The sequence below is a fragment of the Dolichospermum sp. FACHB-1091 genome (assembly GCF_014697585.1).
Lineage (GTDB): Bacteria > Cyanobacteriota > Cyanobacteriia > Cyanobacteriales > Nostocaceae > Dolichospermum.
In genome coordinates, this window is sequence record NZ_JACJSB010000010.1 from 57,672 (window position 1) to 146,297 (window position 88,626).

84 protein-coding genes, 2 tRNA genes and 4 pseudogenes (1 of these 90 cut by a window edge) are annotated in these 88,626 nt (G+C 37.6%); 45 read left to right on the top strand and 45 right to left on the bottom strand.

Annotated elements, in window-relative coordinates; all coding sequences use genetic code 11:
* From H6G25_RS08330 to H6G25_RS08350, 5 genes are all read left to right on the top strand, one after another.
* A protein-coding gene (locus tag H6G25_RS08330; RefSeq protein WP_190392081.1) for an alcohol dehydrogenase catalytic domain-containing protein crosses the window boundary here: on the top strand, positions 1-854 show its 3' portion. 169 nt of this gene lie to the left of the window's left edge; the window shows 854 of its 1,023 coding nt (coding positions 170-1,023); its start codon lies off the left edge, out of view; it ends in the stop codon at positions 852-854.
* A 473-nt stretch (positions 855-1,327) separates the two neighbouring features.
* Complete coding sequence (locus H6G25_RS08335; RefSeq protein ID WP_190392082.1) at positions 1,328-1,525, top strand: hypothetical protein; 198 nt, start codon at positions 1,328-1,330, stop codon at positions 1,523-1,525.
* A 208-nt stretch (positions 1,526-1,733) separates the two neighbouring features.
* Positions 1,734-2,015, top strand: a complete 282-nt coding sequence (gene clpS, locus H6G25_RS08340) for an ATP-dependent Clp protease adapter ClpS (RefSeq protein ID WP_190392083.1) — start codon at positions 1,734-1,736, stop codon at positions 2,013-2,015.
* Between the two features lie 55 nt (positions 2,016-2,070).
* Positions 2,071-2,907 (top strand): CPBP family intramembrane glutamic endopeptidase, encoded by an 837-nt coding sequence (locus tag H6G25_RS08345; protein WP_190392084.1) that lies wholly within the window; start codon positions 2,071-2,073, stop codon positions 2,905-2,907.
* 219 nt (positions 2,908-3,126) lie between these two features.
* Positions 3,127-4,437 (top strand): recombinase family protein, encoded by a 1,311-nt coding sequence (locus H6G25_RS08350; protein WP_190392085.1) that lies wholly within the window; start codon positions 3,127-3,129, stop codon positions 4,435-4,437.
* A 1-nt stretch (position 4,438) separates the two neighbouring features.
* On the opposite strand, the gene H6G25_RS08355 is transcribed toward H6G25_RS08350, so the two are convergent.
* A complete protein-coding gene (locus tag H6G25_RS08355; RefSeq protein ID WP_190392086.1) occupies positions 4,439-6,031 on the bottom strand; it encodes a hypothetical protein in 1,593 nt (530 codons plus the stop codon).
* Between the two features lie 253 nt (positions 6,032-6,284).
* Here H6G25_RS08355 and H6G25_RS08360 point away from each other — a divergent pair.
* A pseudogene (locus H6G25_RS08360) lies at positions 6,285-7,598 on the top strand (glycosyltransferase family 39 protein); the annotation flags it as partial.
* Positions 7,599-7,848: 250 nt separating this feature from the next.
* Here the strand turns inward: H6G25_RS08360 and H6G25_RS08365 are convergent.
* A complete protein-coding gene (locus H6G25_RS08365; protein ID WP_190392087.1) occupies positions 7,849-8,226 on the bottom strand; it encodes a hypothetical protein in 378 nt (125 codons plus the stop codon).
* A gap of 320 nt (positions 8,227-8,546) precedes the next feature.
* Here H6G25_RS08365 and H6G25_RS08370 point away from each other — a divergent pair, with 320 nt between their 5' ends.
* The gene (locus H6G25_RS08370) at positions 8,547-10,445 is read left to right on the top strand and encodes a chloride channel protein (RefSeq protein WP_190392141.1); all 1,899 of its coding nucleotides are present in this window, start codon (positions 8,547-8,549) and stop codon (positions 10,443-10,445) included.
* Between the two features lie 236 nt (positions 10,446-10,681).
* Here the strand turns inward: H6G25_RS08370 and H6G25_RS08375 are convergent, their stop codons facing one another.
* Positions 10,682-11,101 (bottom strand): AbrB family transcriptional regulator, encoded by a 420-nt coding sequence (locus tag H6G25_RS08375; RefSeq protein WP_190392088.1) that lies wholly within the window; start codon positions 11,099-11,101, stop codon positions 10,682-10,684.
* A 378-nt stretch (positions 11,102-11,479) separates the two neighbouring features.
* Here H6G25_RS08375 and H6G25_RS08380 point away from each other — a divergent pair, with 378 nt between their 5' ends.
* The 3 genes from H6G25_RS08380 to pyrR all read left to right on the top strand — a co-directional run bounded on the left by H6G25_RS08380 (position 11,480) and on the right by pyrR (position 13,539).
* A complete protein-coding gene (locus H6G25_RS08380) occupies positions 11,480-11,923 on the top strand; it encodes an RrF2 family transcriptional regulator (RefSeq protein WP_190392089.1) in 444 nt (147 codons plus the stop codon).
* A gap of 27 nt (positions 11,924-11,950) precedes the next feature.
* Complete coding sequence (gene cbiB / locus H6G25_RS08385; RefSeq protein ID WP_190392090.1) at positions 11,951-12,904, top strand: adenosylcobinamide-phosphate synthase CbiB; 954 nt, start codon at positions 11,951-11,953, stop codon at positions 12,902-12,904.
* A 98-nt stretch (positions 12,905-13,002) separates the two neighbouring features.
* A complete protein-coding gene (gene pyrR / locus H6G25_RS08390; RefSeq protein ID WP_190392091.1) occupies positions 13,003-13,539 on the top strand; it encodes a bifunctional pyr operon transcriptional regulator/uracil phosphoribosyltransferase PyrR in 537 nt (178 codons plus the stop codon).
* Positions 13,540-13,776: 237 nt separating this feature from the next.
* Here the strand turns inward: pyrR and H6G25_RS08395 are convergent, their stop codons facing one another.
* From H6G25_RS08395 to murG, 8 genes are all read right to left on the bottom strand, one after another.
* Positions 13,777-14,406: an NYN domain-containing protein gene (locus H6G25_RS08395; protein WP_190392092.1), complete on the bottom strand. Its 630-nt coding sequence runs from the start codon at positions 14,404-14,406 to the stop codon at positions 13,777-13,779.
* A gap of 354 nt (positions 14,407-14,760) precedes the next feature.
* The gene (locus tag H6G25_RS08400) at positions 14,761-16,149 is read right to left on the bottom strand and encodes a SpoIIE family protein phosphatase (protein WP_190392093.1); all 1,389 of its coding nucleotides are present in this window, start codon (positions 16,147-16,149) and stop codon (positions 14,761-14,763) included.
* An 817-nt stretch (positions 16,150-16,966) separates the two neighbouring features.
* Positions 16,967-18,421 (bottom strand): signal recognition particle-docking protein FtsY, encoded by a 1,455-nt coding sequence (gene ftsY / locus H6G25_RS08405; RefSeq protein ID WP_190392094.1) that lies wholly within the window; start codon positions 18,419-18,421, stop codon positions 16,967-16,969.
* 102 nt (positions 18,422-18,523) lie between these two features.
* Positions 18,524-19,165, bottom strand: a complete 642-nt coding sequence (nusB, locus tag H6G25_RS08410; RefSeq protein WP_190392095.1) for a transcription antitermination factor NusB — start codon at positions 19,163-19,165, stop codon at positions 18,524-18,526.
* Between the two features lie 102 nt (positions 19,166-19,267).
* On the bottom strand, positions 19,268-20,023 hold the full coding sequence (locus tag H6G25_RS08415; protein ID WP_190392096.1) for a DUF502 domain-containing protein: 756 nt from the start codon (positions 20,021-20,023) through the stop codon (positions 19,268-19,270).
* A gap of 424 nt (positions 20,024-20,447) precedes the next feature.
* A complete protein-coding gene (locus H6G25_RS08420) occupies positions 20,448-20,606 on the bottom strand; it encodes a hypothetical protein (RefSeq protein ID WP_190392097.1) in 159 nt (52 codons plus the stop codon).
* Between the two features lie 185 nt (positions 20,607-20,791).
* Entirely contained in the window at positions 20,792-21,223 is a 432-nt protein-coding gene (locus tag H6G25_RS08425; protein WP_190392098.1) for a hypothetical protein, read from the bottom strand.
* Positions 21,224-21,275: 52 nt separating this feature from the next.
* The gene (gene murG, locus H6G25_RS08430; RefSeq protein ID WP_190392099.1) at positions 21,276-22,358 is read right to left on the bottom strand and encodes an undecaprenyldiphospho-muramoylpentapeptide beta-N-acetylglucosaminyltransferase; all 1,083 of its coding nucleotides are present in this window, start codon (positions 22,356-22,358) and stop codon (positions 21,276-21,278) included.
* Between the two features lie 85 nt (positions 22,359-22,443).
* Here murG and H6G25_RS08435 point away from each other — a divergent pair, with 85 nt between their 5' ends.
* The 4 genes from H6G25_RS08435 to H6G25_RS08450 all read left to right on the top strand — a co-directional run bounded on the left by H6G25_RS08435 (position 22,444) and on the right by H6G25_RS08450 (position 25,505).
* The gene (locus tag H6G25_RS08435; RefSeq protein ID WP_190392100.1) at positions 22,444-23,256 is read left to right on the top strand and encodes a nuclear transport factor 2 family protein; all 813 of its coding nucleotides are present in this window, start codon (positions 22,444-22,446) and stop codon (positions 23,254-23,256) included.
* A 314-nt stretch (positions 23,257-23,570) separates the two neighbouring features.
* Complete coding sequence (rpsP, locus tag H6G25_RS08440; protein WP_190392101.1) at positions 23,571-23,831, top strand: 30S ribosomal protein S16; 261 nt, start codon at positions 23,571-23,573, stop codon at positions 23,829-23,831.
* A gap of 7 nt (positions 23,832-23,838) precedes the next feature.
* On the top strand, positions 23,839-24,225 hold the full coding sequence (locus tag H6G25_RS08445) for a KH domain-containing protein (protein ID WP_190392142.1): 387 nt from the start codon (positions 23,839-23,841) through the stop codon (positions 24,223-24,225).
* Between the two features lie 329 nt (positions 24,226-24,554).
* On the top strand, positions 24,555-25,505 hold the full coding sequence (locus tag H6G25_RS08450; protein ID WP_190392102.1) for a PhoH family protein: 951 nt from the start codon (positions 24,555-24,557) through the stop codon (positions 25,503-25,505).
* 51 nt (positions 25,506-25,556) lie between these two features.
* On the opposite strand, the gene H6G25_RS08455 is transcribed toward H6G25_RS08450, so the two are convergent.
* Positions 25,557-26,489, bottom strand: a complete 933-nt coding sequence (locus H6G25_RS08455; protein WP_190392103.1) for a hypothetical protein — start codon at positions 26,487-26,489, stop codon at positions 25,557-25,559.
* Between the two features lie 7 nt (positions 26,490-26,496).
* On the bottom strand, positions 26,497-27,546 hold the full coding sequence (locus H6G25_RS08460) for an AAA family ATPase (RefSeq protein WP_015081380.1): 1,050 nt from the start codon (positions 27,544-27,546) through the stop codon (positions 26,497-26,499).
* 147 nt (positions 27,547-27,693) lie between these two features.
* Between H6G25_RS08460 and H6G25_RS08465 the strand changes: the two genes are divergently transcribed.
* From H6G25_RS08465 to chlG, 7 genes are all read left to right on the top strand, one after another.
* A complete protein-coding gene (locus H6G25_RS08465) occupies positions 27,694-28,101 on the top strand; it encodes a ChuX/HutX family heme-like substrate-binding protein (RefSeq protein WP_028090384.1) in 408 nt (135 codons plus the stop codon).
* A gap of 71 nt (positions 28,102-28,172) precedes the next feature.
* Positions 28,173-28,949 (top strand): DUF6816 family protein, encoded by a 777-nt coding sequence (locus tag H6G25_RS08470; RefSeq protein WP_190392104.1) that lies wholly within the window; start codon positions 28,173-28,175, stop codon positions 28,947-28,949.
* 158 nt (positions 28,950-29,107) lie between these two features.
* Positions 29,108-29,190, top strand: a tRNA-Tyr gene (locus tag H6G25_RS08475).
* A 94-nt stretch (positions 29,191-29,284) separates the two neighbouring features.
* A tRNA-Thr gene (locus H6G25_RS08480) sits at positions 29,285-29,356 on the top strand.
* Between the two features lie 196 nt (positions 29,357-29,552).
* Positions 29,553-29,744 carry a DUF2862 domain-containing protein gene (locus tag H6G25_RS08485; protein ID WP_028084001.1) on the top strand — a complete coding sequence of 64 codons (192 nt, stop codon included), beginning with the start codon at positions 29,553-29,555 and terminating at the stop codon, positions 29,742-29,744.
* A gap of 84 nt (positions 29,745-29,828) precedes the next feature.
* Positions 29,829-30,929 carry an ArsA family ATPase gene (locus H6G25_RS08490; RefSeq protein WP_190392105.1) on the top strand — a complete coding sequence of 367 codons (1,101 nt, stop codon included), beginning with the start codon at positions 29,829-29,831 and terminating at the stop codon, positions 30,927-30,929.
* Between the two features lie 82 nt (positions 30,930-31,011).
* Entirely contained in the window at positions 31,012-32,049 is a 1,038-nt protein-coding gene (gene chlG, locus H6G25_RS08495) for a chlorophyll synthase ChlG (protein WP_190392106.1), read from the top strand.
* Between the two features lie 299 nt (positions 32,050-32,348).
* On the opposite strand, the gene H6G25_RS08500 is transcribed toward chlG, so the two are convergent.
* The 3 genes from H6G25_RS08500 to H6G25_RS08510 all read right to left on the bottom strand — a co-directional run bounded on the left by H6G25_RS08500 (position 32,349) and on the right by H6G25_RS08510 (position 34,456).
* Positions 32,349-33,182, bottom strand: coding sequence for a DNA-formamidopyrimidine glycosylase (locus H6G25_RS08500; protein WP_190392107.1), 834 nt, complete (start codon positions 33,180-33,182; stop codon positions 32,349-32,351).
* A gap of 265 nt (positions 33,183-33,447) precedes the next feature.
* The gene (locus tag H6G25_RS08505) at positions 33,448-33,657 is read right to left on the bottom strand and encodes a photosystem I reaction center subunit IV (RefSeq protein WP_190392108.1); all 210 of its coding nucleotides are present in this window, start codon (positions 33,655-33,657) and stop codon (positions 33,448-33,450) included.
* A gap of 211 nt (positions 33,658-33,868) precedes the next feature.
* A complete protein-coding gene (locus H6G25_RS08510) occupies positions 33,869-34,456 on the bottom strand; it encodes a PAP/fibrillin family protein (protein ID WP_190392109.1) in 588 nt (195 codons plus the stop codon).
* A 267-nt stretch (positions 34,457-34,723) separates the two neighbouring features.
* Between H6G25_RS08510 and H6G25_RS08515 the strand changes: the two genes are divergently transcribed.
* Positions 34,724-34,963, top strand: a complete 240-nt coding sequence (locus H6G25_RS08515; protein WP_190392110.1) for a DUF3134 domain-containing protein — start codon at positions 34,724-34,726, stop codon at positions 34,961-34,963.
* A 90-nt stretch (positions 34,964-35,053) separates the two neighbouring features.
* Complete coding sequence (gene mraY, locus H6G25_RS08520) at positions 35,054-36,160, top strand: phospho-N-acetylmuramoyl-pentapeptide-transferase (protein ID WP_190392111.1); 1,107 nt, start codon at positions 35,054-35,056, stop codon at positions 36,158-36,160.
* Between the two features lie 137 nt (positions 36,161-36,297).
* Here mraY and H6G25_RS08525 read toward each other — a convergent pair whose 3' ends face one another.
* The 3 genes from H6G25_RS08525 to psb28 form a co-directional block, all read right to left on the bottom strand.
* A complete protein-coding gene (locus tag H6G25_RS08525; protein WP_190392112.1) occupies positions 36,298-36,813 on the bottom strand; it encodes a molybdenum cofactor biosynthesis protein B in 516 nt (171 codons plus the stop codon).
* Between the two features lie 65 nt (positions 36,814-36,878).
* On the bottom strand, positions 36,879-37,013 hold the full coding sequence (locus H6G25_RS21495; protein ID WP_277881742.1) for a hypothetical protein: 135 nt from the start codon (positions 37,011-37,013) through the stop codon (positions 36,879-36,881).
* A 167-nt stretch (positions 37,014-37,180) separates the two neighbouring features.
* Positions 37,181-37,516 (bottom strand): photosystem II reaction center protein Psb28, encoded by a 336-nt coding sequence (gene psb28 / locus H6G25_RS08535; RefSeq protein ID WP_190392113.1) that lies wholly within the window; start codon positions 37,514-37,516, stop codon positions 37,181-37,183.
* A gap of 79 nt (positions 37,517-37,595) precedes the next feature.
* On the opposite strand from psb28, the gene H6G25_RS08540 reads away from it, so the two are divergent.
* On the top strand, positions 37,596-39,359 hold the full coding sequence (locus H6G25_RS08540) for an alkaline phosphatase (protein WP_190392114.1): 1,764 nt from the start codon (positions 37,596-37,598) through the stop codon (positions 39,357-39,359).
* 556 nt (positions 39,360-39,915) lie between these two features.
* On the opposite strand, the gene tsaD is transcribed toward H6G25_RS08540, so the two are convergent.
* Positions 39,916-40,959, bottom strand: coding sequence for a tRNA (adenosine(37)-N6)-threonylcarbamoyltransferase complex transferase subunit TsaD (gene tsaD / locus H6G25_RS08545; protein WP_190392115.1), 1,044 nt, complete (start codon positions 40,957-40,959; stop codon positions 39,916-39,918).
* A gap of 303 nt (positions 40,960-41,262) precedes the next feature.
* Between tsaD and H6G25_RS08550 the strand changes: the two genes are divergently transcribed.
* From H6G25_RS08550 to H6G25_RS08560, 3 genes are all read left to right on the top strand, one after another.
* Positions 41,263-41,757: a photosystem I reaction center subunit III gene (locus H6G25_RS08550; RefSeq protein WP_028083753.1), complete on the top strand. Its 495-nt coding sequence runs from the start codon at positions 41,263-41,265 to the stop codon at positions 41,755-41,757.
* Positions 41,758-41,796: 39 nt separating this feature from the next.
* Positions 41,797-41,943, top strand: coding sequence for a photosystem I reaction center subunit IX (psaJ, locus tag H6G25_RS08555; protein ID WP_015079100.1), 147 nt, complete (start codon positions 41,797-41,799; stop codon positions 41,941-41,943).
* Positions 41,944-42,290: 347 nt separating this feature from the next.
* A complete protein-coding gene (locus tag H6G25_RS08560; protein ID WP_271829797.1) occupies positions 42,291-42,761 on the top strand; it encodes a photosystem I reaction center subunit XI in 471 nt (156 codons plus the stop codon).
* 170 nt (positions 42,762-42,931) lie between these two features.
* On the opposite strand, the gene gmk is transcribed toward H6G25_RS08560, so the two are convergent.
* From gmk to H6G25_RS08575, 3 genes are all read right to left on the bottom strand, one after another.
* Complete coding sequence (gene gmk, locus H6G25_RS08565) at positions 42,932-43,528, bottom strand: guanylate kinase (RefSeq protein WP_190392116.1); 597 nt, start codon at positions 43,526-43,528, stop codon at positions 42,932-42,934.
* 299 nt (positions 43,529-43,827) lie between these two features.
* Positions 43,828-44,094, bottom strand: a complete 267-nt coding sequence (locus H6G25_RS08570; RefSeq protein ID WP_015080662.1) for a DUF370 domain-containing protein — start codon at positions 44,092-44,094, stop codon at positions 43,828-43,830.
* Between the two features lie 276 nt (positions 44,095-44,370).
* A complete protein-coding gene (locus H6G25_RS08575) occupies positions 44,371-45,855 on the bottom strand; it encodes an AMP-binding protein (protein WP_190392117.1) in 1,485 nt (494 codons plus the stop codon).
* Between the two features lie 892 nt (positions 45,856-46,747).
* On the opposite strand from H6G25_RS08575, the gene H6G25_RS08580 reads away from it, so the two are divergent.
* Both H6G25_RS08580 and H6G25_RS08585 read left to right on the top strand, forming a co-directional pair.
* Positions 46,748-47,680: a UDP-glucuronic acid decarboxylase family protein gene (locus H6G25_RS08580; protein ID WP_190392143.1), complete on the top strand. Its 933-nt coding sequence runs from the start codon at positions 46,748-46,750 to the stop codon at positions 47,678-47,680.
* A gap of 63 nt (positions 47,681-47,743) precedes the next feature.
* On the top strand, positions 47,744-49,135 hold the full coding sequence (locus H6G25_RS08585) for a UDP-glucose/GDP-mannose dehydrogenase family protein (protein ID WP_190392118.1): 1,392 nt from the start codon (positions 47,744-47,746) through the stop codon (positions 49,133-49,135).
* 124 nt (positions 49,136-49,259) lie between these two features.
* On the opposite strand, the gene H6G25_RS08590 is transcribed toward H6G25_RS08585, so the two are convergent.
* Positions 49,260-50,054, bottom strand: a complete 795-nt coding sequence (locus H6G25_RS08590; RefSeq protein ID WP_190392119.1) for a DUF2993 domain-containing protein — start codon at positions 50,052-50,054, stop codon at positions 49,260-49,262.
* Positions 50,055-50,255: 201 nt separating this feature from the next.
* On the opposite strand from H6G25_RS08590, the gene H6G25_RS08595 reads away from it, so the two are divergent.
* The gene (locus H6G25_RS08595) at positions 50,256-51,947 is read left to right on the top strand and encodes a DUF262 domain-containing protein (RefSeq protein WP_190392120.1); all 1,692 of its coding nucleotides are present in this window, start codon (positions 50,256-50,258) and stop codon (positions 51,945-51,947) included.
* Between the two features lie 173 nt (positions 51,948-52,120).
* A complete protein-coding gene (locus H6G25_RS08600) occupies positions 52,121-53,338 on the top strand; it encodes a DUF4336 domain-containing protein (protein WP_190392121.1) in 1,218 nt (405 codons plus the stop codon).
* A gap of 11 nt (positions 53,339-53,349) precedes the next feature.
* Here the strand turns inward: H6G25_RS08600 and H6G25_RS08605 are convergent, their stop codons facing one another.
* Complete coding sequence (locus H6G25_RS08605) at positions 53,350-54,138, bottom strand: DUF3226 domain-containing protein (protein WP_190392122.1); 789 nt, start codon at positions 54,136-54,138, stop codon at positions 53,350-53,352.
* The gene (locus tag H6G25_RS08610) at positions 54,135-55,310 is read right to left on the bottom strand and encodes an ATP-binding protein (RefSeq protein ID WP_190392123.1); all 1,176 of its coding nucleotides are present in this window, start codon (positions 55,308-55,310) and stop codon (positions 54,135-54,137) included. The genes H6G25_RS08605 and H6G25_RS08610 overlap by 4 nt, the downstream gene beginning before the upstream one ends.
* An 89-nt stretch (positions 55,311-55,399) precedes the next feature.
* Here H6G25_RS08610 and H6G25_RS08615 point away from each other — a divergent pair.
* A pseudogene (locus H6G25_RS08615) lies at positions 55,400-55,737 on the top strand (hypothetical protein).
* A gap of 15 nt (positions 55,738-55,752) precedes the next feature.
* Here H6G25_RS08615 and H6G25_RS08620 read toward each other — a convergent pair.
* The 3 genes from H6G25_RS08620 to H6G25_RS08630 all read right to left on the bottom strand — a co-directional run bounded on the left by H6G25_RS08620 (position 55,753) and on the right by H6G25_RS08630 (position 59,087).
* Complete coding sequence (locus H6G25_RS08620) at positions 55,753-56,061, bottom strand: hypothetical protein (RefSeq protein WP_242034910.1); 309 nt, start codon at positions 56,059-56,061, stop codon at positions 55,753-55,755.
* A 34-nt stretch (positions 56,062-56,095) separates the two neighbouring features.
* A complete protein-coding gene (locus H6G25_RS08625; RefSeq protein ID WP_190392124.1) occupies positions 56,096-56,683 on the bottom strand; it encodes a type II toxin-antitoxin system antitoxin SocA domain-containing protein in 588 nt (195 codons plus the stop codon).
* 172 nt (positions 56,684-56,855) lie between these two features.
* Positions 56,856-59,087: a PatA/PatG family cyanobactin maturation protease gene (locus H6G25_RS08630; protein WP_190392125.1), complete on the bottom strand. Its 2,232-nt coding sequence runs from the start codon at positions 59,085-59,087 to the stop codon at positions 56,856-56,858.
* A 68-nt stretch (positions 59,088-59,155) separates the two neighbouring features.
* Here H6G25_RS08630 and H6G25_RS08635 point away from each other — a divergent pair, with 68 nt between their 5' ends.
* From H6G25_RS08635 to H6G25_RS08645, 3 genes are read left to right on the top strand one after another with little or no spacing between them, the layout of a single operon-like run.
* The gene (locus H6G25_RS08635) at positions 59,156-59,572 is read left to right on the top strand and encodes a XisH family protein (protein ID WP_190392126.1); all 417 of its coding nucleotides are present in this window, start codon (positions 59,156-59,158) and stop codon (positions 59,570-59,572) included.
* Positions 59,560-59,895 (top strand): XisI protein, encoded by a 336-nt coding sequence (locus H6G25_RS08640; protein ID WP_168359007.1) that lies wholly within the window; start codon positions 59,560-59,562, stop codon positions 59,893-59,895. The genes H6G25_RS08635 and H6G25_RS08640 overlap by 13 nt, the downstream gene beginning before the upstream one ends.
* Positions 59,896-59,937: 42 nt before the next feature.
* On the top strand, positions 59,938-60,543 hold the full coding sequence (locus tag H6G25_RS08645) for a hypothetical protein (RefSeq protein WP_190392127.1): 606 nt from the start codon (positions 59,938-59,940) through the stop codon (positions 60,541-60,543).
* Here H6G25_RS08645 and H6G25_RS08650 read toward each other — a convergent pair.
* The 6 genes from H6G25_RS08650 to H6G25_RS08675 form a co-directional block, all read right to left on the bottom strand.
* A complete protein-coding gene (locus H6G25_RS08650) occupies positions 60,536-61,219 on the bottom strand; it encodes a Uma2 family endonuclease (RefSeq protein WP_174783395.1) in 684 nt (227 codons plus the stop codon). The genes H6G25_RS08645 and H6G25_RS08650 overlap by 8 nt on opposite strands.
* A 152-nt stretch (positions 61,220-61,371) precedes the next feature.
* The gene (locus H6G25_RS08655; protein ID WP_168359009.1) at positions 61,372-61,791 is read right to left on the bottom strand and encodes an HNH endonuclease; all 420 of its coding nucleotides are present in this window, start codon (positions 61,789-61,791) and stop codon (positions 61,372-61,374) included.
* On the bottom strand, positions 61,788-62,183 hold the full coding sequence (locus H6G25_RS08660; RefSeq protein ID WP_039200150.1) for a hypothetical protein: 396 nt from the start codon (positions 62,181-62,183) through the stop codon (positions 61,788-61,790). Before H6G25_RS08660 ends, H6G25_RS08655 begins: the two co-directional genes overlap by 4 nt.
* A 220-nt stretch (positions 62,184-62,403) precedes the next feature.
* The gene (locus tag H6G25_RS08665) at positions 62,404-62,613 is read right to left on the bottom strand and encodes a type II toxin-antitoxin system HicB family antitoxin (RefSeq protein WP_168359010.1); all 210 of its coding nucleotides are present in this window, start codon (positions 62,611-62,613) and stop codon (positions 62,404-62,406) included.
* Positions 62,610-62,834 (bottom strand): type II toxin-antitoxin system HicA family toxin, encoded by a 225-nt coding sequence (locus tag H6G25_RS08670; RefSeq protein ID WP_028083551.1) that lies wholly within the window; start codon positions 62,832-62,834, stop codon positions 62,610-62,612. Before H6G25_RS08670 ends, H6G25_RS08665 begins: the two co-directional genes overlap by 4 nt.
* A 105-nt stretch (positions 62,835-62,939) precedes the next feature.
* Positions 62,940-63,830, bottom strand: a complete 891-nt coding sequence (locus H6G25_RS08675; RefSeq protein WP_190392128.1) for a DUF5838 family protein — start codon at positions 63,828-63,830, stop codon at positions 62,940-62,942.
* A 33-nt stretch (positions 63,831-63,863) separates the two neighbouring features.
* Here H6G25_RS08675 and H6G25_RS08680 point away from each other — a divergent pair, with 33 nt between their 5' ends.
* The 3 genes from H6G25_RS08680 (at position 63,864) to H6G25_RS08690 (ending at position 65,288) form a co-directional block, all read left to right on the top strand.
* Entirely contained in the window at positions 63,864-64,583 is a 720-nt protein-coding gene (locus H6G25_RS08680) for a transposase (RefSeq protein WP_190392129.1), read from the top strand.
* Between the two features lie 298 nt (positions 64,584-64,881).
* Entirely contained in the window at positions 64,882-65,085 is a 204-nt protein-coding gene (locus H6G25_RS08685) for a cyanobactin biosynthesis system PatB/AcyB/McaB family protein (RefSeq protein ID WP_028082580.1), read from the top strand.
* A 14-nt stretch (positions 65,086-65,099) separates the two neighbouring features.
* A complete protein-coding gene (locus H6G25_RS08690; protein WP_236097104.1) occupies positions 65,100-65,288 on the top strand; it encodes a cyanobactin biosynthesis PatC/TenC/TruC family protein in 189 nt (62 codons plus the stop codon).
* Positions 65,289-65,351: 63 nt separating this feature from the next.
* Here the strand turns inward: H6G25_RS08690 and H6G25_RS08695 are convergent, their stop codons facing one another.
* From H6G25_RS08695 to ffh, 3 genes are all read right to left on the bottom strand, one after another.
* Entirely contained in the window at positions 65,352-65,930 is a 579-nt protein-coding gene (locus tag H6G25_RS08695) for a Uma2 family endonuclease (protein ID WP_190392130.1), read from the bottom strand.
* 167 nt (positions 65,931-66,097) lie between these two features.
* A complete protein-coding gene (locus H6G25_RS08705; protein ID WP_190392131.1) occupies positions 66,098-66,859 on the bottom strand; it encodes a Uma2 family endonuclease in 762 nt (253 codons plus the stop codon).
* Between the two features lie 209 nt (positions 66,860-67,068).
* On the bottom strand, positions 67,069-68,514 hold the full coding sequence (gene ffh / locus H6G25_RS08710) for a signal recognition particle protein (RefSeq protein WP_190392132.1): 1,446 nt from the start codon (positions 68,512-68,514) through the stop codon (positions 67,069-67,071).
* A 561-nt stretch (positions 68,515-69,075) separates the two neighbouring features.
* Here ffh and H6G25_RS08715 point away from each other — a divergent pair.
* The 3 genes from H6G25_RS08715 to H6G25_RS08725 all read left to right on the top strand — a co-directional run bounded on the left by H6G25_RS08715 (position 69,076) and on the right by H6G25_RS08725 (position 74,271).
* Positions 69,076-72,324 (top strand): type ISP restriction/modification enzyme, encoded by a 3,249-nt coding sequence (locus tag H6G25_RS08715; protein WP_190392133.1) that lies wholly within the window; start codon positions 69,076-69,078, stop codon positions 72,322-72,324.
* Between the two features lie 877 nt (positions 72,325-73,201).
* A complete protein-coding gene (locus H6G25_RS21115; protein ID WP_242034911.1) occupies positions 73,202-73,348 on the top strand; it encodes a hypothetical protein in 147 nt (48 codons plus the stop codon).
* Positions 73,349-73,392: 44 nt separating this feature from the next.
* Entirely contained in the window at positions 73,393-74,271 is an 879-nt protein-coding gene (locus H6G25_RS08725) for a bile acid:sodium symporter family protein (RefSeq protein ID WP_190392134.1), read from the top strand.
* 225 nt (positions 74,272-74,496) lie between these two features.
* Here H6G25_RS08725 and H6G25_RS08730 read toward each other — a convergent pair whose 3' ends face one another.
* The 6 genes from H6G25_RS08730 to H6G25_RS08755 form a co-directional block, all read right to left on the bottom strand.
* On the bottom strand, positions 74,497-76,065 hold the full coding sequence (locus H6G25_RS08730) for an NAD(P)H-quinone oxidoreductase subunit 4 (protein ID WP_190371574.1): 1,569 nt from the start codon (positions 76,063-76,065) through the stop codon (positions 74,497-74,499).
* A gap of 374 nt (positions 76,066-76,439) precedes the next feature.
* Complete coding sequence (gene polA / locus H6G25_RS08735) at positions 76,440-79,352, bottom strand: DNA polymerase I (RefSeq protein ID WP_190392135.1); 2,913 nt, start codon at positions 79,350-79,352, stop codon at positions 76,440-76,442.
* A 212-nt stretch (positions 79,353-79,564) separates the two neighbouring features.
* Complete coding sequence (locus tag H6G25_RS08740) at positions 79,565-79,993, bottom strand: EVE domain-containing protein (RefSeq protein ID WP_190392136.1); 429 nt, start codon at positions 79,991-79,993, stop codon at positions 79,565-79,567.
* 234 nt (positions 79,994-80,227) lie between these two features.
* Positions 80,228-81,202, bottom strand: a complete 975-nt coding sequence (gene arsS / locus H6G25_RS08745; RefSeq protein ID WP_190392137.1) for an arsenosugar biosynthesis radical SAM (seleno)protein ArsS — start codon at positions 81,200-81,202, stop codon at positions 80,228-80,230.
* A 256-nt stretch (positions 81,203-81,458) separates the two neighbouring features.
* Positions 81,459-83,462, bottom strand: coding sequence for an SUMF1/EgtB/PvdO family nonheme iron enzyme (locus H6G25_RS08750; RefSeq protein ID WP_190392138.1), 2,004 nt, complete (start codon positions 83,460-83,462; stop codon positions 81,459-81,461).
* A gap of 169 nt (positions 83,463-83,631) precedes the next feature.
* Positions 83,632-84,030, bottom strand: coding sequence for a hypothetical protein (locus H6G25_RS08755; RefSeq protein WP_028084790.1), 399 nt, complete (start codon positions 84,028-84,030; stop codon positions 83,632-83,634).
* Between the two features lie 259 nt (positions 84,031-84,289).
* On the opposite strand from H6G25_RS08755, the pseudogene H6G25_RS08760 reads away from it, so the two are divergent.
* Positions 84,290-85,112: pseudogene (locus H6G25_RS08760) on the top strand (Rpn family recombination-promoting nuclease/putative transposase).
* Positions 85,113-85,324: 212 nt separating this feature from the next.
* Positions 85,325-86,135, top strand: a pseudogene (locus H6G25_RS08765) (Rpn family recombination-promoting nuclease/putative transposase).
* Between the two features lie 104 nt (positions 86,136-86,239).
* On the opposite strand, the gene arsM reads toward H6G25_RS08765, so the two are convergent.
* A complete protein-coding gene (gene arsM, locus H6G25_RS08770; protein WP_190392139.1) occupies positions 86,240-87,208 on the bottom strand; it encodes an arsenosugar biosynthesis arsenite methyltransferase ArsM in 969 nt (322 codons plus the stop codon).
* 343 nt (positions 87,209-87,551) lie between these two features.
* Between arsM and H6G25_RS08775 the strand changes: the two genes are divergently transcribed.
* Together H6G25_RS08775 and H6G25_RS08780 are read left to right on the top strand one after the other, a co-directional pair.
* A complete protein-coding gene (locus tag H6G25_RS08775) occupies positions 87,552-88,169 on the top strand; it encodes a TMEM165/GDT1 family protein (RefSeq protein ID WP_190392140.1) in 618 nt (205 codons plus the stop codon).
* Positions 88,170-88,270: 101 nt separating this feature from the next.
* A partial coding sequence (locus H6G25_RS08780; protein ID WP_190391419.1) for a recombinase family protein occupies positions 88,271-88,626 on the top strand: 356 nt, incomplete at its 3' end.

The window sequence follows — 88,626 nt, forward strand, 5'->3', positions numbered from 1 at the left end:
CCTTGTTTGGTCATGAAGGGGCGGGGCGCATTGTGGCTATCGGTGCTGGAGTAACTAATTGGCGGGTGGGAGATCGCGTAGTAGCAAATAATTCAGCCCCCTGCATGAAATGTTTCTTTTGTCAACGTCGAGAGTATTCTTTATGCCCCAATTTAACTTGGAATAACGGTACATTTGCGGAGTATATAAAAATCCCCGCCACGATTGTCCAGCATAATCTATTACAAATACCCGACCAATTACCTTCCGTATTAGCCGCCATGACCGAACCGCTGGCCTGTGTATTACATGGTATCAGCCGTTCCCAGGTCAAACCCCATGACCGAGTAGTGGTTTTAGGTGATGGTGCAATTGGGTTAATGTTTGTAGCCGTTCTATCGGAATATACTGAGGTAATGCTGTGGGGCGGTAATAATAAACGCCTAGAAATCGGTGAAAAGTTAGGTGCAGCCCGGACTTTTAATTATCATCAAGTCACAGATATTCCTAACACAGTCAGGGAATTAACTGATGGCTGGGGCGCAGATGTAGTTATAGAAGCCACTGGTATACCCAGTGTCTGGGAAAAAGCGATCGCTTGCGCCCGTCCTGGTGCAACTGTGAATCTATTTGGCGGCTGTCCCAAAGATACCACAATTACCCTGAATACGGAACAACTTCATTATAGTGAAATTACAATCAAAGGAGTATTTCATAACACTCCAGAGTATGTAAAATCCGCCCTATCACTCATTGCTAGTGGGACAATTTCCTTTGACTTACTAATTAGTGAACAAAGACCTTTACAGGATTTAGAACAGGTATTTATGGATATGAAAGCGCGGAAAGTGATTAAAGTAGCAATGTATAACTAAAAAAGGCATAACCACTCCTATGGTTTCATTGAAGTAAGAAATAAATGTCCAGACTTGTCTAGGTTTTATATAGCAGTTGACTACAAGTTTAATCTATCTTTGCTAAATCCTTACTGTTTTATGACCTTTATTTAAAGATTGCTATAAGTTATTGGTAAAGTGTATTTATATATACTTTTTTTGTGGCCGTTAAAGAACAATCTACATATAGATTCTGAATGCAGATTAACCATCTCTAGCGATAGATGTCACCTGAGTTGAACCTATAAATAAACGTGGTTTTCCCGATATTCCTCCGTAATCACCAGTCATATTGTTTGCCTATGTAGTTGACAAAAACACAGAGTTATTGAATAACTAATCTCCTTGATTAAGCGGCGATGTAAATCACAAGGACAGGGAAAATAAGATCGCATTTTATACAAAGCATTATCCTGGATAATGACTAGTAACTACAAATTGGTTTATTTCTTATGAAAACTCGATACGTCATTCGTCACCTGGTCGAAAAAGCTCTGTATATCAGAAAATTAACTCCAGAAATAGAAAATGAGATTAACTCAGAACTAACAAAGCTGGGTCATATATCCGACGTTGACTATGAAGCCTTAGAATTACTTATGGCAGAAATGGACGCTGGTAGAGTGCAGTTAGTTCCTAGTTGGGGATAGGAAAGAATTTTTCTGGCTTATGACCAAGTCGCTCTGTTTGTGTTATCATGGTATAATGCCTGTGAGCAAGACCATAGGTAATTCAAGATAAAAATACGGCGTACACCAATCTTCCGGTTGGATAGCCCATGTAGAAGTAAATAACTGTTAAGCAGATGCTTAACAGGAAATGTATCCTAGTAAGTCAACGATAAAAGAGCAAAGAATCGTGTCAGTCGAAACCATTGAGAAGCGTTCTACATCCCGCCAGCTTGCGCCTCGATATCGCGTTTTGCTTCATAATGATGATTACAATTCGATGGAGTACGTAGTTAAAGTGCTAATGACTACAGTTAATAGCATTACCCAACCCCAGGCTGTTAGTATCATGATGGAAGCTCACCATAATGGGTTAGCTTTAGTTATTACTTGCGCTCAAGAACACGCGGAATTTTACTGTGAAACACTTACCAACCATGGTTTAATTAGTACAATTGAACCTGATGAGTAGTCATTGGTCATTGGTCAAAAGAGTATAGTTTTGACTAATGATAATTGACTAATTTATGAAAATTAATCTCACCAAACTCACCCACTACCCCGTCACTGTAAGGCTGGTTTGCTTTGTGCTGGCCTTACTTTTGTTATGGCTCCCCCTAGCTGTACCAATTTATTACTTAGTCGAAGATACTAATTTAGAAAGTATCTTGACAATTGTTATATTATATGTTGAGTTTATTTTGCTGCTGAATATCTGGGGGAAAAAAGTACATCAACAGCCAGGAATATTCCGCCGTTATGGGTTAGAATTTACACGCTTTAATGGTATAGAACTATTCCAAGGGTTGACCATAGGATTAATTAGTGTTTTAGTGTTATTTGGTTTAGAAGGTGTGCTTGGTTGGTTAGTATGGCAACAACCCACAGCATTTTTAGGGAAAATAATATTAGAGGGTTTAGTAGTTGCTTTTGGTGTAGGTTTTGCAGAAGAATTATTATTTCGGGGTTGGTTACTAGATGAATTACAAAGAGATTATAAATTAAATACTGCTCTTTGGATAGATGCAATTTTATTTGCTGTTACCCATTTCATTAAACCCTTAGACGCAATTATTTATACCTTACCACAATTTCCGGCCTTAGTGCTGTTGGGTTTAACCCAGGTGTGGGGAAAACGTTGGAGACGGGGGCGTTTAGGCTTACCTATTGGTTTACATTGTGGATTAGTTTGGGGTTATTATATCATTAATGTTGGACAATTAACCCAATATTCGGGACAAGTTCCTGATTGGGTAACTGGTGTGAATAATAATCCTTTACAGGGAGTTATGGGAATATTATTCATGGCTGGACTGGCTTGGTGGACAGGTAGTCAACAATTAAAAAGGAAATTAGCTAGTTAATTATTTGCTAACTTTCCCTAAATAATACTATGCTATCATTAGGGCGTACCACTCAGAAAAGCGGTCAAATTTATGGGATTTGCACCCTAACACCTTAAATTGACACCTAAAAGTCCCCAAAATTTTTAGGTATCAATGTCTTTTAAGCCGTATTTTCAGTCGGGGGTGTACGCAAAACGTTCCCAAAGGGAATCTAAAATCTGAGGTTGCGTAAATATTGTGAAAATAATTGTTTATATTTATACTGATCCAGTATTAGATGTCCTTCCCACTCACAGTGACTGGGGTTGGGAGGTAGATAGAATTTATCAGGATTTGGGAAAGCGTACCCAACTACAACAATTATTAACTGACTTATTAACTGACTGTCAAACTCAAACAGAAACCGTCAATTATCTACTAGTTCGCCGCTTGGAAGAATTAGGTGATACTTTAACAGAAGTAAGCGATCGCCTCAAGCAACTAGAAACCATGGGAGTTGTAGTAATTGCGACACAACAACCATACACATCTAATTCTAGTCAAATCCGGTCTGAACTACTGGAATTATTACAAGAGATTCAAAATCAGCACCGTAGCCGCCGCATTCGTCAAGGACACGCTCGTAATCGCCTAGAAGCTTCACCACCTCCCGGAAAATCACCCTATGGCTACCGCAGAGGACAGGGTAAATATATTATTGATCGGACTACTTCACCTGTGGTCAAAGATTTTTTTGAACACTTTTTACTCTATGGTTCCTTAGGTGCTGCTGTTCGGTTTTTAGGTAGAAAATACGGTAAAAATATATCGGTTACGACTGGGAGACGGTGGTTAACTAATCCAGTTTATCGAGGTGATACCGCCTATCAAAATAGTGAAATTATCTCTAATACCCACGCAGCTATCATTTCCAGAGCAGAAGCCGCGCAAGTTGATAGACTATTGCGACGCAACAGCCTTTTACCACCACGCACTGCTAGTGCGCCCCGTTCTTTAGCTGGTTTAGTCATTTGTCATCAATGTCAGTTACAGATGATTGTGACTCGTGTTACCCAAAGTCATCAGGATAAAGAGTATTTATATTTACGCGCAATCAACTGTCCTCAACAGCCAAAATGTCGTGCTATTCCTTACCAAGTAGTTTTAGAAAAAACCATTGATAGTGTTTGTCGAGATTTACCTTTAGCTGTAGCGGGAATGAATTTTCCCCAATTAGATGCTATTAAAAATAGTTTAGGGAATGGTATATCTCGTCAACAAGAAATCCTCCAACAGTTACCCACTTTAATAGAAACGGGAATTTTAGATATAGAAACTGCAAAATTAAGAGCTTACAAACTCCGCACAGAAATTTCTCAACTTCAAGCTAAGTTAGCAATTCTTCCTCCTGTTAATTTGCGTTCTGTAGCTCAAGCTGTTTCCATTCCTCAATTTTGGTTGGATTTATCAGAAGTAGAACGACGATTTTACTTCCGCGAATTTATCCAACAAATTCAAATTATCCGCCAAAATCAAGAATGGTATTTACAGATAATTTTTATTTTCTAAATTATTCATCTTGATTTTTAGATGATTGTTTGCCTTTTTTACCCGCATTCCGCACATTCATAACTTTACTCAATAAATCAAACCAAAAAGGCGCACCCATAGCAATAGCAATACCGCTAATAAACCAACCACCAATCATAATCAAAATTCTAAAAATAGGTGACTTACTAACTTGGAAATTTTTCCAGTCAATTTCCCTTACAGAAACATTTGATTGACCATTTGTTACTCTTACACAAAACATTGCATTTTCTGGAGAAACATCATCTCCACAAATTTGTTGTGTTAAGTTAGGAATTGTCCAACCAATTGGTAATTCAACATCCTTTAAAAGCTCATTAGAATATGGTTGATTCATACCTAAAGCATTAGATGATTCTGCTTCTACAGCCTTTTTAATAATTATTTCCCGCAATAAGGAATCCTTAGATAGACGGTCAACAATATGAAAAGTATCTGTATTAGTAGCAATAGCTAAAGTTATACCAATTAAAATAGCAACTCCTTTTGCATTTCGTTTATAAACACCACCGGCTCTTTCCATAGAACTATCAAAACTATTTTCAATTTCTTTTCGCAAGAGATTAATACCTTCTTCCGTGGTTTTAGCTCTCATTTGCGCTCGTTTTGCCATAGTTTCAATACTATTGACTACAGAATCTGGCAAAAGATCAATTAGTTCTTTAACTTTTTTATAAGTTTCACTATCTTTGTCTTGGAGGTTGGCTATAACTTCATCATGAATATCACTACCTTTTTTAATAGATTTGACAATTTCATTGATATTAGGTTTTAGTCCTCCCAGAACTATTGCCTTTTCTGGATCTTCAAAAATATCTTTTCTCAGGAATTTTAGTTCCCGTAAAGGTTTATCTAGAATATCTTCATGATTTTCCATATTGGACTCGAAACGATATATATATTTGTCCAGGCTATCTCTCATGCGATTTATACTCATGTATATATCATATTTGTCTTTTTTAAATTCATTAATAATACGATTATATTCCAATTCCAACTGCTTATAATCTGTAGCAATATTACTAGATAATTCTTGATTATTAATACTACTGTCCAACGTGATTAAAATTTGTATAATCTCACCTAAGTGTTCTTTCTTGAATTTCTCTAGCCTGATCTCAGTTATCTTTTTTACCAGAGTTGGCAATTGTAGGGTATCCATAAAAGTATTGGCAAAATTGTCTCCACCAATATAGGAAGGCGCACTACGTTTTTGATCACCAAAAACAGTTTCTTTTCTAAATCTAGAGTTAGACTTTCTCAAGAGACTAAAGAATGAAGCAAATACCCAAGTCACCCGGCGCGGTAAAGTTGCTAATAAACCTTTGGCTTCTTGATTAATGCTTTGAATTAAAGGATTACCATAAATTCTATTAACCAGTTGAATCACTTCCGGCTTTTCTGAATTTTGAGCGTCACCAGCTAAGAAAATTTCTACGGATCTTCTCAAGTGTTCAGCACGCCATTGCAGCACTGTTGTTATTAATTCTTGAATTTCGGAAGCCAGTAAACTTAAAATTAAGTAAATAAAAATTAGGCCTAGTGCCACATCTAAAATGAAAGGTAGATTCATTGACATTCTCCTTCGGGATAATTGACCAACTTATGATAGTAGTATTTATATCATTTAACAGGGAAAATGCTTGTAAACTTTTTTAAAAAATTAATAAGAAAATGTTCGCCAAAAAATTATCTCTGTTCCTGAGAAACTGAGTTAATTTGGGATATAGCCCTGGTTTAAAATATAGGTTCTGGATAGTAAAACTGGAGATTGGCCCTGGTCTCTATGTAATGAAACCCAGCAGTCATAATATTACTAATAAAATATGCAAGAAGGAAGTTTTGTTTGGACTCATCTGGAAAAACAACACCGTGTGGTTGAAAAGAAGATTGATTGGCTTTGGTTGCTAGTATTGTTATTGGCAGCGGTAGTATTGTTTACCATTAACCTGGGGGAGTTGCCCTTACAAGATGGCGATGAGACAATTGTGGCACAGGTAGCACGGGAAATTTGGCAAGCCCCAGCAGATTCAACGCGTTGGCTTTACCCCACTTTAGGTGGTGAACCCTATCATCGTACACCGCCCCTGATGCACTGGCTAATTGCTGGGACTTATTCTCTGGGTGGTGTCAACCATTGGACAACCCGGCTACCCGGTGCGATTTTGACAGCAATTTCTGTACCCTTGTTATATTGCATTGGTAGAGAAATATTTCGCCAACGTTGGGTGGCTATTTATAGTTCTTTAATTTATCTGACAATGCTGCCTGTTGTCTGTTATGGCAGGTTGGCCATATTAGATGGCCCCGTTGTCAGTTTTTTGATATTGATGATGTGGTTTGTCTTGCGATCGCGTCGAGATTTACGCTACTGTTTAGGTATAGGGATTAGTTTTGGCTTAATTTGTCTGATTCAAGGCATGACGGGCATTTATTTGGGTGGAATTGTCTTAGTATTTCTTTATTGGGATACACCTAGACTGCTAACTTGTGATTATTTCTGGATGGGTATTTTTATTGGTTGTCTACCCGTACTTTGTTGGTATGGGTTTGAGCTATTCCACTACGGTTATCCATTGAGACTTGATATCAATACCATTATTAATGGTACTAATAATACTAATGGCAATTCACAACCACCTTGGTATTATCTACTCGAAATCTGTAAGTGGACATGGCCTTGGTTGATATTTCTACCCCAAATTATCCGTATCACCTGGGAGAATCATAACTTAAGTTGGGCAAAACTGATTATTGTCTGGTTTGGAGTTTATTTATTGATTATTTCCCTGATTAGCGTTAAACTTCCCTGGTACATACTCCCCATTTATCCTAGTTTGGCTTTAGCCTTAGGCTTTGGGTTAACAGAAATGTGTAATGTACCTTTATTTTCAAGGTATCCCCGTACTTGGGTAACGAGTTTAGCAATATTGGCGGTGGTTGCTTCAGCAGGTAGTATTTATTTTAGCTGGAGAACTGTAGACAAAGTAGAGTTGCAGATCATTTTTGCTGCTGTAGCTTTAACTATGACTTTAGCCGCAATTTTGCTAGAACGAGGCGATAAGCAATTTCTCAAAATTCTCATTTGGGGAACTTATGTATCTCTATTTCTATTCATGAGATCTAATTATTGGCTGTGGTAATTACAGAATATTACAAGTTAATGAGGCATAATAAGGTGAGCATCCTACTGATATATTTGTACATCAGATGGGTACGCCAGGTAGGCTATCATATAATAAATGCAGCAGTTAAAGAATTTGAGATTTTGGCTTTTAGATTTTAGATTTATTCTTGTGTTTACATCTGACAGCTTAAAAGCTTTGCAAATCCTGAGTTTTCAATCCAGAATTTAAAATCTAAAATTCAGTTCATGCTTCTACAAACAATCTATTTCTCAGCCTTATTGATGCTTTCAATGCGGGTAATTTCTTGGCTATCTTGACTCGTATTGTTTTGGGTTATAGTCATAATAGCCAAAAAAACCACACTTCCCACAACCAAAGACAACAGAGGACGCTTAATAGAGATAAAATCTCTAATAATCCTCGCTAAAGGTCGGCTTTGACGACGAAGAGCCGAAGATATCATCATCTGTCTCCAAATAAAGGGATCACGTACATAATGTCCACTTTGGCAAACAACTAACTTTTCTTGACAATAAGGACAGGTAAACAAACCAATGTAAGAATTAATTGGCGTTGTTCTGTTATTTCTTTGACAAATTGGGCAAGTAACATAATGATTATCAAAAGTATTTGTACTCATCTACCTCGTCCGCCTAATCCCTTGATTTTCTGTATAACAGTAGCCGTATTGAATTTTACTTAAAATTTACTACGTCTGCCATAATTACTTGTAATTATTTGAAGAATAGCATCAGATTGAGAATGGATGTCTATATGACATACTCCTTTCGATTTTAACTCAAGTTGTTAGCACTGCCAGGCCTAATTCTTTTTTCCACATATTTTGTAATTTTAGTTAATCAATTATTGATTGGCTGGTTAGCCCCCTAATAAACCACAATAAGAGATAACAAATAAAAAATAGATTTTTTCTTAAATTTACCCCGGTTGTTAATGACTATGACTCTCTTGCCTCCTGCTTCCCAGAGGAAGGTCAGGGAATCCCCTGCTTTTCCCACACCTTCTATTCAGGTTACCCAGTTAATTAATCGTTTTCAACCCTCCCAAGAAACAGTAGTGCTTTTTTTAGCCGTATTAATTGGTGGTAGTACGGGTATGGGTATAGTTACCTTTCACTATTTAATCCAGCTAATTAACAATTTCATGCTGGAAAATTTCATGGGACAGATTGGAGGCTGGGGTGCTTGGACTTTAGCCGCTGTCCCTACTCTAGGTGGCATCATTGTTGGTCTGATGCGTTGGCGCACTCAGGATTTTGGACCGGGACTCTCATCTCTAATCGCTGTTTCCCAAGGAAAAGAAGCCAAAAAACCACTACGACCAGTGACAAAAATGATCGCTGCGGCTGTTTCTCTCGGTAGTGGTGCGTCCTTAGGTCCGGAAGGTCCAAGTGTAGAAATTGGTACGAATTTCGGGGTTTTATTATCTGATATATTACAAGTCTCTCAGGAACGCCAGCGGTTACTTTTGGGGGCTGGGGCGGCCGCCGGTTTAGCTGCTGGTTTTAATGCCCCCATTGCGGGAGTATTTTTTGCCTTGGAAGTAGTCATGGGAACTACATATTTTGCCACGTCGGCTGTAAGTGTGGTCTTACTGTCCGCCGTGGTAGCCGCTTTAATTGGTCAAATTGGCTTAGGTTCACAACCAGCTTTTGCTTTACCTGCTTATCAAGTTCGGAGTTATTTAGAATTACCGCTTTATCTGGGTTTGGGTTTGGGTGCGAGTTTAATTTCTCTCGCTTATACTAAATCAATTCGTTTAGCTAAAGCCGGCTTTGCTGGTAATTTACCAGGGTTAAAGTTATTAGGGAAAATTCCTCAGTCAATTCAGCCTATCATTGGTGGTGTAATTATTGGTGCAGTAGGTTGGCGCTACCCGCAAATTTTGGGTATTGGCTATGGAACTGTACAAGCAATGCTACAGGACGAGGATTTTTCCCTCAAGCTATTACTAATATTACTAGCATTAAAACTCCTGATGACGGCAGTAAGTTCCGGTAGTGGTTTTGTGGGTGGACTATTTGCACCAGCTATGTTTTTAGGTGCGTCCTTTGGGTCTGCTTATGCTAAATTCCTGGTTTTGATAGTACCAGAACTTGGGAAATATATGGCTGCTCCTCCAGCTTATGCCATGGTGGGTATGGCGGCGGTTTTAGCAGGTAGCGTCAGAGCGCCATTAACATCAATTATCATGTTATTTGAATTAACCCGCGATTACCGCATTGTACTACCTTTGATGGCGGCTGTGGGTCTAAGTGTTTGGTTGGTAGAAGCAATTAAACCAACAATAGATGCCAATTCTAATCTGCAACAGATTGGTTTACCAGAGTTGAAAGATGAAAAGGTGGAAATGTGGCAGCAAATGTTAGTCGCTGATGCTATGCACACTCGTCCCCAAAAACTATCAGCCACTCTAGGGTTCATAGAGGCGGCGGTGGCAATGACCCAAGAACGTACACGCAGTGCTTTAATAATTGATGATGGAGGGAGATTGGTGGGAATTCTTTCCCTGGAAGATATTAAGCGAACCCTTTCTCTATGGCAAAATATCCCCAATTCGTCCCCGGAAATTCACGGAACTTTATCTACCCAAAAACTGATAGATATTTGTACTACTGATATTCTTTATGCTTGGGTTGATGAACCTTTATCTGAAGCTTTGGACCGCATGGCATTACGTGGTTTACATCAGTTACCCGTCGTAGCTAGAGAAAATCCTGATTTTGTCCTGGGTTTACTAGAATTTAGGGAACTGGAATTGACTTGTAATATAACGGCAATTACTAAAGCACTCAATAGCTATTTACTGGTTCTACCTGTTACCGATATAGAGGCATAAAGGGGTAGGCGCAAAGCGGGAAAGGCGCAAAGAAAGAAGGTAGTCAAAGTGTTGTTTAAATCGCCTAAGACTGCTGTAACTTAGAAAAAGAAGTGGTCAGGCTGACCGTGGTAGAGACGTTCCATGGAACGTCTCTACATAGTTCCGACACTTTCTCAGAGGTTGCAGGAAGAAAAAGCTGGCTCTTATTATGTTAGCATTAGTTAGCTTTTTTGGATCGGCTTCTACTATTTAAGCTAAACTGTAGCTTCTACTTCGCTATCTTCTAGAGATTCTGAATCTACTTGATCTACTTGCCGAAGTCGAATGTGTTTTTTGCCTAAGGTGATAATAAACTCATCTCCGGGTTTAAGATTCATCTGTTTTGTGTAGGCTGAACCGATGAGCAGGTTGCCATTTGATTGCACACTAATTCTATAGCTGGCGCTGCGACCACCACGCCCATTAACACCAGGGGAACTATCTAACTGAATACCCTCTGCATCAATTAGGGCATTCAAGAATTTCATCATATTGACACGCTCTACACCATTTTTGGTAACAGTATAGTAGCCGCACTCTTTAGCTTTTTCGTCTTTGCTGAGGGTTTCTAGCTCTCTGACTTTTGTGATCAGTTCTTCGCCAACTAGGGGTTCAATTTTTTTCTGTTTAGGCATTAACTTAGGTCGAAAACGAATTTTTGAAGTTGTTAAGTGAATTTTATTTTAGCTGACATTGAACTAATAGGAAAGGATTCCTTTAATTTTTCCATCAGTCTAGCCAAGTATATTACACTCATGGACAAAATTGTTGTACTATCATCAATATTTTCTAGAAATTCTATAAGAAAGATCAAGACCTACACACAGGTCAATGAATAATGAACCACGAAGGAGCGAAGAACACGAATAAAAGAGGCTTTGAGAGATATTTTGGCTCAGTCCTAAAAATATATTGTTAACTGGATGGTTGTTTTACGGGATTTTCCTTTCCCCTTTTCTGCTTTTTCATCAATCATTTTCAAAATTAAATGGGAATACTTAGGAATACTATAGATGAAACTAACGACTAGAGGACACTACAGTGTGAAGGCTCTGCTAGATTTGAGTTTACAGCCAAAATATGGTCCTGAATCAGTTAAAGCGATCGCTAAACGTCAAGATATTCCCGCTCCCTATCTGGAAAAGCTACTCATAGAAATGCGTCGCGCTGGTTTAGTAACATCAATTCGTGGTAGCGTTGGTGGGTACAAGTTGGCCAGAAAACCTGCACAAATATCTATTGGACAAATCTTGGAGGCTGTTGGTGAAAATATCACTAATTTACCTCTCAATCATCCTACACCTGCTCAAACAGCCGATTGGGTAACATCCGCTCTCTGGAACAGGCTCAACCAAAAGCTCAAAGAAGCTTTGTACAATATTACCCTGGCTGACCTTTACTATGATGCTCGCAGTTGGCAAGCTTCTCTTGGTGAAGAAGCCAATTTTGTGGTTTAGTCAGAGCAAGGAAAGAGGGAAGAATAAATGATATCTGCTTTCGTTTTGATTTTGGCTGCATTGTTAGATTACTTAATAGGTGATCCTTGGGGTTGGCCGCATCCAGTCCGGGTCATGGGCTGGGTAATTTCCCGTTTGAGTAATCTCTCCCTCCAATATTGTCAAAATCCTTTTTCTCAGCGTCTCGCGGGCATTATATTGGGGATTAGTGTCATTATTGGCAGTGGGTTGCTAGGGTGGATAATAGTCAAAATCGCCCGGGGGGTACATCCATTTTTAGGAATTACTGTGGAAGGCATTCTTATAGCTAGTTGTTTCGCTCTCAAAAGTTTACAAAATGCAGCTATGGAAGTTCTACAACCTTTAAGCAATGGAGAATTAGCTCAAGCACGACAAATTCTTAGCAATTATGTGGGGAGAGATACAGCTAATCTTTCCCCAGCGGAAATTCTCCGAGCAGTTTTGGAAACCGTTACAGAAAATGCTACTGATGGGGTAATGGCTCCTCTTTTTTATACTATTATTGGTACATTTATCCCTGTTCTCGGTCCTGTTCCTTTGGCTTTAGCATATAAGGCGAGTAGCACTTTAGATTCAATGATCGGTTACAAGGAAGCACCTTATACTTACATTGGTTGGTTTAGTGCGCGGTGGGAAGATGGTTTTACTTGGTTGCCCTGTCGCCTAACAGTGATAACTTTATCATTATTATCCGCCAAACCTGTAAATGTTTGGCGAATTTGCCGCAGGGACGCAATTAAAGACCCTAGTCCTAATTCTGGTTGGAGTGAATGCGCTTATGCTGCGGTTTTGGGTGTACAAATGGGAGGTCTAAATTGGTATGGTGGGGTGGCTAAACATAAACCACTTTTAGGAGATCCTATTTATCCCATTACACCAGATTCTATTGATCAAGCTTTAAAATTAACCCGATATGCGTTTTTATTGTGGTTAGGACTAGCAATATTTTTAATACCTTAGTTATCTCGTTCCCAGTCTCCGACTGGGAACGAGAAATACAGAGTATGGGAACGAGATAATGAAAAATTACCAATTACCAATCACCAATTACCAATCTCATGTCTACTAAAATAGTTGAAATCCTTTCATCAGAGGAACTGCGTCGGACATTAACTCGTATGGCTTCTCAGATTGTCGAAAGAACGCGAGATTTATCTCAGTTGTTACTTCTGGGTATTCGCACTAGAGGAGTTCCTTTAGCTTATTCATTAGCACGACAAATAGAAATTCTGGAAAATATTACTGTTGCTGTAGGTGCTTTGGATATTACATTTTATCGTGATGATCTTGATAAAATTGGCTTGAGAACTCCAGAGAAAACGGATATTCCTTTTGATTTGACTGGTAAAACTGTGGTACTTGTAGATGATGTCATTTTTAAAGGGAGAACCATTCGTGCTGCTTTAAATGCAGTCAACGAATATGGTAGACCAGAAGTGATTCGTTTAGCAGTATTAGTAGATAGAGGTCATCGAGAGTTACCAATTAATCCAGATTTTATCGGAAAAAAATTACCGACAGCAAAAGAAGAAATTGTTAAAGTTTATTTACAAGATATTGATGGACGAGATGCTGTAGAGTTAATTAGTAATTAGGACTTGCTGATAGCTTACGTGGTGGAGTGGCCATAATAAAAGTTTTTACGTATTATTTGATTCATCGCTCTAATTTGCTTTGTCACTTTAATTCATTAATCTAACTAATGATTTCAGTCTTGAATATCTCCTTTTCTTTGTCTGAAGAGATTCTTTATAGGGTTTTTTATATCCAGCTTGTCCATATCCACCACTAGATACGCCTTTTAAAGCATTTATTATTTGAGAAACAAATAATTAAGGATTCTTTTTAAGGTGTTTTTTAATACTTTCAAAATCTATGAATTCATCAACTACATCAATGAGGTAGTCGCTAGTCATTGTTTGCAACCCGATTACTTCTACTCTAGCTCCCATGCTGCTCACTGCATTGACAGCATAAGATAGATCCCCATCTCCACTAACCAAGATAGCCGTATCATAATAGGGTGCTAAAGTAATCATATCAACGGCAATTTCCACATTCAGATTTGGTTTTTTGTAATTATCTACAACTACACTCATATCTTTAGTAACTACACGATAGCCATTGCGACGCATCCATAACAGAAATCCCTGTTGTCTTTCGTTGCCAGTATCTATTGACGTATAAAAAAATGCACGCAATAGCCGAGATGTTTTAGTTAAACTACAAAGCAATTTTATATAATCAATTTCAATTCCGAATTGCAATGCGGTCTGAAATAGACTTAAACCATCAATGAAAATTGCCACCCGGCCACGACCATCATCATTAAATGTACTATTATTGAGCGAATTTGGTTCTTGCGGCTTAATACTCTCTTGAGTAGCAGGTCCGTGCCAATAGGGTTTTTCCTTAAGTTCTTTATACTCGTTTGTTTTTTTGCTAAGACGATCAAAGTGCATTAGTACCTCTAAATATTATAATAGTAATGTTGTCGGTAAATCTACAATATTTTAATTATTGCTAATTTATTGACACTGACCTAGTTACATTAACAGTTATCAGGTAAATTTTAGCCAATTTTTCCCAGGTTAAGATGACATTTGACATTTTGTGGTTTACCTGCACATATTTTACACAAAATGTACACCTTTGGTCAAAATTTAGTATTTATTAAATATTCTATATTCTATATACGGCAGAGAAGCAAATCAGGTTGTAACAGTTAGGGTGCAGAAACTGAGTTTTAGATTTCTTCCACAAGTCCTACTCATTATCCTTCCAGTTGCCCAGATTCCAGAAATTCCGTCATCAAATCACACAACTTGTAAAACCACCAACGTCATATCATCAGTATTTTGCCTGTCAGCGCCGATAAATTGCTGAACCTGATCAAATAAATATTCAACAATTTCTTGAGGACTATTACAATACTTACAAGCAGTTCTGAAAGATGTAACAAAATTATCTTCATCAAAGCGATCGCCCCCAGCCGCCGCCGCATCAGTCAATCCGTCGGTATAATAAATTACTGTATCTCCAACTTCTAACTGGGCTTCAGCATCTTCATATTCACTATTAGCATCTAACCCAATTAACATCCCCAATGTGTCTAAACGAGTAACAGTTTTTGTCGCAGCGTGCCACCACAAAGGCGGATTGTGGGCTGCATTGCTATAATATAAAATTCGTGTTTGCGGGTCATATTCTGAATAAAACATAGTTACAAAGCGGTGAGAATTTTCTAAATCCGCATACATAACGCGATTCAAATTTTGCAAAATTCCGGCTGGAGTGTTACCATGTAATACTTCCCCCCGTAACATTCCCCGCAACATGGTCATAATTAAACCTGCGGGAACACCCTTACCCATAACGTCCCCAATTACTAAACCCCAACTAGCATTTTCTGATACCATCTGTGGGTTAGCCCTAGGTTGTTGTGGGTTGGGTTTAGTAGGAATAAAATCATAATAATCACCACCGACGCGATTAGCTGGTTTACAACGTGCTGCTATAGATAAGCCGGGAATATTTGGACATTGACGGGGTAAAAGTCGGCGTTGAATTTCCGCACCAATTTCTAATTCCTGATCTAAACGTTCTTTTTTTCTTAATTCTACAGCTAGTTCATCATTTTCAATCGCAACTGCTGTTTGATCTGCTACTAATCGCACTAATTTTTGTCTAGTTTCGGTCCAAGCATATTCTGGATCACGGGTCAAAACATAAAGCCAGCCCCTTTCCGTATGCTTAACTAAAATAGCTGTACCAAATACTTGTACATCTGCACCTAAATAATGATGCATTTGCTCATCTAAAATACCCGTGGATATATTGGGTATGGAATTAGGTAAAAGGGTAATTTGACTACTGACATTTTCTAGAGCTTTTCTAATATTTTTTCTTTGTTGGCTATCTTGCCAATGTAATTGTTCTAATCTAATTTGTCCATTGGGTTTATAAAGAAAAAGTGCGCTACCTTCAGCATCAGTCACCCTTGTGGACATAAGAGGAATCAATTCCAAAAACTGATTTAAATTAGTGAAGCTTCTGAGAGCAAATCCTAAAGAACTCAACAAATCTTGAATTTTATTTTGTTCCCGATGCAGCCTGGCCACAAGTTCCTTAAGGGCTACCACAGGAGTGACATCTGTTGTGGCGCTGTTATTACTATCAGTAGGATGAGAGGGAAATTGTGACACAGGTTAATATTGCAGTTAAGAATAGCAAATTTGTGGTTTTTTATAAAGACTATTTCTTGAGCAATTGTGAAATGCTGTTCAAGGGCATTCGTTATTTTAGCAAGAGCAGAAAAACCGTAGACCGGAATTTTCTGTGGTTGATCATGAATTTCCCAATTTGTCAAAAATAAGTCTTTAGCTATCAGTGATTTTTATGATTGATCAGAAAATTTGAATTTTTTCATAGCTGTATTAGTCATTCATATATCTTGAGAAATATAAAGTTTCTCATTAAAAAAATTACCTCTATTTCTTACGGGTTGGATATTAGTAGTTATCAAACAAAAAACTACATACAGGAATCATAAATGATATTTGAAAAATTTTCAGTAGTTTAGGGTGATAAATTTCCAGGATAGGAGGATGTTTTCAGGCACAGACTTACCTAAGTATTTTTCAAAAATCAAATATTACAAATAGATTTCCTGTGAGTTAGTTGATTATTTATTTTTGGGTGCTTGGATTTTTCCAAAAACAGAGTTGTATCTATTTTGGTCTATAAACATTTAACCTATATACCACAAATTCCTTAAATGTTTCCCTAGATAGATTTCTTTTATGGAAAAATTCTTTTTTTCCTAGAAATACAGAACTGTTGGGTAACATAGGTCAAAACTATATACGCAATTTACAGCAAATTGCCAATCAAGTAGGTATAAAATCTAATTTTAAAGCCAACTCTCAAGGCAGTTTTACTCCTGACTCCTGTAAGTATGATAATAGGATTTGTTGCCGGGGTGAATTTTCCGTTTGCGTCACATCTCACTTAAAAGCGACATCAACCACTTAATAAAGCTTCTACAAATTCATAACTAGAAAATGGACGTAGATCTTCAATTCCTTCCCCAGCACCAATAAAACGAATGGGTAAACCCAACTGCTGAACAACAGCCAGGGCGACACCTCCTCTAGCTGTTCCGTCTAATTTGGTTAAAACAACGCCGCTGAGTTGGGCTGCTTGGGAAAATACTTCCGCTTGTCGCAGTCCATTTTGTCCTAGAGTAGCATCAAGAACTAAAAGAGATTCAACATGGGTATTAGGAGCTTTCTTGGTGATAATTCTGCGAATTTTTCCCAGTTCGTCCATCAGATTTTTCTTATTTTGCAGTCTCCCAGCGGTATCTATTAATAATAACTCGGTTTCTCTGGACTGAGCAGCAGCGATCGCATCAAATACCACGGCGGCCGGATCAGTGTTTTTACCTTGATTGGCGATAACTTCTACACCGCTTCTATTCCCCCACACTTTAACCTGTTCCACCGCCGCCGCCCGGAATGTATCAGCCGCACCAATTAAGCATTTATAACCCGATTTTTGTGCTAGGTGAGAAATTTTACCGATGGTTGTAGTTTTCCCTGCCCCATTAACTCCAGTAATTAACCAAATGGTGAGAGTCTCTTTTTCCGGCGCAAACCCAGATTTTACTTGATTTTGCAAGGGTGCATCTAGCATATCCCTAAGAATTTCTTTAAGATAGGCTATTGCTTGGTCTGGTGGAGTTACTTCTGCGAGTAATTTTTTTTGCAGCGCGGTAATAATATAGTCCGTTGCTTCTACACCTACATCAGCTTGTAAAAGTAATGATTCAATTTCATTTACAGCATCTTGATTGAGCGGACCTTGACCAACAATTGATTTTAGGCGATTAAGAATATTTCGTCGGGTTTTATCTAAACCTTGACGCAGTTTTTTCAACCAAGTAATCTCTTCTAGGGAAATATCTTCTGCTTTTCTCCCTTGGGCTGCTAAAACCTCTGCTGACCATCTAAAACCATCATCAAATACTAATTCGGGAATTGTTACTTCTGTTTCTGTGGTTATTGTCAGTATTTCTGGAATTTCGGTTTCTATGGAACTAGCAATCAATTTCTCTTGTTTAGCTTGTCTTTCTGCCGCAGCCCGTTCTAAAAAAGATAAATTAGCTGCTTCTGCTTGTAATTCGTTAACAATATCTTCGGTAGTTTCTACTGCATTTTCAGTTAGTGTAATTACTTCCTCTGTGGCTACTATTTTTTCAGGAATAGTATCTTCTGCAATAGTTACAGGTGCTACTGCTTCTATTTGTTGTTTTTCTTGAATATTTTTATACGCAGCTTTAGCAAAAGCTAACAAATCCTCTGTATCTGGTACTGTTGTTTCTGGTTGAGTTGCTGCTACTGCGGGTGTTTCTGTTTGGGTTTGGGGAGTATCAGCGGATTGATTATTGGGACGATTAAACCAATTAAAAGCCATTGTAGTTGATTTAGATAAGAATTTAATTAGGAAGGATTGAAGGAGTCAGGAGTCAAGGAAGAAGAAAAAAGTCTTACCAATGACCAATGACCAAGGACTAATTTAAGCAGTTTGTTTCTGTTCACTGACTCGACGGAGAACACCATTAATAAAACGGTGACCATCTTCTCCACTATAACGTTTAGCTAATTCTACAGCTTCGTTAATGGCAATACCGTGGGGAACTTTCATAAATTTTATTTCTGCGGTAGCTATTTGTAGAATATCTCTGTCAATTTGGGCTAAACGCGTCACTTGCCAATCTACTAAAGCATTAGAAATAAGTTCCTCGATAGTCTGACGATTTTCATTGACGGTAATAATAATTGCTTTGGCGTAATTACGAACTTCTTTATCTTGATTAGCTAATTGAATTAATTCAGGAAAATCAACGGACGTACCTAATTGATTAATAGCGGTTTGGGTATAGGAAATTGCCTCCTTCAGCATGGTTCTAGCTGTATTCAAGTCAGCGGCTCTAGTTTCACTGGTCAATAGACGCTCATTACTCCGTTGCAGTTCTCCTGCGGCATTATTCAATGTATCCTGTACCTCTAATGTAAGAGTACGTACTGCCCCTAAAACTAGCTTAGAGACTAATTGTTCGTCTGATAGGGTTTCCAGTTTTTTGGGGTTTATTGGTAACTGACTGAGACTTAGCAGCGCCAATTCGCGGGCTATTTGTTGGGGTTTACGACGTTGCATACAGTTGGGATGATAAAAAATATGTGAGTTTATGTGAATTTTGGCACAGATGAACAATTAGCTTATCTATTTTTTGATCAATTGGCTAGGTTGCTGTCAAATTTATTCTGTTGCTGAAATCCCCTGCTGTTTGATTTCTACAGGTAATAATGTTGTTAGTGTTTCCAGGTGAGATGGTTGGTTAGCAGATACTATACCACCGGAGACAACTATTTTAAAAGCATCTTCAACAGATATAGAAAGATTAATTACCTCTTCTTCTGGAACTATTGCATACCAGCCTGTTGTTGGATTGGGGGTGGTGGGAACAAATATACTAATTACGGGACGAGAGATGTGATTTTGGATTTCGTTGCTAATTACTCCTGTCACAAAACCAATGGACCAAATTCCCTGACGAGGGTATTCTACTAGTACTACACGGCGAAATTTACCATTAGAATCTTTTAGCAGTGTTTCTAAAAGTTGTTTGAGTGTTTTATATACCTGACCGGCTAAAGGAATCGCGTGTAATAACCGTTCACCTACATCTAATAACCAACGTCCAGCAATGTTTCTAGCCATTAAGCCAATGACAAGAATACTTAATAGTGGTACGGCTAATCCGACTAGTAAATTAAGTATATTTACTAGAATTGGGTTTAAACCATCAAAAGGATTAAGTTGTTTGGGAATTTGGGTAAGAAAGTTAATCACCCAGGTAGCTATGGTAATTGTTAACCAGATGGTAGTTGCTAGGGGAATTAACACCAGCAAACCAGCAATTAGGTCATTTTTCAGGTCTTGTTTCAAACGTTCCATTACCAAACCTTGGTTCTCCTTGTTTGGTTTTGTCAAACTGTTGTGATTATTTTCCATATCAGCTTAGTCACATTGGGAATATAAGAACCTGATTACAGCAGATCTCAGTATCTTGCAACAGGTTATTTTTCATTTCTAGAAAACACTTTTTGTACCCGTCTCTAATGGTAGAAAGTCACACTATCGCTACAAAAGTCAGCCAGTTTCCTGCTTCGACATAAATATAGGTGCCATTCCACCATTATGGCGGATTGTTAATTTCTCAGAGTGTTACTTATCTTTGCAATTATTGTAAATGATTGTTGCAAGTCTGAGAGATATTATAACAGGGGACAGGGAACAGGGAACAGGGAACAGGGAACAGGGAACAGGGAACAGGGAACAGGGAACAGGGAAGAGTCAAGAGTCAAGAGTCAAGAGTCAAGAGTCAAGAGTGAGAAGATTTTAAATCTCAAACTTTGCGTCTTAGTGCGAAACATAATTAATCTTTCATTTCCAAAATACCAACTAAAATACGACCGATTTCTTCAATATCATCAGAGATTCTCAAAAGAGTCATATCTTGGGTAATTTGTTGTTGTTGACGATCTAATTTACCAAAGCACCAAATTTCCCCAGTGGTAACAGCGCCATAAAACACAGATTTATTTTCTTCAATTTCCGATAAAGCAATTACAGCAAATTGTTATCAAACCCGGAACAAGAACCCCAACCCCACCCCCAACCCCCTCCAATATCAAAAGTTTATCCTTTTCTTCCCCCCGCAGCGGGGGGATTGAGGGGGGTGCGAGGAGGGGGCTAAGATGTACCTTATATGATTGGAAATCACTGTAACTCTACTGCGAGTTGAGTAAATTCTCTAGTTAAATCATCATTTTTGGCTTCAATAACTAACAAGCTTTGCTGAGAACGCAACAAATAATCTAGATTTCCTTTTAACCAATTATTCACATTAACTGTATACTCAATTTTTAGCTGACATTGACAACAAGTGATAACCCCCGATAAAAGGGGTGAAACTAGAGTTTCTCGTCTAGCAGTTTCATTATTCAAACTAACTAATGGTAAGAAAGAGGTGATTTTATCTTTGAGTTCTGCAATATTCTTTAAATGATTGGAGGTTTTAGGTAGAGTAATGGCTTTTTTAATAAATGAGTAGCCTAACTCAGTGAGAATTTCCTCTATATCGTAAGGTAATTCAAAATAAGAGTCAAAGGTGTAAGATTGTCCTTCTTGAAGGATTTTTTGTTTAGTCATATAGCAGAGAATTTAATTTCTCAACCTCTTATTCTTTGTGCTTTTGTGTAACTTACATAAGTCCTGTTTCCATTACTTTTCGTACCAAAGTTGCCAATTTATCCGCACTATCAGGAACAGAAATTGCTTTGGCATTTTCCCCCATTTTCGCCAATTTTTCTGGATATTGCAACAAATTTAAAACCTGAGTTGTGAATATTTCTTGTGTCAAATTTGACTGCTTAAAGGACAACGCAGCGCCAGCTTTAGTAAACACTTCTGCATTATAAGATTGATGATCTTCCGCTGCAAAGGGATAGGGAATTAATATTGCTGGCGTACCACAAACTGCCAATTCTGTCAAGCTACCCGCACCAGAACGACTAATAGCTAAATTAGCCCTTCGCAACAAAGCCGCCATATTGTCATAAAAAGGCAAAGCGATATATTGAGGATGTTGTAGACTGTTAATATCAGGATCATTATCACCTGTTAAATGGACTATATAAGCACCAGCTTGAAACCAAGCCTCAGCAGACTGACGTACCAATTTATTTACAGCTACAGCCCCCTGACTACCACCAAATACTACAATTAAGGGAACACCATCAGGAACAGATAAGTCGAAGCTATTATTGCCTTTCTCATGTAAAAATTGAGAACGAACCGGAGTACCCACAGAAAAAGTTTTAGTTCGAGGTAAGTATTGAGCAGTAACATCGAAACCTATGGCTACTGCATTACACCAAGGACCAAAGAATCGGGTAACTTTTCCCGGTAAAGCGTTAGACTCATGAAAAACCACCGGTAAACCCAGAGAACGGGCTGCAATTACCGCAGGACCTGCAATATAACCACCTGTAGTGAAAACTCCCTGGAATTTTTCCTGTTTAAGAATGCGTCTGACCTTCAAAATTGCACCAATGAGTTTAACAAAAGTGCGGAGAGAACGAAGACTCAAACCCTGCTGAAAACCCTCAACAGCAATGGTATTTAAAGGATAGGTCTCTGGAACTAACTGAGTTTCTAGGCGGTTAGGTACACCTAACCATTCAATATTGTATTCTGGCAGTTTTTCTGCCAATGCGATCGCTGGGAACAAGTGTCCACCTGTCCCACTAGCTGCTATAAGTAATTTAATTGGTGCATTTACCATTCCCGACTATACCATTTATCGCCCAGCTTCATTAAGATAAAACAAATTCCTTATCTTTGATCATCAAATCAGTAAGATCTTACTTATGACTAAAATTATCCCCTTATTAATGAAACGTAACAAAACATTACCCTTAGGGTTTGGTCTCCTTTCCAGTTTACTAGCAATGGGTTTATCTAGTCATGGGCAATTGGCGCAAGCCAGAGAACCGGAAAATGCACCTTCTACACTCACTAAGCTCTTAACACAGATTGATACTGCTGCTAATCAAGGTAATGTTAAAGCTGTGATGCAATTTTACAGCCCCAAATTTACTCATGGTGACGGTTTAAACCACAAAGGAATGGAACAGGCCTTAACAGGACTGTGGAAGCAATATCCCAAATTGCATTATACTACACAGCTAGAATCTTGGAAATCTGAAGGTAATACTATCATTGTGGAAACTACTACTAGTATTAGCAGTTTACCTGCATCTAGTAACAATAATTTAACTCTCCAGTCTACAATTAAATCACGTCAAAAAATTACAGGTTCAAAAATTGTTCATCAAGATATTTTGTCAGAAAGGACTCAACTGACATCTGGGAATAAACCACCCCAAGTAGTAATTAAATTACCACAACAGGTAAAAATTGGTGAAAAATATAGTTTTGATGCCATTGTTCAAGAACCATTAGGTGAGGACTTTCTACTGGGAACAGCTATAGAAGAACCTATTCAAGCCAATAAATTTCTCAAACCCACAATTGCAAATTTAGAATTTCTCAATGCTGGAGGACTTTTCAAAATCGGACGCGCACCCTCTACTCCCGGTTTCCAGTGGATTTCCGCAGTTATTCGCAGGGGTGAAAATATGACTATTATTACTCAACGGTTACAAGTAGTTAAAAAGTAGAGAATGGGTAATGTAAGATTTAGGTTTTCTATTAAGGTATGGGTTTCGGGCATTTTAACGTGATTTTTTGATGCTTTTTGAGCGATTGACGTAAGCGATCGCATTCCTGTAACTTAGTGAGACAACGGTTTTATCCTGTTTATCCTGAAACGACGGATATTCTCAACTTTTAATTAATAGCCATTCACGGACAGAAAGTGCTAAGATTGAAGTTTCAGTATCGGAAATTGTGAACGTGGGTGTCATAACCCAGTCACTTCCTCATCAATCAGTTGCAAACTCACTAACTAGGAACAGGAGAAACAGTTCTCAAAATGATCAAATTGCGTTTAAAAAGATTTGGGAAAAAGCGGGAAGCAAGTTACCGAATTGTTGCTATTAACGATCTTGCCCGTCGTGACGGTCGCCCCCTGGAAGAATTAGGATTCTATAATCCTAGAACAGATGAAGTCAAATTAGACATTCCTGGTATCGTTAAGCGACTACAACAAGGCGCTCAACCTACCGATACAGTTCGTCGTATCCTCGTAAAAGCTAACGTTTTTGAACAGGTCAGTGCAACAGCCGCATCATAGTTTCGAGATTAAATCCCTAGCAACCAGTCCCAATTATGTTGGGCTGGTGAAGTTTCTTGTCCAGCCGTTTTTAGAATCTCCAGAATCTTTAAGGGTTGATTGTGAAATATCTAAAACCCTGAAGCGGGTTTGGGTACGCATTGCTTTTGATACTACAGATAAAGGAAAAGTGTTTGGTAGAGGGGGACGCAATATCCAGGCAATTCGGACTGTAATTGCTGCCGCAGCAGAACTAGCCGGTCAATCAGTATACCTGGATATCTACGGCGGCGCTTCCCCAGGTCGGGAAAGTATGTCTTTTGATGAAGAACAGGAAGAGCGGATACTACCACCCAAGTCGAAAGAAAGAGAGAACAATATTCCCAAACCTGTTGTTAAACCACGTTTGCGGTAATATCAGCTGCATTAAAATTAAATATTAAAAATTAAAAAAAGCGGATTAAATAGGCTTTTTAGAAATTTTTAGTATTTGGTTAATTTCCGCCCTTGTCAAGTAGTCAGTTTAGATTGTTGGAGACGGGAGACAACAGCATTGTCAAATCTTGGCTAATAATTCCGTGTTTATTGCGGATTTACCAGCCAAGAATTAACAGGTGTTGTCAGCCTATTTCCCAATAATAAAAATACTAATTAACAGAAAATCTGAGAATTTGGATTTTACATTTCTTAATAGGAAAATATTAATTTTGTTAAAAACAACCTTTTACCCAATTCAACAATAATATGGCAGATGATTTGATCCAACTGCCTAATATGTCAAGTGCGATCGCTTTAGCAGGATATAGTGAGGCTAATATCAAGTTTTTATCTCAACAAACAGGAGCTAATTTAGTTCTGCGGGGACAAGAATTATTAATTTCAGGAACACCGAAACAGGTAGAATTAGTAAGGAAATTGGTGCGATCGCTAGAAAATTTGTGGAGTAAAGGTAATAATATCTCTAGTGCTGATATTCTCACAGCCCGTCAAGCCCTCGATACCAATACAGAAGACCAATTACAGGACTTACAGCGCGATATCCTGGCCAAAACTCGCAGAGGGTTAGAAATTCGCGCTAAAACCTTTCACCAACGCCAATATATAGACGCGCTTCGCAGACGCGATTTAACCTTTTGTATTGGTCCTGCGGGAACAGGAAAAACCTATCTGGCTGTAGTTGTCGCAGTTCAAGCCCTACTTAGTAATCAATTTGAACGGTTGATTTTAACTCGTCCCGCAGTGGAAGCCGGGGAAAAACTCGGTTTTTTACCGGGAGATTTACAGCAAAAGGTTAATCCCTATCTGCGTCCCCTTTATGATGCCATTAATGAGTTTATAGACCCGGAAAAAGTCCCCAATTTAATCGAACGGGAAATCATCGAAGTTGCACCACTGGCCTATATGCGGGGAAGAACCTTAAATAATGCTTTTATAATTGTTGATGAAGCCCAGAACACTACACCGGCGCAAATGAAAATGGTCTTGACGCGCTTAGGTTTTAATTCCCGGATGGTGATTACAGGTGATATTACGCAAACTGATTTACCACCATATCAAAAATCCGGCTTAGATGTGGCTTTACAAATTTTAAAAAACGTAGAAGGGATTGCTATTTGTGAGTTTTCTCAGAAAGATGTAGTGCGTCATCCTTTAGTACAGCGCATTGTAGCTGCTTATGAGAAATATGAAACGTAGTAAATTGGTTATATAGTAGTCAATAGTTAGTAATCAGTGGTTATTGACCACCTATAGCTGTTCTATTTTATTTTTTAATTCAATTAAATCATCATATTGATTAATATCAATATGATTAATTGCCCATTTAGAAAAATGATCCATAGAAATATAGGATCTATTATATGATCTATATGGGAGTTTTTTATCTTTGCTAACTTTGTCCATTGCCTTTTGAATATCTTTGCCATCAAACCAAATTAAATATTGTTTTTGTATCCAAAATTCCTCTTGATCAAAGAGTTGTAAATATTTATGAAGATTGTTTTTAAATTTATCTATTGTGACTTCTTGAACTGTATTTGTAAAGTCTTTAATTAAAGACTCAGCCCTTTCTTCGCAGTCAGATAAGGTTAGAGAATTGGGGATTGTACCTTTAATCCATCTCGTTTCTAATTGTTTTCTACTAGCGGTAAGTTGGCATAAATTACCCAAAGCCCATCTTACAGCTTGATAATCTTGCAAAATCCTAGCAGCATCTTCTATCCATTTAGTGATAACATCAACTCCAGGGGAATCTTTATGACCCCACTTATTATTAGAAATAGGATTTTCTAAATTATTTGCATATTGTGTTGACCAATATTCATGAATAAGTTCAGGATTAAGTAAATAATTTTCAATACAGGTACGATGAGAAAGAAAAGCTCGATTTCTTAGTTTATCTATTTGTAGTAATTTAATTTCTGAAGTAGGTTCAATATCAAAATCACGATCCCTAAAAATTAGGTAATTTTGGGTATTTTCCTTTTTCTCATGCTTATTTTTATTATTTTCAATATTTGTATTTTGATATAAATAACCTGGAACAAAATTTGAAAAATTAAACTTTCCACCAGTAGGAACAATAGTGATCTGATTTGATAAATTTCCTAATAGCTGATTAATAAGGTCTTTGTCGAGCGTACCTTCACAGAAAATAACTTTATTATTAACTACTGCCACAATGCAATTACTCCTCAATTCTGATAATAGATGACTCAGGTACTAATTGAGCTACATAATCAGAATGGGTTGTAATAATAAACTGATTATTTTTACCTAATTTCGGTAAAGCTCTCAATAATGCCTGTTGCATCGGTGGATGTAAATGTAATTCAATTTCATCAATTAAAATAACTGAATTGTGAATATTCCAACTCATAAAATCTATAAGCATAGGAAAAATAGCACGTTCTCCCCCAGACATTTCAGAAATTTCATAGTAGTTTTTACCATCATAAAGATAAAACCAAGGCTCTTTACTAAAAATTTCATCAATATTATCTCGTATTTCCACACCTTGAAATACACGCCCTGGAAAAACTGCTTGATAAATTCTTTCCATTTCTGCGTATAAATCTTTTTGTCCAGGTCGAAAATTTTTACCATTCTTTTGATGAACAGTTTGCCACCTTGCTAGACGAGCGCGGAGAAGATCCTCTGTAATTTCTAATTTGTTTTCTGGATCTTCAGGAGTTAAACTAGTTGCAGTTCTCTGTTCTGTGTACCAAAAAACCGTACCCACTCTTTCAAACACTGGAAACCCTTCAGAACGAAATAATTGTTTAGCATATTCTCGTCCTTTAAATTGAAATAATTCAGCCGCGCTATCTGCTTTTACATCGTCTCCTTGCCATTTTAAAGTAACAAGATGCTTTTGGGCAGGAGGAAGTAAATCACGACCCATTTCTTGTAATTTTTGTTGAAATTCGCCTACAGCTTGTAGTTCTGATTTAGAAAATTGTATATTTATAGTCACATGAGATGGAAATCCCCGCCAATTTCTACCCAGCAAGTCATAGTTAAACCCTGGCCAATCTAAATCAGCAGGTTTTTTCAATCTTCCTGTGGCTGTACCTAGTATTGCCGCTATCGCCTGTAATATACTGGTTTTTCCAGCCCCATTCATCCCAATGAGAACAATTAAATCTTGTGCTAAACCTGTCTCTGGATCAGTAAAATCTAATTCCTGATCTCGAAATTTCTTAAAATGTTTGAGTTTAAGGCTTTGAATTTTCATAAGTAAATCTCATGACCAAGAGAACAATTCACCATATCATATTTATTCATGATAGCAATTTGAGTCCAATCATGTTATAAACTTTTATAGCCAGAAGTTATTTATTCATTTTCCATCACGTCAACTAATTCATATTCAACATAAATGATGACAACAACATTGAAAGAATTTTTAGAAGCTTGTGAAAGCTTAGGAACTTTGCGGTTAATTGTCACCAGTAGCGCCGCCGTTTTAGAAGCGAGAGGGAAAATAGAAAAGCTATTTTACGCCGAATTACCAAAAGGTAAATATGCAAATATGCACACCGAAGGCTTTGAATTTCATTTAAACATGGACAAAATCACCCAAGTGAAATTTGAAACAGGTGAAGCCAAACGAGGGAATTTTACAACTTATGCAATTCGGTTTTTAGACGAAAAATCAGAACCTGCATTAAGCCTATTTTTGCAATGGGGTAAACCCGGAGAATATGAACCAGGACAAGTAGAAGCTTGGCAAATTTTAAAAGAAAAATATGGCGAAATTTGGCAACCTTTACCCTTAGAAATTTTGTAATTTTTCGTTTCTTTCAGATCCCCGACTTATTTGATAAGTCGGGGAGTAGGTTTAATCTTGAATTATTGAATATGTTGATCAAAATAATTATTAGTTGTTGCTTAATGCTTTTATTGTTTTTAGGGAATAACAAAGCACAAGCAGGAGAATTAGCAGAACATTTAGCCAAATTCCCCCAATGGGAAAAATTAACATCAGTCAAACCAGCAGAGGGAGATTTAGTGTACCCTGACTGGATAGCTGGTAAGTGGAAAGTAACAAGTACATTAGTAGATTTAGCAGCACCGTTAGCACCGAATATAGTCACACCCGGCTTTGAAAATAATCGCAGTCAATTAAATCAACCAATTAGTTTTTTAGTGAGATTTGTGAAAGTTAAACCAACTAATTCGGGTTTAAAAATTCTTGCTTATTTTCAAAATCAAACACCAATATTAGTAGCTGATAGAGAATTTAATAGTTTAAATTTAACTAGAGCCTATTTAGGAGATGAAGCTGTATTATCATCAAAAGTAGATCCTGAATCTCCTAATCGTCAAATTACATTTTTGCGTGGTGAACGTCAATTAATTTCTCTTGTCACTGCACGCGCTACAGAGAAAATATCAGAACATAAATTCATTACTTCCGAAGTTTTTCAACAATTATTTAAAGGTGGTTCTCGTCCCTATCTAAATACTGTAGAATCAACCACCGCTTACCAAAAACTTTCCACCTCTTCCCCAACCATTACAGCAGACCAAGTTACCGCTGTCTACCTTTCCCCCCAAGATCCTGATTATTTTACCGCAGGTTCTCGACCAGTGGCATTATATCGCTATCGCCTAGAATTTTTCCCCCCAAGCTGAACTTTCAGGTCAAAATGGTATTTAACCCCGCTTGTACTTGTGAGCAACTGGGAAAACTGGCTTGGGGTAAGGGATTGAGGTTTTATGAAAAATATTTTCTCTAACCCCTTGCCAAACTTAAAAACTATTGCTATTATAGTTGAGCGTGGGACACAAACGGGTCGGTGTCCGAGTGGTTAATGGAGACGGACTGTAAATCCGTTGGTTTACGCCTACGCTGGTTCAAATCCAGCCCGGCCCACCTCTTGCGGATGTTAGGAATTATAATTGCTGTGTAATGATAAAATACACAGCATTATAAATCTTGATTAGATTTTATAAATTGTTTCAGTTTCGCCCGTGTGGCTCAGTGGTAGAGCACACCCTTGGTAAGGGTGAGGTCACGAGTTCAATCCTCGTCACGGGCTTTTAAGAAAGTGTATAACTTAATATGGAACTAAGGTGACAATCCTTAACCACAACCAACAGATTGTACTTTTGAGCAGGAATTAGCATCAGATGTACTTGAAGTAATCGAAGTAATCACAGTATTCTCAGCAAGGCGAAAATAGAGTGCCAGATTCCGCTACACTGAGATTGAGATTATTGGATGTTAACTAGATCATGGAAATTGGACAAAAAGTTAAAGTGATTCGTTTGCGCGACCGGGTATCCTCTACTATCGCTCAAAAACTGGGAAAAATCGGCATTATCGAAGGCTACAAAGTCACTGACGGGGCAGGAATTGGTGTGGTGGTGAAGTTTGACGATAACTTCTCTACCTGGTTTTTTGCCGATGAAATCAAGCCAGCTTAATCAAAATAACTGACAGCAGAAGCTAAAAAGATTGGTTGAGTGCTAAGTTGTAATTGACAAGATAGGCGATTTGGAAATTGAGTAATGGCCTTGATACTGACATTTTTGGGCAAAAACGGCATCTGTCGCAGTAAAATAGCGATCGCCGCAGCCATTAGTTTGGCAACACAAGGTAAAAGGGTACTCTTAGCAGGACTAGCAGATCCAACATTGCCAATTCTACTCAATACGGCTCTAACTCCTGACCCCCAGGAAATCTCTCCCAATCTCCAAGCAGTACAGTTTCAAGCGTCTGTACTGCTAGAACGCAATTGGGATGAGATGAAAAAACTAGAGGCTCAATACCTGCGTACACCGATTTTTAAAGAGGTTTACGGGCAAGAATTAGTAGCATTACCAGGTATGGATCACGCCCTCGCGCTCAATGCCCTGCGTGAATATGATGCCAGTGGCAAATATGACGCAATTATCTATGATGGCACCGGAGATGATTCCACCTTGCGAATGTTAGGAATGCCAGAATCTTTGAGTTGGTACGTGAGACGATTTCGGCAATTGTTTATTAACTCTGATTTGGGGAAAACAATTACAGAATCTCCCTTTCTTCAACCTCTAATTAGTAGTCTTTTTAATGTTAATTGGACTGCTGATAATTTCGCTCAACCTACTAACCAAGTTAATGGTTTTCTTGAACAAGGTAAAGCCGCTGTGGCTAATCCCCAGCGTGTCGCTGCTTTTCTGGTGACAACATCAGACTCAATTGATGTGGCAAATTCGCGCTATCTTTGGGGAAGCGCTCAACAAGTTGGTTTAACTATTGGTGGGTTAATTTTAGTAGCTGGAGGGGAAAATACTCATCTAACCTCGGAATTTGCACCTCTACCTGTGAGTATAGTTCCTGATGTATCTAATGGTGAATGGCAACCTCTAATTAATGCTTTACCCAATTTTGTTGAGCAAGCATTACAAGCTAACCAACCAATAGAAATTGATGTACATAATCGCCAAGTACGCCTCTTTTTACCTGGTTTTGACAAAAAACAAGTTAAACTTACTCAGTACGGTCCAGAAGTCACGGTAGAAGCCGGAGATCAAAGACGCAATATCTTTCTCCCTCCTGCTTTAAGTGGTAAACCTGTGACTGGGGCAAAGTTTCAAAACAGTTATTTGATAATTTCTTTTTAGGTCATGGGTAATAGGTGAAATAAATTGGTTGTACCAATTTTGCCTATTACCAATTACCAATTACCAATTACCATTACACCTTATGTCTGAATCAAATCCTATTAATCCAAATCCTCAAGCAAATGAGGGGGTTGGAGAATCTACAAATCAAGAAGTAACAACAACGGAAGACCGTAATGCGAAAACTCGGCAATTGTTGGGAATGAAAGGTGCAAGTCCGGGGGAAACTTCTATTTGGAAAATTCGCTTACAATTGATGAAACCAATTACCTGGATTCCCCTAATTTGGGGTGTGGTCTGTGGTGCGGCTTCTGCTGGTAATTACACTTGGACTCTGGAAAATGTTCTCAAATCAGCCCTTTGTATGCTGCTTTCTGGTCCTTTATTGACCGGTTATACTCAAACTATCAATGATTATTATGACCGGGACATTGACGCTATTAATGAACCTTACAGACCTATTCCTTCCGGGGCAATTTCCCAAAAGCAAGTAATTAGTCAAATCATTGTTTTACTATTATTAGGATATGGGGTAGCTTATACTTTGGATTTATGGGCAAATCATCCATTTCCTACTGTTTTAATGTTGTCTGTTTTTGGTAGTTTCATTGCTTATATCTATTCTGCACCTCCATTAAAGTTAAAACAAAATGGTTGGTTAGGAAATTATGCTTTGGGCGCTAGTTATATCGCTTTACCTTGGTGGGCCGGTCATGCTTTATTTGGTGAATTGAATTGGAAAATTGTCGTTCTGACTCTGTTTTATAGTTTGGCAGGTTTGGGTATTGCCATTGTTAATGATTTTAAAAGTGTGGAAGGCGATCGCCAATTAGGTTTACAATCATTACCAGTTATGTTTGGGGTGCAAACTGCGGCTTTAATTTGTGTGGTCATGATTGATTTATTTCAAGTTTTGGTTGCTGGTTATTTGGTGAGTATTCACGAAAATTTATATGCAGCTATTCTCGGATTATTAATTATCCCCCAAATCACTTTCCAAGATATGTATTTTCTGCGTGACCCCATAGCTAATGATGTCAAATATCAAGCCAGCGCCCAACCTTTCTTAGTTTTAGGAATGTTGGTAACGGGTATTGCATTGGGTCATGCTGGGGTTTAACCTTGATCAGAGATCCTCGAATGGTTTGATTGTACTATAACTGAATCAAAGTAGGGCTTGCTGAAAAAGTACCTAAAGCGAACCTAGTTGCTCCCCAGTGCGAAAAATGATGGCTTTAGAGGTTGGTTTCCAAATTCACCCCCGATTTTCCATAAGAATGCAAGGATTTTGAGGCTGTTTATGCCATAACCTTGCACTTTCTTGTTCTAAAAATCCCCGAAACCCTGATTGAAAAGCGGTTCTAATTTTATTCAGCTTTTATTCAGCAAGCCCATGCAACTTTAACTGATTAATCATGACTAATTTTGACACTGAGGACAAAAATGACTAGAACGACCACTTAATTTAATTCGCTGTATGATGTTACCACAAATTTTACAAGGTTTGCCAGCGCGATTATAAACCCAAGCAGCACCGCCATAATTACCGTTAACACCTTTAACGCTGAGAAAATTACTAAAAGTCGTGCCACCTACGGCAATACTAGCTGATAAAACCTCAATAATAGCGATTCGCAAAAGTTCAATTTGGGTAATTTGTAATTCTACACCAAGAGTTGTAGGTAAAATACCGCTTTTAAATAAAGCTTCATCAGCATAAATATTACCTAATCCTGCCACCACCGACTGATCTAATAATCCAGTTTTAATAGGACGACGGGATTTTTTTAATTTACTGGCAAAATACTCTGTTGTAAATTCTGGGTCAAAGGGGTCAAGGGCTAATTTGGCTAAACCTGTAATAATGCTCTCTACCGACATCTGATCAGGAATATACCACATTTGCCCGAAAGTGCGCTGGTCAACAAAGCGCAATTCATGACTTTCGCCAAAAAATAGGCGGACTCTGGTATGTTTATGTAAAGGTTGATTTTGATCTAACCATAATAATTGACCAGTCATTCGCAAATGAACACCTAAGAAAGAATGGGGACTAAATTGAGCGAGAAGATATTTGCCACGACGATGCCAGATAGTGATATTAGTCCCTTTAATTTTATCAACAAACTCATTAGCAGAAAATGGATAGGCGATAGTGCGTTTTAGCAAGACATCTCCACCCGTAATTTCTTGATTCAGGGTGAATTGATTTAAACCTCGGCGGACTGTTTCAACTTCGGGTAATTCAGGCATGAAGGTAAATAATATTTTAAAAAAATGTATAATTAAAGACTGAATAAATAAGATATTTTACTAGACTTGAGTGATAACATCTGCCCAAAATCTAGTCAAGACTTACGCAAAACACAAAGAAAGTAGCGGTAATTGGTGAATTACCGCGAGAATGTGGTTTATGGCCACACCATGGAGACTATCAGTGATATCTTGCGTAAGTCCTGGTGATATGATTAATTGTTAGCTTAGGCTACTTTTAATCAAACCCCTGTCGGTTGGCTGTTTACTTTGCTTTAGCAGCAGGTGCTGCTACTTCGATTAATTCATCTACAGCAAAGTTGTTAGTATTAACACCAGAGTAGTTAACTTTGTCAAATCTGACAATTACAGGGTATTTGATGGCGCTTTTTTCAATAGAAGCGACTGTACCAACTTCCTGAAACCAGTAGGACTCAGGACGGAGAATACGTACCTTAGAACCACGTTGAACCATGATGTATCTTCCCTTTTGAAGAATGAATGCCGTAAATTAGGGCTGATTGTTCTCACTCTACAACAACAGAGGCGTGTCCTTGGGTTTTGTTAAGTTATTTGTCAAATCGGTCGCTTTTCATGGGTAATGAGTTGTGAATCTTGTCAATAACCTCTTGACATAGTAGGCATAATAGGGTAAGTTCATTGGCGAACACTTCTTGTAAAATGTTTCATGTCCTACTTAATACAAAAACGCTACCTTCGTTACCCCTGGCAATACGGAGATCATCATCTAGATAAGTGATATCTAACCAACCTTGTTGTTGTTGACTTTGAATGGGAAAATCAAAACCTAGTTTATTTTGAAAATGTCCAGATTCAATTTGTTGGACAAAATTCCCTGGTGTTGTATAGCCAATTAAACGCTGTAAACCAATGATAGAACGCTGGAATTTAACCTGTACACGAGATTGTGATACTGGTGTAAATTTAGCAGCAACGCTGACTAATCCCTCTAAGGCAGGAATACCGTAAATCTCAGCTATGTTATAAACACTGTTAGTTTCTACCCGAATACATTGGTAAATCTGACCGAGTTGAAAAAATGGCAGACGATCTATGTTTAATAAAGCCTTGCTTGTAGTGTATAGTAGTCGCCAGTCGCCTTCTAGTAAATTACTAGCTAATGGACGTGGTGTAGGATTAAAATCTTCTAGGTTAGCGATCGCTGCTAAAATAGCTTGTTGTTGTCCTGAATTGACCAACAAACCGCGATTTGTGCCAGCAACTATATCTATGAGATTTGACTTACCTATCATTGTTTTTTACCTCAAGAGTATACATAATGAAACAGTATCAAGGAGATATAGATGTCCCCTATCTATAAGCATACAACTCTAAAATCTGAACTTTTTAGCCACTATTTCCTAATTAAGTGAATAACTCCAGGGAAAGGATAAAAATTTTGTTTATTTTGTTTAATTCGGATAAAGCAATTAAAGAGTTGAATGAAGGATAAAATAACTCGTATCAAATGATAGACTGTTAATGTCTAGTTAGATAAACTCTTAGGTGTATTTGTTGATATGTTAGATTCTCCCCTACGTGAAGCGCCCAGAAACCAGCGAGCAGAGGTTATTCCCGTCAAACAGGAATCCTCAATGTTAGACTGGTTACGACTAAGTGGCCGACTGATATCCCGTGAAGTCCATGAAACAGACTCCCCGGAAGATGTAGAAGTAATATCCGATTTTCTGATCGCAGACGACGGAATTGGTGATATTGATTACGATGACGACGATGATATAACTATTGATGAAGATTAGGTGTGGGTATTTTGGGAACTAGGGACCCCAAATATTGTCAATATTGTTTGATTTAGGTTTTTTGTAAGTGTGGAGTGAAGGATTTTTTTTGTGGACGCTAAGTTTAAATTATCTTCTAACCAAGGTTTGAATTTTTCAGGAATTAGGTTAGCATCAATGCTAACAATGTTACTAACTACAACTTCCTTGATTTTGGATTGGGTGGGGCAGAGGAATCCCTGGTATAATACCTCCTTAACCTTGCCTCTTTTCTTGTCTGCTGTAATTGTGGGTATCCTTGGCCAGCAGGTAATACCTATTTTACAAGCACTAAAAACCGGGCAAATTATCCGGGAAGATGGACCGCAAGCTCATTTAAAAAAAGCAGGAACTCCAACGATGGGGGGTATATTTTTTATACCTGTAGCTGTGGTAGTTGCTTGTATACTATCTAACTTTTCTCAAGATGTAGTTGCCGTTTCTGCTTTAACTCTGAGTTACGGTTTAATTGGTTGGTTAGACGACTGGCAAATTTTGCGGCGTAAATCAAATAAAGGCATATCTCCTAAGACGAAATTGGCTTTACAAGTTATCTTTGGGGCGCTGTTTTGTTTCTGGCTCATGCTTAAAGGTGATTTTAGCATAACTAATATCCATTTGCCTTGGGCGGCTTTATCCTTGCCTTTAGGACTGTTGTTTTGGCCGCTAGCGGGTTTTGTCTTAGTCGCGGAGAGCAATGCTACTAATTTAACAGATGGTGTGGATGGTTTAGCAGCCGGAACAGTAGCGATCGCTATTTTCGCATTGGGTGTGATCATTGCTCCAACTTCTCCCGACTTGATGGTTTTTTGTGCTGCTGTCAGTGGTAGCTGCTTAGGGTTTCTAGCCTATAACCGCAACCCAGCTACTGTTTTCATGGGTGATACTGGTTCTTTAGCCCTGGGTGGGGCTTTAGCTGCTGTCGCACTCCTGACAAATTCTTTAGTATCATTGTTTATCCTGAGTGGGATTTTCTTTGTAGAAACCCTTTCTGTCATGGCTCAAGTCAGTTATTATAAAGCGACCAAAGGACCAGACGGTAAGGGTAAGCGATTATTTAAAATGGCTCCTTTACATCATCATTTAGAATTAACTGGTTGGTCAGAATTACAAGTAGTGGCAGTTTTTTATATGATTGCTGCTGTTCTCGCTTTTGTTTGTATTATGTGCATAAAATAACCAAATTTAATCATCAGATTTTTCAGGAAAACCAGGAAAACAAATTCAAAACCTCCAAATTTGGGGGTTATTTTGTCGCTAGGGAGGATAATTGCGAAAAGATTTCGGTTCTTCAGGTTTTGTGGTTTAAGTCAAATTTAATGGGACAAATTTCCTGTAACCTGTTTGACTAAATGCACCAATTCCGGTAAAATCAACTTTTCCATACCCAGTCGCACAGCATGACTAGAACCAGGAAGAGAAAAGATGATTTTATTTTTATAAATACCTGCTACAGCACGGGAAGCTATAGCCCGTGAACCAATTTCTTGATAACTTAAAAACCGGAATAATTCCCCAAATCCTGGTAAAGTTTTTTCTAATAAATTTTCTAAGGTATCATAAGTAGTGTCTCTGGGAGCAATTCCCGTTCCCCCATTAAAAATTACAGCCTTGATACAAGGATATGCAGCTAAAACTTCCATCTGGGCTGTAATTTCTCTTGACTCATCTTTGATAATCTGATACAATTCCACAATGTGATGGTCAGATAAAAGTAGTTCTTTAATTAATTGACCACTTTTATCTGTATCTGGGGAACGGGTATCACTGACGGTAATAACTGCACAATTTACAGAAATTTCTTCTGTATTTGCGTGTGGTTTAAATTCCATAGACATTTTAAATTTCAGTCAATGTTCCTGTTCCCTGTTAAGAGTTCCCTGTTAAGAGTTCCCTGTTAAGAGTTCCCTGTTAAGAGTTCCCTACCCTCACAGACAACTTTTTCAGTATCTGGGGAACGAGTATCACTGACGGTAATAACTGCACAATTTACAGAAATTTCTTCTGTATTTGCGTGTGGTTTAAATTCCATAGACATTTTAAATTTCAGTCAATGTTCCTGTTCCCTGTTAAGAGTTCCCTGTTAAGAGTTCCCTGTTCCCTGTTAAGAGTTCCCTGTTAAGAGTTCCCTGTTAAGAGTTCCCTGTTAAGAGTTCCCTGTTCCCTACCCTCACAGACAACTTTTTCAGTAAACCCTAATTAAGATTTACTTAATCCTAGTCCATTTTCTTCAGCATAACGATTCATAAACCGCATAAACCGATCCCATTCTTCTTTAGACTGCATAACATAAACTGCTTCTAAAGATTCTGGTTTACCGTTGACAAATTTACCCTGAACTGCACTAATTTTGATTTCCCCTTCTTCGTCAATTAAATAAAGTCCAGTAGGTTCGATTTTACCGTCTTGTGCCAAGATATCAGGATTGGTGAAGGTAAATGTTGCTGTACTACTATCACCTGCTTTTGCTCTTGTCAAGCGGACATCTGGAACTACTGTTTCCTCAATACCTCTAGCAAACTGAATTTTCGCCATGATAAATAAATCTAAAGTTTTGATTGCATTTTTTAGTATTCTCTCATTATAGAGTAATTTTATAACGGGCATTTTACCAATGGTCATCAAATCTAGTTCACAACTTCGATATAAACGTCGTTTATTATCTATAGCATTGATCATTGTAGCTGGTATATTAATTACCCTGATTAACAATTCTCAAGCAGCTACACCTGTCACAAAAACTAAAAACGTGATTCTGATGATTGGGGACGGTATGGGCTGGGAAATGGCTCGTGCTGGGGCTATAGCGCAAGGATATAATTACAATTCTGGTCGGGGGGAAGGATTAAGTTTTCAAACTTTGGAGAATTATGCTCTCGCTACCACCTATGGTACTACCATTGCTCCTGGTAATGGAGTTTTCAGTACAAATAACTCCGCATTATCTGGTTCTAATCCGATTACAGGCGCTAGTCCCATTTTACCAGGGTTTAAATTCCAACCGCAATTTAATCCCGGAAATACACCATCTGGAGGGGGGAAAAATCTTCATCCCAATGCGGTCGGTAATTTGGTAGGTTATGATCCTCAACGGGGGGGAATAAATCCTTGGACACCTGGTAATGATCCTGAATATATTAAGTATAGTTATCCTGATTCGGCTAATACAGCAACTACTTTGTATACGGGAGTAAAAAGCTATAATAACGCTATTTCCGTTGATATTTTTGAAAAACCCTTAGAAACTATTCTGAAAACTGCGGCTGATCATGGTAAATCTACGGGAATTGTGACATCTGTTCCTGTAGATCATGCGACACCGGGAGCAGCAGCAGCTAATGTTAATCGTCGCAATAAATATGATGGTGATTACCCGACCTTAGATAATATTCTCCAGCAGGAACTTCGTATATATCAACCAACGGTAATTTTAGGTGGTGGTCATCCGCTTACGGGTGCTAATAGTCAACCTTTACCTACGGGTGTAGAACCTCCGACTAAATTTGAATATATCACCAAAACGACTTATAGAGAGTTGAGTAAGAACCCCAATCAAAACCGTTATGATTACACATTTTTAGAAAGAGGAAAAGATGCGGCTGAAAAATTAGCGATGACTGCGGCTAAATTAGATCCAAATCGGGGCGATCGCCTGTTAGGATTATATGGAGCTAGGGGACAAGAGGGAAATCTGCCTATAAGTACGGCCAATGGAGATTATAGTAATACGGGTTTGAGTATTTTTTCTCTGTTTGGTTCTCAAGGAAAAAACCCGGATACAGTTCGGCCTTTGCTGGTTGGAGAAACTGATAAATCTTTTATAGCCAAAGAAATTAATGAAAATCCCACACTCAAGGATTTAACTAAAGCCGCTTTAGCAGTTTTATCAAAAGATAAAGATGGATTTTGGTTAATGGTAGAAGGTGGTGATATTGATTGGGCTGCCCATGATGATAATCTAGATAATATGATTGGGACAGTATTGGATTTTGACAAAGCTGTAAAAACGACAATTGACTGGATTAAAAATAATGGTGGTTGGGAAAATAATCTGCTCATTGTCACTGCTGATCATGATCATTATCTGACTTTAAATCCTAACTTTTCTGAATTACTCAAAGAAAAAGATGCAGAAACTTTAACCGCTGAATCTGATTCTCTAAAAGCGGGTCATTTTTGGGGTTCTAATCCTCAGATTAAATATGGTTGGGGAAATCATAGTAATCGTCCAGTTCCTGTGTATTATCAAGGTAAAGGTTCAGAAGTTTTAACTAATTCTGTGGGTAAGGGTTTCCGGCTTTATGGTTATGATATTCCTGGTATTGGGGGTTTAAGCGACCAAATTCACATTTATCAAACTCAGCGAAAAGCAATTTAGAATTTAGTAGGACTTACGCACAAGTCACGGAATAATGAACCACGAAGGAGCGAAGATAACGAAGAAAAGAGGGTTTGAGAGGTATTTTGCGTAAGTCCTGTTTAGAATACTGTTGACGGGTAACTGTTCCCTGCTCCCTGCTCCCTAGCCTCAGAGGATGTTTTAAAAGTTTTTAATGTATAAATAAGCCCCTCTCGTAAACCTCTCAAGTATTAATGTAAGTTGCTAGTTAGGTAAATTGTCAGAATCAGGATGTCTAGGATTAAAGGATGAACAGGATCAAACCAGAGCTTTTATTACTTATTACCAATTACCCATTACCGGCCTCAATGAGATAACTAGCAACTTGAGTTATTAAATGTTATTCCTTTTCCCTCTCCTCTTAAAAGAGGGCTAGGGAGAGGTAGGGAATGGGGAAAGAGGGATTAGATTTCTGGAGATTATCGGTTTCATCTAATACTTTTCAAACAACCTCTCACAGATAACTTTTTCACCAAACCCTATATGTTTTCTTATATGTGTTCTTCTCCTAACTCCTTAACTAATTTAACTAATTTTAATTTTCGTATAACTTCATGACTTGGTTCAGGGAGAGCCGGGAATGCACTCCTAATGTCATAGATGATCTATGACCACGGGAGAGGTGTTCAGCAGCAGCACAGCCAATCATGGCCGCGTTGTCAGTGCAAAATTTTAGGGGGGGGAAAAGAACCCGCAAGTTATTTTTATTAGCTGCTGCTTGTAAATGCTTTCTGAGTCCACTATTTGCTGCTACACCACCGCCTACCGTAATAGTGTCTAGTTTATAATTAAGGGCGCAAGCGATCGCTCTTTTCGTCAGCGATCGCGCTATAGTATCCTGAAAACTAGCCACTATATCCGCTATTGGTACTTCTTTACCCTCTTTTTCCAATTGTTGCACTAAACGTAATACTGCTGTCTTTAATCCGCTAAAGCTACAATCATAAGAATGATAACCCCCACCTGGTAAAGAAATTTTTCCCTCCGGTAATATAAAAGCTTGGGGATCACCGATTTGTGATAGTTGATCAATTATTGGTCCGCCGGGATAACCCAATTTTAATAACCGCGCTACTTTATCAAAAGCTTCACCGGCTGCATCATCACGGGTTTCCCCCAGAGTTTCGTATATACCATAATCTTTGACATAAATCAAGCTTGTGTGACCCCCGGAAACAAGTAAGCTAAGAAAGGGGGGATTTAAACTTGGCTCAGTCAAATAATTTGCACAAATGTGACCTTCCAGGTGATGTACTCCCAAAAAAGGCTTCTCATGTACCATAGCCAGGGTTTTGGCGGCTGTTAATCCCACCAGTAATGCCCCTACCAGTCCAGGCGCACAGGTGGCAGCTATACCATCAATTTGACTCCAGTTTAGATCACTAGAGGCGATCGCTTGTTCTATTTCATAATTCAGCGTTTCTAAATGCTGACGTGATGCTACCTCTGGGACTACACCACCATATTGTTGATGAACAGGAATTTGTGAAGTAACAATACTACTACAGACTTGACGATTGTTAATTATTGCAACAGCAGTTTCATCACAACTGGTTTCAATAGCTAAAACGGTTGTCATAATTGATTAGGGAATAGGGAATAGGGAATAGGGAATAGGGAACAGGGAACAGGGAACAGGGAATAGGGAATAGGGAATAGGTTACAGGTGACAACGGATAACGGACAACTGACGACTGACCAATATTCTCCCCTGCCTCTTTCCTATATTTTGATTGAGAAGCTTTAACTTTTGTTGACTTAAACTTTACTCTATTCCCAGCCAAGAGTATGATAACTTCCTAGTTATCTAAAATAAAGACTGTACAAGCCGCTTCGTTTTGTACAAGGAACTTCTCGTTTTGTAACAAAAGGAAACAACTCCATGACACGATTGTTTGCTTTGCTTTTGGCGATGACTCTTTGGTTCAATTTTGCTCCTCCAGCACAAGCGCTAGGGGCTAACCTTGTACCTTGTAAAGACTCTCCCGCCTTTCAAGAGCTAGCACTAAATGCCCGCAATACCACCTCTGACCCCGAATCAGGTAAAAAGCGGTTTGAACGTTATTCTCAGGCTCTCTGTGGACCAGAAGGCTATCCCCACTTGATTGTAGATGGCAGCCTGAATCATGCTGGAGATTTCCTGATCCCTAGTATTCTTTTCCTCTACATTGCTGGTTGGATTGGTTGGGTAGGCCGTGCTTATTTACAAGCGATTAAAAACGGAGCTAATGCCGAACAAAAAGAAATCCAAATTGATTTCGGTATTGCTCTACCTATTATCACCTCCGGTTTTGCTTGGCCAGCAGCAGCAATTAAGGAATTTCTCTCCGGCGAGCTAACAGCGAAAGATTCAGAAATTACCGTTTCGCCACGTTAATTCACTTGTTTTCACTCACTTATTCTGGAGACTAAATTCATGGCTGAAAAAGGTAACGAAACTAACTACTTGATTACATTCATCTCCACTGCTCCCGTTGCGGCAACTATCTGGTTGACAATCACAGCAGGAATTTTGATTGAATTTAATCGCTTCTTCCCTGACCTACTTTTTCACCCTCTATAGGTTGAAAATACGGTTCATAAAAGCTAATTTACTTAGTTTTTGCTGGTAGATTGTCTGATTGAGTGATCAAACCGAATTAGGTAAAAGTATACCTCAAATCGGCGATCTTAACTAATGTATGAAACTCGTTATGTTGTCGCTTGGAAAGCGGGTTTCATACTTTCCTTGATTAGAAAGTGGCAAAAGTAATTTTTCTGAACTTCCTCAATGGCAGTTTTCAGGGAAATTATTTTCTAATTTATTTCTAATATAGAAGTGCCAACTCTCTAATTTAAAGGCAAGCAGACAACATAACTCAAGCAGTAAGTTGATCAAAAACCAACAAGAGTGATTCAAGGAATCTAAAAATACTTATGGCAATAGCAGCAGGACGTGATCCGCAAAAAGGCGATCTAGAAACCCCCATCAATTCCGCTCCTTTGGTGAAGTGGTTTATTAGCAACTTGCCAGCATACCGCGCTGGTTTAAATCCTTTTAGACGGGGTTTGGAAGTTGGTATGGCTCATGGATACTTGCTATTTGGACCTTTTGAAAAATTAGGTCCATTACGCAATGCCTCCAACGCTAACTTAGCTGGTTTATTGGGCAGTGTTGGCTTAGTTGTGATTTTAACAGCTTGCCTATCCTTATATGCAAATAGCAATCCTGATAAAGCCCTTGCTAGTATTGCTGTACCTAATCCTCCAGTTGATGCTTTCAACTCCAAGGAAAGCTGGAATAATTTCGCCAGTGCGTTCTTAATTGGTGGTATCGGTGGTGCAGTAGTCGCTTTCTTCTTGACAGCTAATTCTGGTTTAATCCAAGGTTTATTGGGCTAATTTGATTTTTGGTAATGGGTAGTAGTTACTACTTTTACCCATTACCAATTACCTTACTTAAGTGGGTGAACGAAAAAAACCCACACAAGTAACGAAAAGTAAAGTTACCCAAAACCTGTTCCCAGTTAAGAGTTCCCTTGTCATAACGACAATTTTTAACGCCAACCTACTTATTCAAAAATAGCTTTCTCTATTTCCTTTAAAGCTTGCTCAAAATCGTCATTGATAATTTGTAAATCAAATTCATCAGCAGCGGCTATTTCTGCTTCAGCACGTTTGAGACGACGACAAATTGCTTCCTCAGAATCTTGTCCGCGTCCACGAATCCGGTTTTCTAATTCTGAAAATGAAGGTGGTAAAATGAAGATACTCTGGGCGCTAGGAAAGGCGGTTCTGATTTGTCTTGCTCCTTCTAATTCAATTTCTAATAGCACCAACTTACCCGACTGAATATGGTCAAGCACCGCTGCACGGGGTGTACCATAAAAGTTACCAGCAAATTCTGCCCATTCTAAAAGTTCACCTTTAGTCACTAATTCTTGAAATTCTTGACGAGTAATAAAGTAATATTTTTCACAATTTATTTCTCCCGGACGTGGAGAACGGGTCGTGACGGAGACTGAATAATATAATTCTGGATGACGCTGGAGAATTTCATTCATTAAAGTGCCTTTACCGACTCCGCTAGGACCTGTTAAAACAATTAGTTTGCCCAGGGTAGGAGATTCTTGGGTATTTGTAGCATGATAGAAAGGTAAGACTGGCATTATCCGGGAAAAAAGTGAACTAATAAATTAATCAATAAGTGTACATGATTCCTTAATAAGTGTACATGATTCCTTAGTCTTGTTTTAGCTGGTAAAACAACTAATTGCTATTTTGAATTTGGGAATTGAGATTTTTGCATATCTACAATATAAGCCTTTGCGGCTGAATCTTTGATCCTCACTGTTCAAATTAGCATCAAGACTAAAGAATTTGTAGCACTGGTGACAGAAAACCAGTCTATCGAAATGGTATAGACGATATGGTACAAATAGAGTTGGGTTGATAACTATTCCGGTGATTAATTATCTACAACATGATGGTCACGGGAAATGACAAACCGGTTGGCTACGGTTTCCGGCTGAATTGCGGAGAGAATTACATGACTAGAATCGGTGATAATTACCGCTCTAGTGCGTCTTCCATAGGTAGCATCAACCAGTTGACCTCTATCCCTAGCATCGGTAATAATCCGTTTAATGGGAGCAGATTCTGGACTAACTATGGCCACGACTCTGTTAGCAGAGACGATATTACCAAACCCGATATTGATTAATTGAATTTCCATAAAAAAAATTTCAGCTAAACGAGAAATGAAAAGCTTGTAGTAAACTTATTCTCATGTTATCGCTAAAGAATGGGAGTTACAACGATTTAAACACAGTTAGTCTGAGTTTTTTCATAATTAATGCTTTTTTTGGCTGTATTATCCACCAAATTTCCTAAAAATATTCCTGATGATATACGCAAAATCATATCCATACAAGCTAGTGACCCAGGGCGTAATTAAAACTTCTCTTTCATGTTGATAATAAAGTCTTTTTCATGAGTGAGTTTGGGACTTTTAGTGAAATAGCTCAAATATTTTAGGTTTAGTGACTTTCCCCATAGCGTTGCGCGGTAATTCTTCAACTATCATAATTCGAGTTGGGATTTTATAAACTGCCAATTGCTCCTTCGCCCAAATCCTCAAAGATTGTAATGTCAATTGACGTTGTGGTAATAATACTAAAGCCGCGCAAACTCGCTGCCCCCATTCTAAATCAGTAACCCCAACCACTGCACATTCTTGAATATCTGGATGATTTCTTAATACTTCCTCAATTTCTAAAGCGGAAACTTTATACCCTCCCGTTTTGATGATATCTACGCTCATTCGCCCTAAAATGCGGTAGTTGCCATTCTCAACTATAGCCGTATCTCCAGTACAAAACCAGCCGTCTCTAAATGCCTTTTCCGTTGCTTGGGGGTTTTGCCAATATTCTAAAAACACTCCAGGGCTTTTGACTTGGATTTCCCCTGGTGTTCCTGATGACACTAATTCTCCACTCTCATCTACTAATCTTACTTCTACTTGCGGTAAAGGTTGACCCACATATCCTGCGTATCTTTGACCATGTAAAGGATTAGATAGTGCCATACCAATTTCCGTCATTCCATAGCGTTCTAGGAGAAAATGACCGCTAATCCTTTGCCATTTTTCTAACACTTGTATTGGTAAAGCCGCTGAACCAGAAACCATCAAACGCATTTTTTTACACCCTGCTTCCATGCTTGTTTGACGTTCCTGAGTAGAATTTTCCCAAACAGTAATCAATTTTACATAAATTGTCGGTACTGCCATAAATAGGGTTAAGTCCCCGTCACAAATACGATTCCAAACGATTTGGGCATCAAATTTACTGAATATGTGACACTCAGCCCCAGCCCATAAAGCACAGGTGAGGACGTTAATAATACCATGAATATGATGTAAAGGCAGTATATTTAAAATGCGGTCATTCGATGTCCATTCCCAAGCAGTAATTAGACTGGTCACTTGAGATTGAATATGCTCATGGGTTGTGACTACACCCTTGGGTTTACCCGTTGTCCCACTGGTATAAAGAATTAATGCCCGTCTTTTAATATCTACATTTGGTAAGGTAGTAACATGATTTGGCAATGTTTCTGAGGTAAGAATCAAGGGCAAATTTTTTTCAGTAGCGATCGCTCGTAGTGTATCCTCGTATTGGGGATCAGCAACAATAATTGATACTCCTGAATTTGTAATCACATACTCCAATTCTGGAAGAGGGTGAGAAACACACAGCGGTACAGCTATGCCTCCAGCCCGCCAAATTCCCCACTGAGTAGCCACATACTCAAACCCTGGGGGGATGAGAAAAGCCACTCTCTGTTCTTGTAAGTCTTCTGTATCTTTAAGCAGAGTTGTAGCAATTAGACTAGAAATATGCAGTAAATTACGATAGCTAAATTCTCCTTTATCTGTCACAATTGCTATCTTGTTGTTATGTTCTTTAGCACGAGTAATCAAAGGTAGATTCACTTTTCTTTACCAATTTTTCACCAGTTTATGGTTGATACTAACTAAACAGAAACTTTTCTGTCAAACTGGAAATCACAAAAGTAATTTCTTAATTCTGCGCTCCAGGTATGTTAAAGATTTTAACGTTTTATTGATCACAAAAACAAAATATTATCAATATTTTCAAATATTGATAAATCGCCAAAAGCTTTGTTAAATGAAGGTTTCATGTTTTAGGTTACTCAAAACGACGGGAAGAAAGAAATAAAAGATCAAAAAATTTGGCGCAGACTGACAAAGAAATGGTATGGTAGGCAGAAATCGCTTATGTACAAACTAGCTATATCTATACTGTATGCCTGGTTTAACCTAATAAAATTGTTAGGAGTGTACGTTAATATTATGAGTATAAACTTTTGATTTAAATAAGTATATTTTCATTTCATTTAGCGCATTAATTAGTGTTTAAGCTGCATATTTTTGTAGCAGTTAGGATTTTTTAATCCTCAGTTCTTGAATATTTAACTGGAGTTTAAAAACAGGATCTTTTGCTTAAAGATTTGATAAAGTGTTCATGGAAAAAACCTAATTTATGAGAAAATATCTTTAAAAAATATCTGACAGACAATAGACATATGGGAGAAAGTAGAGACGTGACCTGGGTAGGGATTATCGAACCTACACCTAAACAGGACTTACGCAAAATATCTCTCAAACCCTCATTTCTCTGAGTTCTCTGTGCCTGGAGTGGTTCGTGTATTCCGTGACTCATGGGTAAGTCCTACTAAATTCATACTTGGTTGGAGCAACGCCAAAAATCATACAAGAACTTATTGAATAGACATCTGGTTTTTTACCAAAAAGAATAATTGTGTGTACTATAAAAAAGAATAATATGACGGTTAAAGAAAGTATGAGAATTTTAGTCACGGGCGGTGCGGGGTTTATCGGTTCTCATTTGATTGATAGATTAATGAATGATGGTCATGAAGTCATCTGTTTGGATAATTTCTATACAGGAAAGAAACATAATCTCCTCCAATGGTTAGATAATCCTAATTTTGAAATGATCCGTCATGATATCACTGAACCAATTCGCTTAGAAGTTGATCAAGTTTATCATCTAGCTTGTCCCGCTTCTCCAGTGCATTATCAGTACAACCCGATTAAAACCGTTAAAACTAATGTTATTGGGACACTCAATATGTTAGGTTTGGCTAAACGGGTGAAAGCGAGATTTTTATTAGCTTCCACCAGTGAAGTCTACGGAGATCCAGAAGTTCATCCCCAAACGGAAGATTATCGCGGTAGTGTCAATCCCATTGGTATTCGTTCATGTTATGACGAAGGGAAAAGAATGGCGGAAACCTTAGCATTTGATTATCACAGAGAGAATAAAGTTGATATTCGCGTCGCCAGAATCTTCAATACCTATGGACCGAGAATGCTAGAAAATGATGGGCGAGTAGTCAGCAATTTTGTCGCCCAAGCATTACGAGGTATTCCTTTAACTGTTTATGGTGAAGGTCAACAAACTCGCAGTTTTTGCTATGTTTCTGACTTAGTAAATGGATTAATGCGATTAATGAATGGTGAACATACAGGACCGATAAATCTGGGTAATCCTGATGAATACACTATTTTAGAATTAGCTCAAGCTGTGCAAAACTTGATTAATCCCTTCTCAGAAATTAAATTTGAACCCCTACCTGCTGATGATCCCCGTCGTCGTCGTCCTGATATTACTAAAGCACAAACTTTATTAAATTGGCAACCTACTATTCCCCTCCAAGACGGGTTAAAGCTAATGATCGAAGATTTCCGTCAACGGTTTCAACAGGTTTAGTAGTGCTAAATTCTCTTGATTGGCTTGATTCACTGACAATTTTAAAAAACAAGGATTTCAAAAATGCGTGTTTGCGTAATCGGTACTGGCTATGTTGGTTTAGTTACAGGTGCTTGTTTAGCTCACATTGGCCATGATGTCATCTGTATAGATAACAATGAAGAAAAAGTAAAATTAATGAAGTCTGGTCAGTCGCCCATTTTTGAGCCAGGACTATCGGAAATTATGCAATCTGCCATTAATAGTGGTAATATTCAATTCTCTAGTGATCTCGCGGCTGGGGTTGATCATGGGGAAATTCTCTTTATTGCTGTGGGAACTCCTCCTTTACCTAATGGTGAAAGTGATACTCGCTATGTAGAAGCTGTGGCTCGTGGTATTGGCGAAAATCTCAATGGTGGTTATAAGGTAATTGTTAATAAATCCACGGTTCCCATCGGTTCTGGTGACTGGGTAAGAATGATTGTTTTAGATGGGATTGCGGAAAGACAAAAAACATTCTCAGCATCTGGTAATACAATTAGCGACGACAAATTCTCGCAAATTGCCCATGATTTTGATGTTGTCAGTAATCCAGAGTTTCTGCGGGAAGGTTCGGCAGTTTATGATACTTTTAATCCTGATCGGATTGTCTTAGGTGGAAATAGTGAACAAGCCACCGGCATGATGAAAGAATTATATGCCCCTATTGTAGAACGCAAATTTGCGGCCGATAAATCTTTACCTCCTGTTCCCGTTCTGGTGACAGATTTAAGTTCCGCAGAAATGATCAAATACGCGGCTAATGCCTTTTTAGCCACTAAGATTAGCTTTATTAACGAGGTAGCTAATATTTGCGATCGCGTGGGTGCGGATGTTACCCAAGTAGCAAAAGGCATAGGTTTAGATTCCCGCATTGGTAGTAAGTTTTTACAAGCTGGTATTGGTTGGGGTGGTTCATGTTTTCCTAAAGATGTTTCCGCCCTCATTCACACCGCAGGTGATTATGGCTATGAAGCCCAACTTATGAAAGCTGCGGTTAGTGTTAACGAGCGCCAACGCTTAATCGCTTTAGAAAAACTACAACAGGCTTTAAAAATTCTCAAAGGTAAGACTGTGGGCTTGCTCGGTTTAACCTTCAAACCAGATACGGATGATTTACGAGACGCACCCGCATTAATCCTCATTGAACAACTTAACCGATTGGGAGCTAAAGTTAAGGCTTATGACCCCATAATCTCCCAAACAGGAATGCGTCATGGTCTTTCCGGTGTATTAGTAGAAACCGATGCAGAAAGACTAGCGGATAGCTGTGATGCTTTGGTACTTGTCACTGAATGGCAACAGTTCAGCACTTTAGACTATGGGAAAATGGCAAAATTGATGAATCACGCAGTAATGATTGATGGTCGTAATTTCCTTGATCCTCAAACCATAATCCGGGCTGGATTTCAGTATGTAGGTGTGGGAAGGTAAAAAAGGCAACTGTTAGGGGTAATGTTCTTGTTTTCTCTTGTTTTCTCCTGACTGCTCCTGGAAAAATTAAATCGCCGCCCAGTGGAATCTGGACGGCGTTGATTTTTTTCAATTTTAAAAATTGTTAAGAACTGCGAGGAATTCGTTCAATTTCTGCATAACCACTAAAAATCAATCTTTGGCCTTCTGTTTCTAAACGATTTAGTCGCATTTTTACCCCATCTAAATCAAAGCGATCTAAATCAACCATATTATCCAAAATTTCTACCAATGCCACACTTAAAGTCTGGGAAATTTCCCGTTGTGCTTCTGGAACTCCCTCAAGTTCAATCTTGGGATCTTGGAAAGAAACCCGCCTTCTTCTTTCAATCCCAATCCCAACGGTCATACTTAGGGGTATGAGTTCACCATTTTTTAAGTCGGCTGTGGCTACTAAATGTAAGCGATTTTCAGGTAATAGCTTGATTTGAACGTCGGTAAAGGAAACCGGTTCACCACCGGATATTTCAATTAAAGTGGGTTCAGAAAGGTTCAGCAGTCGCTTTTTCACCAGTTCCGACTCAAAAGCCCGATTAATGCCTATTTCTGATAAAATCACCTGGGCTACCGCTTGGGTAGGTTGTTTGAGATTGAGTTTACCACTGAGAACCGAGCCGAAGTCAATGGCTACCGCGTCGGTTTCAAAGGACATTTCCTCTACTGCGAAGTCTTTACGAATTACCAAGCCACGACCGTTCATTTTAAAGCTGTCAATGCTGCCTTGCAACAGTTTGCTGGAGGGGTAGCAGCGCACAAAGACTTCTACCGACTCGCTTTGGGTAAACAGGTGGCGAATCGTTTGGCTGGCGACTGTGTTGAGCATTCGCTCTCCCCAATCGGTGCTTTTGGGATCTGTTAAACCAGTGAGTCCGCCGAACATTAGGTTTTAGTTTTTAGAAGTTCTTTATATTTTTGTAACAAATTGTGAACAATTATGCAAGCGATCCCCTGATTTAATCTACTAATGACTGAGAACAGGATAACTGATGGTTCTTATTTGGTTAATATCTTATTAATTTCACTATATATGTTAATAACACAGGTGTTGATATAATCAGTTATGTAATGTACATAAAAAACCATGAAGGCCACTGAAACCAACTTCCTCAAATTTCTAGAGGGTAAACATCAATTTATTATACCCATCTACCAACGTACTTATTGTTGGACAATCAGGCAGTGTGAACAATTATGGAAAGATATAGTGCGAACTGGAAAGGATGAAAAAGCATCAGGGCATTTTCTTGGTTCTGTAGTCTATATTGATCGTGGACTATATCATGTGACTTCCGTTCCGCAACTGCTGGTAATTGATGGACAGCAAAGACTAACCACTCTCTCATTATTACTAGCAGCTTTCGGGAAGGCTATTGAGGAAACAGAGACAAAATTAGAAACTAGCCTTCGTAAAATAGAGAGTTATTATTTATTCAATAAAGAGGAGGAAGGAGAAGAACAATATAAACTACTATTAACTCAAAGTGACAAAGATACATTTATTCGTCAAATAGAACATCGTGAATTACCTAAAAATAAATCTATTCATATTCAGCAAAATTACGAGTTTTTTGAAAATCAGATTCGTCAACCGGAAATTGATTTAACTATTCTATATAACGGAATTAAAAAATTAATTATTGTAGATATATCGCTAGACAGAGATCGAGATGATCCTCAACTAATTTTTGAGAGCCTCAATTCCACAGGACTTGACCTGTCTCAAGCAGACATGATCCGGAATTATGTTTTGATGGGATTAGAACAAAAAGAGCAAGAAAAAATCTACAACCAATATTGGTTTCCCATGGAGCGGATTTTTGATAGTGTAGATTCAACAGAAATGTTTGATCGTTTCATTCGTGATTACTTAACTTTAAAATCTCCTGTTGGCTCTATCCCTAATATCAGAGATGTTTATCGCAGTTTTAAAAATGAACTTGATTCTCAAAGAGATCCTTCAATTAAAGATATAGTAGCTGATGTTTATCGGTATGCAGAATATTTTGCTAAATTAGCTTTCAATCAGGAAACAAATGAAAAAATAAAAGAGATAATTGCAGATATTAAAAGTCTTAAAATAGATGTTGCTTATCCATTTTTAATGGAAGTCTACGATGACTGGATTCACCGTAAAGTAATAATTAACGACGAATTTATAAATATCCTGAAGCTAGTAGAAAGCTATATATTTCGACGGAGTATTTGTGAAATTCCTACCAACGGTATGAATAAAACCTTTGCTACGTTGAGTCGGGAAATTGACAAAAAAAATTACATGAAAAGTTTACAAACTGTGCTAATTACTAAGAGTAGATCCCAAAGGTTTCCAACGGATGAAGAGTTTCATAGACAATTCGTAATTAAAGACATTTACAACTTCCGTAGTTATAAGTATCTATTGCGTAAACTGGAAAATCATGGGCGGAAAGAGTTGGTAAATATAGACGAATATCAGGTTGAACATATAATGCCACAAAATCCCCATTTATCTCTAGAATGGCAGGAAGATTTAGGAAAGAAATGGCCAGAAATTCAAGCCAAGTATCTGCACACTATTGGTAATTTAACTTTAACCAGATATAATGCTAAATTAAGAGACCGTTCATTTATAGATAAGCGAGATGAAAAGGATGGTGGATTTGCAGATAGTCCTCTACATTTAAATAGAGGCCTACAGCATCTGAAACAATGGAATGAAACAGAAATCAAAAACCGAGCAGCATCATTAGCAGAAATTGCTGTTAAAGTTTGGACTTTTCCATCTGTAAAATAAGTTTAAATAACTAACATCAACATTTAGCTGCGTTGGGTTGGTAATGCGGGATCACTTCACAGGTGTCACCTTGATCTTGAACATGACCCCTTAATTTGCTAAACTCAAAATTCAATAGGATTCTGTCCGCAAACAAAAATCTGAGTATTGGGAATTGGGGGAGGTTTCGCAGAGTGATTGAAAGTGAAGACATAGAACAAATTCATCCCCAGGACTTTTCATGGCGGTTTTGGCCTGTTGTGCCAATTTATCCTTATGGTAAACGGCGTACTATTTGTAAAGAAGTTGTTAAAGACACCATCTGGACCTTTGACCAATTACAGGGTATTTTCTATGTAGTTGTGCCAATTCGCATGACTGTAGTAAGGCTAGAAAAGGGCGGTTTGCTGGTTTATGCACCCGTCGCACCCACTGGTGAATGTATCCGATTATTAAATAAATTGATGGGTAAATACGGCAGTATTAAGTATATTATTTTGCCAACCATATCGGGAATAGAACATAAAGTATTTGTTGGTCCTTTTGCACGACAGTTTCCCACAGCACAGGTATTTGTTGCACCCGGACAATGGAGTTTTCCCATTAATCTACCGTTGAGTTGGTTGGGTTTACCTGGTAAACGAACTCGGATATTACCTGAAAATAGCCAGGAAGCCCCTTTTGCTGAGGATTTTGATTATGCAATCCTCGGACCGATTGATTTGGGTTTGGGTAAGTTTGCAGAGGTGGCTTTTTTCCACAAGCGATCGCACACGCTCTTAGTTACAGATACTATAGTTTCAGTACCAGCAGAACCACCAGCAATTGTCCAACTTGACCCCTATCCTTTATTATACCACGCCAAAGATCAAGCTTTTGACATGGTTTTAGATACCCCAGCCAATCGCCTCAAAGGGTGGCAGCGAGTAACATTATTTGCCTTGTACTTCAGTCCTAGTACGTTGAAAGTACCTACATGGAATCAAATATGGCGGGATGCCCAAAAAGCCCCAGAAAGGTCTAAAAAGGCATATTTTGGGTTTTTTCCTTTCCAATGGCAGGAAAATTGGCAAGATTCTTTTGATATTTTGCGAGGGAATGGGCGGATATTTGTTGCGCCAATTTTACAACGTTTGATTTTAAATCGCGCACCCCAGGAAACTATCAATTGGGCTGATAAAGTTGCAAAATGGGATTTTCAATGGATTATTCCCTGTCATTTTGATGCCCCAATTAAATCAGAATCGCAACAATTTCGTCAAGCATTTGGGTTTTTAGAAACACAATCCCTTGGGGGTGTTGTTAGTAGCAATAGTTATCTTTTACCGGAGGATGATTTTAAATTGTTGAGAGATATTGATGCGGGTTTGAATAAGCTTGGTATTGTGCCACCAGCGCGGGAGAAGGTGTAGAATTTAGGGTATTATTCAGTTTTTAAATTTAACAAATTTCTTAAAAACTCAGTGAAATTTTTAATAGCTGGAATTTCCTCTGTCTCAATACTAATCCAATCATCACGCATAATAGTTACCGTATTTGTCATACCTGGTCGAAGAACACTGGCCACTGTGGCAATTATAGCTTTTCGTTGATCAAAAGGTTTCCACTCTAACTTTTTCTTCCTCTCTTCCTCAGAAAATTTATCTATATATTCCCTTGCTCTTTGCATATATTCAGGATAAACTAAATCTCCACAATCACAAATTAAAGTATCTAAAACTCCTGGTTGAGAATTATCTGGTAATATATAAATTCCTGCTTTTGTTTCTAATTCTGGTGAACCTTCTGTAACATTACCACTTTGAGTAACTTCAGTTGGAAAATGAGGAAAATATTCTTTAAAATCTTTATGATACTCTTTTACCACTTTGTCAGGTGTATTGTTATCAGTATCAGCTACTATTGCAAAAGCGAAAAAAGTTGAAATATCAATATCAGATAATTTAGCTTTTAAATTCTTAATTAACTCATCTCCATTACCTACATATATAGCTATTGAGAAATTTTCATTATCTAATATCTGAGGCATATCAAGCCTATCATATAATTTTCCACCTTTAGGATAATTAGGGATAAATTTTCGCCAAAAATTATCTAGTTCTGACATCTTCCCATCAAATTTAGAAAAGCCTAATAATTTACACAATATCCTAGATACAAAAGCCTGATCATGGGGACCCTCCACACCAATTAAAACATATTTCCGACTCACCAACGCACCTCCTGACCTAATTCTTCTCTTAATCGTCTTAATCTATGTCCATCATGTCTAACTACTTTTGTTTTTCCTTCCTTTGGTTCTAAGCGATAAAGCACTAAATCTGAATCTGATTCAGTAACTTCTAATAAAGCATCAACAGCTTCCAGACTATGGGTAGTTGCAAATAATTGAACATCCATTTCTGTACACCATTTAACTAACCATTGAAAAGAATTTTGTAGTGCTTCTGTGTGAATTGTTGACTCTAATTCATCAATTAAAAGAATACCACCTTTGACGCTGGCTAGTTTAAGAGCTATATGTAATAAGCGACGAATACCATCACCAAAGGTGCTGACTGGTGCAAGTCCTAGTTTTTTATGTTGAATATATATATTGAATCGAGAACCCATAGATTCTGGAGGTAACAAAATTTCTATATCAGAAATATTGTTATCCATCTGTTGTAATAATTTCACTACATCAGATTTAAAATTTTGAAATGTTGCTTCTGAAAGTAATCGAAATTGACCAACTTCTGAACGATGAGATGATGGTGTTACTACAGATGTCTTGAGACTTGGTTCTCTCTTTCCAGATAATCTATAAAAACGTTCATCCTCCCATAACAAAAAATCTGTAATCAAATCAGATGGTTCACCAAGTAAACTTAACTGATAACCATCATCTGCAAATACTTCTATTTTTAGATTAATTCCTTTCCTAACTCTCGGTGTATCTTCATTTTCAATTTCTTGCTCATTATTATTCTCAATTTCTTCTTCGTTGCTAATATTTTTGATACTCCTTTCCTCAGATAACGATATTTGCTCCATTTCTTCATAGCTTGCTATTAACTTTTTTACAGAAAATAAACCAGTGCTAGAAATAAGAATAATAGCTTTATCGGGTTCTACAGTGGACGCAGAATTATGTGTAAATAACCACCTTATCGCATCCAGTAGAGGAGTACGATATACTCCAATATCCTGCTCTCTTTGACGTGCTGTACTGAGCCATACTTTAATATCTAATGGATGACAGTAGACAGATAATGCTTCTAGAACACTAGTTTTCCCTGAGTTGTTAATACCCACAAGTAGGTTAATACGTCCGAGATCCTTTAGTTCTAAGTCTCGGAGTCCTCTAAATTGATGAATTGTGACGTTTTCTAAATTTCTCATAGACTTATTTTAGCTCAAGCTGTATACCATAGATTATTTTTCTAAAAGTTGTCAATATATAACATACCAGCTTAGACAAAAATCGCCCCATGATTACGGTTACGCTAAGAATACCAGAAGATGTAGTAGAAGAATTGAAACAACTTGCACCCATACTTTGTTTTTCTGGTTATCAACCCTTGATTCGAGCATATATTGGACAGGGAATGAGAGCAGATTTAGAAAAGTTAGAAAATAACAGGACTTACGCAAAATATCTCTCAAACCCTCTTTTCTTCGTTCTCTTCGTTCCTTCGTGGTTCATTATTCCGTGACTTGTGCGTAAGTCCTAAATAAGACAGTTAATGCTTTAATTGCTAGTTTAAAACGACATGGTGTGAGTGATGATATTATCCATGAAGCATTAAATGAAGTTGTTAATAAATAAGTAAAATAGCTGGAATTAACAGTCTAATATTTCCCTAATAACACTCTTTAAATCTGCATCAGCAGGGCGTTTTGTAAACTGTTCATGACTATAAATCCATACAGGCGTAATTACAAACATTTCTGAATTGACTAAATACATCAATCTAATTTGTCCAGAAGCACCTTTAGCAAACCTCAATTCCAATTTATGAAACGTCCATCCTTCAGGTAAATCAATCTTACCAGGTAACGGTTCTTGGCGGGAATTTGGAGGATATGTAATCAAATCTTCCAATACTTCTACAATCAATTCAACAAAAGCATCTCCATGAACTTTTCTCAATTTTTTGAAAGAACGTTTAAAATTTTCGGATTCTTCAATCGAGAAGGGAATTAAGCCAGTTACGCACTTCTCCTTTCTTGATTCTAGTTGATGATTCCGAAGTAAAAGCGTCCTTCACAAGTTTAGACATTATAGGTTGATAAGCAGGATGATCACGTTCTATTAGGTCTAATTTTTGATGACCTAATGCTTTCAAATCTTCCAGCAAAATCGCCTTAGTTGAGCTTGCGTGGGGTATTAAACCCTTACGAGCTTTTTTCCAAGGAAACTCCAAATGAATCATATCACTCAGCAAATAGGCGTGATAACCTCCAAAATTTTCCCATACTTCTTCGAGAAGTTGTTTTTTATCATCAGGAATTTGTAACAATAATTCTTGACTAGGAACAGGTAATTGATTCGCTTCAAATTCGCTGTAAAATCTATAAGCAGGAGGACACACAGGACTGTATCGCCATGCTTGAATTTCTTCTGCAAATAACGGTTCATCGTACATCGCTAAATGTAAGCTTTGTGAATAATACAAAAGCTTCTGAACTTTCATATTAGTCATTTCTGCTTCCATACCGTCTTCGTAGGCTCTCGCAATAAAGTAACGAGCCGCATTGAGACAATCAATCATAATCAAACTCGCAAATCAAAATAGAATGAATATCTTAAAAAATTTTTTCTGTCCCCTGCTCCCGTGGTTTTGGGATAAAACAGTTGTAGCACCTCAAGGTTTCCTCCATTACCTGCACTGACTCATTATAAACGATTTTGATAAATTCTAGGTGTTGAGCTAGACTAGGTGCTTATTTCCGCACAGACCAAGAGCGAACTTGACCTAAAGTTACAGGAATGCGATCGCTCACGTCAATGGTAAATAGATAGACTTTTTTAGCTCTGCGGCCATTTTCCGGGTCAAAAAACTTTAATTTCACATCCCAACAATCACTATTAATGCGACAGAAAGGACTTTTTTCCACTTCAATACTATCAAGCTGCATCCCTGTAGAAATAGCTTGAGAAAAACTAGAAGCGGCTTGAAAAGCATTAGTTACAGAAAAATTCAGCGCCCTATCTTTAGCAAATTGACCTAAATTTTGTAAATCAAAATAAACTCGATTTAAAAAACTAGTTAAGGCTTTTCGCATGGCTATTTCTTGGGCTGGTGCTGTGCCTTCTGTAATTACAGTTTGCATTGCCATATCTACTAAACTATTGACTTTCCAGCCATACATTCCCCTAGTATTAGTTAGAGTAATTACAGGCACAACTTGACCAGAAAATAATTCCACAGTTCTATCTGTTAATCTTGCAGGAATACTTACCCGTTCCACAAAATCATCACTATCTTCTGGTTGAATTTGTCCCTCTAACATAGCAATTAGAGTTTCATAGATATCTGCGGCAAAACCACTTACAGGTTCTAAAGCATAAATAGGAGTCAGTTCTTGGTTAAGAGTCCAAATTAAAGGTTTAGCTTCGGCGGGATTTTCTGATAGATAATTCACCATTTGCCGGCTATCATAAGGATTAGCAGGGATAATTGCCCCGTCCATATTCACTGCTGGCATTAATTGTTTAAAGGAGTCTCTTCTGGCTTCATTACCAAAATCATAACCAATAGTTCCTAAAGCATAAACCAATTTAGAAGCGGCGCTAGGGGTAACACCTTGAGTTATTTCGCTTCTTTGTTCTCGTTCCCAGTCTCCGGCTGGGAATACCGTCTCCAAGGCTCTGCCTGATGATATAGTGAGAGGCAGAGCCTCTAATGTAGCATTCCCAGGTTCTACCTGGGAACGAGAGATTCCTACTCCCCTCTCCTGGTAGGAGAGGGGTTGGGGGTGAGGTTGTTGTACTCCCTGGTAGGAGAGGGGTTGGGGGTGAGGTTGTTGTACTCCCTGGTAGGAGAGGGGCTGGAGGTGAGGTTGTTGTACTCCCTGGTAGGAGAGGGGTTGGGGGTGAGGTTGTTGTACTCCCTGATAGGAGAGGGGCTGGAGGTGAGGTTCTAACTTTTCTCCCGTCAATAATTGAAACGCACCGGGAATATTCAACTTACCTAATAAACACCGTTCCGGTTCTTCCACCTCTTCCGGGTTACAGGGAATAGCACTATTTAAAATCGCTTCCCGCACTGCTTCCGCATTGGGTTGTTCACCCCGTTGCAATTGCATACTCATTAATAAGGCAGAAATACCTGTAACAATGGGTGCAGCGCAACTTGTACCTTTTTCTCTGATAGGTTCTTCCGTACCCGGTTGTGCGCCTAAAATATTTTCACCATTCGCCATTACACCCTTATTTTGATATTCTCCGCCGTAATTACTAAATTTAAACGGTTGACCATCATCTCGCATTGCACCCACTGTAATCACACCAGGAAGAATAGAGGGAATACACCAACATTCCCCTTTATCATTACCACCTGGGGCAACAATTAACATATTGTTATCTTGGCATTGTTTCACAGCACGGGCAAATAAATCTGGTGCTACTCCGGTTTGGGTAGGGTGACAAGCAGCGATATGGATAATATTCGCTCCCCATTGCCAAGCGGTATTAATAGCGTGGGTAAGGTTGATAGGGGAAATAAAATCATCATTAGCGAAGGAAATAGGAATATTTAATGCTGTACATAAAGGGGCAATACCAGGGGCAGGTGTGCCGTGTTGCCCTAAAATTGTGCTAGAAATGTGAGTAGCATGACTGGATAATTCAATGCGTTGTCTAATAGCTGGAGGGAAAGGTGCAAAAAATGCCTCCCGTTCTTTTTTTGCCTCTTCTTTATCGTGGTCGGGGTCGTCTTTTTTGTCTTTTTGTTGTTTGTTAAAATCTAAATATAAATTGAGATAATAATAGTATTCTTCGTTGAGTTCAATATCTTCTGACCAGTAGGGTTTAAATTGACTAAATTTTGCCCCTTGAAAACAACTGCGTGCTAAATCAGCAGCACCATCAAGGATAGCAATTTTAATGCGAGGGTCGCCTTTTGTGCGTGTCCAAATTTGGGAGATTCCGGGAATGTCGGTAAGGTTAGGCATGGTTTTGATTGTGTTGTTGTAATTGATGTTATAATTATGGGTGAAAAGTCTAATTTTTTATAAAGTTAATGCCAGCTAAAGATATTTTTCATGATGCTGTTAGGATCGGGTTAGAAAAAGACGGTTGGGTGATTACAGATGATCCTTTAAGGATAGAAGTCGGTGATGTGGAAATGTATATTGATCTCGGTGCAGAGCAAGTTTTAGCTGCTGAAAGAGAAGGAGAAAAAATAGCTGTAGAAATTAAGAGTTTTATTGGTACATCTAATATTTCTCAATTTCATCAAGCCATTGGACAATTTTTTAATTATCATTTGGCATTAGAAGAACAACAACCAGAAAGAGTTTTATATTTAGCTGTTCCTTCAGGAATTTATTACTCTTTCTTTCAATTGCAGTTTATTAAAACAGTTGTTGAGCGTTCCCAAGTTAAAATCATGATTTATGATCCAGTTCAGGAGGTAATTGTAGCATGGAAAAACTAGAACAATATCGCAATTATGTCAAACAAGTGATCACAGAATATGCTCAATTAGGTTCAGCTAAAGATGAAATTGAACAACAATTGATTTTTGATAGTTTTGGTGATCATTATCAATTGATGTATGTGGGTTGGAAAAACAGAAGACGGCAGCATGGTTGTGTTTTGCATTTGGATATTAAAGATCAGAAAATTTGGATACAACATGATGGAACTGAAATTGGTATAGCAGATGAGTTAGTTAAATTAGGAGTGCCAAAATCAGATATTGTTTTAGCATTTCATGAACCTTTAGTGAGACAATATACGGGTTTTGCTGTTGGTTGATTTTCACATAGATTTTACATCATTTTTGGAAATATTTACATTATGTCATACAGTGATTTTACCCTCAGAAAAGTCAAGCAAACCTTTGGCATAAATACCGTTGAAAATAAAAAGTTTCTGCCAGAAATCCAACCAATAGCTGCTAGTGCAACCCTGACTGATTTTTTAGCAGAAAGTTTACCATTAGCTATAGCGACAGGAAGTGAAAAAGCACGTTCTGAGTTAATCATTAGTCCGGTTTTACTAGAGGTTCGTAAGATTTTACAAAGAAAAATTAGTTTATTTTCTGGTACAGATTTTACTGTAGATTCGGCTTTAGGATTGAATGGAGTCTGTGATTTTGTTCTGAGTCGTTCAACGGAACAGTTAGAAGTGGAAGCACCAGCAGTTATGATTGTGGAAGCCAAAAAATCAGACTTAAATCCGGGTATTGGCCAGTGTATTGCGGAAATGATTGCTGCTCAAAAATTCAATGAAATTAATAATCAACCCATTCCTACAATTTATGGTAGCGTCACTAATGGTACTGTTTGGCGATTTCTACAATTAACGGAACAAACTGTAACAATTGATTTTACAGATTATCCCCTTCCTCCTGTTGATGTCATTTTAGGAATTTTAGTTTGGATGGTAACTGCTGCTAACTAGATAATCTACTAATAAAATTCTCATGTTCTGGACTTGCTAAACCCTGCTGCAAAACAGCTAATACTGTACCTAAATCTCCTCCTAATAATGCTATTTTATCTAACCATAAACCGGGGAATATTTGGGAACAAATTATATTATCTGCATTGGGTTGAAGTTGAATATACTCCCCTTGTTGTAACCTAAACCAATCAAATTGATAGTCATAAACTCGCCAGATTAAATATTCTTGGACTTGATTACGACGATAAACTTTGAGTTTTTCATGTAAATCATAGGAAGCACTAGAAGCAGCAATTTCTACTATTAATTCTGGCGCACCTTCTACATAATCATCTTTATTTATTCTTGATTGTCCTCCTGTTTCAATTCTTAATAAAGCATCCGGTTGTGGTTCGTTATCTGTATCAAGAAGAACAGTTGTGTTATCCAGTGCTTCCACTCCTGGTGTAGCTGCTTCATAAGCGATTAACCAACCCATAATGCGAGCATGGGGTTTGCCGTGTTGTTTTGCTCTAACAGGTGATGCCACGTAAACTACTCCTTCAATTAATTCGGCTTTTTTGAGATTCGGCATGGCATGATAACGCCGTTCAAATTCATGACGGGTTAATTTGTCGCCGTTTTCTAGGGGAGGAATAGTTAAGATGGGAGAAATTGCAGTAGTAGATATCATAAAATTTGCTCGAATTTTGCAGAAAATGAAATTGTCACCAATCACGATTTACGGTTACTGAGCGGAGTCGAAGTACAGGATTTCAGGATTTACAGGATGTTACATGAGTAATTTTGGTTTGGATGATAACTTTTGCTCATAATTGATTGCGATTAATTTGGTGGATGCCAACCTGCTTTAACCCAATTTTTACGCACAGTAACAGCTAAACTATTATTCAATCTCAACGCCCCGATTGTAGCACGACCACAGGCTGTCAGACCGATAATTTCTGTCCCCTCTGGACTCCAAGTAAAATGTTTTTGCCATTGTTGTTGACGAGGATTAAATAGAGAAACTATTTCACCAGATTTAGGATCTAAATTCTCAGTTTGTGTCCATTTGTATTGATTACATAATTCACACGCTAAACAGAGATTATCTTCTGTATCATCTCCTCCTTTAGCTACAGGTTGGATATGATCAATTTGCAATCTACCCATAATATAATCTTGATGACTAAGGCAATACTCACAGCGATTTTCTGCCCGTTCTCTTACCTTTTGGCGTATGGTTTCAGATAGAGAACTCATGGCGATAAAGGAGTTTTTATTCCCCGTTTGACAGCTTCGGCTAAACCTTCAGATTTTCTTAATTGTCCCATTTGATAAAGGGACATTAAAATTAATAATTCATAACGTTCTCCTGCTGTTAAACCGGTATTTTTTCCTTTAGCTTGTAGTTCTCCCAAGCGTTGATTTTGCACTACATCCATTTTTAAATTAGCTAATTCTAGAACTTCCTCATCGGAAATATCAGGAATGCTTGAATTAATGCTCATTTCTGAGAGATTATCTAAGGTAGGTAATACTATTTCTAGGGTGTCAAGTAAAACATCTGATATCTCTCGCGCTGTTGCTTCTCCAAGACGCTGGATAGAAGCAGCTAAACTTTCGGGTAAGTTAATAGTTATGGGAATAGTCATAGAAAATACGATGGTTGATTACAATTCTAGTTTAGATGATGTTTGGGATGAATTTCTTTGTTATTTTTTTGTCTGAATCAGGATATCCAGGATTTCAGGATTTACAGGATGTTACCCAACATTTCGGTGATTTTGTGATTTAATGTTGTTGGGTTGCGCTGTCGCTTAACCCAACCTACATCTAACCTATAGATATCATTATTGTCAGATTATGTCTTTTTTAAGCTATATTTTGTAATGTTTGGGGTTGGGGTATAGGCTTACCGATTTGATTATAGCCATACAGCAAATCTTCTAACACTTCCTTAGCATTTTCTAGAGCTTCTTCATAACTTTCTCCGTGGGTTTTAGCATATTTTCCCCACTCAGGTAAAAAAGCAATATACGCTTGATCTTCTTGGGACCATTGAATTAAAATACTATATTTCATAGTTCATCTCCTTTTTCTAATTGTTCAAGTTCTTTGATACTTTCTATTATATCTTTCTCTTGATAGGGTTTTGCATCTTTGCTGTCTTTGCCAGATAGGACTACAGGTTTTGGTAAAAGCGGATGAATCCAGTAAGAATGACTACCTTTTCCCCGCTTTGGTAATAACGTAAATCCTGCTTTTTGCAACATCTGTTTTAATTCTCTAATTTTTTTGGGCATTTAGTTTTATTTATTTGGACTTCTGGAAATTGCATTTGAATGATGTTACCCAACATTTTGGTGATTTTGTGATTTAATTTTGTTGGGTTGCCAATTGCTGAGAGATTAGTTGAAGGATTTATAATAGTAAAGTCTAACATTTTCGATTCTTGTTTTTTCTAACTCTTTTTGGACAGTACCTACCCACATATTAGGTAAAATATCTTGATTTTGATAAAAACTGTGAACTCGTTGGGCTGCATCGTTGAGTTTGAAATAATTAGCTAAATCTTGCTTATTTTTAATATTATAATAGAGAACTGGATTAGGATTAGCTTTTGAGAGGCCAACTAGAAATGATCCGGTAACTTCTAGAGGGTCTAAAACGAACTTCGGAAAATGTCTCCATACCAAATTTTGGGTTTCTGATTTGGCAAAATCTTCTGCTTGAATTTCGGGATAAAGCTCAATTTCACTGCGACCGTTGAAATAGAAATCAAAACCAACAAGAGAGAGAAACGGACGTACGGAAATCAAATCCTCAGCGTTGGTGGCTAGGGATAAAGCTTGATCTAACTTTTCGGGATAATCTTTGATTCTAATGTGCATTTTTAAACTAGATTCAGCAATATTGCTTCTTAAATCAATCCCCGCAGAAAGAACAGTAACTTTACGAAAATCAAAGTCAGATCCTAAAAACTGCCGCAATAGAGAGTAGTCAATTTGCACACCAACAAGGTTTTCTACTCGATTAAAAAAAGTGAGGGATTGATGGAGATATTTTTGCCATTGTTGTGCCTTATCTTGGAAAAAAAACATAAATCTTGAGGCAATCAACTTGTCTAATTCTATCTTACAAGAAGCTTCAATGCTACAGTCTCCTTCTACATTCATCACAAAGTCTTCAAACAAGGGGAGTGGATAAATAGGCTCAACATCAAAGGCTTGTTGATGATTGCGAATAAACTGTAGTTTTTGTTCTTGAAATCTGTCTTTCTGGGTTACATTAGCTATCATAAATGGCTGGTTTTTATATTGTTGTTAAAAGATATGCCTAGAAAACCTCGAAATTTAAAGTCTGGATATTCTTACCACATTACCATCCGTTGCAATAACCGTGAATTTAAATTATCACGGCGTGAATGTCGGGAAGTGTTTCTTTATGCAATAAAAAAGGCTTTGGATAAATACAATTTCCAGCTTTATGCTTTGTGCATTATGTCAAATCATGTTCATTATTTGATTGCACCTAAACAGCCAGAAGAGTTACCCAAAATTATGCACTTCCTGAATTGGTACACGGCGATGTGTTTCAATCGGATGTTAAGAAGAACGGGACATTTTTGGGAGAAACGATATTACTGTGATGGATTTCCTGCTTCAGATAGAGACAGAGCATTAAATACTTTACGCTACATTCACGCTAATCCTAAAGCTGCCAAAATGCGCCAGAGTTTTTTCTATGACTTCAGCAATTATGGCAGTTATGAACGCTTAACCGATGATGGTTTAACTCAATGGCATCCAGCATTTCTGCGGCTAGGAAACAGCTTAGAAGAATGTGCCAGAAAGTATAAAGGCTTCTGCCAAAAGTATAAACCCAAGGAGAAGACCCCAACCCAATACCACTGGGGTAGTAAGCTGTTGGCTGGGGTTCATCTCACAAATCAGGGTTCAACCACCAACCCCAAAAAATCTAAGTCCAGTTTTCCAACACCCCCGTGCCAGGTATCGGAAACCCCTGAAGAAGCTATTCCGGTTTACAATTGATGTGAGTGATATTATTCCTGTCACCTTGGGCGAAGTCCGTTCTTGGTCTACTCCTTATTAATATAATATTGGTAGGTTGGGTTAAGCGACAGCGCAACCCAACAAAGTCTTTTATCTCGTTTATCTCGTTCCCAGTCTCTGACTGGGAATGCGGTTACAGAGGCTCTGACTCTGCTTTAATAGAAGGCAGAGCCTTCTAGAATTGATTCCCATACGGAGTATGGGAACGAGAAAATCATGTTGAGTTTTTTAATGTTGGGTAACATACGTCAACCCAACCTACAATCTAAAATTGATTATGAGATTACCCAAACTTTCCCCTCCGGTAAAAAGACCAGATATTATTTATCCTCATCGTTCTGTGGATGTCATTCATGGTAGAGTTGAGGACTTAGTTAGCATTCGTATGGACTTATTGCATGGTGCTAATTATAATGACCCCGCTGCATTTCAAAATCGTAGCTATCAGCAAATTAAATCTTCTTGCAGTTGTGCAATTTAGGAGTTATCAAAGTTATGAGTAAACAAAAGAAAACCCCCGCAAATTCGAGTCAACCAGAACCTCAACAGTCACAAGAAATTGAACGCAAATTGTTATCTACTGGCTTGGAAGATTATGGTTTTTGGTCACAGGAAATGGCTAGACAAAAAGCCCAACAAACTGAACCTGATAAACCTTTCCGTCGTGGTCGCATTTGGTGTTAGTTGGTGGTGTTAGTTGGTGCGGTTTTCATATCTCCGACTTCTTTGAGAAGTTGGGGATATTCATTAATGCACAGGAAACACTTTACTTAAATCAAGCTGTAAATCAGTAAACCAAGGTAAAGATATCACCTGAGTAGGTAAAACAATTCGCTTATTTGTATACCCAAATATCCCCTGTTTATTTTGATATGGTTCACTGTAACATTCCAAGCAATTATCTAATAAATTAAATATCCAATAATCAGGTATTCCCGCTTTTGCATAAAGAGGTATTTTCACTTTTTGGTCATAGTCTATGGAAGAATCTGCAACTTCTATGACTAACAATATATCTGTCCCTTGTGGGTGAGATGAAAAATAATCATCATCACGGTTTTTGACAATGGCAAAATCTGGTTCTGGTTCACTTTTGGGTGGTATACTAACAGGGGCTTGAGATTGCAGAATTGCTCTATCTTCTATAAGTTTTGGAAGTTCCTTTAATAGCTTTCTTAAACAAGTTTCATGTGCCGTACCTTTTGATACCATTTCTACCAATTCTCCGTTAATTAATTGAATGTGATCATCTTCTTTTAAAAAGCCAATTTCGATGAGTTCGTGATATTCTTCTAGGGTGAAGCTTTTAACCTGAATTGTAGTCATATATCTTGCTCCTTGAGGATTTGCTATTATATATTCTAAAAATGCCAACACACTGAACCTGATAAACCTTTCCGTCGTGGTCGCATTTGGTGTTAGTTGGTGGTGTTAGTTGGTGCAGTTTTCATATCCCCGACTTCTTTGAGAAGTTGGGGATATAATTCTAATTTTTAGAGATTATTGAGATCAATACCTTTAGCTGCTAATTTTGCTAATAGGTCTTGATAATTTTTTTGTTCTTGGTCGGCACGTTGTTTTTCTTGTTCAGCACGTTGTTTTTCTTGTTCAGCACGTTGTTTTTCCCGTTCAGCACGTTGCTGTTGCTGCTCGGCGCGTTGATATTCCTTCTCTGCACGTTGATTTAATTCTACAGATGTGAGAAACTTACCGCCATGAGGATAATAAATTTCTAAGTTATCTGCTGTGAGTTTAAAACGTATGTCTAAACGCGGACTGACCCAATTATTAATATCCTCAATTGCCTCTAAACATTCTTGTTCAAGAATAAATCCTGTTAATTCAATTGTGTCTGGATTGTATATATAATACTCTTCTACTCCATAACGCTGATAAAAGAGGATTTTTTTGGCCATTTCTTTGGTAGTATTTCCTGGAGAAAGGATTTCAAATACCACTTGGGGAGGAATATTATTTTCTTGCCATTGTTTATAAGAACCTCTATCACCTTTGGGTCTTCCAAACACCACCATAACATCAGGTGCTTGTCGGGTTTTTACACTTCCTTCCACAGGATACCAAAGTAAATCACCAGCTATAAATACATCATCGTTTGGTGCGAATAATATTTCTAAATTTTCCTTAATTTTAACAATCCATTCATATTGTTTAGTATTATCGGACATAGGGTTGCCATCACTATCAGGGTAGATGATTTCTGGTTTGATTTCTGGTGGTATAAGTTGCTGTACCATATCTAAATCTCCATTTTACCAAGGGTAAATAAAGTTTTGAACACAAGCAGTGGCACTGATGAATATATCAACAATTATAGTAATAATAGTAATTATATGGTGATTTGCGATCGCATTGCGCTTTTTTGAGACTCTAGACAAACTCCGTAGTTATTGCCTTTGGCAAGTCCCGAATTTATGGAAAAAATCCGGGATTTTGTGCTTAAATTTTAAAGAGTGCCAAAGCCTTTTTTCTTTTTCTCTTTCTTTTTCTTCGCTGGTGCTGCGCCCCCAGGATAGCCACGCCAGCCTGGTGAAGGACGATTTCCTGCGGCTAAAGGATTTCCACCCCCAAACATTCCTGGCATACCGGGAATGCCCCCTTGTCCCATTTGCTGCATGAGCGATCGCATTTTTTGAAAGTCCGCCACTAGTTTGCTTACATCCGCTTCTCTGTATCCAGAACCAGCCGCTATTCTCTTTCTCCGACTGGGAGAACTAGATAATAAATCTGGATCACGTCTCTCTTTTCCAGTCATGGAATTGATCATGGCTTCACAGCGTTTTAGCTGGGTTTCTCCCTGCTTTAACTGGTCATCGGAAAGCTTATTCATACCCGGAATCATCTTCATGATTCCACCTAATGACCCCATATTCTTCAACAACCGCATTTGCTTGAGAAAGTCAGTAAAATCAAATTTCGCTGACAGGATTTTCTCCTGCATTTTCTCCGCGTCGGCCAAATCTATCTCTTCTTGGGCTTTTTCTACCAGGGTGAGAACATCCCCCATGCCCAAAATCCGCGAAGCCATCCGTTCCGGGTAAAATGGCTGCAAGGCCTCGACTTTTTCCCCCACACCCACAAATTTAATCGGCGCACCGGAAATTTGCCGCACAGATAACGCTGCACCACCTCGGCTATCCCCATCCATTTTCGTCAGGATTGCCCCTGTAATGCCAATTTGATCATGGAAGGTGCGCGTTAGATTTGCCGCCTCTTGCCCGGTCATTGCGTCCACAACCAGTAAGGTTTCGTCAGGTTCAACTACCTGTTTAATGCGGGCTAATTCCGCCATCATCCCTTCGTCTATTTGCAACCGTCCAGCAGTATCAATAATTACTGTATTTATGCCTTCTGTTCTGGCGCGTTCCACACCCTGACGGGCAATTTCTACAGGGTCTGCCTCAATTCCCAGTTCAAAAACTGGTACGTCAATTTGCTTACCCAGAGTGATTAATTGATCAATTGCTGCGGGACGATAAATATCCGTAGCCACTAATAAGCAACTACGCTCTTGTTTGCGTAAATGTAAGGCTAATTTGGCTGTAGCTGTGGTTTTCCCGGTCCCTTGTAAACCAGCCATTAACACAACGGTGGTTTTCCCTGTAACTTCTGCTAAGGGAACATTTTCCTCTCCCATGACCCGCACCAGTTCATCATAAACAATTTTGATGAATTGTTGGTCAGGACGCACACCGCTGATAACTTCAGCCCCTTGTGCTTTGGTTTCAACTTCGCTAATAAAATCTTTAACGACTTGAAGATTAACATCTGCTTCCAACAAAGCCCGACGCACTTCCCGTAAAGCGTCTTGAATGTTAGATTTTGATATTTTATCCTGTCCTCGCAGTTTTTTCCAGGCGGACTCTAAACGGTCAGATAGTGCATCAAACATAATTCAGTTATAACGTAGTTAGTCTGTTGAGAATATTTACTCAGTTTTTAAGGATCTTCTTTACTAGCTTATCTGAGTCTAGCAACTGATGAATCTGGTAAACCGTAATTTTGAAGGTGTTTTAGTTGGTAATAGGTATTTTCTTACGTGGTAGGAAAGGAAAAACGAACCACAGAGACACGGAGGACACGGAGAAAGGAGATTTAAGAGGGATTTTTGGGTAAGTTTGACAAATAGGACTTACCCACAAGTTACGAAAGAATGAACTACGTTCGTGAAGCGTGCCGAAGGCATAGGCACGAATAACAGGAAGATAAAGAGAGTTTTAGAGGTATTTTGCCTAAGTTCTGGTTTATATAAAGGTGGTAAATCCCAAATTCTAGATCCCTGACTTCTTTAAGAAGTCGGGAATCTGTCCATGAATGATCGCTATGGCTGCATTCTTACCTAAAATCTATAATTGTAATTTTTTACTAAGATTAATAAAATTTTATTTTTATCAATTCAATTTTCAAAAATATATGCTATTCTGAACAGTTAATAATCTAAAAAACCACAACTATGAATAAGTTTAATAACTACATCCAAAACCTACAAAAGAATATTAAACATGGTGGAGAACGCAGTCACTACTCTAGTTTACAAAGTTTAATAGAAGGGTTAGAAATTGGCATTAATACTATAGTAGAAGAAAAAGGTAATCAAGCAGGAATACCTGATTTAACTATCAGAAAAAATGAGCGTGTTGTGGGATATATAGAAGCTAAAGATATTAATATCAACATTACTAAGTTAGATAAACAAAATGAACAGCAAGTTAAACGTTATTTGGAATCAAATATAGGTTATAACTTCATCTTAACTAATTACCTACAATTCCGTTGGTATGTAGATGGAGAATGTGAAAAAATCGCTGAATTAGCTACTTTAGAACAAGGAGAAATTACTCTAGTTGATGATTTAAAACCTATCACAGAATTATTACAATCATTTCTGAATCAAAAAGCTAAAGATATTAATAATTACTATGATTTAGCTAAGGAAATGGCCGCTTATACTAAAACTATTAGAAATGCTATTGAATCATCTTTAGTCATAGAAGATACTACAGAAGAATTAAATCGTCTCAAAGAAACATTTAAAAAATTACTATTGTTAGATATAGATAATGATAAATTTGCGGATATGTACGCCCAAACTATTGCTTATGGGTTATTTACTGCAAAAATTGGTCATACACAAAACCCTGAAGAATTTGCATTTAATCGCACTACAGCCAGTATTTATATTAGTGATAGAATCCCTTTTTTAAAAGGTTTATTTGATTTAGTTTTAGGAACTGGTAGCGTTAGTAAAATTCACAAATCAATTGAAAATTTAATTGATTTATTTAACAGAATAGATATGACCAATATTTTAGAAAATTTTGGTCGAGAAACGCGCACAGAAGATCCAGTAATTCACTTTTATGAAACATTTTTAGCAGCTTATCAAGCATCATTAAGAAAAAGTCGCGGAGTTTATTATACTCCTGAACCTGTGGTTAAATTTATCGTGCGTGCTGTGAATGATATTTTAGTAGATAGAACAATTTTTGATTTAGAATATGGTTTAGGAAATAGAAGAGTAACAATTCTTGACCCCGCAACAGGAACAGGAACATTTTTATATGCAGTTATTCAACAAATTCGTGATAATTTTGCTAAATATGATGTTCGTAGTTGGGAAAATTTATTAAGAGATACAGAACTTTTAAATCGTCTTTTTGGTTTTGAGTTATTAATGACTCCTTATACCATAGCACATTTAAAAATAGGTGTATTATTGGGATATTTACAATATAAATTTGCACCAAATGAAAGATTAAAAATCTATTTAACTAATGCGTTGGAAGAAGGAATAAAACAAGGTGATTTAATCTCTGGTATTACCCAAATTATCGCGGAAGAATCAAGTCAAGCAGCAAAGGTAAAAACAGAAATTCCCATTACTGTAGTATTAGGAAATCCTCCCTATTCTGTCAGTTCTCAAAATGCTAGTAAACGCAAAAGAATCTTAAATCAAGATGAAAAATATTTAGCAGATGTGGAATATACTGGTTCAGTGTGGAATAGAATTTATAAAACTGGTAAAGTAGGTAAAACTATTACAGAATTAACCCATATTGGGGAACTTTTAGAATTATATAAAGGTAGGGTAAGATTAGAAGGGGAGAAAAATATTCAACCTTTGGATGATGATTATATCAAATTTATTAGATTTGCTCAATATCAAATAGAAAATAATAGTCATAATGCGGGTATTATTGGTTTTATTACTAATCATTCCTATCTTAATGGTTTAATTCATCGAGGAATGAGGGAGGAATTATTAAAATATTTTGATACTTTATATATTATGGATTTACATGGTAATTCTTTATTGAAAGAAACTACACCAGATGGTAATATTGATCAAAATGTTTTTGATATTCAGCAAGGTGTAGCAATTTTAATTGCTGTGCGTGAAAAAAGTAACCCTGATTATGGTTCTACTGCTTATAAATCCAGAAATGGGATTAAGGAAATGGCTAAGGTGTTGTATTATGATTTATGGGGAAATCGTGAGGATAAATATAATTTTTTAGAGTCTGCAAGTTTAGATAATGTTGGTTGGATAGAGTTACAACCAACAGCACCTAATTACTTTTTTGCACCGAAAAATCTTGATTATGAAGATGAATATAAAAGAGAGTTAAGTATTACTGATATCTTTCCAATTTATGCTGCTGGTTCACAAACGAGGAGGGATAATTTATGTGTTGATTATGATAGAGAAAACCTAATAAATAGGTTTAGCGATATTGCAATAAATACTAACTTAGAAGAATTAAAACAAAAGTATAATATCAAAGATACGGAATATTGGACTTTAGAAAAAGCTAAGTTAGATATCCAAGAAAATGAAATTGCATCAAATGTATTATTATATGCTTATCGGCCATTTGATAATCGCTGGGTTTATTATAATCCTAAGATTATTGAAAGAGGAGATAGTCGTAAGGAATTAATGGCACATTTATTAAAAGGTAATAATATTGCTTTACTTTCATGTCGTCAACAAGTTGAACCAGGTTTTTATCATATATTTTGTTCAGAAATTTTAACAGAACGTTGTATTGTATCATTGAAAAGTAGAGAATTAACTTATGTTTTTCCTCTCTACACTTATCCAAATACAGAAAATCAACAAACTAACCTTTTCCTGGAAAAAACTCCTAATTTATCTCCAAAATTCTTAGCAGCTATCAAAATTAAACTGGGTAAAATACCCACACCTGAACAAATATTTTACTATGCTTATGCAATATTTCATAGTCCTACTTATCGCACTCGCTACGCTGAGTTTTTAAAAATAGATTTTCCCCGTCTTCCTTTAACCAGTAATGAAAACCTATTTACCGAATTAGCTATTAAAGGAGAAGAATTAGTTAATTTACATTTAATGAAATCGGATATATTCAATTATTTAATTACCACCTATCAAGGAATAGGAGATAATCAAGTTACTGAAGTTACTTATAATTCAGCATTGCAAAGGGTTTATATCAATAAACAGAGTTATTTTACCGATATTCCCCCCCATATCTGGGAATTTAAGATTGGTGGATATCAGGTATTAGATAAATGGCTAAAAGACAGAAAAAACGCCAAACGAGAATTATCTATAGAGGAAATTAACCACTATCAAAAAATTGTCATTGCTTTAACAGAAACTTTACAAATAATGGAGGAAATTGATACAATTATCCCTGGTTTTCCCATAGAATGATCAGTTATATAGGACTCCTATTTGATTTTTGATAGCTTGCGTGGCGTAGCCATACAAGAATTAGTAGGTATCAATTCTGTCTTTCTTCCTGTGTTCCCTGACCACACAAGTAAATTCACGCAATCAAACCGGATTCCTATATATACAGCAGTTTCCGATATTATGAAGTACAGATATTAATAATAAAACTTTTGTGGTGCGGGCATCTTGCCCGCACAAGGTGTACCTCACTCAAGCTGAACTTGCTGTAATTTATTTTGCATCACTACTTAATCATTTTTGATTTCATAATGTTGGGTTTCCTGGCCTCAACCCAACCTACAATTTACTTAATCATTTTTGATTTCATAATGTTGGGTTTCCTGGCCTCAACCCAACCTACATTCTCAGTTTTTAAGGATCTTCTTTACCAGCTTATCTGACTCTAGCAACTGATTGATCTGGTAAACCGTAATTTTGAAAGTGTCCTCAGTCATGGACAAACGTATATTCGTTATAACTTGTCACGCTTATACAATAGAGATAGTTCTTCCTTATCAAGGACAGCATAACAGGTTTTTTTGATGGTGTCAAGGGGAAAAACGGGTTTTCCCTGGGAATTTTTTGGAGTGATAAATATGACGGTTATACTAATAGAACTTACGTAAGATGTGGCTGAACACCTTATTCTTGCGTAGGGTTAATTCATGAATTACCCCTACTTTTGTTCTTTTTTGTGGGAATGCTAGTAACTTTGGCGGCCAAGATACCCAGACCACAAGATTTTAATCATTCCTAACAATATAAACAAGTTGTATCAAAATTTCTCTCCTTTCATGGTAATCCTCGTCCTCAAGACTATGCAGCTTTAAAAGGTTATCAAGGTGAATATAGAATTTTGTACCCCATTGATGATGATAATAAATTAGTTGCTGTTTTTCCGGTCGCTAAACGTAATGATGATGAAGTTTTTGACACTTCCTGGTCTTCTAAGTATCTCAGAACAGGACTTAAACAAACCATGAAAAGATCAATGTCTGGATAAATAGTCTAATATGATGCTTGGTTGTAATTTCGACAAAATTGATTATGCAAGCAAGCTTTTTAACTACCGTTCTTTTACCTGTAGCTTTAGCTATCATTATGCTAGGTATGGGATTATCTTTACTACCAGAAGATTTTCTGCGAGTAACAAAATATCCTAAAGCTGTGGCCATTGGCTTAATTAGTCAGTTGATTTTTTTACCTATTATTGGCTTTATTATTGCTAAAATTATACCCATGGAACCAGCGATCGCCATGGGATTAATGATCATTGCATTGTGTCCAGGTGGGGTATCCTCAAATATAATCACATTTCTAGCAAAAGGTGATGTCGCACTCTCAGTTACCCTGACAGCTTTTAGTAGTTTAATTACAGTATTTACAATTCCCATTCTAGGAAACTTAGCATATCAGCATTTTATCGGAAAAACTGAAACTGCTGCGATTGGTTTACCCATTGGCGCAACTATACTACAAATTTTCCTGATGACGCTTTTACCTATCAGCTTAGGAATGATTTTTAGACAGATATTACCAGACATTGCACTACGTTTAGAAAAGGTGACTAACCGCCTAGCAGTAGCTTTTTTAGCACTAATTATCCTTCTCGTGATCATTCGTGAATGGAATAATTTGCCTAGTTTTCTTGTCCAAGTTGGATTAAGTGTAGTGCTATTAAATACTATTTCTATGTTAGTCGGGTTTTATCTTAGCAAATTGTTAAAACTCAATTCTCGTCAGCAAATCTGCATTGCCATTGAAGTTGGGATTCAAAATGGTACACTAGCGATCGCCATTACTGCCGGTTTACTCAATAATCCTGATATGGCAATACCTGGGGCCATTTACAGCTTGTTTATGAATCTTACAGGTTTAATTGCTATTAACTACGGTAGAAAACTCGCGGACAAAAACCCTATTTAATTAACAACTTCTGTGCAACTCAAATTGAGCAGAAAACATCGCTATTCTGTGTTAATTGTAAGTAGGCTAACACAATAAAATCAAACTGTGTAAAGAAACGTAACATTGCTGAAAACCTGTTCCCTGTTCCCTGTTCCCTGTTCCCTCCTTTGGGACTTCCTAGGAAACAAAAAAAGGGCAGGTATCGAACCCACCCTAATTGTAAATCATAGCTGTAATTAGAAATTAATTACCAATTATCGGCGCAATCAAAGAAACATTTTGCACAGCTTTTTCTGCTGTCAAAGTAGGAACAGAATCACGTAATCTAGCTGTTAATTGTACAGTTGTAGCGTCGTACATTTGAGTTAACAACTTGGGATAGAAACCAATACCAATAATAGGAATCAACAAACAAGCAATGATAAACACTTCGCGGGGTTCAGCATCTATTAAAGCTTGGTGGGAAACTAACTCCTCGTTTTCTTGTCCGTAGAAAATTTCGCGCAACATTGAAAGTAAATAAATTGGTGTTAAAATCACACCAACAGCCATCAAGAAAATGACAATAACCTTGAATGTTGGATTATAAGCATCGCTAGTTGCGAAGCCCACAAATACCATTAATTCCGCCACAAAACCGCTCATTCCTGGTAATGCTAAAGATGCCATGGAACAGGTGGTAAACATAGCGAAAATCTTCCGCATTCTTTTACCCACACCACCCATTTCATCTAACATTAAAGTATGTGTTCGGTCGTAAGTTGCACCGACCAAAAAGAACAAACTTGCCCCAATTAAGCCGTGAGAAACCATTTGTAGAACTGCCCCACTCAAACCCAAATCGGTAAAAGAGGCAATACCAATGAGAACAAAACCCATGTGGGAAATTGAAGAGTAGGCAATTTTCCGTTTTAAATTCCTTTGGGCAAAGGACGTTAAAGCAGCATAGATGATATTTACTACTCCTAAAACCACTAAAGCCGGTGCAACATAAGCATGGGCATCAGGTAGCATTTGGGCATTCATGCGAATTAAGGCATAACCACCCATTTTTAGCAAAATACCTGCAAGTAGCATATGCACTGGTGCTGTAGCCTCACCATGGGCATCTGGTAGCCAAGTATGCAGGGGAATGATGGGCAACTTCACAGCGTAGGCAATGAGAAAGCCAGCGTATAGTAGAAGTTGTAAATTTAAGCTAAAATCTTTCAACGCGATCGCGGACATATCGAAGGTGACTGTATCACCATAAAATCCCATTGTCAAGGAAGACAACAAAATAAACAGAGACCCACCAGCAGTGTATAGAATAAATTTAGTCGCTGCGTATTGGCGCTTTTTACCCCCCCAAATTGACAGTAAGAAGTATATCGGTACAAGTTCCAATTCCCAGACCAGGAAGAATAACAGCATATCCTGGACAGCGAAAACAGCAATTTGACCGCCATACATAGCCAAAATCAAAAAGAAAAATAATTTTGGCTTGAGTGTCACAGGCCAGGCTGCTAAAATCGCCAGGGTGGTAATAAATCCCGTTAAGAGAATTAGAGGCATAGACAAGCCATCAGCCCCCACAGACCAATTTAACCCCAATTGCGGCACCCAGGGATAACTCTCCACCAATTGCAAATTAGGATTAGAGAAATCGTACCCAGTATAAAAAGCGCAGACAATCAGTACAAAATCTATCAGCCCCACAATCAGGGAATACCAGCGCACCGTTTTGCCGTCTTTATCTGGGATGATAGGAAGTAGTAGTGATGCGGCTATGGGGAATAAAATAATCGTCGTCAGCCACGGAAAATTAGCTATATTCATCACAATCAATCTGCAATTAAAATCATGTTTGGCAAAAAGTCACTAGTTATTAATTAACAGCTTTTTAGCGATTTCCTCTTCATTGTTAGGTTGATTTAATTAAATTGGCAAACCCCATTTTTTTACTCAAGAGTCTTTTTTGACAGTTAGGGGTGGTAAATGTTCCTGGGAATACTCCCAGCTAAGTAGGTTGGCGTTAAAAATTGTCGTTATGATAAGGGAACAGGGAACAGGGAACAGGGAACAGGGAACAGGGAACAGGGAACAGGTTTTGGGCAACTTTACTTTTCGTTACTTATGTCGGTTTTTTTCCGTTCACCTACTTATGTCAAAAATATATCTTTTAAATAACTCCGTATTAGAATATTTTACTTCGTTTCCATCCAATTATCCCCAGCATGAATATCAACAACCAAGGGAACAGATAAAGAAACAGCATTTTCCATGACTGACTTAATTTGTGGTCGCAATTCTTCCCATTCTTGGGGAGGAATTTCAAAGACTAATTCATCATGAACTTGTAACAACATCCGGGCCTGATATTTTTTTAAAACTTCATGTAATTGCACCATTGCTATTTTGATAATATCCGCACTAGAACCTTGAATTGGTGCGTTAGCAGCAGCACGCAGTAACCCAGCATTGTATGGATCTAAATTCTTTAATTTTTGTAAATTAATATCTTCTAATTTACTGCCTTTTAACTGTTGCAAACTATTATTAGTAAATTCAAAATAACGTCTTCTCCCTAAAATTGTTTCTACATAACCATAAGCAATAGCCTCTTTTTTAACTTTATCTAAATACGCAAAAACACGGTCATATCTTTGATTAAATCTCTCAATAAATAATTTTGCATCTACTTGATTTATTCCGGTTTCGCGGGCGAATTTTTGCGCTCCCATGCCATAAATTACACCAAAATTAATCGTCTTCGCAAAACGTCTTTCATCTGCGGAAATATTTTCTTTCTCAAATACTAATTTTGCTGTTACAGTATGAATATCTTCATTTTGCTGATATGCTTGAATTAGTACAGGTTCTTGACTCAAATGAGCTAAAATTCTTAACTCAATTTGGGAATAATCAGCAGCTACCATTAACCAACCTGATTCCGGTAAAAATGCTTTTCTAATTTGTCTACTAAAAGCAGTGCGAATGGGGATATTTTGTAAATTTGGATGGGAAGAAGATAATCTACCAGTGGAAGTTGCAGTTTGGTTAAAATCAGTATGTAATCTTTGGCTTTTAGGGTGTACTAAAGCTGGTAAAGCATCTACATAGGTAGACTTTAATTTTGCTAATGTTCGATATTCAATTATCGCTTTTACAAATCCCGTATTATCAACTTCTTGGAGTTTTTCTAAAGTTGCTGCGTCGGTAGAATAACCAGTTTGAATCTTGCGAGAATATTTGGTACTTAAACCTAATTTCTCAAATAGAATCTGACTTAATTGTTTAGGAGAACCTAAATTAAATTTTTCTCCAGCAATTTCAATAGCTGTAATTTCTAATTTTGCTAATTCTGTCTCTAATTGCTGTGAAAGTTCCTTGAGATAATCTGAATTAATCCTAACTCCCGTATATTCAACTTCTGCTAAAACTGCTTCTAATGGTTGTTCAACTTGATTAAAAAGTTGATATAAAGCTGGAGTTTCTATTAATTTATCCCGTAATTTTGGGACTAATTTAAATGTAGAATAAACATCCATACCACAATAATCAGCAACAGCAGAAATACTCATGTCAGCGATAGTTTTCCCTTTAGGAACTAAATCTCCATAACTGGTCGCAGTTAATCCTAAATATCGCAAAGATAAGTCAGTTAAATTATGACTGCTATCTGGATTAATTACATAACTCGCTAACATCGTATCAAATACCACCCCAGCTAGTTCAATTCCTTGTCCCTGACACCGCAAAATCAAACGATCAAATTTAGCATTTTGTAAAGCTTTAGGATAATCAGCACTTTCTAAAATCGGCCGCAGTTTTGCTAATACTAAATCTCGATTTAAGTTATTCCCAATTTTATGACCAATAGGAATATAAGCAAGTTCATTTACTTCTGTTCCCCAACAGCAACCAATTCCCACTAAATCTGCATCTCGTGGTTCTAATGCGGTAGTTTCTGTATCCCAAGCAACGGGTATTTCTGAATTAGTAAATTTTCTTAAAATTTCTACTAATTCCATTAATTTAGCTTCTGTATCAATAATGCGCGGTTGAATATTTGCATCTGTTTGTTTTTTGCTTTTTGCTGTGTCTTCAGCACCAAAAAACCAAATATCATCATCTGTTTCTATGACTTCAGATACCTGGTTTTCTAAAATTTGAACTTTTCCCCCAAATTTTTGCTGTAAATCATGAATTTGATCTACAAACTTCTTAAATTCTAATTTCTCTAAAATCGGGATAAGTCGGTTATGATCAAAACCAGTTAATAAACAATCTTCTAAATTAATTTCTAAAGGAACATTACAGACTATTTTAGCTAAATAACGGGATTTTTCCGCGTCTTCTTTACCAGCAGCTAGTTTTTTCTGAGTCGCACCTTTAATATTATCTAAAGCAGCGTAAATTTCCTCAAGGGAATTATAAGTATTTAATAATTGTGCTGCTGTTTTTTCACCAATTCCTTTCACCCCTGGAATGTTATCTGATTTATCACCACATAAAGCTTTAAAATCAACAATTTGTGTGGGTAATACCCCCAATTTCTCTTTTACTTCTTCAGCTTTAAATTCTCTAATACTATTTGTAGAATGTTTTAATGCTTCCGGGGTAAAATTTAAAATTGTAATTTCTTTATCAGCATCAATTAATTGAAACAAATCCCTATCCCCGGAAAGTATCTTCACTCTATACCCTGCGGCTGCGGCTTTTTCTGCTAATGTTCCCAATACATCATCTGCTTCATAACCCGGTGCAGTGAGTATAGGTAAATTTAAGCCTTGCAGTAACTCATAAAGATTTTCTAAATCGGGAATAAAGTCTGCTGGTGTTTCTGCACGTCCAGCTTTGTATGTATCCTCTGCTTCATGACGGAAGGTAGGTAAAGCCAAATCAAAGGCCACCGCTAAGGCTTGCGGTTGTTCTGTGCCTATTACCTCTAATAAACATTTCAAAAAACCAAAACAAACACTGGTAGGAATACCCGCTTTTGTGCGAAGTCCTCCATCTCTACCTTTCGCAAAAGCGAAGTAGGAACGAAAAGCCAAAGAATGTCCATCTATAAGGATGAATGTAGGCTTATTGATAATTGAAGAATTAAAAGTCAACTGCTTAACCAAATCAGGAAACAATTATATAACATTTCCCATCCCATTTAGGCACAGGAAAAAGAAAGTTGACCACAGATCAACAGAAATTTGACGATAGTTCTTCCTCGTCGGTTCTATTATAACAAATTTTAAATTAATTGTCAACCACTAAATCTTCTTTTCAGCAATTCTCATTACAGTTTTAGTAACAAAATTATTTTTAATACTTCCTACTTTTCCTGAATTAATTTCTGTACCTGTTCCCACTCTTCTGAACTTACCTTAAAATTAGTCGAATTGGGAGCGCGAAGCACCAATAAATTTTTAAGCACAGAATCTTCTTGTAACTGATTTTTCAGTAAAGGAGATTCTACAAATTTATTTGTAAATCTAATTATCGCTTGTTGTTTTCCCAAAGCTCTTGTAGAGTCTACCCAATATTTCTTATCTGGTATTTCCGTCAAGAATTGAGCGGCTTCTACCACTTCTGCTGTCGCATAAATTCCCCCTTGACTACCAGATAACCAAATAATAACACCATCACCAGCAGCGATATCTTTAGCATAACGAGTTACCAACCAAGGAATTGCTTCTAACTCCTTGATAGCGTCTAAAACCCGATAATACTTGGGATTTCCTTGAAATAACCAATAAGCCATATACTTTTCTGATAATTACCAAATCAGATTATACCATTTTTGAGATTTTTGATTTTACTTAGCCATAAAAAATAAAAACCGTGAAAAAATAAATTCACGGCTTTAATAAAAATGTGGTGTGAGGAGACTTAACTTACTTGATTATACTAGATATTAAAATTAGAAGTTCAATTACCACAAATTTCTTTACAAAGTAATTATTTCATGACATATATATTTTTAATATTTGTCAATTTATACTATAGCACCACCACAACTAGAACCACAACCCGCAGTACAACCATAACAATATTCAGCAGTTTGGACTTCATTAAATATATCTAAACTACCAATTTCTAACAATTTACTCACAGTCAAATTTTCACCATTACTAGTTTTAGCAGGTAAATTCATCATTTGATTAAAATCACAATCAAAAATATTCCCTAAATAATCAATAGAAAGTTGTTCACGACACATTAAACCATCAATTGTATTTGCATTAAAGTGAGATTCCAAAAAATGCAAATAGCGAGAATAAAGCTGTTTTCTTTCTAAATGAAACTTTGTTCTCCCCACAGGTATATTAGTAATTGTAAAAAGATGATTAAATCGAATATCAAATTTTTCAGACAGAAAGGTTTTATAAGCCTTTTCTAAATTTTCCTGTTCAGGAGTGAGAGAAAAATTTTCACTATTTGGTAATGGAGGATTATACACCAAATCTAAAATCAAATCTGGATTTTGACCATAACCGATTTTATTCAACCATTGTAAAGCCTTAATTGATTGATCAAAAACACCACTTCCCCGCATTTTATCCACATTATCGGCTAAATAACAGGGAAGAGAAGCCACAATTCTGACTTGATTCTCAGCAAAAAAATCTGGTAAATCCTCAAATCCCTCCACAAAATAAATCGTCAAATTTGATCTGACAATTACCTGTTTACCTGCATTTTTAGCAGCTTCTACCAAAGACTTAAAACCATAATTCATTTCTGGAGCGCCACCAGTTAAATCTACCGTTTTAATTTGCGGAAACCTACCAATTAAAGTAATTAACTGTTGACAAACTTCCGGTGTTAATTCCTCAGTTCTTTTCGGACCAGCTTCTACATGGCAATGGTTACAAGCTAAATTACAACGTTTTCCTAAATTAATTTGTAAAACGTTAACTTCCTTTTTTGTTAAAGGAGAATTTAGCTGCTGAAAAAAAGGTGTAATCATAGAAGCATCTCTAGCACGAATTTCTATAAGAGGATATTTTAAAGGTCATTCAACCTCACAGACAGGGGGAAGTGACAGACTATTGATAATTGGGACATACCACTTGACTAAATTGTAAGTTTCCTATATTATGGATAAACAACCCATCAATCATTACCAAAATCTGAAAAAATATTTTTGATCGCTCCACTCCGTTACGCTAGGGAAGTAAAAAGAGAAAGAAGGGCAGAGAGTAAAAGAGTAAGAGTATAAAGGGCTACAAAGTCCTGAACGAAGACACGACCCGAAAACCGTAGCTGACGTAACGATAGTCGCGCGAATACCTACCGCGAGACGCAGCCCGACAGTACCCAGCACCGTTGAGCCAAGAACCGCCACGAAGCAGCATATATTCCGTGCTTAGACTTGTCCAAGCACTGCCATCTGTAGGCGCATTTATATAGTTTTCATGCCACCCATCCTCGCACCACTCCCACACATTCCCAGACATATCATATAAACCAAAAGGATTGGCGGGAAATTTTCCAACTTCTGTGGTTTTTTCTCGATATTCTCCTTTTTGTGCCTGCCCGTAAATGTAGTTACCATTATAATTAGCTAAATCTGTAGAAATTGTTTCCCCACAATAAAACGGGGTAGTAGTTCCTCCACGACAAGCATATTCCCATTCGGCTTCAGTAGGTAAACGATAGGTTTTATTTGCCATTCGGGAAAGTCTGGCACAAAATTCTTGAGCATCATTCCATGATACACACTCAACAGGCAGATTATCACCTTTAAAATAAGATGGATCAGATTTTAAATCAATCTTATCCTTTGGTAAGGCAGCCACGACTCGCCATTGTTGTTGAGTAACTGGATATTTACCCATGAAAAACGGGGGAACAGTAACTTCATGTTGTGGACTTTGAGAAGAATGATAACCTTCCTCATTTTCTGGAGAACCCATTTTGAAAGTTCCACCGGGAATAGCTACCATTTCGAGAATTACACCATTTCCCAAATCTTCGCCAAAATAATTTGCGTTTTTGGTAATGCGTTGAATTTCTGAACTTTTTCCCAAACTCAAAACGCCAGGAATTAACTTAGCTGTTTCAAATTTAAAACTGGTGACGGGAATATCTAAAAACTTTTCCGGTTCTGGTTCGGTATTATTTGGTGAAGGAGATGAATCTACTACTTGTGTATTAGCTAGTATTTTCCGTTCAATAGAAGCTATATCTTTATCTCGAAGATTAAGAGAATTTTGTAATCTTTGTAATTGCTTACGGCTTCTTTCGGAAATTGGATATTCTTGTTCTATTAATTGACAGAAAACCTCTTCATAAGTTTGTAACTTTTCTCGTCGCTTTTGATATGGTTCGAGAACTTCGGACTCAATTATTTGAGCTATATCAATTGTTAAACCTAGTTTTTTTTGAATAACATTTAAAGATTGTCTATTAATAAAACTAATTTCTCCTTCGTCTTCCGAAGCACATTCTTCTACCTTCTTACGGTATTTAAGGTTAGGATCATCTTGAGGTGACTTAGCTAGAATAATTCTATGACCTTCCTCCACAGGATAAATTTTCGGGGTCATAGCTGGAGCAACTTCTTGAACTTTGCTACTCACATACTCATGTAATTCGTCAATAGAAATCGAACCATCTCCGTCTTTATCTGCTGCACCTGTTTTAATTCCATCAACCAAATAACGAGTATAAATCCCAAATTCTGAACCTTCTTCTTCATAAGCGTACTGTGTTGAAGTAGAAGCTGTAAGTATTGCTGTTCCTTGACCACCCAAGTGCTGTTTAATATTTATAGCACCACCACCTTTAGCTGTCATTCCTTGAGAAAAAGCACCACTAAAACAGGAATCTAAAATTACTACTTTGCGTTTTGACTTGCTCTTTTTCATGCATTCATGTACATAACTTGCAGCTACAGCTAAATATGGTAGAAAACTTGCGCCCTTTTTCTTTGTAGAAGAAGCTGAGAAGTAGAAATTACCGTCATCATTAATTAAACCATGTCCAGAAAAGTACAAAAGCAATAAGTCATCTCTTTGCCTATTATCATATAAATCATGAATAGCTTCTTCCATATCCGGCTTTTGCGGATTCTTCAAAACGGTGACATTTTCCGCAGCAAACTCACCTATTTCTGGGTTTACCAGCACTTCCTGGATAGCTTCAACATCTTTAACAGTCGTGGGTAAAGGGCTAAATCCTGATTGGTACTCACTCACCCCTATTAATAATGCAAATTTGTTCATATTCTACTCAAAATGGCTTGATTTTTTGATTTTTTGATTTCTTGATTTTTTAATTTTATAGTAGGGGTTTAGCAGTGCTAAACCCTGGCACATTTAGGTTTTTTATAATTTTGTAAAACCTTGTAAAACTCCAAAACTCAGCCATCAGTAGTATAGCTATCTTGAGTTGTCATTTTTTATTGTCCAAAAAATCTTGTATTGCTTTTAGCGTTGGTTCTAAATCCTTAACATCCCCGATTTCAAGTTCTAAACCATTAAGATCACCTTTATTTCTTTCAATTTTGATCTTTACTTTTTTGTCAGTGTTACCGAAACGTTTAGCCAGAAAACCAACCAAAGACTTGATATTAGCAGGATTAATTTTTGTAGTTAATAATTCCCAGACAAAACCGCCAATAGCTTTAGTATTCGGTGGTGCTTGTTCTACGGTGACTACATCTGCTGTTTCGACACCATCAACTTCTCGTAGTATCGGGAGTAACTTCCGTACTTGCGTTTGTAATTCTTCTTGTTCTAAACCTAGTTCCGCCAAAGAAATTGTTATCTCTACATTGGATGTGCTTATCATATATTATAGATTGAGCTAGTTTCAGGGCAAATATTCCCGTATTATAGTCTTTTTTGCTGATAATGTGGCAAACACGCAAAAATCAAGCATCTCTTACCTGGAAGTAGAACCTCTAAGATGACATTCCCAGTCAGAGACTGGGAACGAAGAACGAGGATGCTCTGTGTGGGAACGAGAGTTTTCTTTCTTTGCGTCTTTGCTCCTTTGCGTCTTTGCGCGAAACCTCAGCTAGATTAGATATAAGAATTACTCAATTACCGTGAAAACCGATACAATTTTCTATAGCTTATTTCAAGCATTTATTTCCTAGCATTTTCTTTGAATTAATTAACCAGTCTCCCACAGAAGCAGGTACGTATGAATTTACCTCTCGTGAAGTTAAACAACTGGCTTTTCGTTTAGACGGTTTATTTTTACCAACCACCAAAGATGCCAAAAAACCATTTTACATTGTTGAGGTTCAATTTCAACCCGATGATGATTTATATTATCGTCTCTTTGCAGAACTTTTTCTCTACCTACGACAATACAAAACTCCTCATCCTTGGCAAGCTGTAATCATCTATCCTAGTCGTAATATAGAAAGAGAACAGAATGTACAATTTGGGGAAATCTTACTGCTTGAAAGAGTTACACGCATTTATTTAGACGAGTTGGGAGAGAGTTCTTTAGGGGTGGGAGTTGTTAAACTAGTAATAGAAACAGAGAAGGCTGCACCAGCATTAGCAAGACGTTTAATTGCCCAAGCAAACCAACAACTAACTGATACCAAAATTAAACGGGATTTAATTAATCTGATTGAGACAATTATCGTCTACAAATTACCCAAAAAAAGCAGAAAGGAGATTGAAGCTATGTTAGGTTTAAGTGAGTTGAAACAAACCAGAGTTTATCAAGAAGCTTTAGAAGAAGGTAAAGCTGAAGGTGAAGCTAAAGGTAAACAAGAAGGTGAAGCTGAAGCAACTAGAAAGTTTGCTTTGAAATTGTTACGAACTGGCATGAATTTACAACAAATTGCTGAGGTTACAGAATTATCTCTTGAACAAATTCAGGCTTTACAAAAGGAAATTCAACAATCATAGTAGTTCTCGCTCTAATAAAATCTCTCGTTCCCATGCTCTGCGTGGGAATATAGTTAAGAGGCTCTGCCTCTATTATACCTAGAGGTAGAACCTCTAAGATGACATTCCCAGTCTCTGACTGGGAACGAGAGTTTTCTTTCTTTGCGTCTTTACTCCTTTGCCTCTTTGCGCGAAACCTCAGCTAGATTAGATATAAGAATTACTCAATTACCGTGAAAACCGATACTATTTTCTATAGCTTATTTCAAGCATTTATTTCCTAGCATTTTCTTTGAATTAATTAACCAGTCTCCCACAGAAGCAGGTACGTATGAATTTACCTCTCGTGAAGTTAAACAACTGGCTTTTCGTTTAGACGGTTTATTTTTACCAACCACCAAAGATGCCAAAAAACCATTTTATATTGTCGAGGTTCAATTTCAACCCGATGATGATTTATATTATCGTCTCTTTGCAGAACTTTTTCTCTACCTACGACAATACAAAACTCCTCATCCTTGGCAAGCTGTAATCATCTATCCTAGTCGTAATATAGAAAGAGAACAGAATGTACAATTTGGGGAAATCTTACTGCTTGAAAGAGTTACACGCATTTATTTAGATGAGTTGGGAGAGAGTTCTTTAGGGGTGGGAGTTGTTAAACTGGTAATAGAAACAGAGAAGGCTGCACCAGCATTAGCAAGACGTTTAATTGCCCAAGCAAACCAACAACTAACTGATACCAAAATTAAACGGGATTTAATTAATCTGATTGAGACAATTATCGTCTACAAATTACCCAAAAAAAGCAGAAAGGAGATTGAAGCTATGTTAGGTTTAAGTGAGTTGAAACAAACCAGAGTTTATCAAGAAGCTTTAGAAGAAGGTAAAGCTGAAGGTGAAGCTAAAGGTAAAGCTGAAGCAACCAGAAAGTTTGCTTTAAAATTGTTACGAACTGGCATGAATTTACAACAAATTGCTGAGGTTACGGAATTATCTCTTCAGCAAGTTCAGGCTTTACAAAAGGAAATTCAACAATCATAGTAGTCTCGCTCTAATAAAATACTATTGAGGACGGGGAAACCCCGCCCTTACAGGTTTGAGGATAGAAAACTGTACTTAATAGCGGAGGAAAATACTGTATAGAATTAACAACATCCCCCACCATCATAATACCATGTAGAATTAGTAATAATGATTTCTTCAGCATTGATAACTGCTAACTTTTCCGCCGTTTTATCACAAACAGCCACAGGAATTCCCCTTTGTAAAATATGTCCAGATTGATCATCAAAAAATTCTTCCTTACCCGCATAAATTGCTGTTTTACCAGTAAAAATACAAGCCCCGTCTGAGGGGATTTCCACCTTAAAAGCCACAGAATCAAGACTTTCTAAAAGGATATTTTCCTGTAGTTGATAACTATGTTTATCTAATAAACGATAAGGACGACGTGCGCGAATTTCCACTTGTCCAAAACCAGCATTAATTATTAGTTGAGTATATTCTGAATATGTAAGAGCGCCGGATAAACATAAAGCGCGTAAATGTTCATTTTGTTGTAAATGATCAGGAATTGGACTGGTAGCAATTGGATCACTCATTTGTAAGCGACCGCCGGGTTTTAATACTCGATATGCTTCTTTTAAAGCGCGAGTTAAATCCGTTGGTTCAAAAATATTGAAAAGGCAATTTTGCGCTACTATATCCACCGAAGCATCAGCCACAGGTAAATTAAAAGCGTCTCCCGGACGAATTTCAACAAAGCTAGTATCAAACCAGGGGTTTTCTGTTGCAGCAATTTCTAAGTTACGCATTGCAGCTTCTCGCATAGCCTCCACAGGTTCAACAGCAATAATCGCACCAGGACGAGGAGAAAAATAAGCAAATTGCAACGCTTCTAAACCACCACCAACACCAACATATAAAACTGTTGGTTGATTATTAAGTTCGTTGTGATGAACCGTAGTTCCACAACCATAGTTCATTTCCTGCATAACCAGAGGAATTTTCAGCCCTGGTAATTGTAAAGGTGTACTTTGGACACAGCATAGCCCCACTTCTGGTGTTTGAGCAACTTGGCTGTAAAATTGGGCTGCGGTTTCTAAATAGGTCATAGTCTCAAATTAGTATCAATCTATTTTAACAGAACTGTTTCTGGCTTCACCGTCGCCGTGCTGCCATATTTTTCCTTTCCAAAAGGCTTGACTTTTAATCTCAGCAAGAGTATTATGTAAAACTAATGGAAGGGGAGTAGCTGCTGACAGTAAATCAAAGTTTTCTGTTCAGTATATCTAAATCAACATACTGGTGATGAGCCTGGTTTAGATAGCGAATAAACAAAGTATTTGAAAGCGAGACCTTCACTGACTACACATTGAAAAGTGTGGAGTTCAGTGAGGTTTTATGGCTCTCATTGATGCTCCACACGGGTAAAAAATCCTTCAGGAGTTTGAGAGAGTGTTAACAGCCTTTACCGCCGGTTTATTACTAATTACCATTTCTGAACTAGGTGATAAAACCTTTTTTATCGCTGTGATTCTGTCCATGCACCACCCACGGCGCTTGGTGTTCTTTGGTGTGATGGCTGCTTTAGCGGCTATGACTATCTTATCAGTTGCATTTGGGCAGGTAGTGTCCTTTTTGCCAGAACAAATCATTCATTACGCCGAAATAGTTTTGTTTATTGCCTTTGGTTTGAAGTTGATTTATGATGCTCATAAAATGCCTGTATCTGCTACTGAAGAAGTCGTAGAAGAGGCACAAGAGGCGGTAGAAAAGGCAGATTTAGATAATTCCCAGCAAAAAAGTGTCTGGTCAATTTTACTAAAATCCTTCGTACTAACATTTATAGCAGAATGGGGCGATCGCACACAAATAGCCACCATAGTCCTCGCAGCCAGTAATAACCCCATTGGTGTTACAGCCGGCGCAATATTAGGACACGCAATTTGTGCAGCGATCGCCGTTATCGGTGGTAAATTAATAGCAGGTAAAATTTCCGAAAGACAAATTACCTTCTTAGGCGGTTTTCTATTTATCATCTTTGGCATAGTCGCTGCTATAGAAGGAAAATAAACTGTACACTACTGAGGTAAAAATAGCTTTTTCCTGTCGGTGAGGGAGTTTAGCTAGTTAAATATTTGCCAACTAATACTAACTAATGCTATACTTTTCTTATGGCATACATACCACTTAGAAAAGCGGTCGAATTTCTGGGATTGCATCCAAACACCTTGAGGAGATATGCAGATGAGGGGAAAATCAAAAGCATTAAAAACCCGGCAGGACAAAGATTATACGATGTCGAATCATACATCACGGGCGATTCAATTAGAACTCCCACTATTTGCTACTGCCGGGTCAGTTCCTCAAAACAGCGAGATGACCTTGATAGACAAATCGCCTATATGCAATCCCTCTACCCAGACGCAGAAATCATCAAAGATATTGGCTCAGGACTCAACTTCAAAAGAAAAGGTCTGCGCTCCAAACTGGACAGACTTTTGCAAGGAAATAAATTCATCCTTGTTGT

Excerpts from the sequence above, each read along its gene's own strand:
- H6G25_RS08335 (WP_190392082.1), top strand. The coding sequence starts at position 1,328 with ATGAAAACTCGATACGTCATTCGTCACCTGGTCGAAAAAGCTCTGTAT.
- H6G25_RS08345 (WP_190392084.1), top strand. The coding sequence starts at position 2,071 with ATGAAAATTAATCTCACCAAACTCACCCACTACCCCGTCACTGTAAGG.
- H6G25_RS08355 (WP_190392086.1), bottom strand. The coding sequence starts at position 6,031 with ATGAATCTACCTTTCATTTTAGATGTGGCACTAGGCCTAATTTTTATT.
- H6G25_RS08365 (WP_190392087.1), bottom strand. The coding sequence starts at position 8,226 with ATGAGTACAAATACTTTTGATAATCATTATGTTACTTGCCCAATTTGT.
- H6G25_RS08370 (WP_190392141.1), top strand. The coding sequence starts at position 8,547 with ATGACTCTCTTGCCTCCTGCTTCCCAGAGGAAGGTCAGGGAATCCCCT.
- H6G25_RS08375 (WP_190392088.1), bottom strand. The coding sequence starts at position 11,101 with ATGCCTAAACAGAAAAAAATTGAACCCCTAGTTGGCGAAGAACTGATC.
- H6G25_RS08380 (WP_190392089.1), top strand. The coding sequence starts at position 11,480 with ATGAAACTAACGACTAGAGGACACTACAGTGTGAAGGCTCTGCTAGAT.
- cbiB (WP_190392090.1), top strand. The coding sequence starts at position 11,951 with ATGATATCTGCTTTCGTTTTGATTTTGGCTGCATTGTTAGATTACTTA.
- pyrR (WP_190392091.1), top strand. The coding sequence starts at position 13,003 with ATGTCTACTAAAATAGTTGAAATCCTTTCATCAGAGGAACTGCGTCGG.
- H6G25_RS08395 (WP_190392092.1), bottom strand. The coding sequence starts at position 14,406 with ATGCACTTTGATCGTCTTAGCAAAAAAACAAACGAGTATAAAGAACTT.
- ftsY (WP_190392094.1), bottom strand. The coding sequence starts at position 18,421 with ATGGCTTTTAATTGGTTTAATCGTCCCAATAATCAATCCGCTGATACT.
- nusB (WP_190392095.1), bottom strand. The coding sequence starts at position 19,165 with ATGCAACGTCGTAAACCCCAACAAATAGCCCGCGAATTGGCGCTGCTA.
- H6G25_RS08415 (WP_190392096.1), bottom strand. The coding sequence starts at position 20,023 with ATGGAAAATAATCACAACAGTTTGACAAAACCAAACAAGGAGAACCAA.
- H6G25_RS08425 (WP_190392098.1), bottom strand. The coding sequence starts at position 21,223 with ATGACTAAACAAAAAATCCTTCAAGAAGGACAATCTTACACCTTTGAC.
- murG (WP_190392099.1), bottom strand. The coding sequence starts at position 22,358 with ATGGTAAATGCACCAATTAAATTACTTATAGCAGCTAGTGGGACAGGT.
- H6G25_RS08435 (WP_190392100.1), top strand. The coding sequence starts at position 22,444 with ATGACTAAAATTATCCCCTTATTAATGAAACGTAACAAAACATTACCC.
- rpsP (WP_190392101.1), top strand. The coding sequence starts at position 23,571 with ATGATCAAATTGCGTTTAAAAAGATTTGGGAAAAAGCGGGAAGCAAGT.
- H6G25_RS08450 (WP_190392102.1), top strand. The coding sequence starts at position 24,555 with ATGGCAGATGATTTGATCCAACTGCCTAATATGTCAAGTGCGATCGCT.
- H6G25_RS08460 (WP_015081380.1), bottom strand. The coding sequence starts at position 27,546 with ATGAAAATTCAAAGCCTTAAACTCAAACATTTTAAGAAATTTCGAGAT.
- H6G25_RS08465 (WP_028090384.1), top strand. The coding sequence starts at position 27,694 with ATGACAACAACATTGAAAGAATTTTTAGAAGCTTGTGAAAGCTTAGGA.
- H6G25_RS08470 (WP_190392104.1), top strand. The coding sequence starts at position 28,173 with ATGTTGATCAAAATAATTATTAGTTGTTGCTTAATGCTTTTATTGTTT.
- H6G25_RS08485 (WP_028084001.1), top strand. The coding sequence starts at position 29,553 with ATGGAAATTGGACAAAAAGTTAAAGTGATTCGTTTGCGCGACCGGGTA.
- H6G25_RS08490 (WP_190392105.1), top strand. The coding sequence starts at position 29,829 with ATGGCCTTGATACTGACATTTTTGGGCAAAAACGGCATCTGTCGCAGT.
- chlG (WP_190392106.1), top strand. The coding sequence starts at position 31,012 with ATGTCTGAATCAAATCCTATTAATCCAAATCCTCAAGCAAATGAGGGG.
- H6G25_RS08500 (WP_190392107.1), bottom strand. The coding sequence starts at position 33,182 with ATGCCTGAATTACCCGAAGTTGAAACAGTCCGCCGAGGTTTAAATCAA.
- H6G25_RS08505 (WP_190392108.1), bottom strand. The coding sequence starts at position 33,657 with ATGGTTCAACGTGGTTCTAAGGTACGTATTCTCCGTCCTGAGTCCTAC.
- H6G25_RS08510 (WP_190392109.1), bottom strand. The coding sequence starts at position 34,456 with ATGATAGGTAAGTCAAATCTCATAGATATAGTTGCTGGCACAAATCGC.
- H6G25_RS08515 (WP_190392110.1), top strand. The coding sequence starts at position 34,724 with ATGTTAGATTCTCCCCTACGTGAAGCGCCCAGAAACCAGCGAGCAGAG.
- H6G25_RS08525 (WP_190392112.1), bottom strand. The coding sequence starts at position 36,813 with ATGGAATTTAAACCACACGCAAATACAGAAGAAATTTCTGTAAATTGT.
- H6G25_RS21495 (WP_277881742.1), bottom strand. The coding sequence starts at position 37,013 with ATGGAATTTAAACCACACGCAAATACAGAAGAAATTTCTGTAAATTGT.
- psb28 (WP_190392113.1), bottom strand. The coding sequence starts at position 37,516 with ATGGCGAAAATTCAGTTTGCTAGAGGTATTGAGGAAACAGTAGTTCCA.
- H6G25_RS08540 (WP_190392114.1), top strand. The coding sequence starts at position 37,596 with ATGGTCATCAAATCTAGTTCACAACTTCGATATAAACGTCGTTTATTA.
- tsaD (WP_190392115.1), bottom strand. The coding sequence starts at position 40,959 with ATGACAACCGTTTTAGCTATTGAAACCAGTTGTGATGAAACTGCTGTT.
- H6G25_RS08550 (WP_028083753.1), top strand. The coding sequence starts at position 41,263 with ATGACACGATTGTTTGCTTTGCTTTTGGCGATGACTCTTTGGTTCAAT.
- psaJ (WP_015079100.1), top strand. The coding sequence starts at position 41,797 with ATGGCTGAAAAAGGTAACGAAACTAACTACTTGATTACATTCATCTCC.
- gmk (WP_190392116.1), bottom strand. The coding sequence starts at position 43,528 with ATGCCAGTCTTACCTTTCTATCATGCTACAAATACCCAAGAATCTCCT.
- H6G25_RS08570 (WP_015080662.1), bottom strand. The coding sequence starts at position 44,094 with ATGGAAATTCAATTAATCAATATCGGGTTTGGTAATATCGTCTCTGCT.
- H6G25_RS08580 (WP_190392143.1), top strand. The coding sequence starts at position 46,748 with ATGAGAATTTTAGTCACGGGCGGTGCGGGGTTTATCGGTTCTCATTTG.
- H6G25_RS08585 (WP_190392118.1), top strand. The coding sequence starts at position 47,744 with ATGCGTGTTTGCGTAATCGGTACTGGCTATGTTGGTTTAGTTACAGGT.
- H6G25_RS08590 (WP_190392119.1), bottom strand. The coding sequence starts at position 50,054 with ATGTTCGGCGGACTCACTGGTTTAACAGATCCCAAAAGCACCGATTGG.
- H6G25_RS08595 (WP_190392120.1), top strand. The coding sequence starts at position 50,256 with ATGAAGGCCACTGAAACCAACTTCCTCAAATTTCTAGAGGGTAAACAT.
- H6G25_RS08610 (WP_190392123.1), bottom strand. The coding sequence starts at position 55,310 with ATGAGAAATTTAGAAAACGTCACAATTCATCAATTTAGAGGACTCCGA.
- H6G25_RS08625 (WP_190392124.1), bottom strand. The coding sequence starts at position 56,683 with ATGATTGATTGTCTCAATGCGGCTCGTTACTTTATTGCGAGAGCCTAC.
- H6G25_RS08630 (WP_190392125.1), bottom strand. The coding sequence starts at position 59,087 with ATGCCTAACCTTACCGACATTCCCGGAATCTCCCAAATTTGGACACGC.
- H6G25_RS08635 (WP_190392126.1), top strand. The coding sequence starts at position 59,156 with ATGCCAGCTAAAGATATTTTTCATGATGCTGTTAGGATCGGGTTAGAA.
- H6G25_RS08640 (WP_168359007.1), top strand. The coding sequence starts at position 59,560 with ATGGAAAAACTAGAACAATATCGCAATTATGTCAAACAAGTGATCACA.
- H6G25_RS08645 (WP_190392127.1), top strand. The coding sequence starts at position 59,938 with ATGTCATACAGTGATTTTACCCTCAGAAAAGTCAAGCAAACCTTTGGC.
- H6G25_RS08650 (WP_174783395.1), bottom strand. The coding sequence starts at position 61,219 with ATGATATCTACTACTGCAATTTCTCCCATCTTAACTATTCCTCCCCTA.
- H6G25_RS08655 (WP_168359009.1), bottom strand. The coding sequence starts at position 61,791 with ATGAGTTCTCTATCTGAAACCATACGCCAAAAGGTAAGAGAACGGGCA.
- H6G25_RS08660 (WP_039200150.1), bottom strand. The coding sequence starts at position 62,183 with ATGACTATTCCCATAACTATTAACTTACCCGAAAGTTTAGCTGCTTCT.
- H6G25_RS08665 (WP_168359010.1), bottom strand. The coding sequence starts at position 62,613 with ATGAAATATAGTATTTTAATTCAATGGTCCCAAGAAGATCAAGCGTAT.
- H6G25_RS08670 (WP_028083551.1), bottom strand. The coding sequence starts at position 62,834 with ATGCCCAAAAAAATTAGAGAATTAAAACAGATGTTGCAAAAAGCAGGA.
- H6G25_RS08675 (WP_190392128.1), bottom strand. The coding sequence starts at position 63,830 with ATGATAGCTAATGTAACCCAGAAAGACAGATTTCAAGAACAAAAACTA.
- H6G25_RS08680 (WP_190392129.1), top strand. The coding sequence starts at position 63,864 with ATGCCTAGAAAACCTCGAAATTTAAAGTCTGGATATTCTTACCACATT.
- H6G25_RS08685 (WP_028082580.1), top strand. The coding sequence starts at position 64,882 with ATGAGATTACCCAAACTTTCCCCTCCGGTAAAAAGACCAGATATTATT.
- H6G25_RS08690 (WP_236097104.1), top strand. The coding sequence starts at position 65,100 with ATGAGTAAACAAAAGAAAACCCCCGCAAATTCGAGTCAACCAGAACCT.
- H6G25_RS08695 (WP_190392130.1), bottom strand. The coding sequence starts at position 65,930 with ATGACTACAATTCAGGTTAAAAGCTTCACCCTAGAAGAATATCACGAA.
- H6G25_RS08705 (WP_190392131.1), bottom strand. The coding sequence starts at position 66,859 with ATGGTACAGCAACTTATACCACCAGAAATCAAACCAGAAATCATCTAC.
- ffh (WP_190392132.1), bottom strand. The coding sequence starts at position 68,514 with ATGTTTGATGCACTATCTGACCGTTTAGAGTCCGCCTGGAAAAAACTG.
- H6G25_RS08715 (WP_190392133.1), top strand. The coding sequence starts at position 69,076 with ATGAATAAGTTTAATAACTACATCCAAAACCTACAAAAGAATATTAAA.
- H6G25_RS08725 (WP_190392134.1), top strand. The coding sequence starts at position 73,393 with ATGCAAGCAAGCTTTTTAACTACCGTTCTTTTACCTGTAGCTTTAGCT.
- H6G25_RS08740 (WP_190392136.1), bottom strand. The coding sequence starts at position 79,993 with ATGGCTTATTGGTTATTTCAAGGAAATCCCAAGTATTATCGGGTTTTA.
- arsS (WP_190392137.1), bottom strand. The coding sequence starts at position 81,202 with ATGATTACACCTTTTTTTCAGCAGCTAAATTCTCCTTTAACAAAAAAG.
- H6G25_RS08750 (WP_190392138.1), bottom strand. The coding sequence starts at position 83,462 with ATGAACAAATTTGCATTATTAATAGGGGTGAGTGAGTACCAATCAGGA.
- H6G25_RS08755 (WP_028084790.1), bottom strand. The coding sequence starts at position 84,030 with ATGATAAGCACATCCAATGTAGAGATAACAATTTCTTTGGCGGAACTA.
- arsM (WP_190392139.1), bottom strand. The coding sequence starts at position 87,208 with ATGACCTATTTAGAAACCGCAGCCCAATTTTACAGCCAAGTTGCTCAA.